Source organism: Streptomyces sp. NPDC107517, assembly GCF_055582645.1.
In genome coordinates, this window is the sequence record NZ_JBVJPM010000011.1 from 57672 (window position 1) to 169759 (window position 112088).

Consider the following 112088-nt stretch of genomic DNA (forward strand, 5'->3'; position numbering starts at 1 on the left):
CCCCGCCGAGCAGCCCACGCGCCTGCGCGTCGTCGCCTTCGGCCGCCGCCTCGAACTGGAGGCCGCCGACCTGGCGAGGATCCGCCAGAACGCGCTGAGCGGCACCGCCCCCGTCAACCTCCTGCGCCCGCGCGCACGCAAACTCCTCCTGGACGCCCTGTGGTCGCAGTCCGGCGCGGGCACCCGCCACAGCGACCCGGAACTCGCCGCGGAGCTGCGCTCCTCGTTCGACGACGACATCACCTCCGAGGACGACTTCCTCCGCTTCCTCGACGCGTGGTGGCCCGAGCTCACCCCGCGCGGCGTCCTCGCCGCGATGGGCGACGAGCGCCGCCTCGGCCGCTGGGCCCGCCGGATCCTCAACCCCGGCGAGGTCCGCAAGGTCGCCCGCTCGCTGCGCCGCGACGCCCTGTCGGTGCACGACGTGGCGCTCCTCGACGAGCTGAACGCGGTACTCGGCACCCCCGTACGCCCGAAGAAGAAGCGCGAGTACGACCCTCTGGACCAGCTCACCGGTCTGGAGGAGCTGATGCCCTCGCGCGAGGAGACGCAGCGCGAGCGCGCCGAGCGCCTGGCCCAGGAGCGCACGGAGTACGCGCACGTCATCGTCGACGAGGCGCAGGACCTCACGCCCATGCAGTGGCGGATGGTCGGCCGCCGCGGCCGGCACGCGACCTGGACGGTGGTCGGCGACCCCGCCCAGTCGTCCTGGTCGGACCCGGACGAGGCGGCCGAGGCCCGCGACGAGGCCCTCGGCTCCCGCCCGCGCCGCCGCTTCACGCTCACCGTGAACTACCGCAACCCGGCCGAGATCGCCGAGCTCGCCGCCAAGGTCCTCGCGCTCGCCATGCCGGGCTCCGAGTCCCCCTCGGCGGTCCGCTCGACGGGCGTGCGCCCGCGGTTCGCGGTCGTACGGGACGGCCTCGGGCACACCGTCCGCGAGGAGGCGGCGCGCCTGCTCGACCAGGTCGACGGCACGGTCGGCGTCGTCGTGGCGATGAACCGGCGGGACGAGGCGGCGCGCTGGCTGTCCGGCCTCGGCGACCGCGTCGTCGCACTCGGCAGCCTGGAGGCCAAGGGCCTGGAGTACGACGCGACGGTCGTCGTCTCGCCCGCGGAGATCGCCGACGAGTCCCCGGCGGGCCTGCGTGTCCTCTACGTGGCGCTGACCCGTGCCACGCAGCAGCTCACGGTCGTTTCGGGCAGCCGCGACGAACCCGACGCGGACGGGGTGCCGGACCTGCTGCGTGAATGAGTTCGAGGGATGGGAATTGCCTTACGGGGATCCTTTGTTACCTTGGACGTGGCACCGACTCGATCCAAGCCCCCGGGCCCAACCTTCGTCGCTACGAGCGACCACTTGCCGCGAGGCGAGCATGGCGGGTCGGTGTCATGAACGTAAGTGAGAGGTCCACGTCACCTGGTGGCGTGGACCTCTTTCTGTTTCCTGCCACTTCTCGTATGGTGGAAATAACTTTCCGAAAGTGCGCGGCCGGGATGCTGTCCGGGCGGCGAACAAAACGTTCGCAATCCGGGGCGGCTACCACGTACTCGGCGGTAGGTGCGACGATCGGACGGAAAAACAGCAGCAGCCACACGGTGAAAGCAGAGGAAGTCGGCCATGGCAACGGCGCCCAGCGTCTCCTACTCGATGACGGTCCGCCTTGAGGTGCCCGCCAGCGGAACAGCGGTATCCCAACTCACGACGGCCGTGGAGTCCCACGGAGGCTCGGTGACCGGTCTCGACGTGACGGCGTCCGGCCACGAGAAACTCCGGATCGACGTCACGATCGCCGCGAGCTCCACCTCGCACGCCGACGAGATCGTCGAGGGCCTGAGCGGCATCGAGGGCGTCATCCTCGGCAAGGTCTCCGACCGTACGTTCCTGATGCACCTCGGCGGCAAGATCGAGATGCAGTCGAAGCATCCCATCCGCAACCGTGACGACCTGTCCATGGTCTACACGCCGGGTGTGGCCCGCGTGTGCATGGCGATCGCCGAGAACCCCGAGGACGCCCGGCGTCTGACGATCAAGCGGAACACCGTTGCGGTCGTGACGGACGGCTCCGCCGTGCTCGGCCTCGGCAACATCGGCCCGATGGCCGCCATGCCGGTCATGGAGGGCAAGGCGGCCCTCTTCAAGCGCTTCGCCGACATCGATGCCTGGCCGATCTGCCTGGACACCCAGGACACCGACGCGATCGTCGAGATCGTCAAGGCCATCGCCCCCGGCTTCGCGGGCATCAACCTCGAGGACATCTCCGCGCCGCGCTGCTTCGAGATCGAGGCCCGCCTGCGCGAGGCCCTCGACATCCCGGTCTTCCACGACGACCAGCACGGCACGGCCATCGTCGTCCTCGCCGCCCTGACGAACGCCCTGCGTGTCGCGGGTAAGGCCATCGGCGACATCCGCGTCGTCATGTCCGGCGCGGGCGCGGCCGGCACGGCGATCCTCAAGCTCCTGATCGCGGCCGGCGTCAAGAACGCGGTCGTCGCCGACATCCACGGTGTCGTGCACGCGGACCGCGCAGACCTCGTCGACGCGAAGAGCGATTCGCCGCTGCGCTGGATCGCCGACAACACCAACCCCGAGGGCCTCACGGGCACGCTCAAGGAGGCCGTGCGCGGCGCCGACGTGTTCATCGGAGTCTCCGCTCCGAACGTGCTCGACGGGGACGACGTGGCGGCCATGGCCGAGGGTGCGATCGTGTTCGCGCTCGCGAACCCCGACCCCGAGGTCGACCCCGCAATCGCCCGTCAGACGGCGGCAGTTGTGGCCACGGGCCGCTCGGACTTCCCGAACCAGATCAACAACGTCCTCGTGTTCCCGGGCGTCTTCCGTGGCCTCCTCGACGCCCAGTCGCGTACGGTCAACGCGGAGATGATGCTGGCCGCCGCGGCCGCTCTGGCGGACGTGGTGAGCGAGGACGAGCTCAACCCGAACTACATCATTCCGAGCGTCTTCAACGACAAGGTCGCGGGCGCCGTCGCCGGAGCGGTGCGTAACGCCGCGAAGGCCGCCGGCGCCGCTGTGACAGGCGCCACGGCCTCCTGAGGCCCGGCGCGTCGCGGAATGCGGGGCCCCTGGCTGCCCTCTAGGGTGGCCGGGAAGCACGGCCCCGACCCCGCCCCAGTCCGGGACGGCGACGCATTTCGGTGACCCCCGAGGGCGCCGGATTGGCTTTCCCGCCGCTGGTGGGGGCAGGATGCGTCTTCGGGCGCGAGGGTCTGAAGACGGACCCGGGTCCGGGGCCTGACCGAAGACCCTGGCAGCATCGGCTTCGCTGTGCCCAACATGCGGCTCCGCCGCGTGGCACGCCTCAACGGCAAGAAGAACACGGGAGTACAAACATGAACCGCAGTGAGCTGGTGGCCGCGCTGGCCGACCGCGCCGAGGTGACCCGCAAGGACGCCGACGCCGTGCTGGCCGCGTTCGCCGAGACGGTCGGCGAGATCGTCGCCAAGGGCGACGAGAAGGTCACCATCCCCGGCTTCCTGACCTTCGAGCGCACGCACCGTGCCGCTCGCACCGCCCGCAACCCGCAGACCGGCGAGCCGATCAACATCCCGGCCGGTTTCAGCGTGAAGGTGTCCGCGGGCTCCAAGCTCAAGGAAGCCGCCAAGGGCAAGTAAGCCAGGCAGCAGAAGGGGCGGCCACCCGGTTCGGGTGGCCGCCCCTTCTGCGTTGTGCTGGGTCCGCTTCCGCGTCGTGCTGGGTCCGCCCGGGGGGATGCCCCCGGGCGGACAGCCGGCTCGTGGCTAGCCCAGCGCCTTGCCCGGGAGCTCGACCTTCGCGCCGAGTTCCACCAGCTTCTCCATGAAGTTCTCGTAGCCGCGGTTGATCAGGTCGATGCCGTGGACACGGCTCGTGCCCTGAGCGGCCAGGGCGGCGATCAGGTACGAGAAGCCGCCGCGCAGGTCGGGGATGACCAGATCGGCGCCCTGGAGCTTCGTCGGGCCCGACACGACCGCGGAGTGCAGGAAGTTGCGCTGGCCGAAGCGGCAGTCCGAGCCGCCCAGGCACTCGCGGTAGAGCTGGATGTGCGCGCCCATCTGGTTCAGCGCGGACGTGAAGCCCAGCCGGGACTCGTAGACCGTCTCGTGGACGATGGACAGGCCCGAGGCCTGCGTCAGGGCCACGACGAGCGGCTGCTGCCAGTCGGTCTGGAAGCCGGGGTGGACGTCCGTCTCCAGGGCGATCGACTTCAGCGAACCGCCAGGGTGCCAGAAGCGGATGCCCTCGTCGTCGATCTCGAAGGCGCCGCCGACCTTGCGGTAGGTGTTCAGGAACGTCATCATCGAGCGCTGCTGGGCGCCGCGGACGTAGATGTTGCCCTCGGTCGCCAGCGCGGCCGACGCCCACGACGCGGCCTCCAGACGGTCCGAGAGGGCGCGGTGCGTGTAGCCGCCGAGCTTGTCGACACCCGTGACCCGGATGGTCCGGTCGGTGTCCATGGCGATGATCGCGCCCATCTTCTGCAGCACGCAGATGAGGTCCTCGATCTCGGGCTCCACGGCCGCGTTCGAGAGCTCGGTCACGCCCTCGGCCAGCACGGCCGTCAGGAGGACCTGCTCGGTCGCGCCGACCGACGGGTACGGCAGCCGGATCTTCGTGCCGCGCAGCCGCTGCGGGGCCTCCAGGTACTGGCCGTCCGCCCGCTTCTCGATGGTCGCGCCGAACTGGCGCAGCACCTCGAAGTGGAAGTCGATCGGCCGGCCGCCGATGTCGCAGCCGCCGAGACCCGGGATGAACGCATGGCCGAGCCGGTGCAGGAGCGGCCCGCACAGCAGGATCGGAATGCGCGAGGAACCGGCGTGCGCGTCGATGTCGGCGACGTTGGCGCTCTCCACGTGCGACGGGTCCATGATCAGCTCGCCGGGTTCCTCACCCGGGCGGACCGTCACGCCGTGCAGCTGGAGGAGGCCGCGTACGACCCGGACGTCACGGATGTCCGGGACGTTGCGCAGTCGGCTCGGCTCGCTGCCGAGCAGCGCGGCGACCATGGCCTTGGGCACGAGGTTCTTCGCGCCGCGGACACGGATCTCGCCCTCCAGCGGGGTTCCGCCGTGGACAAGCAGTACATCGTCGGTGACGGTCATGAATCTCGCGTTCCGATGAGATGGACAGGACAGATGGGCAGGACCGCAGGGCGGAGCCGTCGGGCGAGGCCTTTCGGGCCGGGCCGCTGGGCGGACCAAGGCATAAGCGTAAGGGCCGCCTACCCCCCTTCCGTAAGCCCAAGTGCGCAGGGGGGACGTCATGACTTCGCTACAACACGAAATGTTCCCGAATGGGCGCGGAGGGTCACCTTCCAGAGGCGGTTCACGGCGCACGCCCGGGGCGCGTGAGGCGTCTCTGAGCTGGGCGCACCCGGGAAGGGCCATTGACTCCCCGCTCGGCGGCAAGATGCGGGATCATGTCTGGCATGACCGAGGTGTCCTCGCTCACAGGGCGGCTGCTCGTGGCCACACCCGCCCTCGCGGACCCGAACTTCGACCGGGCGGTCGTGCTGCTCCTCGACCACGACGAGGAGGGCTCGCTCGGCGTCGTCCTCAACCGGCCCACGCCGGTCGGGGTCGGGGACATCCTGGAGGGCTGGGGCGAGCTCGCCGGCGATCCCGGCGTCGTCTTCCAGGGCGGCCCGGTCTCGCTCGACTCGGCGCTCGGCGTCGCGGTGATCCCCGGCGACGAGGGGCCCCTCGGCTGGCGCCGCGTCCACGGTGCGATCGGCCTGGTCGACCTGGAGGCCCCTCCCGAGCTGCTCGCCTCCGCCCTCGGATCCCTGCGGATCTTCGCGGGGTACGCGGGCTGGGGCCCGCGCCAGCTGGAGTCCGAGCTGACGGACGGCGCCTGGTACGTCGTCGAGTCGGAGCCGGGAGACGTCTCGTCGACGGACCCCGAGGGCCTGTGGCGCGCGGTACTGCGACGCCAGCGCAGCGACCTGGCGATGGTGGCGACGTACCCGGACGACCCGTCGCTCAACTGAGGCCGCCGGCCGGTGCCGTGCTCGACGGAAATCGGGCGTGCGGGCCCTTCACCCCGAGGCCGCTGCCCCTTCTCCCGGCGCTTAAGTACCCTTGGCCTTTATGAGCACTCTTGAGCCCGAGCGCGGGACAGGTACGGGGACCCTCGTAGAGCCGACGCCGCAGACGTCGCACGGTGACGGCGACCACGAGCGCTACGCCCACTATGTCCAGAAGGACAAGATCATGGCGAGCGCCCTCGAGGGGACGCCCGTCGTCGCGCTCTGCGGCAAGGTCTGGGTGCCGGGCCGGGACCCGAAGAAGTACCCCGTGTGTCCCATGTGCAAGGAGATCTACGAGTCCATGGGCGCCGGCGGCGACAAGGACAAGGGCGGCAAGGACAAGAAGTAGCGGCAGCGAGCAAGAGGGCGGAAGCGGCGGTTCGCGCCGTCGCGGAAGGTTCCTGAGGCTCCTGCGAAAGGCCCCCGAGGTGCGCATCTGTCGCGCCATGGGGGCCTTTGTGCTGCCTGCGCGACCGTTGCGCTCAGTGGTCTGGACCTCCTAGCCTCCTCAGTGTTGTGCACAGCAAAACCACCATTGCGCATGTTGCAACGACTCTGCGGAGGCTGCCCCCATGAAGCTCCCCGTCCGAATGGCCTTGCCCCTGGCCGCATTTGCCCTCGCCACCGCCTGCGCCCCCGGGACCTCGGACAACGGTTCCGCCGGGGACGACAGGAGCGGGACCCTGCGCGTCTGGCTCTTCCAGGAGGTCAACAACCAGCCGAAGCAGAAGGTCGTCGACGCGGCCGTCGCCGCCTTCGAGAAGGACCACAAAAGCGCCGACGTCAAGGTCGAGTACATACCCGTCGAGACCCGCGCCGAGAAGATCAAGGCCGCCTTCAACGACCCGAAGAGCGCCCCCGACGTCATCGAGTACGGCAACACCGACACCGCCGGATACGTCAAGGACGGCGGCCTCGCCGACGTGACCCGGGAGTTCGGCGCCTGGTCCGAGGCCAAGGACACCGACCCGACGGCCAAGGAGTCCGTGACCGTCGACGGAAAGATCTACGGCGCCCCCTACTTCGTCGGCGTACGCGCCCTCTACTACCGCACCGACGTCTTCAAGGACCTCAAGCTCGGCGTCCCGACGACACAGGCCGGACTCGCCGCCACGGCACGGAAGATCCACAAGGCGAAGCCGGACCTGTACGGCCTCGCGGTCGGCGGCGCGTACACGTACGGCGCGATGCCCTTCATCTGGTCCCGGGGCGGCGAACTCGCCGAGAAGAAGGGCGGATCGTACGAGTCGGCCATCGACAGCCCGGCGGCGCGCAAGGGCATCGAGGCCTACACGTCCCTCTTCGGCGGCGACAACTGTCCCGCCGCCAAGTGCGCGGGCATGGGCGGCAACGACACCGTCACCGCCTTCGCCTCCGGCAAGGCCGGCATGGCCATCGGCGGCGACTTCAGCCACCAGGCCATGGAGGCCGGCAAGGTCAAGGGCAAGTACGCCGTCGTGCCGCTGCCCGGCGCGGACAAGGGCGACATCGCCCCCGCCTTCGCGGGCGGCAACAACATCGGCGTGCTCAGGAGCACCTCGCACCGCACGCTCGCCGTGGACCTCATGAAGAGCCTCGCCTCGAAGAAGACGCAGGGCGAACTCTTCGACGCGATGGGCTTCCTGCCCACGTACACGGACGTCCGCGAGAACGTCGCGAAGAAGGAGCCCTTCGTCGCGCCCTTCATCAGGACCCTCGGCGCCGGCGCCAAGTTCGTGCCCGCCTCGCCCGCCTGGGGCCGGATAGACGCCTCGCTGGTCCTGCCGACCATGTTCCAGGAGATCGTCAGCGGACGTAAGGACGTGGCGACCGCCTCGCGGGACGCGGCGAAGAAGATGGACACCGCCTTCCGTACCGCGGGCTGACCGCGTGGCCACCACCACCGCCCGCCGCACCGGCTCCTGGACCCCCTGGCTCTATCTCGCCCCCGCCCTGCTCCTCCTCGGCGGGCTCCTCGTCTACCCCGTCTGGCAACTCGGCCTGATCTCGTTCCTCGAATACACCCAGGCCCAGGTCAGCGGCGGCGAACCGACGACGTTCCAGGGGTTCGGGAACTACGCGACGCTCTTCGCCGACGAGCAGTTCTGGCAGGTGCTGCTCGCCACGGTCCTGTTCGCCGCCGCGTGCGTCGTCTCCACCCTCGCCGTCGGCTGCGCCCTCGCCGTCCTGCTCACCCGCGTACGTGCCCTGCCCCGGCTCGCCCTGATGCTGGCCGCGCTCGGCGCCTGGGCGACCCCGGCCGTCACCGGCTCCACGGTCTGGTTGTTCCTCTTCGACCCGGACTTCGGCCCGGTCAACCGGGTGTTCGGGCTCGGTGACTTCTCGTGGACGTACGGCCGCTACAGCGCCTTCGCGCTCGTCCTTCTCGAAGTGGTGTGGTGTTCCTTCCCCTTCGTGATGGTCACCGTGTACGCGGGCATCAGGGCGGTCCCGGAGGAGGTCGTCGAGGCGGCGGCGCTCGACGGGGCCTCGCAGTGGCGGATCTGGCGCTCGGTGCTCGCGCCGATGCTGCGGCCGATCCTCCTCGTCGTCACCGTCCAGTCGGTCATCTGGGACTTCAAGGTGTTCACCCAGATCTACGTCATGACGAACGGCGGCGGCATCGCGGGCCAGAACCTCGTCCTCAACGTGTACGCGTACCAGAAGGCCTTCGCGTCCAGCCAGTACAGCCTCGGCTCGGCGATCGGCGTCGTCATGCTGCTGATCCTGCTCGCCGTCACGCTCGGCTACCTGCGGATCCTGCGCCGCAGAGGGGAGGAGCTGTGAGCTCCGTACGTGCCGCGAGTCCCGTACGCGCTGTGAGCTCCGCACGGGTACGGGTACGGGTCCGGGTGCGGCGGCCGTGGCGGCTCGCCGCCGAGGCGTCCGCTCTCCTGATCGCCCTCGTCGTCGCCTTCCCCCTCTACTGGATGGTGCTCGGCGCCTTCAAGCCGGCCGGCGAGATCGAGTCGACCGAGCCGAGGCCCTGGACGCTCGCGCCCTCGCTCGACTCCTTCCGGCGCGTCTTCCAACAGCAGGAATTCGGCCGGTACTTCCTCAACAGCCTGATCGTCGCGGGCACCGTCGTCGTGCTCTCCGCCCTCGTCGCATTCCTCGCGGCGACCGCGGTGACACGGTTCCGGTTCAGGTTCCGCACGACGCTTCTCATCATGTTCCTGGTGGCGCAGATGGTGCCCGTCGAGGCACTCACCATTCCGCTCTTCTTCCTCATGCGGGATTTCGGGCAGCTCAACACGCTGGGCTCACTGATCCTGCCGCACCTGGCGTTCTCGCTGCCGTTCGCGGTGTGGATGCTCCGGGGCTTTGTGCGGGCCGTCCCTGAAGCGCTTGAGGAGGCGGCGTACATCGACGGCGCGAGCCGCACCAGGTTCCTCTGGCAGATCCTTTTCCCGCTGGTCCTGCCCGGCCTCGTGGCGACCAGTGTGTTCTCGTTCATCTCCACCTGGAACGACTTCCTGTTCGCGAAGTCGTTCATCATCAGCGACACCTCGCAGTCGACCCTGCCCATGGCTCTGCTCGTCTTCTTCAAACCCGACGAGAACGACTGGGGCGGCATCATGGCGGCGTCGACGGTAATGACCATTCCGGTACTGGTCTTCTTCGTACTCGTACAGCGGCGCCTGGTGTCCGGGCTCGGCGGCGCGGTTAAGGACTGATGTCAGTGACTTCGGCAGATCTCATTCCCGTACCCCGCCGGACGGCGCCCGCCGACGGCCTCCACGAACTCGGCGACGCCACCACGATCGACGCCGGCGCGGGCACCGAGGGCGTCGCCCGCTGGCTGCGCTCGACCGTCGGAGCGGCGACCGGCCTCGCCCTGAACGACGCCGACACCGGCGTTGACCTGCGCGACGGTGAATCCCGTACGGAGCTGCGCATCGACCCGGAACTCGGCCCGGAGGCCTACCGGATGACCGTCGACCGGCGGGCGGTCCGTATCGAGGGCGGCAGCGCGGCCGGCGTCTTCTGGGGAGCCCAGACGTTCCGTCAGCTCCTCGGGCCCGACGCGTTCCGGCGCGCGCCCGTCGATCCGGGCCGCAAGTGGACCGTCCCCACCGGCATCGTCGAGGACGCCCCCCGCTTCGCCTGGCGCGGCCTGATGCTCGACGTGGCACGCCACTTCATGCCCAAGGACGGCGTCCTGCGCTATCTCGACCTGCTCGCCGCGCACAAACTGAACGTCTTCCACTTCCACCTCACCGACGACCAGGGATGGCGCGTCGAGATCAAGCGCCACCCCAGGCTGACGGAGCACGGAGCCTGGCGCGCACGCACGAAATTCGGCCACCGCGCCTCACCTCTGTGGGACGACCGTCCGCACGGCGGCTTCTACACGCAGGACGACATCCGCGAGATCGTCGCGTACGCCGCCGAACGGCATATCCGCGTCGTCCCCGAGATCGATGTCCCCGGCCACTCCCAGGCGGCCATCGCGGCCTATCCGGAACTCGGCAACACGGACGTCGTCGACACCGCCTCCCTCACCGTCTGGGACAACTGGGGAGTAACCCCGAACGTACTCGCGCCGACCGACCACACGCTGCGCTTCTACGAGGGCGTATTCGAGGAACTTCTCGGCCTCTTCCCCGCCGACGTCTCGCCGTTCATTCACATCGGCGGCGACGAGTGCCCCAAGGACCAGTGGAAGCAGTCGCCCACCGCGCAGGCCCGGATCGCCGAACTCGGCCTGAAGGACGAGGACGAGCTCCAGTCCTGGTTCATCCGGCATTTCGACACCTGGTTCACCGAACGCGGCCGCCGCCTGATCGGCTGGGACGAGATCCTGGAGGGCGGCCTCGCGCCCGGCGCCGCCGTGTCGTCCTGGCGCGGCTACCAGGGCGGCATCACCGCGGCCCGCGCCGGACACGACGTCGTCATGTGCCCCGAGCAGCAGGTGTACCTGGACCACCGTCAGGCACCGGGCGACGACGAGCCGATGCCCATCGGATACGTCCGCACGCTGGAGGACGTCTACCGCTTCGAGCCCGTCCCCCCGCAGCTCACCGACGAGGAGGCGCGGCACGTCCTCGGTACCCAGGCCAACGTGTGGACCGAGGTGATGGAGAGCCAGGACCGCGTCGACTACCAGGTGTTCCCGCGCCTGGCCGCCTTCGCCGAGGTCGCCTGGAGCACCCTGCCCGCATCCGCCGAGCGCGACTACGCGGACTTCCGGCGCCGCATGACCGCCCACTACGCCCGCCTTGACGCCCTCGGCGTCGGCTACCGCCCGCCCACAGGCCCCCTTCCGTGGCAGCAGCGACCGGGTGTGCTCGGACGCCCGATCGAGGGGGCGCCCCCGAACGTGTGAGACGCCCGCCGTACGCGTGCCCCGGGGCTCCGGCCCTGGGACCGTGGGACCGCACGAAAAAGCCTTACAAAAATCACCGAAGAGTGGCAATGCGCACCGACCGGTGACCAGGGGCGAAATCGATCCATCTCCCTGGTCCTCGGGGCGAAAGCCTCCTAGCGGACCCCCTCGCCGGGCCCCCGGGAAGATGTGCCAGAGTTGCCACGTCCGGCCTGTCAGCACGTACCGTACGGCGGAACAGGCGTAACGGCGCGAACGACGGTTCACAAGCCGAAGCCGCCGGGCGAAGTGCCGGACATCGGGAAGGGGCAGCCGGTTTGACCACGCACGCAACGCAGGCCGTGACGCTCCCGGGCTCGCTGGACGAGGCCGTGGCAGCACTCTCCGCCATGCCCGCCGCGGTCCCGGTCGCGGGCGGCACCGATCTGATGGCCTCGGTCAACGCCGGACTGCTGCGCCCCGCCGCCCTCGTCGGCCTCGGCCGCATCAGCGAGATCCGCGGCTGGCAGTACCAGGACGGTCACGCTCTGCTCGGCGCCGGCCTCACCCACGCCCGCATAGGACGCCCCGACTTCGCCGCCCTGATCCCCGCCCTCGCGGCCGCGGCCCGCGCCGCCGGACCGCCCCAGATCCGTAACGCGGGCACCCTCGGCGGCAACATCGCCTCCGCCGCGGCGACCGGCGACACCCTGCCGGTCCTGGCCGCCCTCGAAGCGACCCTCATCATCGCGGGCCCCGGCGGCGCGCGGCGCGAGGTCCCCGTCTCCCACCTGCTCGCGGGCATGGAGATGCTCAGCCCCGGCGAGCTCATCGGCTTCGTACGCGTGCCGCTCCTGCACGCCCCGCAGACCTTCCTCAAGGCCACCGGCCGCACCGGCCCCGGACGCGCCCTCGCGTCCGTCGCGCTCGTCCTCGACCCCGCGAGGCGCGGCGTGCGGTGCGCTGTCGGCGCCGTCGCGCCCATGCCGCTGCGGCCCCTGGAGGCCGAGCAGTGGGTGGCCTCGCTCATCGACTGGGACGGCGAGCGGATGCTCGTGCCCGAGGCGCTGACCGCGTTCGGCGAGTACGTCGCCGCGGCCTGCATCCCCGACGCCGCTCCGGCGCCGGACGGCACCCAGGAACAGCTGCCGCCCGCCGTTCTGCACCTGCGGCGCACGGTCGCCGCGCTGGCCCGACGTGCACTTGGGAGGGCGCTGTCGTGACTGACGAGCACAACCACGGTGGCCACGGTGGTCACCAGGGCGGCGGCTGGGAGCCGTTGCCCCAGGGCGACTACGACGCGGACGCCACCGCCTTCGTGCAGCTCCCCGAGGGCGGCCTGCCCGACGTGCCGCTGGCCGCGCCGGGACACGGTTACGTGCCGCCGCAGATCACCATCGCGCCCGGCGGCCCCGCGGCCACGGACCCGGCGGCGACGGGCGTGTGGGTGCTGCCGCCCGACGTGACGGGCGCGCAGGCGGCTCCCACGGGGGCGGCTACGGGTGAGGTGCACTGGCCCGAACCGGCCGAACATGCCGACTATGCCGACCAGTCCGGCCGGTCCGCTCCGGAGGCGGCGCCTTCGTACGGCCACGGGGCCGGGGTGACCGGGCAGTGGAACTTCGCGGACGTCGAGCAGCAGGGGCCGCCCGCGCACGACCATGCGGGGGCCGAACCGACGGGCCAGTCGGGCCAGACCGGGCAGTGGTCGATTCCGGTCATCGCCGAAGGGGATCTTCCGGACGAGTCGGGCGAGTTCACCACGTCGTCCCTCGCCGCGCAGTGGGGCCGGACGCCTCCGGCGACGCTGCCGGGCGGCGCGGTTGCGCCCTGGGCGGCGGAGGAGTGGGCACGGGAGCCGGCGCCTTCGCAGGAGCTTGAGCCTGAGCTCGCCCCGGAGCGCGAGCCGGTACCGGAGCCGGTGCCGGAGCCGGTGCCGGAGTCGGTGCAGGGGGGCGCCGACGACGTGCGCGACGGGCATGGCGTGCGCGACGTGCACGACGAACACGACATACATGGCGATTCCGAGCGGGTCGGGACCGTGGCCGACGAGGCCCACGCGTTCGCGGACGCCGCCGCCGAGGCGGCGGAGGAGCCGGCGCGGGTGCCGGCCATCGAGGCTTCTGAGGCCCATGAGCCCCTGGAGGCTCCTGAGGCCGACGAGGGCCCCGAGACCCCCGAGGTCGCCGGAGCCCTCGCTCCCGAGGACGCTGCTTCCGACGAGCCCGACCCCGATGCCGTGGCCGTCCCTCTCCACGACGACCATCCCCTCGCCTCCTACGTCCTGCGGGTCAACGGCACCGACCGCCCCGTCACCGGCGCCTGGATCGGCGAGTCCCTGCTCTACGTCCTGCGCGAGCGCCTCGGCCTCGCCGGGGCCAAGGACGGCTGCTCGCAGGGCGAGTGCGGCGCCTGCAACGTGCAGGTCGACGGGCGCCTCGTAGCCTCCTGTCTCGTGCCCGGCGCCACCGCGGCCGGCAGCGAAGTACGCACCGTGGAGGGCCTGGCCGCCGACGGGCAGCCCTCCGACGTGCAGCGCGCCCTCGCCGGCCGCTGCGCCGTCCAGTGCGGGTTCTGCGTGCCCGGCATGGCGATGACCGTGCACGACCTCCTCGAGGGCAACCCGGCCCCCACCGAGCTGGAGACCCGGCAGGCGCTGTGCGGCAACCTGTGCCGCTGCTCCGGCTACCGCGGGATCCTGGACGCCGTACAGCAGGTCGTCACCGAACGCGAGGCGACGGCGACGGGTGCGTCCACCGCGACGGACCCGACGGGCTCGACGGGCTCGACCGCCTCCGCGGGTGACACCGCGGGCGAGGCCCGCATCCCGCACCAGGCGGGACCCAGCGCGACCGAAGGTATTCAGGACGGAGGCCTGGCGTGAGTGACGAAGCAGGAGCCACCGCGCCCACGGCCCCCGTGGCCGAGCCGCTGCCGCACGGGCTCGGGGTCTCCCTGGCGCCCGCCGAGGCGCGCGCCAAGACGGAGGGCACCTTCCCGTACGCGGCCGACCTGTGGGCCGAGGGCCTGCTGTGGGCGGCCGTCCTGCGCTCCCCGCACCCGCACGCGCGCATCCGCTCCATCGACACCACCCACGCGCGCGAGATGCCCGGTGTACGGGCCGTCATCACGCACGAGGACGTCCCCGGAGCGCCCCTGCCCGGCCACCGCGCCGCGGACCGCCCGGTGTTCGCCTCCGACGTCGTACGCCACCACGGCGAGGCCATCGCGGCCGTCGCCGCCGACCACCCGGACACCGCGCGCATGGCGGCCGCGGCCGTCATCGTCGAGTACGACGTGCTCGAACCGGTCACCGATCCCGAGCAGTCCTTCGCCGCCGAATCCCTGCACCCCGACGGCAACCTGATCCGGCACATCCCCCTGCGCCACGGCGACCAGGACGCGGTCGGCGAAATCGTTGTCGAGGGCCAGTACCGCATCGGCCGCCAGGACCCTGCCCCCATCGGCGCCGAGGCCGGCCTCGCCGTCCCGCGGCCCGACGGGGGAGTGGAGCTCTACATCGCCTCCACGGACCCGCACGGCGACCGCGACCTCGCCGCCGCCCGCTACGGCCTCGAACCCGAGCGCGTGAAGGTCGTCGTCACGGGCGTCCCCGGCGCGACCGGAGACCGCGAGGACCAGAGCTTCCAACTCCCGCTCGGACTGCTCGCGTTGAAGACCGGCTGCCCGGTCAAACTCACCGCTACGCGCGAGGAGTCCTTCCTCGGGCACGCCCACCGCCACCCCACCCTCCTGCGCTACCGCCACCACGCGGACGCCGAGGGCAAGCTGGTCAAGGTCGAGGCGCAGATCCTCCTCGACGCGGGCGCGTACGCCGACACGTCCGCGGAGGCGCTCGCCGCCGCGGTCTCCTTCGCCTGCGGCCCGTACGTCGTCCCGAACGCCTTCATCGAGGGCTGGGCGGTACGCACCAACAACCCGCCCTCCGGCCACGTGCGCGGAGAGGGCGCTCTCCAGGTCTGCGCCGCGTACGAGGCGCAGATGGACAAGCTGGCGAAGAAACTCGGCATCGACCCGGCGGAACTGCGCCTGCGCAACGTCATGGCGACGGGCGACGTACTCCCGACGGGACAGACGGTGACGTGCCCGGCACCGGTCGCCGAACTGCTGGGCGCCGTACGGGACTTCCCGCTCCCGGAGCTCCCCAGGGACACCCCCGAGGACGAGTGGCTGCTGCCCGGCGGCCCCGAGGGTGCGGGCGAACCGGGTGCGGTGCGCCGCGGTGTCGGCTACGGCATCGGCATGGTGCACATGCTCGGCGCGGAAGGCACCGACGAGGTGTCGACGGCGACGGTGAAGGTCCACGACGGCGTGGCCACGGTCATCTGCGCGGCGGTCGAAACCGGCCAGGGCTTCACCACGCTCGCCCGCCAGATCGTCCAGGACACCCTCGGCATCGACGAGGTCCAGGTCGCCCCGGTCGACACGGACCAGCCGCCGGCCGGCCCCGGCTGCCGCGGCCGCCACACCTGGGTCTCCGGCGGAGCGGTCGAACGCGCCGCGAAAATGGTGCGCACCCAGCTCCTCCAGCCCCTGGCGCACAAGTTCGGCATGTCCACGGAGCTGCTCCAGATCGCCGACGGCAAGATCACGTCGTACGACGGAGTCCTGTCGACGACGGTCACCGAGGCCATGGACGGCAAGGAACTGTGGGCCACGGCCCAGTGCCGCCCGCACCCCACCGAACCCCTCGACGCCGACGGCCAGGGCGACGCCTTCGTGGGCCTCGCGTTCTGCGCGATCCGCGCGGTGGTGGACGTGGACATCGAACTCGGCTCCGTACGGGTCGTGGAACTCGCGGTGGCACAGGACGTAGGCAGGGTGTTGAACCCGGCCCAGCTGACGGCCCGGATCGAAGCGGGTGTCACGCAGGGCGTGGGCGCGGCCCTCACGGAGAACCTCCGCACCCCCAGGGGCCTGGTCCGCCACCCCGACTTCACGGGTTACGCGCTCCCGACGTCCCTGGACGCCCCCGACATCCGCATCGTGAAACTGGTCGAGGAACGGGACGTGGTGGCCCCCTTCGGAGCGAAGGCGGCGAGCGCGGTCCCCGTGGTCGCCTCCCCGGCGGCGATCGCCTCGGCGGTCCGCGCAGCCACGGGCCGCCCGGTCAACCGCCTCCCGATCCGGCCGCAGGCGGCGGTGGTGACGAACACGGCGGCGCCGGCGATGGTGTCGACGGACTGATCTTCCCTGGCCTGGCCTGGCTGCGGTGGTGACCACGTCAACGACACCCCCGGAGACGGCGACATCAACGGAGTGAACCCCCAAGCCCTGCCTGCCCGTTGCGACTTGTGACGTGTCGTGTCGTTGTGTGACGCGATGAGGATGGTCTCTGCAACGGGCGGCGTGTGAACTGACAGTGCGCATGGCTAGAGTTGTTGTCGAGACTTCGTAGACGAGGGCGCCGGCCGATGGACCTTCGGCGGGCGACGCGACGGGACGAGCGGTCCGGCCGACGCCGCCCGGCGCCGCTCGACGAGCGGTCTGTACGGCATACGGGGACGCGGGGAACGGGGAGGACGCGATGGCAGAGGCAGCGGACAACGGCGGTGGCGGCAGCGGCGGCGGCTCGCCGTGGGCGTCCTTCGGCATACTCGGAGCGGTGGGGGCTGCGCAGGCGGCGGTGGGGGACATCGTCACCGAGCTGGAGTCGTTCACCAAGTTCCAGCAGCGGGTCGATGAACTGATCAAGGACCTGAAGGGCTCCGACGCGGGCCCGAAGAAGATCGGCCAGGAGCCGCTCACTCGCCACCAGTTCGGGGGCGGCGCAGCCGGCTGGGGGGCGGCAGATGGCCTGTTCACCTCGTACCAGACGGTGCTCACGGAGCTGGAGAACCTGTCGAAGGTCCTGTCCGACTCCATAGAGGGCATGGGCATTGCGGTGCTCGCCTCGCACAAGGGGTACGCCAACATCGACGTCGATATCCGTGACCGGATGGCGGCGATCAGCGCGGAGACGAAGGACCACTACGGGGGCGAGTACGACCCGGAGAAGTCCCGGCTGTGGCACCACGGCGAGGGGCCGAAGATGGATGAGATCGGCACGGAGGACGCCAAGGACGCCGCGTCGTCCAAGTCCGCGCCTGCCGACAAGGACGAGTACAAGGGCGGAGCGGCCTGATGGCACGAGACCCGTTCGACGGCATGAGTCACGAAGCGATGCTGGAGTGGCTCGATCAAGCGAACTCAGGATCTATTCAGGCCGCTGCTGAGAGACTCAAGGCGGCGGCCAAGGAGATTCATTCGATCGCCGAGGACCTGAAGGTTCGCCCTCAGTGGGTGAAGTGGAAGGGCGAGGGCGCCGAGGCGTTCCGCACCTGGTCCGGCGACCTGGCCAACGCGACCTTGTCGCTGGGTGATTTCAGTCAGGATTCGTCCAAGTGGCTGGCCCGTGCCTCGGAGGCCATCGGTACTGCCCAGGCCTCCATCCCGCGCGACAAGGCCAGCGCCAAGGCGAACCTCGACGCGGCAACCGCGGCACACAACGACCCGGACGCCGCGGCGGTCGCGAGCAAGTCGTCGAGCGAGCTGGCGGCGATCGCGGCGAACAAGGAGAAGGTCCGGCAGGAAGCCGCCGGCGAGATGCGGAAGCTGGGGCAGGCGTATTCGCTGTCCTCTACGCAGATGGACAGCTTGCCCAGGCCGAAGTTCCCGCCGCCTCCTAAGGCGTTCGTCCCGAAGGACACCAGCCGTAACGCAGCCACCGGGGCGGGATACGGCGGAGAGGCGTCTCAGGCCTCCTCCGGAACCGATGTCGTCGGCAGCGCGGCGAGGGCGACCGGACACACTACGCCCGCCTCGGATTTGGGCCCACTGCACCGGGGTTCGGACACTCCGGAGCGCGCTGCGCCGAGCATCGATGAGCCCCCCACGCAGATGGGGATCGACTCCGTCGGGACACTGCCCGAGGTCTCGCCCACCCACCCGACGACGACGGGCCCTGTGCAGGCTGGACCGAACGTGCCGGGCCCTACCGGCACCCTTCCTGTCGTGGGAACACCTCCGGCCTACGGCGGGGGGCGAGGCCTCTTCAACGGCCGGGGTACCGGACCGAACTTCACCGCTCGTGGCACCGCGCCGCAGAGCTCCACTGGAGGAACGTCTCGGACCGGAACCCCGCCCGCGACCAATGGCACGGGTCGCCCGACGCTCCCGGGCGCGCGTGGGCCGATGCTGCCCGGACAGAACGCTACGGGCCGGGCGGGCACTCCCGGAACCCCGGGTCGCTTGCCGACCAGCAACGGCGTGGCGGGTGGCCGCCCCCAGGCCGCAACGAGTAAGCCCACCACGGGAATTCCTCGCGGTCGAGTGATGGGCAGCGAGGGCACAACAGGAGGTCGGGCCACTCCGGGGCAGGGACCGGGCGGCGCCAAGCCGACGGTCGGGGGCAACAATGGGGGGTCGCGCGGCGCTTCCCTGGGCCGTCGAGTCTCTGGAGCGACGGGCCAGAATGGCGGCATCATCGGCGGCCGCCCGCAACAGCAAGGCCGAGCCAACTCGAGTTCCTTCAGCTCAGGCGGCTCAGGTTTGGTACGAGGCCAGGCCGGCGCCTCAGCTGGGACTCCGTCCGAGACGAGTCATGGCACGAGCCAGGTCGGCCGCAACGGCACGCCTCTTCAAGGAGCCCTCCCCAGTGGACGTCACGACAGAGGTAGGGGCGGTAAGGGCGAGCGCCCCGACTACCTCGTCGAGGACGAAGAGACCCGGCAGCCCGACGACCGTGGCAGCGTGCCTCCGGTCATCGACAACGCAGAGAAGAACAGCGAGAGGTAGTCGCATGCCCACCAACAGAAGTCGGTACGGCCGCCGAGCCGTTACGTCGGCCGCCCTCGGTCTGCTGTTGGTGGGTGCCGCAGCTACGCCCGCCCTCGCGGAATCGACACGCCAGCAGCAGTGGTACCTCACTGTCATGAAGGCAGAGGGTATGTGGCGTGTGAGTAAGGGCGAGGGCGTCAAAGTCGCGGTGATTGACACGGGTGTCGACCCGGGCAACGCCGATCTGCGGGGGCGGGTGTTGGGCGGTTTGGACCTGGCGCCCAAGGAATCTGGAGATGAGCACACCGACTATGAAGGGCACGGCACAGGTATGGCGGGCCTGATTGCCGCGACCGGAGCACACGGCGGCGGACAGGGATCGTTCGGCTTGGCGCCTGGAGCCAAGATCCTTCCTATCCGGATCCCGGACGGCGGAAAGCTGGGAAACCAGTACCAATCCGCCGCGCTGTTCAACAAGGTGGCTCCCCGGGCAATCCGCTACGCGGCGGACCATGACGCCAAGGTCATCAACATTTCCCAGGGCGTCTTGTCCGGGTCTGACCAGCTCACGAGTGCAGTGGATTATGCGTTGAAGAAGGGCTCACTGATTTTTGCGGCCACCGGTAACGACGGTAAGGACGGAAATACAGTGGAGTATCCCGCTGCCACCCCTGGGGTGGTAGGTGTGAGTGCTGTCGGCAAGGACCTCGCCATGACAGCCGAATCCACTCACGGGGCCCAAGTGGATATGTCCGCTCCAGGCGATGACATGATCCATGCCTGCGGGAGTAAAACCAGTGCGACCGGGCTCTGCAGGAGCCACGGCACGAGTGACGCCACGGCTCTGGCCTCCGCCAGTGCCGCCCTGATCTGGTCCAAGCATCCGAACTGGACCAACAATCAGGTGCTCCGGGTCATGCTCAACACCATCGGAGGACCGACGGATGGCGCGAAGCGCAACGACGGCATCGGCTATGGAATTGTCCGCCCCCGCATCGCACTGAAAGCCCCCGGCGACCCCGGCCCGGCCGAAAAGTACCCGCTCCCCGACTACCCCGTAGCAGCGTCCAAGTCGCCCTCGGCCAAGCCCTCCAAGGGTGCGCAGGCCCCTGATGACAGTGGCTCCGCCGCTCCGGTTGCCGTCGCTTCCAGAGGTGACGGGAGCAATACCCCGCTCTGGATCGGTGTGGGTGTCGGAACTGCCGCACTTATAGCCGCAGCAATCGCTATCCCAGTTGCTCGCAGCCGTCGCCGCGTACTCCCCACACCCCTGGCACCGCAGTTCCCTCAGTCCCCGTCGCCATATGCGGGACGGCCGTACACGAGCCAGCCTCCGGTTACCCCCACGAACTATGGATCGAACTCGCCGTACAACGGACCGCAAGGGCCAGGCCAGTCAGGCAATGGCTGACAAGCAGGGGATAGTTCACTTCCTGCGCGCCGAATGGCCTTTGAATACCGGCGTACATTTCCGTGCGAACTCGAAATGAGGAATAGCTCTTGCAAGCGAGCAGAGTGTATTGCTAGGTTCGTGGATGGTGCGCTCGAACCAATAACGTATGCACGGGGGAGGGTTCTCGCATGGCGTGGGAAGAGTGGGAGCAGCTGAAGGCCCAAGCGGTCGAGAAGCGCGCGACGGGGATGCAGTTGAACCAATTGGCGGACCCGGGCGGCGGTGGGTCCGGGAACGAGCAGGGCGACCTGCGCGTAAACCAGACGGATCTGGCCGCGGTCGGGGACGCGGCATATCGCCTGTACGGAGGGCTCGATCACTATGGCGATCACGCCCGCATCGCATCCATGGCTGCCGCGGGAGGCTTGAAGTCGGAGGGCTTCGAGGTGGGCGAGGGTCTCGATCACGTGGCCGAGCGCTGGGTGGACCAGGTGCAGTCCCTTCTCGATGCATGCGCGCACATCTCCAACCATCTGGACTACACCAAGGGTGCGCACGCGAAGGACGAGGTGTACATCGGGGGCACGATCAGCAGCATCTCCCAGTTGGACAAGGGATTCGACGACAGGGTGGGGCACTGATGGATCTCGACGCTCTGCGATTCGCTAACTTCTCCAAATTCGGTGAGGCTGTCACCGATTGGGAGGAGATGGTCAAAAAGCTCAAGGACCTCAGGGACGATGCTGAGCAGGACCTTAAGAAGAAGGCCATCAAAGCTCGTTGGGCCGGCGTAAATGCTGGAGTGACGCGCGAGTTCATCGGGAAGACGGCAGCGGAGTTCGCGGATGCTCACACACAGGCAGACACCATCGCGAAGATCCTCAATGACACCTATGGCGAGCTAAAGGGTTACTCGGAGCAGCTCAAGGATGCCATCCATCGTGGAGTGAACAAGAACCTCACGGTGACAGATACTGGCGGCGGTACCTTCCGTGTGGAGATGAACATCCACCCCGACCGCGCCGCCCAAGGCACAGAGGTGCCTCACCACAGCCAGCAGGACGTGAACGACTTCCGGGACGAGATTGCTGGCATCCTCGGCAAGGCCACGCAGTCCGACAAGTCGGCCAAGGAAGTCCTCAAGGCAATCGTTGACGCGGTCAAATATGGCTTCTCGGACGCCAGTTACCCCGATAGGGATCAGGCTGCCCAGGCGCTTAAGGATGCCGAAAAGATGGCCAAGATGGCCAAGCATCCGAAGGACATGTCACTCGACGACATCGCTGAGTTCAATGGGTACTTGAAGAAGTACCACGACGACCCGTTGTTCTCGGAGCGTTTCGCGACTCGGCTCGGCGCTAAGGGAACCCTGCAGTTCTGGACCGACATGACGGATCTGCACGCGGGTGCCAGGGGTGCGGAGCTCGATCAGATGAAGAGCATGCAGAAGAACCTGGGTATGACTCTGGCCACCGCATCGTTCTCGGACTCAGACGGCATGAAGGAGTGGAAGGGTAACGTGCTCAAAGAGACCAACACCAGCTTCAGGGCCGACCCGTCGAACCCCAATAAGCCGGTTGGGGCACTTGGATTTCAAGTGATCAGCAGCCTGATGCGTCAAGGGGAGTACGACACTGAATTCCTCGACTCCTACCGCGAAAAGCTGATCAAGGCCGATAGGGCGCCTAACGGGTTGCCGGGAATGGGTACCAACGACATCTGGGAGAAGGGTTACGAAAGTGTAGACCTCGTCTTCGGGAAGGGTGACGGACGCGATCCGCTTGAGGGGTTCTTTGATGCGGCCTCACATAACCCCGAGGCCGCTGTTAACGCGTTTGAATCGAAGTCCGATCTCAACCACTTGCTCGAGAGCAGTAAGTACACGGATCGCGGCCCCTCGTTGGGGCATGCACTAGAAGCAGCGGTCACGGGGGTTGCACACGGTGACACCCAGCACGGGGCGATGCCGCACAGTAAGACGCAGGTGCAGATTATGCAGAACGTGATCCACGCGGTTGCTCAGCCCGATGGGGGAGGGGAACTGGTGTCCAAGGGGATGGGCGAGAGTTTTGGGCACATGGCAGCCTCCTACATGCCCGAGATCAGCCAGTCGTTGGCCGGGCGCGGATCCGGAGCGATCTTCCTGACGGGCAGTGAAGCCCCTGCTGGATTGGACCGGACGGACGTGACCCGGTTTCTGTCAGAGGTGTCCACGGATGACGATGGGAGGGCTGCCATTCGTTACGGTGAGAGCATTTATACGAGTAGCTTGCTCGACGCGCACCTCGCGGATCCCTCGATTTTTGACGGCAGTTCGCATCAAGTGATTCAGAACATTTCCCATAACGCTGGTGTGATCGAGGGTATCGTCGGACATTCTGTCGCGGACGCAGATATCTCCGCGTCTGTCGACGCAGAGAAGGAAGCGAATGACGCCAACAAGCGGCAGGGTGAGTTCTTCAAGTCGGTTCTCTCTGCCGGGGTTGGAATCGGGTCGGTCGCTTTGGTTCCAGCCACAGCCTCCGGAGCTTTGGCTGGCGCAGCAGGAGGAGGATTCTTCGGCGGCGTTGCCAGCATGTCTGTGGACCGCATCTTTGACGGTCGAGAGATGGAAGGTGCGTTGGACGGGGCCCTGTACGAATCGGGACAGGAGCTTAACAAAACGCAGGATTCCGTCAGCCAGCAAACTCAGTGGGCGGTCGCCGACGCCCTCAAGCAGCATCATGTTGACATGCCGAAGGATGCAACAGACAACTTCGTAAGCCAAGAGGTCAACCGAGGATGGGATGACAGCGACAGGATGCTGGAAGACGTGAAAAAGCGGCCGAGCGCATAGATGAAGTCGAGAATGGGTTCGTTGTGAAGAAGAGTGCAAAAGAGCTCACCATTGGCGCGGTGGTCATCTGTGTTCTGGCTGGTGGTGGCTTGTTCGGGTACCAGCAGATATTCACCAAGGGGCTCGACCGGCTTCCTGCCAAGGTGTGCGACGGTGCCATCAAGCGGGAGGCAGCTGCCCGTGTACTGCCGGATGCCCGATCGGCGGGTGACAATGCTGGAGTGACGGGGACCGGGGAGAATTTCTTCCTCGGGTGCAAGGTTGACACGAGTGGAAACTCGATTGTCTCCGGAGAGGTGAGGGTCGAAGACGCGTCCTTGAAGAATTGGGTCGACTACTACAAGGGCAAGATTGACGCAGAAGTCAGCCGTGTATCCGTCGGTGATGTAGAGGCCCTTTCGCTTTCCGGCACTGCCTCCGTTTACGTCCCATGTGTCCCGCGTGGCGTCAATGCGTCCGACGCGAACCAGTCTTATGCCATGATCGCCGAGGCAAGGGTGATCGGTAAGAGCAGGGTCAAGGGCGCGGCGCTGCGTCAGGCCCTGACCGACTTCGCGTACCAGCTCACAGAGCACGCATACAAGGTTGGTGAATGCCAGAAGCCGCTGGAATTTCCCCAGGAGCTTCCTCCCTACAGGTCGAGTTGAAATGACTTCGCGCTCGCGAACGTCCCCCCGAGTTTAGCTCAAATAATGGCATGGCTGTTTGCCGTCAGACTTATCGGGAAGCCGAAAGGGAAGGAGTGGGAGATCCCCTTCGTCCTGCTACTGAACTTGAATGGGTGATGTCGGGGACGGGGAGCGTGGTGGTACCCCGAGCCGCTCCACCTGTGGCTGGCTCGGCAAGATGAGCGCATGGTCGAGAGCGAAGCAGTTCTGCTGGCGTTGCTGCGCGAGCTTGATGATCCGGAGTGGTTGGAGTGGCCGCAGCACTACGACCGTGGCGAGACCGCAGCCCGCTTCGGTGGTCTACTGACCCGACTCGAAGGCGACTTCGCAGCTCGCTGCACGGATGAGCAGGACACCCAGGACTCCAGCGAGTACGGACGCGTCGTCGTTCCGGCTGAGGCGACCGTATGCGGAACCCGGATCGTCGTCTGCGTGAGCAAGTTCGGCTCGCTGGCGCTTGTCTGCGCGGACAACCCGGGCGCCTTCCTCGGAACGGAGGAAGCTCACGCCGAGGGCGAGTTGGACGGCGCTGACCTTGCCAAGGTCAACCGGGCGTTGGTTGGGCTCGGCTATGTAGTGGTTGCCGAGGAACTGCTGGAGTGCGACTACGACGGGCCGAGTCGACTGCCCTCGCATGTTCAGCGGCCCACCTGGTGGGCTCGCTTCTTCGGCTTCTTCTGACGATCACGCCGACAGGGTCAGGCCCGTGCCCGCCAGGCAGCCGTCGATGACCTCCGGCCGGTGCTGGAGCATCTTGAGCTTGCGCTTCACGGCGCGGGTGACCTGGCCGAGGTCGGCGGCGGCCAGGTTGCCGACGTCGCGCTTGACGAGCGACCAGATGCCCTCCTGTGGGTTGAGGTCCGGGGCGTACGTCGGCAACTGGAACACGGTGAGCCAGTCGGCGTTGGCCTCGAAGAACTCCCGCAGCGGCGCGACCAGGTGCATGCGCAGGTTGTCCCACACCAGCACGATGGGCCCGCCGAGCTGTGTACGGGCGCGGAGGACCAGGTCGCGGTAGTCCTTCCAGCCGAAGCCCTTCGGTTGGTCCTTGCGGCCCCGGTACTCGCGGATCGCGTAGATCAGACGCGACCGCTCACCAGGCTTGTAGCAGGTCATGCCCGCCATCGACACGCGGCCCGAGCCCCGTCCGCGCACACGAACGACCGGAGTACTGCCCTTACGGCCCCAGGTCCTGGCACGCGGCGGCGTCATCGACTGGCCGGCTTCATCCTCGAAGACCACCCAGCCACTGTTCGCCGCCGCGGTGCTCTTACCCGCGCCCACACCTCTCGCTTCCACAGCTCGACCGCATCGTCGTCACGCTCGATCGCACGCCGGGCTGGTTGCTGCCAGCTCCAGCCGTGACGCTTCAGCAGCCGCCAGGTGCCCTCGACCGTGTAGGACACATGGAACAGTCGACCGATCAGTGTCTTCACCCTGGCCAGGGTCCACCGCTGATCGGCCCACCCGTGCGCCAGAGGGTCGCACGCCAACGCCCGCTCCAGCCTGGCCATTTGCACATCAGACAGTCGGGGCCGACCAGGTGATCCCTTGGATGCCACCCCGGCCAGGCCTTCCTCGCGCCACTGGCGTCGCCAGCGTTCTACCGACCGCTTTGAGACCCGCAACGCGGCAGCGATATCCCGGTTCCCCTCCCCGCCCTCGAACCGAGCCACGGCTTCGTGCCGAACACGCTCCCGCGCGGCTCTCTCGACGTCGGTCAAGCCACCACCCTGCGCGTATCTCACCGCCGCAGGACTACCGAAGCCACCCCCACGCCGTCCAGAGAACGGCCCGACATCACCCGATCAAGTTCAGTAGCTTTCGCGCTTGTCGATCCGGAGGCGTGGACTTTTTTGGACCACAGCAGAGAACCCCGGCCGTCGACTCCATGTCCAATCGAGTGTGCAGCGAGTGCGTGGTGAGCTCGCGGCCGATCTGGGATGAACCAGACGGGCCGATGCGCGTGTGCCCCCGTCGGATTCATGCATAGCGCGGCAGGTCGTTTGTGGGGATCGTCCAGTCGGCGGTGGTGACGTCCTCGTCGTAGACGAAGTCCTTGCGGGTCGCGTGACGCGGGCCATCGGGGGTGGAGTGGATGTCTGTCATCACGGCGCCGGTGCCCGTCCGAGGCTCGAAGATCATGTAGACGGGGATGCCCAAGAGCGGGTAGTCCCTCATTTTGCCCAGTCATTGTCCGGGTTGGAGTGTGAGACGACCTCGATGGCAGCCAGCAGAGTGCGCGTATCGAATACGTCCTCGCTCTCCATGTCGGCCTAGGCGATCACCATGACGTCAGGGTGGCGCGTGATTCCCTCCGACTGGTTCTCTACGTCCGGGGTCCCGGTGTGGGCCACCAGGTCCTCAGGCAGCGCCCTCTCCAAGCGTCTTCGGATGCGCAGCACGGTCAGCTCGTGAGGCTTGGCCGGCGACATCATGTCGTGGACGATTCCTTCCTTTGTGGTCTCGAACTTGCCCGGAAGCGTGTCGTCCATCGACTGCACGTACTCCCGCATCACCCGGTAGGTGTGGCTGACCGTGCGCTTGTCGTCCGGGGCGATGGTCATGTCACTCGCCTCTCGTCGGTGCTGGCCGGGGCAGGAGCCATGCGTTTCATGCTAGGCGGCCTCTTGTCTGGAGGCCTGGCATGCAGGGCAGCAAGCCGACTCGGGGGAGCGGAACGCTCGGTCGCAGCCGTTGCAGCTCTGGAGTGGGGCCGGGCGGGTTGGGGGTGGGGCAGGCCGTCGGTGCGCGTGCGGGCAGGGTTGGAGGGAGTAGTTCCGTCAGGCGGTGGGACAGAAGGGCTGCCGGTGTCAGGGTTCGGCGGATCACCTCCGGGGTTATGCCTCGGTCCAGCCACGCCCTTACCACGGGCGCCAGGCGGTGTACGTCGCGATTTGCGAGCAGGAGGCGGGAGTCGCGGCGTAGGTCTGCGAGGAGTGACGCGGCCGGGTCGGAGGGGGTGAAGGGCGCTGAGTTCTCGGGGGGGGCGTTGAGGGGATGATTGGCGGATTTGGGGGCGGGGGAGTTGCCAGAGTGTGGGGTTTCCGCGAGGGGTTTGGCCCCGAACTGCCAGTCACCGCCAATGGGTTGTTGTACGACGTCGTGCGCGTGATCACTCGGCCTGATGCCAGACGCTCTCGGGTTCGCGTCAGGTAGCCGTGTGCTTTCAGTTCGCGTAACGCCGCTGTGATGCGGACCTCGCCCTCCGGGAAGCGGGCCGCCAACGTCTTGATAGTGGCGCTGGCTCCGCGTGGGGAGCGACTGGATATGGGCCGCCAAGCCGATTGCTGTGAGGGAGAGTTCGCGGTGCTGGACCAGGTGGCTGCCTACGACCGTGAAGCGGTGACTGCGGGCTGGCGTGGTTCAAGAGCAGCTTTAGTAGTAGCAGTAACGGCGAGGACTGTGTCGAGGTTGCTGCTACGCCCACGGCCATCCATGTCCGCGACTCCAAGGACACCGGGCGGCCCCACTTCGCTGTGGTGTCAGCCGCCTGGGCCGCGTTTGTCGCCTCCCGCTGATCCAAGAGTGCTGGGGCTTGGGCTCGCCCTCCCGGCTCTGCCGTCGGCGGTCGGTCAGTAGCGGACGTAGTACTCGTCGAGCAGGCGCGTACGTATTGGTTCTCCAGGCGGGCCTTTAGGCCGCAGTCGTGCTCCGGGGAGGTTTTCGCCCTGGCAGTCCGAGCTCGCTGACGGCTTGCTGTTCGTGCTCACTGTGCGGCCCGTGGTGAGGATTCCCCTGACGAAGCAGCCGTCGGACATGTCGTCGTCGGCGCACGGGTAGTCGCCCCTAAGCGTGGCTCGTGTGGATCGGCCACCCAGTTGCCGTGTCCGGCCCATCTTGAACGTGATGTCGTCGGTGTAGTCGGCGTGGGCTTTCACAGCGCTTGTGGTCTGCAGGGCCGCTGCGCCGACAAGGCCGACTGCGGTCATCACGATCTTCCGGCGGATGGTGCGTGTCGTGGTCGCACGGCATGGAAGGGCACTCCGCCTCGGTTGTGGCGTCACCGCTGCCGCGCGGCGTTGGCCGGCGCGGCAGCGGTGACGATATCCCCCGTTGTGTGAGCCTCAGACCTGGTTCGGGTCTGAGGCTCACGGTCCCCCGTGCACCTCGCGCGACGCACTAATGCTTCTTGCCGCGCATTAAGGTCCGCTCACGTTATCCGGAAGCCGGTCGGCAACACAACGCGAAATCGGCAGGAATCAACCGAACCGCACGTGAAGATCTCGTGCCCACTGGTTCGGCGTCTAGATTGACGTCGATGAGTGAGCGACCACAGCCCGGCTCGGCCCGCCCCGGCGGACGCACGGCCCGCACTCGCGCGGCTGTCCTCGCCGCCGCGCTGCACGAACTCGACGAGGTCGGGTTCGGTGAGCTCACCCTGGACAGGCTCGCGGCACGCTCCGGTGTGCACGTTTCGACGATCAGGCGACGCTGGCGCGGCGTCGAGGGCGTTGTCGTCGATCTGATGGCCCAGCACAGCAAGACGATCGCCACGCCGGACTCCGGTGAGTTCCGTCAGGACCTGTACGAACTGGCCGAGGCCATCGCCGGGTTCCATGCCTTGCCCCGCAGTCGCAACCTCGTCGAGGCGATGGTGGCGGCCGCCGCGTACGACCCTCACGTCGCGGACATGGTCCGCAGCGCCTTCACCGCGCGCACCGAAGTCGTGACGGCGCTGGTTCACCGTGCCGTGGACCGGGGTGAGGTCCCGCCTGACACCGACGCGTACGAAGTCATCGCCGCTCTGAGCGCGCCCTTCTACTACCGGCTCCTCATCATGCGGGGCGCCATCGACGAACGGCTCGTCCGCACGAGCGTCGAGGCGGCGTACCGGGCGGCGCGGGGTGGAGTGTTCGGTGGGGAGGGGGCTGGGGGTTAGGTCTGCTTCCGGGGCGGGGGGTGGGTGTGCTGCCGGGGTGAGGGGAGCGGGGCGGCCGGGTGCGTAGGCGGGGGCGGCTCTGGCGCGGGGGCGGGTGCACCGATCGACTCCAGCCGAACGGGCTCGGCCTCGTGGGGCCGCCCGCACGACTCATTCATGGCCGTGACCAGCGGAGACTGTTGTGTGACGGTCGCGCGTCGAGCGTGCAGATCGAGCAAACTTCGGCCGTCTGTGTACCTGCGTCTGCTCCGGGTAACTTACTCTTGAGTAAGAGGGCCGCCCGACTTCCCCCCGTGGTTGGGCGGCCCTCATTCCGTTTGCGGAAGCCCGGTGATCATCCCGTGGCTGCACGATGGAATTGCAGTGGTCCAGGCCTATGGTGTGGCGGCACTGCCGCGTCACGGGGGTGGCAGGAGTGGTCGATGGGGCCCCGTATCTGACACGGGGCCCTGTGCGACCGATCGTTGGGTTCGCTCTGTGCGGGGAGGTTCACTTCGCGACTGAGGGGCTGCCTGGCGCGCCGACTCGGGCGGGGTCGCTGACCGCGGGTCTCGGCGGGGTCGTACTTTGGTAGTGCGAACTTCGCGGAGAGAGGACGGCAGCCGTGACGACGACAGGTGAGCCCCCGGGTAGCCAGGGGCCGGCGGACGGGCCCGAGGCGCGCTCCTACGAGCCGGGACCCTCCGCCGGGAAGCTGCTGCTGTTTGTGGCCGTGTTCGTCGCGTTCGCGGTGATTGTTGTGGGTGGGGGCGTCATTCTTACGGCCGGGGGATGACGCGTCGCATGCGCTCGCTCGTCAGGGGTGGGTACAGCCCACGGCTTTCATGGTGGCGGGCATGTAGGCGCGCATGAATTTTTCGATGGCCGTTCTCTGGTGAACAACCTCATTGTCGCGAGTGACCTTGAGGGCGAGGGTGAAGTTCCATTTCCCGCTGCCCTTGCATCGAGTAGTGGCGATCGACCCGTTGTCTCCGAGCGTGGCTGATTCGGCCAAGTGATGAATACGCCTCGGCTCCCACAGCCCGGTGGCGGAGTTATCGAGGGATGAGTACTTCATGGGGTCGATGCTGTCTGTGTGCCAGGAAAACCTGAGTCGGAGTGCTTCGGATCTATCGACAGAGACGATGCATACTGACCTTCCTTTCTCGCCCCAGCCGGCAGTGTGCCACTCGCTGAATGTCCCTGTGGATTTGAGCAGAGGAGCTGTGAGGCCTTGAGTGACAGGCGTGTCGCAAATCTGCCGTGGAATGTCGATGTTCCGCGCACTGCAGGCGGGTAAGCAGAGCAGGGTGAAGACTGTTAGGGAAGATGCTCCGACCAGCTTGTTGCGTCGGCTCACTGGGTGGCCTCCTTGGAAACGCCCTGGGCGCGTAGGGCTCCCGTGTCTGCAGCCTGGTCAACCACGTCCTGCGGATCGTATGGCGACCTGCCGTCGGTGCGATGTACCTTGCGCCACTCCTCTGCCAGGGCCATCAGCTGATCGTTTCGGTTGCTGTATTTGGCGAGATTAGCGTCTGCGGCCTTATCGTCCAGCTTCCTCTGTTCGTCAGCCAGCCACTTATCTGTCACATAGTCGACGCCTGCCTGCACTTCGTCGCTACCGACGGGGAGGTATCCGATGGCTTGATCGACGACCCACTTGTTCTTGAACTCGGCAACCTCGGGGTCTCCTGCGGCGGCGATTCTCGCCTGTTCGAGGAACCCTACGGTTCGTCCTGCATGAGTCAATGAGTCCATCGGGCACTTCTGGTCAGGGTCATGAATATCGGCGACCATGGCGTGATTGATCCCGCTGTTGAGCGCTGCATACGAGCCTTGATCCTTGGAAACCTGCTTCACCACTTCGTAGAGCTGATCCTGAGGGATAATAGCCCCCCTCATTTCGATTCTGCTCGCCGCCGCATGCACCGTATCCCCGTGATTGACCAGGATCTTTGCCATCGGCTCCCGCAGTGACGCCGGGAACTTGTCCCCCTCGGCCGCCAGGTACTTCAGGGACGACTTGAACACCTTGTTGTTGTCGGCGGAGTGGTCCACGTACTTCGCGTTCGGGTCCGACGGGTCCAGGCCCGTTGCCCCGGCCTGGAGCGCCGCCGCGAAGCCCGCGTGGGTGTCCGTGTCCAGGGACGGGGTGTAGACCGTCGCCTTCGGCGTCTCCTCCGTGTGCTGGGTGATCTTCCAGTCGCGGTCGTGCATCAGGTACTTCATGCGGTCGTCGTCATTGAGGTAGTGCGCCGCCGTGGCCGGCTCGTGGCTCATGAGACCGAGTACGCCGTCCACCGGGTCGTTGGCGAACCAGCCGCCCCGTTTCCCGCTGTACTCGCCCTTCAGGTCCCACTTGTCGGGGGTCTTCTTCTCGGCCTTGATCATGTCGTCGCCGAGGTCCTCCAGGAAGTCCCGCCCGTATCCGTCACCGTGCTGCATGAGCGTGACCAGCGACTGGTATCCCCGGACCTTGTCCAGCCTGGCTGCCTGGAAATCGGTCTCGTAGCGCGCGACGCCCGCCTTCCGCATTTCCGTCCGCCAGTCCTTGTACCACTTGGAGTGGGGGTTCTTGGTGGCCGTCGCGAGGGAGTTGGCGAGGCCGGCCTGAATGGAGTCGTAGTCGGCCGCGTGCCGGGGGTCGGTCACATGGGCGAGGTCGCCGAGGTTGTTGGTCAGGCGAATCGTGCCGCTCGGGCCCAGGCCGTCCAGGACGGTGCGGCTGAATCCCGGATCATGGCTGTTGTCGCGGAACGAGCGTTGGAGTTCGGCCAGTTGGTGTGGCGTGAGCCGTTCGCCGTTGGCGAGTTTGCGGGCGGATTCCTTTGCCACGTCCGCCTCATACTGTTCGATGTCGCCGTCGCCCTTGGCATGGGGGTTGAAGCCGTTGCCCGTACCGTCGGTGAGGTCGGAGTCGAAGACGGCGGCGCCGAGCGCGATCTCGACGCCTGTGTCCGCATCCCCCACGGCGCGCACCGCCTTGTCGATCCGCCCCTGCCAGGACTCGACCGCTCTGTGCACCTCGGCCCTGCTGCCGGGGTCGTGCATCGCCGAGCCCGACCCACTCGCGGCCGCGCGTTCCTCGTCGTATGCCACCACGCCGCGATCCGAGACCCTTATGCCGGCCTCGACGGCCGCCTCGCGCTCGGACTTGAGGTGGCCGCGCAACGTGGCGAACTGCGCGTGAGCGTCCCGGAGGAGCGAGGCGATCGCCTTTGCTTCCGTCTGGGCGTGCTGGAATTCGTGGAGCGTTACGTCGAAGCGCTGGCCGGCCGCGTCGGCGCTCAGGCCGGTCCAGGTCCCGGGGGTCGGTGGGCCGGGCGTGATGCCATGCACGTCCCGCTTGTAGTCCGTCTCCCGTTTTCCGAATTCCTTCGCCATACCGTCCCAGCGGTCGGCCGCGGCGGTGAGTGTGGCGAGGTCGGTGGTCATGATCTCGTGGTACGTGGGCATGGGGCGGGTCCTCGTGCGTCGGTCGGGGGCGGGTCGTACGGCGATCAGTAGCGGTCGAGCGATGACGTCGTCCGGACCTGCGCCCCTACGCCGAAGTCCGTTCCCTGGAGGAGGGTCGTGGTGGCGCGCAGCGACACCTTCTCCGAACTCAGCCTGTTCATAAGGGACTTCACTTGATCGCCCCAGGTCTTGTGCGCTTTCTTCAGGGCCGATGACGTGATCCAGCCATGCCCGTCCTTCGCGTCGAACGCCCGGACGGCGGCCCCCGTGTCCTCGTCCGCCCACTCGCCCGACCGGCGTGTGTCGGGTTCGATGTGGTTCTCGATCGCCCGGGCCGCGGCGCGCTTCCGCGCCGGTGACGAAGCGAGGTTCTGCTGCCCCTGGGCAGGTCCGATGGCCATGATGCTGATGTCCTCCCCGTGTGTGTACTCGCATCCCCGCGCAGGCCAACTGCCTTGAGTTGAGGCGGGATTCTGGGCAACGAGGGCCGGACGCACTGGTCACCCCACGTCCGGGTGATCAGTTCCGCAGGCCGGTGGCGGGCGGCGCGGAGGGGCGTCCGTCTCGGGTGACGCAGTCCGTGTGGCTTGACGGGGCGGCGACGCGATCGTGGGGGCGTCAGCGATGTCCAGGCAAAGAGCATGGCCACCACCGCGTCCGAGAAGGTGAAGGACAACTACGGTCAGGGGCAGCAGTAGGCGGCAGGGAAGGTCTCATGCAAGACGAGCCCTGGGGCAGCGGGTGGAAGGCTGTGACAGCGCGACTCGCCTCCCCGATGGGGTGCCGAGCATCGGCTGACGCGGCGTAGCGGGCGGGCCGCCGCCCGGATGTGCCGTAGCGCCTTAGGGGTGGCCCACGATTGGTGGGCCACCCCTGAGGTTGCGGCTCAGCGCCGCCGGCAGAGGCCGTGACCGGAATCGAACCGGTGTGCTTCGCTTTGCAGGCGAATCCCTAAACCACTCGGGCACACGGCCAACTGAGTTCGGAACAAGGTTCGTTGAACTCGATGTCTTGACCGTACGGCCCGTCTTCCGCCGCGCCTAGAGCATCGCGTGGGTCGCAATGTGACTGCCACACGGCGTTCATGGTGGGCGGGGCGTCGTACGAGGAGTCGTACGACCAAGGGACCAGGAGGACGGGGACCACCGACAGGGGCCAAACAGTGTCGTGCCCCTTACTCTGAAACGCATGACCGCCCTGGAACCGCCCGGTGACGCCGAGGTCGCCCGCGACGTCGCCTCCGACGTCTCCCTCGACAGACCCGCCGATCTCACTGCCGACCTCGGTGCCGGCCTCGCTTCCGGCGTACGGACCGGTGAAGGCGTGCTCGGGCGCGGCTATCGCGCCCTCAGCATCGGCATCGTCTCCGTCGTTCTACTCATTGCGTTCGAGGCCACCGCCGTCGGGACCGCCATGCCCGTCGCCGCGCGTGAGCTCGACGGCGTGTCGCTCTACGCCTTCGCCTTCTCCGCCTACTTCACCACCAGCCTCTTCGGCATGGTGCTGTCCGGGCAGTGGGCCGACCGGCGCGGGCCGCTGGCGCCGCTGGGGGCGGGGATCGCGGCGTTCGCGGCCGGGCTGCTGCTCGCCGGTACCGCGGCGTCCATGTGGATGTTCATCGCCGGGCGGGCCGTGCAGGGGCTGGGGGGTGGGCTGGTCATCGTGGCGTTGTACGTCGTGGTCAGCCGCGCCTATCCGGAGCGGCTGCGGCCCGCGATCATGGCCGCCTTCGCCGCGAGCTGGGTGGTTCCCTCCGTCGTCGGGCCGCTCGCGTCCGGCGCCGTGACCGAGCACCTCGGGTGGCGGTGGGTGTTCATCGGGATCCCCGTGCTGGTCGTGTTCCCGCTCGCGCTCGCGCTGCCGCAGATCCGGCGCCGCGCCTCCGGGCCCGCCGAAGGCGCCGTCCCGGGCGCCGTCGACCGGCGCCGTATCCGGCTCGCTCTCGGGATCTCCTTCGGCGCCGGATTCCTTCAGTACGCCGCCCAGGACCTGGCCTGGGTGTCCCTTCTCCCCGGCGCCGTGGGCGTCGCCCTGCTCGTGCCGGCCGTGCTCGGGCTGTTGCCCCGGGGCACGTACCGCGCCGCCCGCGGGCTGCCCGCCGTCGTCCTCTTGCGCGGTGTCGCCGCCGGGTCCTTCATCGCGGCGGAGTCCTTCGTACCGCTGATGCTCGTCACGCAGCGCGGGCTCTCGCCGATGATGGCCGGGCTGTCACTGGCGGTGGGCGGGGCCACCTGGGCGCTGGGCTCGTACGTGCAGTCCCGGCCGGGCCTGGAGCCGTACCGGGAGCGCATGATGGCGGGCGGGATGGTCCTGGTGGCCGCGGCCATCGTGACCGCTCCGAGCGTGCTGATCCAGGCCGTACCGGTGTGGATCGTGGCGGTGGCGTGGGGCTTCGGGTGTCTCGGGATGGGTCTGGTGATCTCGTCGACGAGCGTGCTGCTGCTCCAGCTGTCCGCGCCGGAGGAGGCGGGGGCGAACTCGGCCGCGCTGCAGATCTCGGACGGCCTCTCGAACGTCGTCCTGCTGGCCGTGGGCGGGGCCGCGTTCGCCGCGCTCGGGGGCGGGGCGGTGGGGGCCGCGCACGGCGCCACGGCGGCCGGCGGGTCGCACCCGGCGGCGTTCGCGGCGGTGTTCCTGCCGATGGCCGTGGTGGCCCTGGCGGGGGCGTGGGTGGCGACTCGGGTAGGGGCCGAGCGGCGCAAGTAGAGGCCGAGCGGCGCGGGTAGGGACCGAGCGGTGCGGGTAGGGACCGAGCGGTGCTGAGGCGCGAGTGGCGCTGAGGGGCAGTGTGAGGACCGTCGGACCGCGGATGTGAGAGCCGTCGGACGGCGGACGTGCCGACCCTCGGACGGCCGGTCTGCGGAGCCTCGGACGGCCGGTCTGCGGAGCCTCGGACGGCCGGTCTGCGGAGCCTCGGACGGCCGGTCTGCGGAGCCTCGGACGGCCGGTCTGCGGAGCCCCGGTCAGCCGGTCTGCGGAGCCTCGGACGGCCGGTCTGCGGAGCCCCGGTCAGCCGGTCTGCGGAGCCTCGGACGGCCGGTCTGCGGACCCCCGGTCAGCCGGTCTGCGGAGCCTCGGACGGCCGGTCTGCGGACCCCCGGTCAGCCGGTCTGCGGACCCCCGGACGGCCGGTCTGCGGGCCGTCGGACAGTGGGTGTGAGAGCCGTCGCACAGCAGATGTGAGGCCCGTCGCATCCAGTGCCCGAGCCCCCGAGTCTGCCCCGGGAAGTGAGGGGGCCACCGGTAGGGTGGCCCGGTTGTCGTACGTACCCGACCGCTTCGATCACCGCCCCGTCCCGCGCCTCGTCGCCCCGTCCCCATCCGCGTAACCCGCCTCGTCGCCCCGTTCCCGCGCCCGTCGAACCCGGAGACCGTGACTACCACCGCCGCCACCGCCTCTTCCTCCTCCCACCACCTCTCACCCGCCTTCCCCGGCCGCGCCCCCTGGGGCACCGCGGGCAAGCTGCGTGCCTGGCAGCAAGGGGCCATGGAGAGGTACCTCCAGGAGCAGCCGCGCGACTTTCTCGCCGTCGCCACCCCGGGCGCCGGCAAGACGACGTTCGCGCTCACCCTCGCGTCCTGGCTGCTGCACCACCATGTCGTGCAGCAGGTGACCGTGGTCGCGCCGACCGAGCACCTGAAGAAGCAGTGGGCCGAGGCCGCCGCGCGCATAGGCATCAAGCTGGACCCCGAGTACAGCGCGGGTCCGCTCAACAAGGAGTACCAGGGCGTCGCCGTCACCTACGCGGGTGTGGGCGTGCGGCCGATGCTGCACCGCAACCGCAGCGAGCAGCGCAAGACCCTCGTCATCCTCGACGAGATCCACCACGCCGGTGACAGCAAGTCGTGGGGTGAGGCGTGCCTGGAGGCCTTCGAGCCGGCGACCCGCCGCCTCGCCCTCACCGGTACGCCGTTCCGCTCCGACACCAACCCCATCCCCTTCGTCCAGTACGAGGAGGGCAGGGACGGCATCCGGCGCTCCTCCGCCGACTACACGTACGGCTACGGCAGCGCGCTCGGGGACGGCGTCGTGCGGCCCGTCATCTTCCTCTCCTACAGCGGCAACATGCGGTGGCGCACGAAGGCCGGCGACGAGATCGCCGCCCGGCTCGGCGAACCCATGACCAAGGACGCCGTCAGCCAGGCCTGGCGCACGGCCCTCGACCCGCGCGGCGAGTGGATGCCGAGCGTGCTGCGCGCCGCCGACCAGCGGCTCACCGAGGTCCGCAAGGGCATCCCGGACGCCGGGGGTCTTGTCATCGCCGCCGACCAGGACTCCGCCCGCGCCTACGCCAAGCTGATCCGGGAGATCACCGGTACGAAGCCCACCACCGTCCTGTCCGACGACACCGGCGCGTCGAAGCGGATCGACGACTTCTCGGCGAGCAACGACCGCTGGATGGTCGCCGTCCGCATGGTGTCCGAGGGCGTCGACGTGCCCCGGCTCGCCGTGGGCGTCTACGCGACGACGATCTCGACCCCGCTCTTCTTCGCGCAGGCCGTGGGCCGTTTCGTACGTTCGCGGCGGCGCGGCGAGACCGCGTCCGTCTTCCTGCCCACCGTCCCCGACCTCCTCGGCTTCGCGAACGAGATGGAGGTCGAGCGCGACCACGTGCTCGACAAGCCGAAGAAGGACGGGGAGGAGGACCCCTACGCCGAGTCCGAGCAGGAGATGGACGAGGCGAACAAGCAGGAGGACGAGGACACGGGGGAGCAGGAGCAGTTCTCCTTCGAGGCGCTCGAGTCCGAGGCCACGTTCGACCGGGTCCTCTACGACGGCGCCGAGTTCGGCATGCAGGCCCACCCGGGGAGCGAGGAGGAGCAGGACTACCTCGGCATTCCCGGGCTCCTCGAACCCGACCAGGTGCAGATGCTGCTCCAGAAGCGGCAGGCCCGGCAGATCGCGCACAGCAAGAAGAAGCCCGACAGCGAGGCCGATCTCCTCGAGATGCCCGCCGAGCGGCGGCCCGTCGTCTCGCACAAGGAGCTCCTCGAACTCCGCAAGTCGCTGAACACGATGGTCGGGGCGTACGTACATCAGAGCGGTAAGCCGCACGGTGTCATCCACACCGAGCTGCGGCGGGTGTGCGGAGGGCCGCCGAGCGCGGAGGCCACGGCCGGGCAGTTGCGGCAGCGCATCGCGAAGGTCCAGGAGTGGGCCACCCGGATGAAGTGACGTCCCTCAAGGGGCGTTGGGCGGGGCCTCTGTGACTGACCGTGGGGTTCATGAGGCTCTCGCCGGGACGGGTCGCGCGTGCCGGGAGTCGTGTGCGCTACGTGCAGACGTGGTGCACGCTCCGTTGATCGCGCCCCGCGTAACGGGGCAATCGGTACAGGTCAGGATAGTTACTGCCCGGATTCTGGACGGAGTCTTCCGCTGAGCGGGACGACCTCGCTACATTCCCGGCAACGCACACGCCCCGTGGCAGAGCCGCCGCGGAGCGCAGCCGGTGCGCCATGCGCCTCCGCCCGGGACCATCCGAACCGGGTCGATTGCCGACCGGCGGCCTCTGACGCGCGTCGCCCACGGGGCCGGCGTCGCAACCGCCGCGGAGGGGGCCGCCGCCTTCACCACTAAGGAGTGGGCGTCGTGACCGCGGAGACCTCCCAGACGCTCGACCGGGGACTGCGTGTCCTCAAGCTGCTCGCCGACACCGACCACGGGCTGACGGTCACCGAGCTGTCCAACAGGCTCGGCGTGAACCGCACCGTCGTGTACCGCCTGCTCGCCACGCTCGAACAGCACGCCCTGGTCCGACGCGACCTCGGAGGCCGGGCGCGGGTGGGGCTCGGCGTGCTGCGCCTGGGCCGCCAGGTGCATCCGCTGGTACGGGAGGCTGCGCTGCCGGCGCTGCGATCCCTTGCCGAGGACATCGGGGCCACCGCGCATCTCACGCTGGTCGACGGCTCGGAAGCGCTCGCCGTCGCCGTCGTCGAGCCGACCTGGACGGACTATCACGTGGCGTACCGGGCCGGTTTCCGGCATCCGCTCGACCGGGGGGCCGCGGGGCGCGCCATACTCGCTGCGCGGCAGGGGCTGGCGCCTGAGCCCGGTTACACGCTGACCCATGGGGAGCTCGAGGCCGGTGCCTGTGGCGCTGCGGCGCCCTTGGTGGGGGTGAGCGGGCTCGAGGGGAGTGTGGGAGTGGTGATGCTTTCGGACTCCGTCCCTGAGCGGGTGGGGCCGCGGGTTCTTGATGCGGCGCGGGAGGTTGCCGACGCGTTGCGCTAGGCGCGCTGCGTTCCGGGTATTCGTGCGGGGTATCAGTGCCGGGCGTTTTGCGCCGTTCCCCGCGCCCCTTGTCGGCGGCGGTCCGTTGTCTTCTGCGGGTTCGTCTCGGCTGGGTGCGCAGTTCCCCGCGCCCCTTGAACAACCGGTCCGTTCTTGGCTGCGGGCCGAGTGTGGCTGGTCGCGCAGTTCCCCGCGCCCCTGGGTGTGGCCGGTCGGTTGTTGGCTGCGGGTCGGGTGTGGCTGGTCGCGCAGTTCCCCGCGCCCCCAATGGGGCGCCCCCGTCGCGGCTGGTCCTCGCGTTAGATTGGGGCCGTGCTTCTCTCTCGGATTTCTCGGCCCAAGGCCCTTGCCGTTTGTGCGTTGCCTGTGGTGGCTCTGCTGGCCGTGGCGGGGTTTGCGCCGTTGCCGTTCGCCATCGCTCAGCCCGGGCCGACCACCGATGTGCTCGGGGATTCGAGGGGGAAGCCCGTCATCGAGATCTCCGGTGCGCCCACCCGGGACACCACGGGGAAGCTGCGCATGGTGACGATCGTCGCCACCGGGCCCGATGCGGAGGTGAGCCTGGGTGACCTCGTCGACAGCTGGTTCCGTACGGACCGTGCCGTCATGCCCCGCGACGCCGTATACCCCGCGGGCGACTCCACCAAGGAGATCGAGCAGCACAACCTCGGCGAGATGAAGAAGTCGCAGGACTCCGCGACCGCGGCCGCGCTCGGCTTTCTGGGCAAGTCCCCGGACGAGGTGAAGGTGGACCTCCAGCTCGCTGACGTCGGCGGGCCCAGCGCGGGGCTCTTCTTCTCCCTCGGCATCGTCGACAAGCTGGACGGCAACGGCAGCGGGGGCGATCTCACGGGCGGCCGTTCCATCGCCGGTACGGGCACCATCACCGCCGCCGGGAAGGTCGGCGCCGTCGGCGGGGTGTCGCTCAAGACGCAGGCCGCCTGGCGCGACGGAGCCAAGGTGTTCCTGGTGCCGGAGGCGGAGTGCGGGGACGCCAAGGCCGAGGCGCCCAAGGGCATGCGGCTGATCCCTGTGACGACGCTCAAGGGCGCGGTCTCGGCGCTGACGGCCCTGGACAAGGGCGACGGGGGCAAGGTCCCCAGCTGCTAGGCACAGGGGGAGCACAGGGCCCGCTCACTCCGTCACGAATCCCTCCTTCACCAGCCAGTCCTTCGCCACGTTGTGCGGGTCCTGGCCGTCGACGTCGACCCTCGCGTTCAGCTCCTGCGCGACCGTGTTGTTGAGCTTCTTCGTGATCGGCTCGATGACCTCCGCCATCGCCGGATACTTCGCCAGGGACTTGGTGTTCATCTCCGGGGCCGCGTTGTAGTTCGGGAAGAAGTGCTTGTCGTCCGCCATCACCTTGAGGTTCATGGCCTTGATGCGGCCGTCGGTCGTGAAGACCTCGCCGAACGTGCAGGTGCCCTTCGCGGCCTGCGTGTAGATGATCCCGGTGTCCATCTGCGTGACGTTCGCGGTCGGGATCTTCATGCCGTACGCCTTCTCCATGCCGTGCAGCCCGTCCGCACGGTTGGCGAACTCGCTCTCCACGCAGAGCGTCACGGCCTTGGGGTTCTTCTTGGCGAGGGCGGCCACGTCCGAGAGGGTCTTCGTGCCGTACTTCTTGAAGTTGGCCTCGTTCATGGCCAGCGCGTACGTGTTGTTGAGCGCGGACGGCGGCAGCCAGGTGATGCCGTTCTTGAGGTCGGCGTCGTGCACGGCCTGCCACTGGGCCTGCGGGTCCGGGATAGGGGTGGAGTGGCCCAGGTAGGTGATCCAGGCGGTGCCTGTGTATTCGTACATCCCGTCCGCTTCACCGCTCTTGATGGCCTCGCGGGCGCCGATGGAACCCTGGATGCCGGTGCGGTCGAGGACGTCGGCGCCGGCGGCCTTGAAGGCGATGCCCATCATGGCGCCGAGGATCAGCTGTTCGGTGAACTCCTTGGACGTGACGGTGATATTGGCGCCCCTGAGCGGCTCGCCCTTGCCGATCGAGCCCGGTTTCACGTCGTCGACCAGCGGACTGCCGCTGGTCAGTCCGCAGCCCGCGAGCAGTGACGCGACGAGGCCCGCTGCCGCCGCCGCACGGTACGTACGCCTCATGTCCGCACCTCCAGTCCGCGTGGCCGCAAGAGGAGTTCGGCGAGCGACGCCAGCCAGTCCACGAGCAGGGCCAGCGCGACGGTCAGGATCGAGCCGAGCACCAGGACCGGCATGCGCTGGTTGGTGATGCCGGTGGTGATCAGGACGCCGAGTCCGCCACCGCCGCCGAACGTGGCGAGGGTCGCCGTGCCGACGTTCAGGACGAGCGCCGTGCGCACGCCCGCGAGGATCAGCGGTACGGCCAGCGGGAGTTCGACCTTGGTGAGGACGCCGAACGGTGACATGCCGATGCCGCGCGCCGATTCGAGGAGTGTGGGGTCGTTCGCCTTCAGGCCCGCGATGGTGTTGGAGAGCACGGGCAGGATCGCGTAGATGATGATGCCGATCAGGGCCGACCGGCGGCCGATGCCCAGCCAGATCACCAGCAGGGCGAGCAGGCCGATCGCGGGGGTGGCCTGGCCCATGTTGGCGAAGGCGAGGGCGACCGGGGTCGCCTTGCGGAACATCCTGCGGGTCAGCAGGATGCCCAGCGGGATCGCGATGATCAGCACGAAGAACGTGGAGACCACCGTCAGGTAGATGTGCTGCTTGACGAGCTTCCACACCTGACCGCCCGAGATGGCGTTCTCGGTGATCGTGTCCAGGGTGGCCTGCTGGAACCAGAGCCAGGTGGCCAGCAGCACGGCCACGATCACGGCCGGCAGGAACGTGAGTTTCTGCCAGGAGATCCGGCGCTTCTCGCGGACCGGCGGCGGTGGCGGCGCCTCCTGCTCGGCCTCGCCCTCGTCGCGGAACGCGACGCCCTTCACCTCGTGCTCGCCCTCCGGACGCTGGTCCGGGGGCGACTTGGGGGTGTTCACGCCTTCAGCCCTCCCCCCTCGCCTTCCTGCTCCTGATGGGTCTGCTGCGCCCGCAGTTCCTCCAGTTCGTGCTGGTGCTCCACGGCCTCGAGCCGGTCGGCGTCCAGGAGTTCGTGTACGGAGTTCATCAGCGTCTCCATGTCGACGACGCCCTCGTACTCACCGCGCCGCCCGGTGACCGCGACGCGTCCCGCGTTGTCGGTCAGGACTGCTTCGAGCGCGTCGCGCAGGGTCGCGTCCCGGGTCACCGTGTCGTGCACGAGGGTGCCCGCGCGGGCCAGTGACCCCTTGGCGCGCATCAGGTCACCGCGCCGCAGCCACTTGTAGGGGCGGCGCCGCTTGTCGAGCAGGAGCAGCTCGTTGGTGCCCGCGTCGCGCAGCTTGTCGAAGATGGTCTGGAGGGGGTCGTCGACCTGCACCGTCGGGTAGTCGGTGACCTCCACGTCCCGGACGCGGGTGAGGTTGAGGCGCTTGAGGGCGGCGCCCGCGCCGACGAAGCCGGACACGAAGTCGTCGACGGGGTTGGTGAGGATGGCCTCGGGGGTGTCGAACTGGGCGATGTGCGAGCGCTCGCGCAGGACCACGATGCGGTCACCGATCTTGATCGCCTCGTCGAAGTCGTGGGTGACGAAGACGATCGTCTTGTGCAGCTCCCGCTGGAGGCGGATCAGCTCGTCCTGGAGGTGGTCGCGGGTGATCGGGTCGACCGCGCCGAACGGCTCGTCCATCAGGAGTACGGGCGGGTCGGCCGCCAACGCCCTTGCCACGCCCACGCGTTGCTGCTGGCCTCCGGAGAGCTGGCGTGGATAGCGGCCGCGGAACTCGCCGGGATCGAGACCGACCAGGTCCAGCATCTCCTCGACGCGCGCCTTGATCTTCGACTTGGACCAGCCGATCATCTTCGGCACCAGGGCGATGTTCTGCGCGACCGTCATGTGCGGGAAGAGGCCCGAGGACTGGATCGCGTAGCCGACCTTGCGCCGGAGCTTCACCGGGTCCATGTCCGTGACGTCCTCGCCGCCGATCCTGATACGGCCGCTGGTCGGCTCGATGAGCCGGTTGATCATCTTGAGGAGGGTGGTCTTGCCGCCACCCGAGGGGCCCACGAAGATGACGGTCTCGCCCGCCTTGATCTCCAGGCTGACGTTGTCCACGGCGGGCGCGGCGGATCCGGGGTAGCGCTTGGTGAGGTTCTCCAGCTCGATCGTCGCCCCGGTCGTGGAGCCGTGCTCCCCGGCGCCGCCATCGGCGGTGGCCGTCGCCGTGGCGGCGGCCGCGGGGGTCTGGGGCAAGGAGTCAGACACGGATCCCCCTCGGGATGGTCATGCGGCCGATGAGGACGTACGCGGCGTCGAAGAGGAGCGCGAGGATGATGATGCCGACCGTGCCCGCGAGCACCTGGTTCAGTGCGTTCTTGCTGCCCAGGGACGCGATGCCGCGGAAGATCTCGTTGCCGAGCCCGGGGCCGGACGCGTAGGCCGCGATGGCGGCGATGCCCATCAGCATCTGGGTGGAGACCCGGATCCCGGTGAGGATCGGCGGCCAGGCGAGCGGCAGCTCCACCTTGGCGAGCCGGGCCATGCGGGACATGCCGATGCCGCGGGCCGCGTCGATCAGGGAGGGGTCCACGCCCCGCAGGCCCACGATCGAGTTCCGCACGATGGGCAGCAGCCCGTACAGGGTGAGCGAGATGACCGTCGGCGGGACGCCGAGGCCGACGATCGGGATGAGCAGACCGATCATGGCGAGCGAGGGGATCGTCAGGATGGTCGAGGTCGTCGTGGTGGCGAGGTTGCCCGCCCAGTCGCTGCGGTAGGTGACCACACCGATCACCACGCCGATGACGGTCGCGACGACCATGCACTGGAAGACCACGCTGGCGTGCTGGTAGGCGTCCGCCAGCAGCTGCTGATGGGCCGCGCTGATGTAGTCCCAGAAGTTCACGGGCCTCGCCTCCTTTCGCCGGGCTGACGTCCGGCCGGCTTCAGCCGGTGGCCCGGGGTTGTCCCCGGGAAGACGCAGCGCCGGCACTCACCTCGTCCGGGCGGACTCCGTGAGCGTCGAGGACGTGCGCGTCAGGAATCCGACGAGGCCTGCTCCACGAGCGGGATGATCCGCAGCGGAACGGGATTTTCCATGACGATCGCGGTGGAAGCCCGGACGATGCCATCAAATCCCACGACCCGGTCGATCACACGCTGGAGATCGGCGTTCGAGCGGGCCACGAGACGGCACAGCATGTCGCCGGTGCCGGTCGTCGTGTGGAGTTCGAGGACCTCGGGGACCGTGGTCAAGTGCGCCCTGACGTCCGGTCCTTGGCCCTGCCGGATCTGCAGCGTGGCGAAGGCCGTGACCGGATAGCCGAGGGCCGCCGGATCCACCTGGGGTCCGAAGCCCCGGATGACTCCGTTCGACTGAAGCCGGTCGAGGCGCGCCTGCACGGTGCCGCGCGCGACCCCCAGGCGCCGGGACGCCTCAAGGACCCCGATCCGGGGCTCGCGCGCGAGCAGCAGGATCAGCTGCCCGTCCAGATGATCGATCGCCATACGGGCCTCCGGGTGGTCATCCTGTACAGATCGCCCGCCCATAATGGCGATCCGCTGAGCAGATTGACCATCGGAATCACGAACTATTGCGCATCTTGTGGTTCGGAGAGAGCCTCTGGCCATGGCAGCTACTTCTGCGAACATCCAGACCACCCCCGACACCGCGCGCGAGGCCGACCCCTTCCCGGTGAAGGGAATGGACGCGGTCGTCTTCGCCGTGGGCAACGCCAAACAGGCCGCCCACTACTACTCGACGGCCTTCGGCATGAAGCTCGTGGCCTACTCGGGCCCGGAGAACGGCAGCCGCGAGACGGCCTCCTACGTGCTCACGAACGGCTCCGCCCGCTTCGTGTTCACCTCCGTCATCAAGGTCTCCACCGACTGGGGCCGTTTCCTCGCCGACCATGTGGCCGAGCACGGCGACGGCGTCGTCGATCTCGCCATCGAGGTCCCGGACGCCCGCGCCGCGTACGCGTACGCCGTCGAGCACGGCGCCCGCGGCATCACCGAGCCGTACGAGTCCAAGGACGAGCACGGCACCGTCGTGCGCGCCGCGATCGCCACGTACGGCAAGACCCGCCACACGCTCGTCGAGCGCACGGGCTACGACGGTCCGTACCTGCCCGGCTTCGCCGCGGCCGACCCGATCGTCGAGCCGCCGGCCAGGCGGACCTTCCAGGCCGTCGACCACTGCGTCGGCAATGTCGAGCTCGGCAGGATGAACGAGTGGGTGGCGTTCTACAACAAGGTCATGGGCTTCACGAACATGAAGGAGTTCGTGGGCGACGACATCGCGACCGAGTACAGCGCGCTGATGTCGAAGGTCGTCGCGGACGGCACGCTCAAGGTCAAGTTCCCGATCAACGAGCCGGCCATCGCCAAGAAGAAGTCCCAGATCGACGAGTACCTGGAGTTCTACGGCGGCGCCGGCGTCCAGCACATCGCGCTCGCCACGAACGACATCGTCGAGTCCGTACGCGCCATGCGCGCCGCGGGCGTCCAGTTCCTCGACACCCCCGACTCGTACTACGACACGCTCGGCGAGTGGGCCGGCGAGACGCGGGTGCCCGTCGAGATCCTGCGCGAGGAGAAGATCCTCGTCGACCGCGACGAGGACGGCTACCTGCTGCAGATCTTCACCAAGCCGGTCCAGGACAAGCCGACCGTCTTCTTCGAGATGATCGAGCGGCACGGCTCGATGGGCTTCGGAAAGGGCAACTTCAAGGCGCTCTTCGAGGCGATCGAGCGCGAGCAGGACAAGCGCGGCAATCTGTAGGGGCACTCCGTAGGCACACGCCCTAGGCTGGCCTCATGGCCAGGATCAACGACGTGGGCGGCATGACAGGGTTCGGCGCCATCGACACCACCGACGACGCCGAACCCTTTCACGCGGACTGGGAGGCGCGCGTCTTCGCCCTCCAGCGCGCGCTCCTCGTCAAGGGGGTCTTCAACCTCGACGAGTTCAGGGACGCCATCGAGACGATGCCGCCGGGCGAGTACCTCGCGGCCTCGTACTACGAGCGCTGGTTCCATGCGATCCGCACGCTCCTCGAACGCAAGGGCGTCATCGAGGAAGGGGCGCTGCGCGATGACTGACCGGTTCGCCGCAGGCGCCCGCGTCCGCACGTACCCGCACGACCCGCCGCACCACACGCGCCTGCCGCGGTACGCCCGCGGCAAGCTCGGCGTCGTGGTCGAGCCGGAGGGGCGGGCGCCGCTCGCCGACGTGCGCGCGCAGGGCCGGGACGACGCCCCCGTCGAGATGATCTACGCGGTCCGGTTCGCGGCACGCGAGCTGTGGGGTGAGGGCGACCACCATGTCGTACTCGACCTGTCGGAGAGCTATCTGAGGGAGGCCGAGTGATGTCCGGTACGCACGAGGACGCGGTGATCTCCCGTCAGGTACGCCGCCTGGAGAGCCTGTTGGAGGAACAGGGCATCGTCGGGGGCGACACCGTCGACGAGGTCATCGACGGGTTCCTGTCGGGCGCCTCGCCCGTGAACGGCGCGAAGGTCGTGGCCCGCGCGTGGACGGATCCGACCTACCGGGAGCGCCTCCTCGCCGACGGCACCTCGGCGGTGGGTGAACTGGGCTTCTCTGCCGGGGGAGTTCAGAAGCAGCGGCTGCGCGTCGTCGAGAACACCGCCGACACGCACAACGTCATCGTCTGCACGCTGTGCTCCTGCTACCCCCTGCGCCTGCTCGGGCCCTCGCCCGGCTGGTACAAGAGCGAGGCGTACCGCTCCCGCGTCGTGCGGGACCCGCGCGGCGTCCTCGCCGAGTTCGGCGTGACCCTGCCGGAGTCCGTGGACATCACGGTCTGGGACTCCAGCGCGGAGACGCGGTACATGGTCCTGCCCAGGCGCCCCGCGGGAACGGACCGCCTCGGCGAGGCGGAACTGGCGGCCCTGATCACGCGGAACGGTCTCATCGGGACGGGTGTGATTTAGCCGGGTGCGCTTCAGGGGGGCGGGGCCCCGGGTTGCAGGGGTTCGGGACGGGTGTGATCTGACCGGGAGCGCTACGGGGCCGAAGGTCCCCGGTCGTGGGGCTTACGCGCCCGGGGGCTTGGGCGCCTGAGGAGTCTGCCGGGACGACGGCTCGGCCGGGGCTGCCGGAGGCTTGGCCGGCGGGGCCGCGGACCTGGGTGGCGTGACGGGGGCGGCCGGGCGGGCCGCGGGGCTTTCGCCCGGCGGGCGCCGGGGTGCGGAGCGCGCGGGGGCCGGGCTCCGGGGCGCCGCGTGGGGCGCCGACGACGGTGCCGTGTCCGGCTTCGTCTCCCGTGCCTTCTCGGGCCAGTCGGCCGCCGGGGCGCCCAGCGCGGCCCGTGCCTTCTTCGCGAGCGGGGCCAGGAGCGGCGAGAAGGACGGGTTGATGCGCAGGGCCTCGTCGATGTACCGGCGGGCGGGCCCGTCCAGCTTCAGCTCCCTCTCCACTTCCCCCCGGTGGTAGGCGATCAGCGCACTGCGTACGGTGCCCCCGTGTTCCGGGTCCGTCGCGCGCTGCACGTACTTCAGCGCCTGCTTGTCGTCGCCCGCCTTGTGCAGCGCCCAGCCCAGCGCGTCCGCGGCCTGCACGCTCGGCGCCCGCTCCCACTCGGCCCGCAGTCGGGTCACGGCCGCCCGCGGGTCTGCGTGGTCCGCCTCGAACCGGCCGAGGAGGAGCGAGTCGTCGACCCCGTTCGCCCCGTCCGCCTCCACCCGCTTCCGCAGCAGGTCGTACTGCTCCTTCGCCGCGTCGCCGAACCCGATCGACTCGTACAACTCGCCCAGCTCCAGGGCGTACTCGGGCCGCGGTCGCTGGGCGAGCACCTGCCGGTACGCCTGGAGCGCCTCCGTCGTACGGCCCAGCGACGTCAGGGCGCGGCCCTTCCCGGCGAGCGCCGCGTCCTGGTCGGGGTCGGCCGCGAGGGCCTGGGTGAAGTAGCTCAGCGCCTCCGCGGGCTTGCCCCGCTCCCACGTCAGCTCGCCCAGCCGGTTCAGATACGAGGCCCGCTCGGACGGCGTCGAGGCGAGCGCCGCCGCGTCGGTCAGCGACGCGAGCGCGTCGTCACGCCAGCCGCGGTCCCGGTAGACCTGCCCCTTGCGTGCCATCACGGCCGCGCCCGAGTGCAGCTGCGTCAGCTTCTCCAGGGCCCGGCCCACGGCCTTGTAGTCCCCGAGGTGCCCGTAGGCGTCGATGAGCAGCGGATACGTCGTCCACCGCTTCGGCGCCAGCTTCGCAGACGCCTCGCCCCACTTCTTCGCGGCGCGGTAGTCGTGCCGCGCGCCGGCGAGCGCGGCGAGCCCGTTCAGGGCGTCCACGTTCCCGGCGGGCCGCGTCTTCAGCGAGGTCCGCAGGGCGCGCTCCGCCTTCGGGTAGTACGCCGAGTCGGCCGTCCGCAGCCCCCGCTCCACGTAGGCGGCCCCGAGCACCGCCCACGACCGGTCGTCACGCGGATGGGCCCGCAGATACGACTCGCGCTCCCCGATGAGCGCCGTCAGGTCGGGCAGCGACGCGGTGGCACCCGCGGCCGCCGCGTCCATCGCCCGCGCGGCGGACCCCGGCGCGGGCGGCGTCCCGCGCTCCGGTGAGGAGGGCATCGGCATCAGCAGGATGCCTCCGACCACCACGGACCCCGCGACCGCGCCGATCACCACGCGTCTCATCAGCGGGGAGAGCCGGCGTCCCGGCTCGGGACCAGTGGCCGTGGCCGGCCGCTCCGCTTCGGTCTCCTCGATCTCCTCGGTCTTCATGGCGCACACTGTGCGTCAATACGAAGAGCACATCACGGCAACATCCCGGCACGTGAAGGGCGTCTCAGACGGGTTCACACCGATGGCCCCGAGTGCGACGCTGTGATCATGAGCCGCACACTCACCGAACGACTTCAGGAAGGCCTCCCGGCCGGGGCGGTCCTCACCGACCCCGACGTCACGGCCTCGTACGCCAACGACATGGCCAGCTTCTGCGACGCGGGCGCGCCCGCCGTCGTGGTGCTGCCCCGCACCGTCGAGCAGGTCCAGCACGTGATGCGCACGGCGACCGAGCTGCGCGTCCCGGTCGTCCCGCAGGGCGCCCGCACGGGCCTGTCCGGCGCGGCCAACGCGTCCGAGGGCTGCATCGTGCTGTCCCTGGTCAAGATGGACCGCATCCTGGAGATCAACACCGTCGACAGGATCGCGGTCGTCGAGCCGGGCGTCATCAACGCCAAGCTCTCCCGGGCCGTCAACGAAAAGGGCCTCTACTACCCGCCGGACCCGTCCAGTTGGGAAATGTGCACCATCGGCGGGAACATCGGCACGGCATCGGGCGGCCTGTGCTGTGTGAAGTACGGGGTGACGGCGGAGTACGTCCTCGGGCTCGACGTCGTCCTCGCCGACGGCCGGCTCCTGTCCACGGGGCGCCGCACCGCCAAGGGCGTCGCGGGCTACGACCTCACACGTCTGTTCGTCGGCTCCGAGGGCAGCCTCGGCATCGTCGTACGGGCCACGCTCGCGCTCAGGCCCGAGCCGCCGCAGCAGCTGGTCCTGGCCGCCGAATTCGCCTCCACGGACGCCGCCTGCGACGCGGTCTGCAAGATCATGGAGGGCGGTCACGTCCCGTCACTGCTCGAACTCATGGACCGTACGACCGTGAAGGCCGTCAACGCGATGGCGAACATGGGGCTGCCCGAGACCACCGAGGCGCTGCTCCTCGCGGCCTTCGACACCCTCGACCCGGCCGCCGACCTCGCCGCCGTCGGTGCCCTGTGCGAGGCCGCGGGCGCGACCCAGGTCGTCCCCGCCGAGGACGCCGCCGAGTCCGAACTGCTCCTCCAGGCCCGGCGCCTCTCACTCACCGCGCTCGAAGCCGTCAAGGGCACGACGATGATCGACGACGTGTGCGTGCCGCGCTCGAAGCTCGCCGAGATGCTCGACGGTGTCGAGCGCATCGCCGAGAAGTACGACCTGACGATCGGCGTCTGCTGCCACGCGGGCGACGGCAACACGCACCCCACCGTCTGCTTCGACGCCCAGGACGCCGACGAGGGCCGGCGGGCCCGCGAGTCCTTCGACGAGATCATGGCGCTGGGTCTCGAACTCGGCGGGACCATCACCGGCGAGCACGGCGTCGGCGTCCTCAAGAAGGAGTGGCTGGCGCGCGAGCTCGGCCCGGTCGGCATCGAGATGCAGCGCGCCGTCAAGGCGGCCTTCGACCCGCTCGGTCTGCTCAACCCGGGCAAGCTCTTCTGACGCCCGCCGCTCCCGGTTCGTTCTTCTGCTCGCATCCACCCCCGTGGGACGCGCGCTCACTCACCGTCCTGGGACTCGTCCGAGGGCCACGGGTCGCGCAGCCACAGCTCGTCGACGCGGCCCGGGGTGGGGGCGAGCAGCTCGGCGAGGCCGTCGTCGATGCCGAGCCGCTCGGACTCAGAGCCCGGAGGGACCACCCGCAGCGTCCGCTCCAGCCAGGCGGACACGGCGGCGGCGGGCGCTTCCAGGAGCGCGTCGCCGTCCGGTGAACTCAGCGCCATGAGGACGACGCTGCGGCGGTCGACCTTCGTCGGCCACACGCGCACGTCGCCGTGCCCGCACGGCCGGAACACCCCCTCCACCAGCAGCTCGCGCGCGAACGTCCAGTTGACCGGGCTCTCGGAGCCGATGTGAAAGGCGATGTGGACGGCGTACGGGTCGTCGGTCCGGTAGGTGAGGCGGGCAGGGACGGGGATGCTGCGCTCGGGCGACAGGACGAGCCTCAGCTCGAGTTCACGTTCCACCACGGTGTGCATGTCGTGCGTTTCCTCTCCTCGTACGGGTCGTGCGGGGGCCCGCGAGAGCGGGCCCGTGCAAGGAGAGAGGGCGAAGGGCGCGGAGCATTACGCGAGTTCCGGAAAGTTTTTCCGGCGTCCCCGGAAAGTGGTCCTTACGGGCGGACCCGCCCGGTGGCGGGCGGTGGTCTGATAGATGTGGACCCCCAACAAAACCCCCGAGCAGATACGGGACGACGGACATGAGCGCCCCAACTCCGGCCCCCGGCGACGACAGGCCCCGCGACGGGTACTACCCCGACCCGTCCATTCCCGGATATGTCCGGTACTGGAACGGTGCCGCGTGGGTGCCCGGCACGAGCCGCCCGGCCCCGTCCGACGGCGAACCCCTCGCCGCCCCCGCCGGGGTGACCCCGGCCCCCACCCCAGAGCCCGCCCCCGCCCCCTCGCCCTCTCCGTCTCCTGCGCCTCTGCCCGTCGAGGAGACCGGCCCGGTCTTCCTCGACGAGGAGCCGGAGCGGTACTCGGACGAGCCGGCCGCACCCGAACCCGCCACGGCCTGGCAGGCGGACGCGTCCCGCCAGACCGGCTTCGGCGGCGAGCAGGACCGCCGTGTGTCCTGGGGCGCCGACCCGCGCGTACCTGCTCCGCAGCAGGAGGAGCGCACGGACGGCGCGCTCACGGACCGCCCCGCACAGCCGGAGCCCCCGACGCCGCCCACGGAGGGGACCGTCACGTTCCGCCGCACCTCGGCGCCCGTGAACCGCCCCGAGGGCACGATGACGATGCGAGCGCTGTCTGCTCGGCAGGTGCCGGGCCGGCAACTGCCCGCGCCGCAAGGGCCCGCGACGCAGGGACCGGCGCAGGGTCAGGGGCCGGCATCCCAGGAGGCGGCCGGCCTGCACGCGCAGGGCCACCAGGGTCAGCAGGTCGAGGGCCACCAGGCCCAGCAGCCCGCGCCCCAGCAGCCCGCGCCCCAACAGCCCGCGCCCCAACAGCCCGCGCCCCAACAGGCCGGCTCCCAGCCTCAGCCCCATCAGGGCTTCGCCCCGCAGGGGCCGGCTCAGCAACCTCCGGCCCACCAGGCGCCGGCCCCACAGTCCGCTCCGCTCCAGCCCCAAGCGCCCCGGGCCAATCGCCCGGGCGCGGTCCCGCCACAGGCCGCCGGCCCCTCCGCCGCCCCCATGACCTCCGGCCCCGGCGGCGGCTCGCCGTCCTGGGCGCAGCAAGTGCACCAGCTCGCCCAGCCCGGTCAGTCCGGGCAGCTCGGCCAGTCCGCTCAGCCCGCCGCGGGCGAACCCGCGGAGCCGGGAGGCCCCGTCACGCCGTGGAAGCCCGTGGCCAACGACCCGTTCCTGGCGGCAGCCCAGGCGCAGGCGTCGGCGCGGCCCGCCGGGCCGGGCAGGCGTCTCGCGGCCCGGCTCATCGACACGGTGGTGCTCGGTGCGGTCACCGCGGTGGCGGCCGTCCCGCTCGGGACCAAGGCCGTCGACCACATCGACGGGAAGATCGACGCGGCGAAGGCGTCGGGCCGCCAGGCCACGGTCTGGCTGCTGGACGGCACGACCGGCACTTACCTGGGCATCGTCCTCGCCGTTCTCCTTGTCGGCGGTGTCCTCTACGAGGCCCTGCCGACCGCCAAGTGGGGCCGCACCCTCGGCAAGAAGGTGTGCGGGCTCCAGGTGCGGGACATCGAGGAGCACGAGGCGCCCACGTTCGGCGCGGCGCTTCGGCGGTGGCTGGTGTACTGCGTGACGGGCCTGCTGGCCATCGGCGTCGTCGGCGTGCTGTGGTGCCTGTTCGACCGGCCGTGGCGCCAGTGCTGGCACGACAAGGCGGCCCGTACGTTCGTCGCGGGCTGACCCCCGCCGCCCAGCCCGGCCACCGCACGGGCGAGCCGTCGTACCCCGGACGGCGGCTCGCCGGATGCGGAATCGGGGGGTTCGCGGTCGACTCGGGCCATGAGCACCGAACCGCCGCCCCCCGGCTCAGGCCAGCCCCCGGAAGACGACCCGTTCCGAAAGCCGCCGCCCTCCCAGGGCAGCGGTGGCTCACCGGACGGCGGCCGACAGGACCCGTACGGGACTCCGCAGAACCCCCCGGGTTCGGGGAACCCGTACGACTCCGCGCCGCCCCCGCCCGGCGGCACCCCACCGCCTCCGCCCGGCGGCACTCCTCCTCCGCCACCCCCGCCCGGCGGCGGTGGAGGCCCCTATGGAGGTGGCCCCTACGGGGAAGATCCCTACACCGGTGCCCCTTACGGGGGTGACCCGCTGGCCGGGATGCCGCCCCTGGCGGACAGCGGCAAGCGCGTGCTCGCGCGGATCATCGACATCATCCTGGTCAGCATCGTCGTGGGGCTGCTGTCCTGGGCGTTCGGGATCGCCGAGTACCAGACGAACCCCGACAAGATCGAGTACGGCAAGCAGTTCGGCCAGTCCGTCCTCGCCGCGATCCTCTACATCGGGTACGACACGTTCATGACCGCGAGGACCGGCCAGACCCTGGGCAAGCGGCTGCTCAAGCTGCGCGTGGCGAACCTCAACGACGGGGCCACGCCCAGCGTCCAGACCAACCTGGTGCGCGCCGCGGTCCTGTGGCTGCCGGCGGTGTTCTGCTGCGCCTGCATCTGGACCGCGTTCTGCGGCGGCTGGAGCTTCTTCGACAAGCCCTACAAGCAGGGCCTGCACGACAAGGCCGCGAAGACGGTGGTGGTCAGCACCGGCTGAGCGGACGAGGGGCGGCGTTTGCGGCGGGTTCGTGGATCATCACGGGCCCGCCGGTCCGCGTGTGCCGGACGGCGCGACCTCGTACACGGACTCGGGGGCTGCCTGCGGGGCGGCCGCGGGCACGACGGCCCGCTGGACCGGCAACCGCTCCTCCGTGACGGCCCCGGAGTCGGGGGTCTCGGATGCCGGCGCGGCGGCGGGCCGTGACTTCGGCAGGGGGACCGTCAGCGCCACGAGGAGACCGAGGCCGAGTGCGGCCAGGGCGATGACCGCGACGCCGAGGCCCGAACTCGTCTGCGACAACAGCAGCATGGCGAGTGTCGAGAAGATCACGGTCGCGGAACCGTAGGCGAGCTGTGCGGCAGTCGGACGCGGCATGGCGTTATCCGTCCTCGGGACAGCGGATGCTTGCTTCACTGGCGTATAGCAGGAGCCATTGGCAGCTGCATATGTAAGGGGTGCGGAGCCGGGTCGACTTGGCCTTGGCGTGCCGTCAAATGACTCTAATCCGACGCATGCCCGAGGAGAACGGGCAGTAAGCGTGACCTAACCCACGACGCGGTTGCACGGGGGGCGCACGGAGTCACCGAGTCCACGAAGTGGACGGTTCGGCGCGCCCGTTGAGGGAAAGGCCGCGTCCGGATATCGGCGCCGCGCCACTGCATAGTGCACTTCAGTTGTCCCAGTCAAGGTCTGTTATTTCTCCTTCACCTCCGGTCAAATAGCGTCACTTGTGATACGTGGCCGACAGGCCACGGAGGAGGGGAACCATCAAGTGACCACCAAGAGACGGGCGTTGAGATCCGCCGCCGTGCTCGTGACGCTGACCGCGACCGCGGCTGCCGGATCGGTCCTCGCGACGGGCGCCCAGGCCGACACCCCGGCCGTGGGAAGCTCCACGTCGCACGGCAAGACGTACGGGGGCAAGGGGCACGTCATCGGCGGCCCCTTCAGCCGGCAGATGGAGCAGCAGCGCAAGACCGCGCTGGAGCAGGTGCTCTCCGGGAAGTCGAAGGTCGTCAAGCGCGACGGCTCGCAGGTCGTGCAGCTCGGCAAGAACAAGTACGTCGAGCTGGGCCGGGAGCGGACCGACAAGATCTTCACGATCCTGACGGAGTTCGGCGACAAGGTCGACAACACGACGCTGGTCGACCGTGCCGACGACGACACGCCTGACCTGAAGCCCAAGTACGGGGGCACGCCGGGCCCGCTGCACAACCGCATAGCGGAGCCGGACCGTGCCACGAACAACAGCACGGCCTGGCAGAAGGACTACAGCAGCAAGCACTTCCAGGACCTGTACTTCGGTACGGGCAAGGGAGTCGACTCGCTGAAGACCTACTACGAGAAGACGTCGTCGGGCCGCTACTCGGTCGACGGCGAGGTCTCGGACTGGGTCAAGGTCCCCTACAACGAGGCCCGTTACGGCTCCAACTACTGCGGCGCCGACAACTGCCCGAACGTCGAGGACCTGGTCCGCGACGGCGTGAACGCGTGGGTCGAGCAGCAGAAGGCGGCCGGCAAGTCCGACGCCGACATCAAGGCGGACCTGTCCCAGTACGACCAGTGGGACCGTACCGACCACGACAACGACGGCAACTTCAACGAGCCCGACGGCTACATCGACCACTTCCAGATCGTCCACGCGGGCGAGGACGGGTCGGCCGGCGGCGGCGCGCAGGGCGGCGACTCCCTGTGGGCGCACCGCGGTTACGCCTACGGCCGCGACGACGGCGACACCGGTCCGACGGGCTTCAAGGCGGGCGGCACCCCGGTCGGCGACACCGGCATCTGGGTCGGCGACTACACGATGCAGCCGGAGAACGGCGGCCTCGGCGTCTTCGCCCACGAGTACGGCCATGACCTCGGCCTGCCCGACCTGTACGACACCACGTACAGCGGCGAGAACTCGGTCGGCTTCTGGTCCCTGATGTCGGCCGGCTCCTGGCTCGGCACCGGCAAGGACGCCATCGGCGACATGCCGGGCGACATGACCGCCTGGGACAAGCTGCAGCTCGGCTGGCTCAACTACGACAAGGCCAAGGCGGCGACCAAGTCGACGCACACGCTGGGTGTTTCGGAGTACAACACCAAGCGCAAGCAGGCCCTCGTCGTCGAGCTGCCCGAGAAGAAGAACGTCACCACCGACATCGTGAAGCCCACCGAGGGCGCGAAGCAGTGGTGGTCGGACTACGGTGACGACCTCTCCAACACCCTCACGCGCCCGGTCGATCTGACCGGCAGGTCGAAGGCGGCCCTCGAACTCGACGGCTGGTACGACATCGAGAAGGACTACGACTACCTGTACACGCAGGTGTCCACGGACGACGGCGCCAGCTGGAAGACGATCGACGGCACCGCCGACGGCGTCACCATCCCGCGTGACGGCGGCGACAAGCCGGCCCTGACCGGCGTCTCCGGCAAGTTCCAGCACCTGGTGTTCCCGCTGGACGCCTACGCGGGCCAGAAGATCAGTGTCCGCTTCCGCTACAAGACGGACGGCGGCGCCGGCGGCATGGGCTTCACCGCCGACAACCTCACCGTCAAGGCGGACGGCCAGGCGCTGTTCACCGACAACGCCGAGGGCGACGACAACGGCTGGACCGCGCGCGGCTTCTCGCGCGTCGGCGCCTCCGTGACGGGCGACTTCCCGCAGTTCTACCTCGCGGAGAACCGCCAGTACGTCTCCTACGACAAGACCCTCAAGGTCGGCCCGTACAACTTCGGTTGGCGCGACGGCGGTGCGAAGAACGACTGGGTCGAGCACTACTCGTACCGTCCCGGCCTGATGATCTGGCAGTGGGACACCTCGCAGCGCAACAACAACGTCGGCCAGCACCCCGGCAAGGGCCTGATCCTGCCGGTCGACGCCCACGCCAAGCCGCTCAAGTGGGCCGACGGCAAATACATCACCAACAAGATCCAGCCGTACGACGCCGCGTTCAGCTGGTTCCCGAACCCGGGCTTCTCGCTGCACAAGCTCGGCGTCGAGACCAAGATCCCGGCACAGCTGGGCGTCCCGGTCTTCGACGACCACAAGGGCACGTACTGGTACAAGGAGAACGCCACCGGCAGTGTCCAGACAACTGACACCAACACCCGGATCTCGATCGTCGGGCAGCCGCTCGACGGCTCGTCGATCACGGTGAAGGTGGGCCCCTCGGCGAAGTAGTCCACATCGCCGCAGGTCAGAGCGTGATCGGCCGTCGCCCTCTAGCGGGCGGCGGCCGATCGTGTTTAGGTGCGTCCTGTGGGTTTCTTATTGACACTACGTCTCACGGGGGTGTGACAGTCATGTCCGCAGGAGGGTTCTGCAAGCTGCCGAACGGCACCGTGGTGGTGGCGCTGACCGTGCCCAGCCCGTCGCCGGACGACGGTGCGGTACGGGTCCTGGTGCACGCGGCGAACCGCGCCCGCGCCCTGACCCGGCTGCGCAACCTCGGCCTGCGGGCGATCTACCTGAGGGGCAACGCGGAGCCCCCCACACCGGACGAGATCACGGCGGTCCTGCACCACCCCGACGGCCTCCTGTGGAGAGCCGCCCCCCACTGCACGGCGGGCGAACTGTGGCACCCGATCAGAGCCCTCCTGAGACCGAGGCAGCCCGGCCGGGCCGGCTACTCCAGCTCGGCCTCCACCCCGGCGCCCAGCCCCTCCCGCGTGTGAGGAGCGGGGTCCGGAGCAGAGCCCCACGCGGCGGAGCCGCACATTGATACGGCCGGGAAGGGGCGGGCCGGGGGAGGGAAAGCTCAGACGACAGGCTTGCCGCTGAGCTCGACCCCGGCGCCCCGCATCTCCTCGAGCGCCGCCGCGGTGGTCCCCGCGGCCACGCCGGCCGTCAGATCGAGCAGCACCTGAGCCCGGAACCCCTCCCGCACCGCATCCAGCGCGGTGGCGCGAACGCAGTGATCCGTGGCGAGCCCGACCACATCCACCTCGGTGATCCCCCGAGCCCGGAGCCAGTCCGCCAAGGAGGCCCCGTTCTCGTCGCGCCCCTCGAAGCCGCTGTAGGCGGCCGCGTACGCCCCCTTGTCGAACACCGCGTCGATCGCCCCCGACGCCACGGCCGGCGCGAAGTTCGGGTGGAACCCGACCCCCTCCGTGCCCGCCACGCAGTGCGCGGGCCAGGAGTGGACGTAGTCCGGGGAATCGGAGAAGTGGTCACCGGGCGCGATGTGGTGATCGCGGGTGGCCACGACGTGCCGGTACCCCGCGGGCGCCTGCCCGATCAGGTCGGTGACGGCCGCGGCCACGTCGGCCCCGCCCGCTACCGCGAGGCTGCCGCCCGCACAGAAGTCGTTCTGCACATCTACGACGATCAAGGCGCGGCGCATGGCGGGTGTCCTTCGGCTGGGAGACTTCGAGCGTAGAGACTCGAAGTGCGTTGCGGGAGGGGGCGTTTGAGTGTCAAGCGGGCGCGTCCAGCAGATACTCCGTAGGGATCACGGCTTCCCCGCGCGAGAGCTGCGTCGCCGAGAGCGGCAGCCCGTCGAGCGCCTCGATGTGCCGCTCGCGTACCGCGTCCAGCGGCTCGCGCGCGACGACGGTGCCGCCCTTGACCAGCTCGACCAGGAGCTGCCGGTCGACGAGCTCGTCCGGGACGGGACCCGTGCCGATCACCTCGGCCTCGGCGGTCCCCTGATCGTCGCGCCGCCGTGCGGCCCACTTGCGCCCGCCCACGGACGTCTTCGCGCCCATGGACTTCTTTGCCACGGGCAGCAGCGGCGCCTGCGGGTCGGTGGACTCGGCGCGCGCGACGAGCTTGTAGACCATGGAGCACGTCGGCTGCCCCGAGCCGGTGACCAGCTGCGTTCCCACGCCGTACGCGTCCACGGGCGCGGCCGCGAGCGAGGCGATGGCGTACTCGTCGAGGTCCGAGGTGACGACGATCTTCGTCTCGGTGGCGCCGAGTTCGTCGAGCTGCCCGCGCACACGGTGCGCGACGAGCAGCAGGTCGCCGGAGTCGATGCGTACGGCGCCGAGCCCGGGCCCGGCGATCTCCACGGCGAGGCGCACGGCCTCCGTGACGTCGTACGTGTCCACGAGCAGGGTCGTGCCCTCGCCGAGGGAGTCGACCTGGGCGCGGAACGCGTCGCGCTCCGTGTCGTGCAGCAGCGTGAAGGCGTGCGCGGACGTGCCGACGGTCGGGATCCCGTACCGGAACCCGGCCGCGAGGTCCGAGGTGGTGGCGAAGCCGCCCACGTACGCGGCGCGGGACGCGGCGACGGCGGCCAGCTCGTGGGTGCGGCGCGCGCCCATCTCGATCAGCGGCCGGCCGCCCGCGGCGGAGGCCATGCGGGAGGCGGCGGCGGCGATCGCCGAGTCGTGGTTGAGGATGGAGAGGATCACCGTCTCCAGCAGGACGCACTCCGCGAAGGAGCCCTCGACCCGCAGCAGGGGGGAGCCGGGGAAGTACACCTCGCCCTCGGGGTAGCCCCAGATGTCGCCGCTGAAGCGGTAGGCGGCCAGCCATTCGAGGGTCGGCTCGTCGATGATGCCGCGCTCGCGCAGGAAGCCCAGTTCGCCGGCGTTGAACCGGAAGTTCTCGACGGCGTCCAGCACCCGGCCCGTGCCTGCCACGACGCCGTAGCGGCGGCCCTCGGGCAGCCTGCGTGTGAAGACCTCGAAGACCGAGCGCCGGTCGGCCGTGCCCGCCTTGAGCGCGGCCTGGAGCATCGTGAGCTCGTAGTGATCGGTGAAGAGCGCTGTCGACGGAACGTCCACCGGCAGGCCAAGGTCCGCTGTGTTCATATCCGGGATGCTACCCCCAATTAGCGTCAGTGTGACGATTTCCGTGGTCGATTTGTGCGGTCGCCGCCCCCTAGTGGCAGCATGGGCTGTGTGACGGCTCCTGCACCCCTAGAGATCGAACGCACCGAGTCGGCGGAGGAGACCTTCGCCGTACCCGAGCCGGACGTTCCCTGGATCACGCTCGTGCACAACGACCCGGTCAACCTGATGAGTTACGTGACGTATGTCTTCCAGACGTACTTCGGTTATTCGAAGGACAAGGCCACCAAACTGATGCTCGACGTGCACCAGAAGGGTCGCGCGGTCGTCTCCAGCGGGTCCCGCGAGGAGATGGAACGCGACGTTCAGGCCATGCACGGCTACGGTCTGTGGGCCACCCTTCAGCAGGACCGCAAGTAGCGCACGCAAGCAGCGCACGCAAGCAGCGACGGAGTAGCGACGCACCTGATGCCAGGACACTTCGAACCGATTCCCGGCGGCGGGGCTGCCGTCGCGCTCGACGAGGTCGAGATCTCGATCATCCGCTCCCTGGCGGTCCAGCTCCTGGAGCTGATCGGCCCGGGGCCCGGCGGGGACGCGTCCGACGACCCGCTCGCCGAACTCTTCGCGGAGGGCCCGAGCGAGCCGCCGTCCGACCCGGTCCTCCAGCGCCTCTTCCCCGACGCCTACGGCGGCCCGGGCGGCGAGGAGGCGACGGCGGACAAGGCGGACGAACAGCGTGCGCACTCCGCCGAGTTCAGGCGCTTCACCGAGAACGACCTGCGGGCCGGCAAGCGCGAGGACGCGCTCGCCGTGATCCGCTCGCTCGACGCGCTGACGTCCTCCGGCGAAGGGGGAGCGGTCCTCAAGCTCTCGCCCGAGGAGTCCGTGCGCTGGATGCGCGCGCTCAACGATCTGCGTCTCGCGATCGGCACCCGCCTCGACATCACCGACGAAGAGGACGCGGACTTCCTCTACCGGCTCCCGGACGAGGACCCGCGCAAGCCGATGGTGATGGCGTATCTATGGCTCGGCGGACTCCAGGAGACTCTGGTCGAAACCCTGATGACCTGATCTGTCAGGACATGTCGACCGGACGCTGAGAGTCCGCATGTAAGCGCGTTCGCTCAGCGGTTGCTCAATTCCGGATAACGATCCTGTCACTTGAGCGGTCGCGTATGCCATACGAGGGGCTTTTTGTCCGGTTTTTCCAGTGGTGTGTGCCACACGTGGCTTTCTCGATCAGTGTTGCCGCCGTGATAAATCTTCACGACCGCCCGACGGACGCCACCCCTGTCCCGTCGGGTGCGCCCCGACCGGCAGACCGCCGGTAGGCACAGCTCCATCCATCCAGGGGACCAGTACCCCCAAGGATCGTCACAGTCGATCCGAGCCGCAGCGGCACGGATCGGCATGGAGAAAGGCGCAACACCATGACCTCAGTGCAGGTCGGCAAACAACACGACGGCAATGAGGCCGTGCAGGCCCCCGGCGAGTCCGGTGAGGGCGAGGGTTACCAGCGCGGTCTCGGCGCCCGGCAGATCCAGATGATCGCCATCGGCGGCGCCATCGGGACCGGCCTCTTCCTCGGCGCGGGCAAGGGCATCTCGAAGGCGGGCCCCAGCCTGATCCTCGCGTACGCCATCGCGGGCCTCGTCATCTTCTTCATCATGCGGGCGCTCGGCGAGCTCCTCATGTACCGCCCCGTCTCGGGCTCCTTCTCGGAGTACGCGCGTGAGTTCATCGGCCCCTTCGCGGGCTTCGTGACCGGCTGGACGTACTGGCTCTTCTGGGTCGTCACCGGCATCACCGAGGTCACCGCGGCCGCCCAGTACATGAAGTACTGGACCCACGACAGCGTTCCGCAGTGGCTCACCGCGCTCGTCTTCACCCTCATCCTCTACGCCGTGAACCTGATCTCCGTGAAGCTCTTCGGTGAGCTGGAGTTCTGGTTCTCGATGGTGAAGGTCACCGCGATCGTCGGCATGATCCTCATCTGCGCCGGCATCCTCACCGTCGGCTTCTCCGACGCGGGCGACACCGCCTCCGTCACGCACCTGTGGTCCGACGGCGGCTTCTTCCCGAACGGCATCGGCTCCACCCTCATGACCCTCCAGATGGTCATGTTCGCCTTCCTCGCCGTCGAGCTCGTCGGCGTCACCGCGGGCGAGTCCAAGGACCCGAAGACCGTCCTGCCCAAGGCCATCAACACCGTGCCGTGGCGCATCGCCGTCTTCTACGTCGGCGCGCTGATCATGATCCTCTCGGTCGTGCCGTGGACGAACTTCCAGCCGGGCGTCTCCCCGTTCGTCGCCGCCTTCGAGAAGATGGGCCTCGGCGTCGGTGCCGCCATCGTCAACTTCGTCGTCCTGACCGCGGCGCTGTCGTCCTGCAACTCCGGCATGTACTCCACCGGCCGCATGCTGCGCGACCTCGCGCTCAACGGCCAGGGCCCGAAGTTCTTCACCAAGCTGACCAAGTCCGGCACGCCCCTCATCGGCACGACGGTCTCCGCCGCGATGATGCTGGTCGGCGTCTGGATCAACTACCAGTGGCCCGGCGAGGCGTTCAACTACGTCGTCTCCTTCGCCACCATCTCCGGCATGTGGGCCTGGATCGTCATCCTGATCTGCCAGATCCGCTACCGCATCAAGGCCGACCGCGGCGAGCTGCCCCAGTCCTCCTTCAAGGCTCCCGGCGGCATCGTCCCCAGCATCCTGGCGCTCGGCTTCATCGGCATGGTGATCGTGCTGATGGGCATCGACAAGGACGCCCGCGTCTCGCTCTACTGCGCTCCGCTGTGGGCCGTCATCCTCGGCATCTCGTACGTCGTCCTGCGCAGCCGCAACCCGCAGAGCGCGGCGTTCGCGAAGCGCAATCAGCCGGAGAAGTCCGAGCAGGCCAAGTAGTCCAGCAGGCCGGCAGTCCAGCAGTTCAAGTAGTCCAGCAGACCGGGGTGATCCCCCGCGTCTCAGCATCCGGGCCCTGTCGTACCGCACTCCGGTACGGCAGGGCCCGGATGCTTATCCTGAGCCCCATGCTGACCCTGACGCAGGCCCTCCACGACCAGATCGTCGCCCACGCGCGCGCCGACCACCCCGACGAGGCGTGCGGCGTCGTCGCCGGACCGGCGGGCACCGGCCGGCCCGAGCGCTTCATCCCGATGCTCAACGCCGCCCGCTCGCCCACGTTCTATGAGTTCGACTCGGGCGACCTGCTGAAGCTGTACCGCGAGATGGACGACCGGGACGAGGAGCCCGTGATCATCTACCACTCGCACACCGCGACCGAGGCCCACCCCTCCCGCACCGACATCACGTACGCGAACGAGCCGGGCGCCCACTACGTCCTCGTCTCCACCGCGGACACCGACGACGCGGGACCCTTCCAGTTCCGTTCGTTCCGGATCGTCGAAGGCGTCGTGACCGAGGAAGAGGTCGAGGTCACCCCGTAACCCGGCCTCCCCGGTCCCGTACCGCCCCAGCCGCGCCCAGCCACGTCCCAGCCATCGGACGGATATCGACCACATGGTGAGATCACACTCCGGGATCCCGGGCGGGAATCGATACGATGACCCCATGGTTCTTCACGACGTGAGCGACAAGACGCCGGGCATGCTGCTCGTGGCGCGCCTTCACGTCGACCTGTGCCGCCTCGCCAGCGCCATCTGTCCCAACCCCTGACGCGTCCCCCCGCACTGCTTCGCAGGCTCCGGGACCGCCGCGGCGGACTCCGTCCGCCGGCCCGACGTGTCGTGGGCACCGCTGTTCAGCGCACGCCAAAGCCCTTCCGTACCCTCCCCTGTTACTGGAGTCCAGCCATGGCCATCGAGGTCCGCATCCCGACCATCCTCCGCACCTACACCGACGGCCAGAAGTCCGTCGAGGGCAGCGGGGACACGCTCGCCGAGCTCTTCGCCGACCTCGAGACCCGCCACACGGGCATCCAGGCGCGCATCGTGGACGGCGAGCAGCTGCGCCGCTTCGTGAACGTCTACCTGAACGACGAGGACGTCCGCTTCCTGGACGGCATCACCACCAAGCTCGCCGACGGCGACAACGTCACGATCCTGCCGGCCGTGGCCGGCGGCATGGCCTGATCGGGATGCGGTACGACTCCCCGCTCGCCGCGGTCGGCAACACGCCCCTGGTGCGGCTGCCGCGGCTCTCGCCGTCCGAGGACGTACGGATCTGGGCGAAGCTCGAGGACCGCAACCCGACCGGCTCGGTCAAGGACCGCCCCGCGCTCCACATGATCGAGCAGGCCGAGAAGGACGGCCGGCTCACCCCCGGCTGCACCATCCTCGAGCCGACCTCGGGCAACACCGGCATCTCCCTTGCCATGGCGGCCCGCCTCAAGGGCTACCGCATGGTGTGCGTCATGCCGGAGAACACCTCGCAGGAGCGCAGGGACCTGCTCGCCATGTGGGGTGCCGAGATCATCCCCTCGCCCGCGGCGGGCGGCTCCAACACGGCCGTGCGCATGGCCAAGGAACTGAGCGCGCAGCACCCGGACTGGGTGATGCTCTATCAGTACGGCAACCCGGACAACGCGGGCGCCCACTACGCGACGACCGGCCCCGAGATCCTCGCCGACCTGCCCTCCGTCACGCACTTCGTGGCGGGCCTCGGCACGACGGGCACCCTCATGGGCGTCGGCCGCTACCTGCGCGAACAGAAGCCGGACGTCAAGATCGTCGCCGCGGAGCCGCGCTACGACGACCTGGTCTACGGCCTGCGCAACCTCGACGAGGGTTTCGTACCCGAGCTGTACGACGCCTCCGTCCTGACCACCCGCTTCTCGGTGGGCTCCGCGGACGCGGTGACCCGCACCCGTGAACTCCTCCAGCAGGAGGGCATCTTCGCGGGCGTCTCCACCGGAGCGGCCCTGCACGCGGCGATCGGCGTCGGCCGCAAGGCGGTCGCGGCCGGTGAGTCCGCCGACATCGTCTTCGTGGTCGCCGACGGCGGCTGGAAGTACCTGTCGACCGGCGTCTACACGGCCGCGACGACGGAAGAAGCGATCGAGACGCTGCACGGCCAGCTCTGGGCGTAAGCACGCATCGCGAGAGCGGGGGCCGGGCCGGCAGCAATGCGGCCCGGCCCCCGCTCTCGCGACAGCTGGCTTTAACGTCAGTCGGCTCTCACGACAGCCCGCTCTCGCGTAAGCCGGCTCTCAGGTGACCCGGCCGCCGTCACCTCGCCAGATACCGGACCTGGTCCCACACCACCGGATCCAGCACCCCGGCCCTGCGCCGGAAGTCCCCCACGGGAACCTCACGCAGCTCGTCCGTCTCCAGGAAGCTCGGTCTGCCCTGCGCGTCCCCGACCGACCCGGGCGGCAGCGCGATCACCCCGGCCCGCTCGTCGTGGTACTTGCTGGTGATCTTCGCGACGCGTACCCGCCGCCGGTGCACGGCCAGCACGAGGCACGGCCTGTCCTTGCCGCCCGGCCCGTCCTCGTACGGCACCTGCGCCCACCAGATCTCGCCCGGCTGCGGCCGCTCGCCGCGAGCGCGCGGCCCCCGCGGCGGGCGGGTCCGGCCGCCGGGCCGACGACGGTGCCCGCGCCCCCACCCGTCGACGAGCGCCGCGACGAGCGCGAGCAGCAGCACCGCGGCGAGCGCGAGCCACCATGACGTGTCCATACGGACGACGGTACCGGTGGCACCCGCGCGACGCCGCACCCGACGCACGCCCCCCGAACCGGTGACAGCACAGGTGAGTTCTCCCACAACGGCCCACGACGGAGGAGCGACCGGCCCTTTTGCGCCTTACGCTCGACGGACCGCTCGACCCCTTTTCCTTCTGCTCCCATCCCGCCCACATCCCGCTCTCTGACTGCCAGCGCGGAGGTTCCAGCTCTTATGAAGCTCACCGTCGTCGGCTGCTCGGGGTCGTTCCCGTCCGCGGATTCGGCCTGCTCGAGCTACCTCGTCGAGGCCGACGGCTTCCGGCTGCTACTCGACATGGGCAACGGCGCCCTGGGCGAGCTGCAGCGCCACTGCGGTCTCTACGACCTCGACGCGATCTTCCTCAGCCATCTGCACGCCGACCACTGCATCGACATGTGCGGCTACTTCGTGGCGCGCTACTACCGTCACGACGGCGGCCGCTGCGCCCCGATACCGGTCTACGGACCCGAGGGCACGGAACAGCGCCTGACCACGGCGTACGCGGACACGCCCTCCGCCTCCTCGATGAGTGAGGTCTTCGACTTCCACACCGTGAAGCCGGGCTGGCACGAGATCGGCCCGTTCACCGTGCGCACGGAGAAGGTGTGCCACCCCGTCGAGGCGTACGGCATCCGCGTCGAGCACGACGGCAGGTCGCTCACGTACTCCGGCGACACGGGCGCGTGCGTCGCGCTCGAGGAACTCGCCGCGGACAGCGACCTGTTCCTGTGCGAGGCGGCGTTCACGCACGGCAAGGAGAACATCCCCGACCTCCACCTCAACGGCCGCGAGGCGGGCGAGTCCGCGACCCGTGCCGGTGCCCGCCGCCTCGTCCTCACGCACATCCCGCCGTGGACGGACCCCCAGGCCAACCTCGCGGACGCCCGCGCCGCGTACGACGGTCCGGCCGAACTGGCCGCGCCCGGGCGGGTGTACGAGATCTGAGCCCGGCATGACGAAGGCCCCCGGAACCGATGCGGTTCCGGGGGCCTTCGCCGTGGTGCGGGGGCCGGGGCCTACTTGCTCTCGGCCTTGAGGATCTCGGCCAGTTCCTCGTCGGACTCACGGCCCGGCGTAGGAATGTTGAACTTGGTGATCGCGAACCGGAAGATCACGTAGTAGACCACCGCGAAGCAGAGGCCGACCAGCGCGAGACCCAACGGGTTGGTCGCGATGCCGAGGTTGAGGAAGTAGTCGACCGCGCCGGCGGAGAAGCCGAAGCCGTCCTTCATGCCGAGACCCCAGGTCAGTGCCATCGAGACACCGGTGAGCACCGCGTGGATCGCGTACAGGGCCGGGGCGATGAACATGAACGTGAACTCGATCGGCTCGGTCACACCGGTGACGAACGCGGTGGCGGCGAGCGAGAACATCATGCCGCCGACGACCTTGCGGCGCTCGGGGCGGGCGCAGTGGACGATCGCGAGGCAGGCCGCCGGGAGGGCGAACATCATGATCGGGAAGAAGCCGGTCATGAACTGTCCGGCGCTCGGGTCGCCCTGGAGGAAGCGCGCGATGTCGCCGCTCTTGCCCTCGTACGTACCGGCCTGGAACCACGGGAACGAGTTGAGGAGGTGGTGCATGCCGATCGGGATCAGCGCGCGGTTGGCGACACCGAAGATGCCGGCGCCGACCGCGCCCGAGCCGACCAGCCACTCACCGAAGTTGTGCAGACCGGCGCCGAGCACGGGCCAGATGAGGCCGAAGACGATGCCGATGACCAGGCCCGCGAAGGCGGAGAGGATCGGGACGAGGCGGCGGCCGCCGAAGAAGCCCGCCCAGTCGGGCAGCTTGGTCCGGTAGAACTTCTGGTAGAGCAGGGCCACGACGACGCCCATGACCACACCGCCGAGCACACCGGCGTTGACCGGCGCCTCGTTCATGACGATCTTGCCGTCGGCCACGGCGGCGACCTTCGGCAGGTTGCTGTCCGTGAAGGTGGCGAGCACCTTCTGGAACACGAGGTAGCCGGTGACGGCCGCGAGCGCGGTGGAGCCGTCGGACTTCTTGGCGAAGCCGATGGCGATGCCGACGCAGAACAGCAGCGGCATGTTGTCGAGCAGCGCGCCGCCGCCGGCCGACATGTACGACGCCAGCTTGGTGATGAAGGTGGGGAACGAGTCCTTGCCGAGCATGTCGGGCTGCCCGAACCGGACCAGGAGCGCGGCGGCGGGCAGCACCGCGACCGGCAGCATGAGGCTGCGGCCGATGCGCTGCATGACAGCCATCGCGCCCGCGCCCTTCTTCTTGGCGGCCGCGGGGGCGGCACTGGCCGTGGTCACAACTTCCTCCAGTAGGCAAGGCGCCGCCCGGGGGACAAGGTGGGGACGGCGGCGTCTCGGAAACCCGGCTCTGCGGCCGCGTGGTCTACACCACTCAGTGGTGTAGACCTGTTGTAGCACGGTGAAGGTCGTATAAGGAACCCGCTCCTTCCCGGGATCCTTGTGCGCTCAGTCATATGCGACAGCGCGAAACAAAACCCCCGGACCAGGAGGTCCGGGGGCCTTGGGGCGTGGGGCCGAGGGGCGGCGGGCGATCAGGCCTTCGTGACGTCCTCGACCTGGTCCTCGGGCTCGCGGCCCGGCGTCTTCAGGTCGAACTTGGTGATCGCGAACCGGAAGATCGCGTAGTAGACCACCGCGAAGGCAAGCCCGATCGGGATGATCAGCCAGGGCTTCGTCGCCAGACTCCAGTTGATGACGTAGTCGATCAGACCCGCCGAGAAACTGAAGCCGTCATGCACACCCAGCGCCCACGTCACCGCCATCGAAACACCGGTGAGGACCGCGTGGATCGCGTAGAGCACCGGCGCCACGAAGAGGAACGAGTACTCGATCGGCTCGGTGATCCCGGTGACGAACGAGGTCAGGGCCACCGACAGCATCAGGCCACCGACCACCTTGCGGCGCTCCGGGCGCGCGCAGTGCGTCATCGCCAGGCACGCGGCCGGCAGCGCGAACATCATGATGGGGAAGAAGCCCGAGGTGAACTGGCCCGCGTTCGGGTCGCCCGCCAGGAACATGTTAATGTCACCGTGCACCTCGGTGCCGTCCGGCTTCGTGTACGTGCCGAACTGGAACCAGATGGGCACGTTCAGGAACTGGTGAAGGCCGATCACCAGCAGCGCGCGGTTGGCGACACCGAAGATGCCGGAGCCGAGCCAGTCCAGACCCACGAGCCAGTCGCTGAAGCTCTCCAGGGCGTCACCGATCGGCGGCCAGATCCACAGACAGATCGCCGCGACGGCGATGGCGACGAACGCCATGATGATCGGGACGAGCCGGCGGCCGTTGAAGAAGCCCAGCCAGTCGACCAGCTTGGTGCGGTGGAAGCGCTGCCAGAAGAACGAGGCGAGCAGGCCCATGACGATGCCGCCGAAGACGCCCGGATTCTGATAGGTGTACGCCGCCACCGTGTGGTCCACCGTCACCTGGCACCCGGTGGCGACCGCCTGGGAACCGGCCGGGCAGGCCTCGGGGAACTGACGCAGCACGTTGAAGTAGACGAGGAAGCCGACGACCGCCGCGAGCGCCGTCGAACCGTCCGCCTTCTTGGCCATGCCGATCGCCACACCGATGCAGAACAGCAGCGGAAGACCGAGCGCGCCGTCGAGCAGAGCGCCACCGGCACCGACCATCACCTTGGAGACATCGGTCCACCCCAGACCGTCGTCACCGAAGACGTCCGGCTGGCCGAGCCGGTTCAGGATGCCTGCCGCCGGCAGTACGGCGATGGGGAGTTGGAGGCTGCGACCCATCTTCTGCAGACCCTGGAAGAGGTTGTTCCACGGGCTGGGCCTGTAGACGGCCGCGCTGTCGGCGCTCATAGGCGTCCTCCCGGAACAAGCCACTGTGGCGGTACGTTTGGCGGTCGTGGGAAACTGGTGTAGACCAGTTGCGGGACGGGTCGGCCGGCACCGGCCCGTGAAGGCATGACGCCGTGATCGTCATCATTCGTCACGGGCCACATGACCGCTCGTGAAGATGGGCCAACCGTGGGCTACCGTGACAAAGCGGGCCCATGGCGGGCCGAGAGAAAAGTCAGGGAGAACCACATGGCCACCAAGGCTGAGAAGATCGTCGCCGGGCTCGGCGGGCTCGACAACATCGAAGAGGTCGAGGGCTGCATCACCCGCCTGCGCACCGAGGTCATCGACCCCAGCAAGGTCGACGAAGCCGCCCTGAAGGCCGCCGGCGCCCACGGCGTCGTCAAGATGGGCACCGCCATCCAGGTCGTCATCGGCACCGACGCCGACCCCATCGCCGCCGACATCGAAGACATGATGTGAGACCCCGGCGACCCGCCTAGGCACCACACCGAGAAGGCCCCGCACCCGACACCCGGAACGGGGCCTTCGACGTTTTCGCTAGGCTCCCTCCCATGTCTCGCATCGACGGCCGCACCCCCGAACAACTCCGCCCCATCACCATCGAACGCGGGTGGAGCAAGCACGCAGAAGGCTCCGTCCTCGTCTCCTTCGGCGACACCAAAGTCTTCTGCACCGCCTCCGTCACCGAAGGCGTCCCCCGCTGGCGCAAGGGCAGCGGCGAAGGCTGGGTCACCGCCGAATACTCGATGCTCCCCCGCGCCACCAACACCCGCGGCGACCGCGAATCCGTCCGCGGCAAGATCGGCGGCCGCACCCACGAGATCAGCCGCCTCATCGGCCGCTCCCTGCGCGCCGTCATCGACTACAAAGCCCTCGGCGAGAACACCATCGTCCTCGACTGCGACGTCCTCCAGGCCGACGGCGGCACCCGCACCGCCGCCATCACCGGCGCCTACGTCGCCCTCGCCGACGCCATCACCTGGGCCCAGGGCAAGAAGCTCATCAAGGCCGGCCGCCAGCCCCTCACCGGCACCGTCTCCGCCGTCTCCGTCGGCATCGTCGGCGGCATCCCCCTCCTCGACCTCTGCTACGAGGAAGACGTACGCGCCGACACCGACATGAACGTCGTCTGCACCGGCGACGGCCGCTTCGTCGAGGTCCAAGGCACCGCCGAGGCCCAGCCGTTCGCCCGCGACGAACTCAACTCCCTTCTCGACCTCGCCGTTTCCGGCTGCGCCGACCTCACCGCCGCCCAGCGCGCGGCACTCGAGGCCACCCTGGAAAGGTAAAGAAGACGCCAAGTAGGGTGGCAACCCGAAAGACGTCAACCGCGTCACTACGGACGGGCGCACGGCATCTCGCCGTGCGCCCGTCCGCACACCAGGGGAGGACCGATCCATGGCCGCGCGCCCGCGACACCGACGCCGCATCGCCGTACTCGCCGCCACCGCGGCACTCATCGCCGTACCGGCCGCCGCCGGCTGCGGCGCGCTCGACAAGGCACTCGACTGCGTCCAGACCGCCGACTCCATCGCCGACAGCGTCAGCGACCTCAAGCAGGCCGTCGAGAACGCGACGAACGACCCCGCGCAGGCCGACAAGGCGCTCGACTCCATCGACAAGAACCTCGACGAGATCGGCGACAAGACCGACAACGCCGACGTCTCCAAGGCCGTCGACGACCTCGACACCGCCGTGGGCAACGTCCGCACCGCCATCAAGAACGGCGACGAAACCCCCGACATCACCCCCGTCACCGACGCCGCCGGCGAACTGACCAAGGTCTGCACGCCGTAACAGCGGCACGAGCACCGGCGCGATACTGGTCCCCATGACCCGCCTCATCCTCGCCACCCGCAACGCCGGCAAGATCACCGAGCTCAGGGCGATCCTCGCCGACGCAGGCCTGCCCCACGACCTCGTCGGCGCGGACGCCTACCCCGACATCCCCGACGTCAGGGAAACCGGCGTCACCTTCGCCGAGAACGCCCTCCTCAAGGCCCACGCCCTCGCCCAGGCCACCGGCCTGCCCGCCGTCGCCGACGACTCCGGCCTGTGCGTCGACGTACTCGGCGGAGCACCCGGCATCTTCTCCGCCCGCTGGGCCGGCCGCCACGGCGACGACAAGGCCAACCTCGACCTCCTCCTCGCCCAGCTCGGCGACATCGACTCCGACACCCACCGCGCCGCCCACTTCGCCTGCGCCGCGGCGCTGGCGCTGCCGGACGGCACGGAGCGCGTGGTCGAGGGCCAGCTGCGGGGAGTGCTGCGCCACGCCCCGTCAGGCTCGAACGGCTTCGGCTACGACCCGATCCTGCAGGTCGAGGGCGATACGCGGACGTGCGCGGAGCTGACCCCGGACGAGAAGAACGCGATCTCCCACCGGGGGAAGGCGTTTCGGGCGCTGGTGCCGGTGGTGCGGGAGTTGTTGGGCTGAGCTCGGCCGACAGCGACGAAGGGCGCGGCGTACGTACGCCGCGCCCCTCTGAGGTGGGCCCGGTGGGACTCGAACCCACGACACACCGGACCTAAACCGGCGCCCTCTGGCCAGCTGGGGTACGGACCCGCCCGGTCACTCTACTGGGTCTGGTGGTGTCGCTTCGAGAAGCTTCCCGTCTGGCTGTGGCACGAGGGACAGAGGTATCGCAGGTTCTCCGGGCGGTTGTCGAGCCGGTCGCCGTTGATGTGGTCGATCTCCAGAACCAGCCGCTTGTCTCGCCATGTGTCTCCGATACCGCACTTGGCGCAAACGCGAGGTACATCCAGGTCGTCGAGGGCGCGTCTGAGGAGCGCGGTCCTGATGCGGGAGGAGCTTGGCTGGAGGATTTCGACAGCATGCTTGCGGCGCGGCGAGTGTGTTCCGCGTCGGTGCGCTTGTCCGATGAAGTGGGCTGTCGAGATGCCATGCGCCTCAAGGCTCCGCCTCAGGCGCGCCCGCCCGGCCCCATTGTCAGAGACGCCAAGTGCCTTGAGTACGCCTGCCAGGCTCACGGAACTGGCGGTCAGCGAGGCGAGGGGCTCACGCGGGAAGATTGCCGGGTTGCCCCGGCTGCTGGTGAAGTGTGATGTGTCGATGCCGAACCGGTCGAGCTGCTTCCGGATGTGCCCGTACGGGAAGTCGTCTGGCGGGAAGCCCATGTGCTGGGCCATGCCGCGGATGCTGAACGAGTGGGTGGCGGCCTCACGCAACGTCTCCTCGCTGTATGACCGGCGTTCCTGCTCGGGGAGTGCTTCTTCCTTGAAGTGCGATGTGTCGATTCCGTAGTGTTCCAGCCGGCCCCTGAGGTAGCGGAGAGGGCGGCTACCCATGGGGGCGCCGATCCGGCGCATCAAGTCCACAAGACTGGTCGACTCTGCCGCGGACCGGGCCAGGCGATCCTGCGGGTAGCTGGCCATCAGGCTCGCCCCTCTCGCTTCCGGCCCCGATAAGTGTCGGTCACCGTATGGCAGTTGGGGCAAAGGAGCCGGAGGTTCTCCGGGCGGTTGTCCCACCAGTCGCCGTTGATGTGGTCGACCTCCAGACGTAGTGGCAGGCCGTTCCAGACAGGCCCGACAGCGCATTCCGCACATCGCTCCTCCACACCGGTCCGGATCAGCTCGCGGCGCAGCCGCTTGCCGGGAAGGCGCCCGTCCTCCGGGGCGCGCAGCTGAAGAGGCTCGCCCAGCGCCCCCTTTTTCCGCCCCCTCTGTCCGGGGACGAAGTGCGAGGTGTCGATCCCGAGGGCTGCGATGCGCCGACCGATGTGGGCCTCATTGCCTCCCACCACGTTGATGCCCAAGTGGCGCACCACGCCCTTCACGCTGGTGGACGCGGCTACCGCCTCTCGCAGCCGTCCCTCGGTGTGCCGCACCTGGTTCGTCGCCAAGTGCGAGATGTCGATGCCTGCTTCGGTCATGCGCTGCCGAAGGTACCGCCTGCTTCCGGCCGTCGGCTCACCCCCACACCACCGCACCGCCTCGTCCCACGTCCGCGTCTCCCGAGCCGCCTCCTCCAGCAGCTCCCGTGTGTACCGCTTCTCGCCCATGCGTGCCCCTCCCGTACGACTGTCCGTTCGTCACCTCGTACGGTTAACGAACCGAAAATCGGACCGTCACGCACGAAATGCGGAGCAGTCCGATCCGGGTCGGCGAGAAGGGGTTTGGCGAGACGGGCTCGGCAGAAAGGGCCCGGTCAGAACCTCGGCGCTCGCGCCTGGGACTCCACCAGTTCGGCCGCTTCCTCCTGTGTCTCCACCGACGGTGGGGAGCCCGCCAGGGGCTGTTGGGCCGTTTCCTTCATGCAGGCCACCGCGATGACGCCGACCAGGGCCGCCGCCAGGGCGTAGTGCGCGGGCATCATGTCCGTGCCCGTGACGCCGGTCAGGGCCGTGATGACCAGCGGGGTCGTGCCGTCGGCATCGTGCCGAGCATGCGGATCGTTCCAGGGGATCACTTGCTCGAAGGTGGCGATCGCAAACGGAAGTCCCCTTCGAGGGGACTTCCGTCACATCTGCGCGTACCCGGAAGGCCTGCGGTGATCCGCGGCCCGGCGGGTCAGATCCCGAGATCCTTGATGATCTTCGCCACGTGGCCCGTGGCCTTCACGTTGTAGAGGGCTCGCTCGACCTTGCCGTCCTCGTCCACGACGATCGTGGAGCGGATCACGCCCGTCACCGTTTTGCCGTAGAGCTTCTTCTCGCCGTACGCGCCGTAGGCCTCGAGGGTCTCCTTGGAGGGGTCGCCGAGGAGCGTGACCTTGAGGTTCTCCTTCTCGCGGAACTTCGCGAGCTTCTCCGGCTTGTCGGGGGAGATGCCGATTACGTCGTAGCCCGCGCCCGCGAGGACGTCGAGGTTGTCCGTGAAGTCGCATGCCTGCTTCGTGCAGCCGGGGGTGAGGGCGGCCGGGTAGAAGTAGACGATCGTCTTGCGGCCCTTGTGGTCGGCGAGGGAGACCTCGTTGCCGTCCGCGTCGGGCAGCGTGAAGGCGGGGGCGGTGTCGCCGGTCGTCAGTCGCTCGCTCATGGTGGGACTCCTCGTACGGGATACGGGTACGGGACCCGAGCGTAATGGGGGTGCCGTGGGGTGCGGCGGCCGCCGAGCTGACAGACTGTCCACGACCAGTGCCATAACGGCGACCATGGAGGCAGCGCGGTGTCGGACACGTCGAGAACGTCGGATGCGCGGACCCCGGCGCAGATCGAGGCGGACATAAAGCGCCGTCGCGAGGCGCTGGCCGAGACGCTCGACGAGATCGGGGTGCGGGTGCACCCGAAGACGATCGTCGGTGATGCGAAGGCCAAGTTCGTCGCGAGTGTCGACCACACCGTCGGGCGTGCCTATGTGGGCGCGAACCGGATGGTGTCGGACGTGAAGGCGCAGTTCGTCTCCGAGGAGGGTGCGCCGCGTGTGGAGCGCATCGTTCCGGTGGCTGTCGCCGTGGCCGGTCTGGTGGGGCTGCTCGTCGTGACCGCGCGGCGCCGTAAGCGCTGACCCTTCCTGCGTACGGGCGTGGCCGCGGAAGGTAGGTTTCGGGGCGTGAGCGCCAACAGCGAGAAGAACAGCACCCAGCACGACAAGCTGCCCATCCGCATGCTGCACGACCGTGTGCTCGTGCGGCAGGACACCGCCGAGGGCGAGCGGCGCAGCGGTGGCGGCATCCTGATTCCGGCGACCGCGGCGGTCGGGCGGCGTCTGGCCTGGGCGGTCGTGGTGGCTGTCGGGCAGAACGTGCGGACGGTGGAGCCGGGCGACCGGGTGCTGTACGACCCGGAGGATCTGGCCGAGGTCGAGGTGCGGGGTGTCGCGTACGTGCTGATGCGTGAGCGTGATCTGCACGCGGTGGCCGCGGACCGGTTCGAGGGTTCCCAGGATTCGACGGGCCTGTACCTGTAGATCGCACGGCTCGTACTCATGGTGTCGCTCAAGGGCTGGTGACCGTTGTCACCAGCCCTTTTATACGTTCTTTGCTACCTTTGGGGGACCCCGACGAGACGCGCCGTACCGGGTTCCGCAAAGACGACGCACCCCTGTTGATCCAACTGACGGAGGTGCCTGTCATGGCCTGGGTTCTTATCGTGATCGCCGGTTTTCTCGAGGTCGGCTGGTCGATCGGCATGAAGTTCACGGACGGGTTCACCCGGCTGTGGCCGAGCGTGTTCACCGGCGCGGGCATCGTCGCCAGCATGGTGATGCTCTCCTACGCCGCCAAGACCCTGCCGATCGGTACGGCCTACGGCGTGTGGGTGGGCATCGGCGCGGCCGGTGCGGCCGTCGTGGGCATGCTGGCGCTCGGTGAGCCGGCGACGGCCGCGCGGATCTTCTTCATCTTGCTGCTGATCGTGGCGATCGTGGGACTGAAGGCGACGTCGGGCCACTAGAGCCTCTCGTTCGGATCATGCCGGACTCGCGGGGCCTGGTCCGGCCTGATCCGATCGAAACGCCCTGGGCGCCGGCCCGGTCACTGCCCGGGGTCGGATTCGTGGTCGGGCTCGTAGTCCGAGTCACCGAACAGCCCGTTCACCGGCCCTGACGGCGGGTTCGGTTCCTCCGAGGGAGTCTCGGACGTGGACTCCGCCGGTGTGGACGGTGCGGTCGGGGGGCTGGACGACGCCGGTTCGGACGGGGGTTCGCTGGAGGGCTCGTCGGTGGTCGGTTCGCTGGAGGGTTCGTCGGGTGCGGCCGAGGGGATCTCGGGCTGTTCGGCGCCGGACTCCAGTTCCAGGTCGAAGTTCTTGGGCGTACTGCCCTGGAGTGCGGCCTTGGTGAACTGGGCCCAGATCTGCGCCGGGAGGCCGCCGCCGTTGACGCGGGACAGGCCGAGCGCCCCGTACAGCGGGGTGTGGGCGCCGGTCGAGGGGTTCTGGCCCATGACGGCGACGACGGTGGCGAGGTCGGGGGTGTAGCCCGCGAACCAGGCCGCCGTGTCCTCCTCGGCGGTGCCGGTCTTGCCGGCGGCGGGCCGGTTCGCGGCGAGGGCGGCGGTGCCGGTGCCGCCCTCGACGACGCTCTGCAGGACGGACGTGGTCGTGTCGGCGGACTCGCGGGTGACGGCGCGCTTGGTGCGCTGGTCGGGCAGGTCGATGCTCTCGCCGTCCTTGGTGACCTCGGCGACGAGGGTGTACGTGGCGCGCTTGCCGTGGTTGGCGAGGGTGGCGTACGCCTCGGTCATGTCGAGGACGCTGGCGGTGGCCGGGCCGAGCGCGATCGAGGGGGACTCGGTCAGGTCGGGGGTGTTCTTGGGCAGGCCGAGGGCGATGGCGGTCTGTTTGACCTTGTCGGAGCCGACGTCGACGGCCATCTGTGCGTAGACCGCGTTGACGGACTTGTCGGTCGCGGTGCGCACGGTGATGGGGCCGTAGTCGGTCTTGTCCTCGTTCTCCGGGGCGTAGTAGCCGCCGCTCCAGCCTTGTACGGGGCGGGCGTTGGTGCCGTCGTAGACGGTGTTCGGGGTGATGGTGCGGCCGTCCTGGGTGGTGGAGGCGTTCTCCACGGCCGAGGTGAAGACGAACGGCTTGAACGTGGAGCCGACCTGGTAGTCGCGGCGCGTGGCGTTGTTGACGTACTGCTTCGTGTAGTCGATGCCGCCGTACATGGCGAGGACCTTGCCGGTCGTGGGGTCGATGGCGGCGCCGCCGGCGCGGACGTTGCGGTCGGCCGGCCGGTTCTCCTTGTCGAGCTGGGACATCAGCTGGTCGTCGACGGCTTTGACGAAGGCGTCCTGCTTCTTCTTCTGGAGTGTGGTGGTGATGCGGTAGCCGCCGACGGCCAGGGTGTCCTCGTCGATGATGCCCTTGTCGGTGAGGTAGTCCTTGACGGCCTGGACGAGGTAGCCGCGCTGGCCGGACATTCCGGCGGGGCCCTTGGCGTCGTCGGGCATGGGGAACGACATCTTCCGGCGGTCGGCCGGGCTGAGCCAGCGCTCCTTGACCATGCCGTCGAGGACGTAGTTCCAGCGGGCGACGGCCTGCGACTTGTTCTCGGGGTGGGCGATGACGTCGTACGAGCTGGGGGCGTTGAGGAGGGCCGCGAGGTAGGCGCCCTGTGCGGTGGTGAGGTCCTCGACGTCGATGCCGTAGTAGGCCTGGGCGGCGGCCTGGATGCCGTAGGCGTTGCGGCCGAAGTAGCTGGTGTTGAGGTAGCCCTCGAGGATGTGGTCCTTGCTCTCCTCGCGGTCCAGCTTGATCGAGATGAAGAACTCCTTCACCTTGCGGGTGATGGTCTGTTCCTGGCCCAGGTAGTAGTTCTTCACGTACTGCTGGGTGATCGTCGAGCCGGACTGTTTGCCCTTGCCGGTGAGGGTGTTCCAGGCGGCGCGGACCATCGCCTTGGGGTCGATGGCGGACTCGCTGTAGAAGTCGCGGTCCTCGGCGGCGAGTACGCCGTGCTGGACGGTTCTGGGGATCTGGGAGAGGGAGACGTTCTCGCGGTTGATCTCGCCGTCGCGGGCGAGCTGGCTGCCGTCGGCGTACAGGTAGACGTTGCTCTGCGCGGTGGCTGTGGCGTTGGCGGGTGGGATCTTGACGAGGTGGTAGCCGAGGACGAACAGGCCGATGCACAGGAGCAGGAAGCCGAGGATCGTGCCGAGGGTGATGCGCCAGGTGGGGATCAGGCGGCGCCAGCCCGTGCGGCGGGGGCGTGTGCGTTTCGCCGGCTTCCCGGCCTTCCCGGCGTTCCCGGACTCTGCGGCCTTCGGCTGCTGCGGCTCGTCGCTCATGCCCTGTGGAACTCCTGTTTCCCTCCGTACGTCACGTACGCCTCTTTACTTCCTGCCGGACACTCTGGCATCGATGGGTGGTGCGGCCGGGGCGTGGCACGCGCCGGGCGCCCCGAAAATGCGTGGCACGGTACACCCTGCTCCCGCTAGGCTCCTGCGCTTTGGTCCAGAACGGAAGACGAGGGCGGGAGCTTGTCCGTGGGGAGTTTCCGGCTGTATGCGGCCGTCGCCGCCGGAGGGTTCCGGCGCTACGCGACGTACCGTTCGGCCACCGCGGCGGGCGTGTTCACGAACACCGTCTTCGGGTTCATCGTGGCGTACACGTACCTGGCTCTGTGGGACGAGCGGCCGGGGCTCGGCGGGTACGACCAGGCGCAGGCGCTGACGTATGTGTGGATCGGGCAGGCGCTCGCGCAGGCGCTGTCGATGTTCAACGCGGGTTTCGCCGTCGACATGGTGGCGCGGATCCGCAGCGGCGACATCGCCGTGGATCTGTACCGGCCCGTCGACCTTCAACTGTGGTGGCTGGCGGGGGACTTGGGGCGGGCCGGGTTCCAGTTGCTCAGCCGGGGGCTGGTGCCGCTGACGGTGGGCGCGCTCGCCTTCCCGCTGGCGCTGCCGGGCGATCCGGTGGTGTGGCTGGAGTTCCTGGTGGCGGTGGTGCTGGCCGTGGTGGTGAGCTTCGCGATTCGCTATGTGCTGGCGCTGAGCGCGTTCTGGCTGCTCGACGGGTCGGGCGTGCTGCAGTTCGGGGGTCTGGTGGGGATGTTCTTCACGGGTCTGCTGCTGCCGCTGAACGCGATGCCCGGCGCGCTCGGCGGCATCGCGCGGGTGCTGCCGTGGGCGTCGCTCCTGCAGATGCCCGCCGACATCCTCCTGGGCGCCCGATCCGGTGCGGCCGAAGTCCTTGCCGCGTACGCCTTCCAGGCCGGGTGGGCGGTCGCCCTGCTCGCCGCGGGCCGCCTTCTCCAGTCCTCCGCGACACGCAAGGTGGTGCTTCAAGGTGGCTGACAACGGCGGCACGGGGAGCGTACGGGTCTACGGGTTGATCGCCGCGATGTGGATCCGCTCCACCGTGGTCTACCGCACGTCGTTCGCGGCGGCGCTCCTCACCAACTTCCTTGTCACGGCACTCGATTTCGTCGTGATCTGGATGATGTTCTCGCAGGCGACCTCGCTCGGCGGCTACAGCTTCGCGGAGACCGCCTTCCTGTACGGGACCGCCTCCGTCTCCTTCGGGATCACCGCCCTGCTGCTCGGCAGCGTCGACGATCTCGGGCTGCGGGTGCGCGACGGCTCCCTCGACGCGTTCCTGGTGCGCCCCGCCCCGCTGCTCGTCCAGGTGGCGGCGGACCGCTTCGGCCTGCGTCGCCTCGGACGTTTCCTCCAGGGCGTCCTGGTCCTCGGCTGGTCCCTGACGCGCCTCGACATCGACTGGACGCCCGCCGGGCTGCTCCTGCTGCCGGTGATGCTGCTGAGCGGTGCGGCCATCTTCGGCGCGGTGTACGTGGCCGGGGCGGCGTTCCAGTTCTGGGCACAGGACGCGGCGGAGGCGCAGAGCGCGTTCACGTTCGGCGGGCTGACGCTGCTCCAGTACCCGCCGACGGTCTTCGCCAGGGACTTCGTGATCGGCGTGACGTTCGTCGTGCCGCTGGCCTTCGTCAACTGGCTGCCCGCGCTGTACCTGCTCGGCCGCCCCTATCCCATCGGCCTGCCCTGGTGGCTCGCCTTCACGCCGCCGCTGGTGGCCGCCGGGAGCTGTGCGCTCGCGGGTCTGGCCTGGCGCGCGGGTGTCCGTTCGTACCGCAGCACCGGGAGCTGAAGGCGTATGACTGAGGGTTTCATCGAGGTCGACGGCGTGGAGAAGGTCTTCGACGTGCGCAGGAAGACGGGCCTGCTGCGGCGCGAGCGCCATCAGGTGCGGGCCGTCGACTCGCTCACCTTCAGCGTGCCGCGCGGCGAGATGGTCGGCTACATCGGGCCGAACGGCGCGGGCAAGTCCACCACGATCAAGATGCTGACCGGCATCCTCACGCCCAGCGCGGGCCGGCTGCGGGTCGCGGGCATCGAGCCGTCCCGGGAGCGGACGCGGCTCGCGCGGCGGATCGGGGTGGTGTTCGGGCAGCGCACGACGCTGTGGTGGGACCTGCCGCTCATCGACTCGTACCGCCTGATGCACCGCATGTACCGCATCCCGGACGCCCGCTACCGGGAGAACCTCGACCGGTGCGTCGAACTCCTGGAACTGGGCGGCCTGTTGGGCACGCCGGTGCGGCAGCTCTCTCTCGGGCAGCGCATGCGCGGCGACATCGCGGCGGCCCTGCTGCACGACCCCGAGGTGCTCTACCTCGACGAGCCGACCATCGGTCTCGATGTCGTCTCCAAGGTGAAAGTGCGGGGATTCCTGCGGGAGTTGAACGAGGCGCGTGGCACGACGGTCCTGCTGACCACGCACGACCTGACCGACATCGAGCAGCTCTGCAAGCGTGTCATGGTCATCGACCACGGCCGCCTGATGTACGACGGGCAGCTGGCCGGTCTGCACCAGGTGGGGGAGAGCGAGCGGACCCTCGTGGTCGACCTGGAGCGTGAACTGCCGCCGCTGGACGTGGAGTTCGCGCGGGTGGTGAAGGTGGACGGGCCGCGCCAGTGGCTGGCGTTCCCGGCCGCGCAGTCGGCGGCGCCGCTGGTCGCGCAGATCGCGGCTCAGTATCCGCTGGCGGATCTGTCGGTGCGGGAGCCGGACATCGAGTCCGTGATCGCCCGGATGTACGCCCGTGAGGAACCATCCCTGGGAGGAACGGCCGCGCCCTCGTAGGCTGGCCCCATGACGGACGAACGCCCTGAGCGCCCCGAGCCGAACGACCTGCCCGAGCTGCGGGCCTCCGACGCCGACCGGGACCGGGTCGCGGAGGTCCTGCGGGACGCCCTCGCCGAGGGGCGCCTGGACATGGAGGAGTTCGACGAGCGGCTCGAGGCCGTGTACAAGGCGCGTACGTACGGTGAGCTGGCGCCCCTCACGCGTGATCTGCCGGGGGTGGGAGCGGCGGCGCCGCAGAGCCCGGTGAGCTTCGTGAAGGAGCCGCAGCCCGAGCGGGCGCTCGACTGGCGGACGCGGATCGGCGGGGAGGCGACGTCCACGTGGGCGCTCGCGTTCTTCGGCGGGTTCGGCCGCAAGGGGCGCTGGACGGTGGGCGAGAAGTTCACGTCGTTCGCGATGTTCGGCGGCGGCGAGATCGATCTGCGGGAGGCGCGGTTCGCGTCCCGCGACGTGGTCATCAACTGCTTCGCGGTCATGGGCGGGGTCCAGATCAAGGTGCCGCCGGAGCTGGATGTCACCGTCAAGGGCTTCGGCATCATGGGTGGCGTCGACGACCGGGCGTCGGGCGAGGGCACGCCGGGCTCGCCGCGGGTCGTCGTGCGGGGGTTCGCTCTGATGGGCGGCGTCGGCGTGGACCGCAAGGCGAGGCGCGAGGAGCGGCGGCGCTTCAAGGAGGAGCGCCGCCAGGACAAGCTGGACCGCATGGCCGAGCACCTCGAGGCGCTGGAGGGGCACCGCGAGCGGCACGCCGAACACCATCAGCTGCGGCACGAGCGCCACGAGGAGCGGCGCCGGCGCCAGTGGGAGCGGGCGGAGGAGCGCCGGGAGAGGCGTGAGCGGTAGGACGCCCGCGCCGTGAGCGGGGGCGCGGCCGGGCCGGGCGTTACAGCTCGGCCGGCGTCGCCCCCTTCAGCGTCGTCAGGTTGAACGTGTCCGCCATCCTGCGGAAGCCGGAGTCACTCGGGTGCAGGTGGTCACCGGAGTCGTACGCGGGCAGGAGCTTGCGCGGGTTGTACGGGTCGCGCAGCGCCTTGTCGAAGTCGACGAACTCGTCGAAGACCTTGCCGGAGCGGATCTGCGCGTTCACGGCCTGGCGCACGACGTCGAGGCGGGGCTCGTAGCCGCGGTGGCCCTGGAACGGCATGAGCGTCGCGCCGACCACGCGCAGGCCGCGCGTGTGCGCCTGCCGGGTCAGCTCCCGCAGCCCCTCGACGATCTTGTCGGGGTCGTTCTGGTGCGGGTTGCGGAGGATGTCGTTGACGCCGAGCGCGATCACGACGGCTTTGACGCCGGTCCGGTCGAGGACGTCCCGGTCGAAGCGGGAGAGGCCGCTCGGGTTGTTCGCGGGGCGGCCGAGGCCGTCGGACAGGATGCGGTTGCCGCTGATGCCCTGGTTGACCACGCCGTAGCGGGCCGCGCCGTTCTCGTCGCGCAGCCGGTCGGCGAGGTCGTCCGTCCAGCGCAGGTTGGCGCCCACCGTCGAGGTGACGCCGTCGGTCAGGGAGTCGCCTATCACGACGACGGTGCCGTCCGACTCGTTGCTCAGCACGTCGAGCGCAGTGACGTAGCGCCAGTACGGGGTCTGCTGCGTGAACGGGGCGCCGGTCGCGTCCTCCGTGCGGTCGCCCTGGGCGACGTACGACATCTGACGGGCCTGCGGGTGGTAGGTGACCGGGCCCGACGGGGTGGGCGAGTAGCTCGTGACGAGCATGTCCGCGTCGTGCGGGACGTGCAGCCGAACGGCGTCGCTCATGGCCTGGGAGCCGGCCGGGATCACGACCGAGGTGTTGCCGCCGAAGGTGAGGCGGCGCAGGGTGCCCGCCGCGGCGACCGGGGTGTTGGGCGCGGCCGCGACGGCGACCGAGGCGTGCGTGATGCTGAGCGGCTGCTGCCCGAAGAGGTTGGAGAACGTGATGCGGGCGCTCGTGCCGCCGATGCTGGTGTGCACGACGTTGCGCACGGTGCGGCCCGCGAGGCCGTCGGTCTCCGTGCCGGGCTCGCCGCCCGCGGGGGAGGCCGACCAACTGCCCGACCAGGTGCCGGTGGAGGCGGGTGCCGCCGAGTTCTGCTGGTGCCGGGGGCCCGCGCTGACCGTGCTGTCCGAGCCGTCGAAGGCGCCGGAGACGCCCAGGTATATGGCGGCCGAAATCACGACGACCAGGGCCGCTACCGCGGCCAACAGGGCATAACCGTGGCGCTTGGTCATGCGGGGATGTCTCCTCGGGCAGCGGGAGCCCGAGGCTCCGGTGTGATGATCCCATGATGCGTCATGGGTCGGGAGGAAGCCGACACTGCCCCCCTCCGCCTTTTGAGACGCCGGGAACTTGCCGTCCGTTCCGGGAGTCGGTCAGGTAGGGACAATGTGTGAGAGGGATGACACGGGGGACTGCCGGGTGAGCGGACTTGTGACGGGCGGAGTGGGCTGAGTGGACGAAGCGGAGGACGCGAAGCGCGCGGCGGCCGCGCGCGGCACGCGGGACTTGGAGGAAACGGGCGAAGCGGGCATGGGTGAGCATGCCCGCCCGGGCGGCTCCTCATTCGGTACGCGGCCTGCTCCGTTCGGCGCGGGCCCCGGCTCCTTCAGCCCCGCCGACGTGGAGAAGCAGCGCGGTGTACGGCGGATGAAGACCACCGCGACCGCCCTGCTCCTGCTCGTCGCCGTCATCTACGTACTCGCCAAGTGGGGGCAGAACTCCGGCGCCGGCGCCTGGGCGGGCTATGTCGCGGCCGCCGCCGAAGCGGGCATGGTCGGCGCCCTCGCCGACTGGTTCGCGGTCACCGCGCTCTTCCGCCGCCCCCTCGGCCTGCCCATCCCGCACACGGCGATCATCCCGACCAAGAAGGACCAGCTGGGCGTCTCGCTCGGGGAGTTCGTCGGGGAGAACTTTCTCTCCTCCGACGTCGTACGGCAGCGGCTGCGCGCCGTCGGCATCGGCGGCCGGCTCGGCACCTGGTTGGCCGAACCGGAGCACGCCGACCGGGTGACGGCCGAGCTCGCCGCCGCCCTGCGCGGAGCCCTCACCGTGCTGCGCGACTCGGACGTCCAGGCCGTCGTCGGCGAGGCCATCACGCGCCGCGCCGACGCCCAGGAGGTCGCGCCCGGCCTGGGCAAACTGCTGGAGAAGGTCGTCGCCGACGGCGGCCACAAGCGGGCCGTGGACCTCGTCTGCGCTCGGGCCCACGACTGGCTGGTGCGGCACGGGGACTCCGTGATGGACGCGGTGCAGGGCGGCGCCCCCGGCTGGACCCCGCGGTTCGTCGACAGGAAGATCGGCGACCGCGTCTACAAGGAACTCCTGCGCTTCGTCACCGAGATGCGCGACATGCCCGGGCACCCCGCCCGCGGCGCCCTCGACCGCTTCCTCGAGGACTTCGCCTGCGACCTCCAGTCCGACACGGACACGCGGGCGCGCGTCGAGCGCCTGAAGTCCGAGGTCATCGCCCGTCCCGAGGTCCAGGACCTGATCGCCTCCGCCTGGTCCGCGGTCCGCGCCATGATCGTCGCGGCGGCGGAGGACGAGCGCAGCGAGCTGCGGCTGCGCGTACGGGCCTCGCTGCTCTCCCTCGGCGCGCGGATGGCGACCGACCGCCGCCTCCAGGACAAGGTCGACGGCTGGGTCGAGGGCGCGGCCACCTACGTCGTGACGACGTACCGCAAGGAGATCACCTCCCTCATCACGGACACCGTGGCGGGCTGGGACGCCGAGCACACCTCCAAGAAGATCGAGGCGCACATCGGCCGTGACCTGCAGTTCATCCGGATCAACGGCACGGTGGTGGGCTCGCTGGCAGGGCTCGCGATCTACGCGGTGTCGCGGGCGCTGGGGGCGTGACGCGCCGCCCACGCGGCCTGCGCAGGGTCAGCGCGAGGAGCGCCGCCCCCGCGCACAGCGCGCCCGCGCCCACCCACACCGGGTCGTACGAGCCGAAGGCGTCCCGCGCCATCCCGCCCGCGAACGCCACGGCCCCGGCCCCGACCTGGTGCGCGGCGCTCGCCCAGCCGAACACGACCGGTGCGTCAGCCCCGTAGTGGGCGCGGCACAGCGCGATCGTCGGCGGCACGGTCGCCACGTCGAGCAGCCCGAAGACGACCGTGAACGCGACGAGCGGCGCGTCCACGGCCGACGTCAGCAGCAGCGGCAGCGCGAGGAGGGCGAGGCCGCGCAGGGCGTAGTACACGGCGAGCAGGCGGCGCGGATCGGCGCGGTCCGTCAGCCATCCGGACGCCACCGTCCCCGCGACATTGAAGATCCCGATCAGGGAGAGCAGCGACGCGGCGACCGTCACCGGCATCCCGTGGTCGTGCGCGGCGGGCGCGAAGTGCGTCCACATCACGCCGTTCGTCGAGCCGCCACAGACGGCGAAGGTCACGGCGAGCAGCCAGAACGGGCCGGTGCGGGCGGCGCGGACGAGGGTGCGCAGGGCGTGCCGGGCGGCGCCCTCGGCTCGGTCGGTGTGTGGTGCGGTGTCTTCGGTTCGGCCGGCGAGGCGAGAGAGGTCTTGGGTTCGGCGGGTGTGTCGCGTGGCCCTCTCGGTAAGACCGGTGTGTCGTGCGGTGTCTTCGGTTCGGCCGGCGAGGCGTGCGGGGTCCTCGGTTCGGCCCGGGGCCTTCCGCGGCTCGCGCACCGCGGCCCACACCACCGGCAGCGCGCCGGCCGCCGCGAGCGCGAGCGCCGCGGCGGCGGTCCGCCACGAGTACGCGTCGATCACCCATGACAGCGCGGGCAGGAACACGAACTGCCCCACCACGCTCGCCGCCGTGAGCAGCCCGGTGACGAGCCCGCGCCGCGCGACGAACCACCGCTCGGTGACCGTCGCCGCGAACGTCGTCGCGGTCGCCCCCGTCCCCAGGCCCACCAGCACGCCCCAGTACAGGACGAACTGCCAGGGCGCGGTCATCGTCGTCGCGAGTCCCGCCCCGGCCCCGACGGCACACAGGGCGCCGACGGCGACGCGCCGCATCCCGAGCCGGTCCATGAGCGCCGCCGCGAAGGGGGCACTCGCCCCGTACACGACCATGTTCACGAGCGAGCCGAGCCCGACGGACGCCCGTGACCAGCCGAGATCCTCGTGCAACGGCCCGACGAGCAGACCGGCGAGCGTACTGAACGCCCCGGCCGTGACGATGGCGAGCGCGGCACCGGCGGCGACGGTCCAGGGGGACCGGGAATTCCTGCGATACGGCCTCATGACTTCACCCTGCGACGTAGGCACCCGTCGCCACGACTGGCCAGATGGCCATGACCTGAAAGAATCTGGCCATGACTCCCGTAAGGCCCGTGCCCCCGGCGCCCGACGGTCGCCGAACCGTCGCAGTCCTCGTCCGTGACGGTGTCCTGCCCATGGAACTCGGCCTGGTCCACCAGCTGTTCGGCACGGCGCGCTCCGCGGCGGGTGAGCCGCTCTACGACGTCCGCACGTGTGCCCCGCGCCCCGGCAGGATCCGTACGGACGCGGACTTCCCGATCTACGCGGAGCACGGCCTGGCGACGGTGACGGCCGCGGACACGGTCGTCGTACCGGCGTCGCACGAGACGGACGAGGGCCTCGGGCCGGACGGCCTGCCCGAGGAACTGGCGGCGGCGCTGACCGGGGGTGCGGCCCTGCACGAGGCGGAGGAAGCGCCAGGACCCGGCCCTCGCGCCCGCCTCCGCCGCATCGCCTCCATCTGCACCGGCTCGTTCGTCCTCGCCGCCGCCGGACTCCTGGACGGCCGGCGCGCGACGACGCACTGGATGTCGGCCGACCTCTTCGCGCGTACGTTCCCGTCCGTGACGGTGGACCCCGGTGTCCTGTACGTCGACGAGGGCCGGATCCTCACGTCCGCGGGCGAGGCGGCGGGCATCGACCTGTGCCTCCACATGATCCGCCGCGACCACGGCGCGGCCGTCGCGGCGGAGGTGGCGCGCCGCACGGTGGTGCCGCCGCACCGGGAGGGCGGCCAGGCGCAGTTCATCCAACGCCCCGTGGAATCAGAGGGGTTGACGTCCACGTCCGCGTCGCGGGCGTGGGCCCTCGCCCGTCTCGCCGAGCCCCTCACCCTCGCCGAGCTTGCCGCGCGCGACGCCATGTCCGTCCGCACGTACAGCCGCCGCTTCCGGGAGGAGACCGGCCTCACCCCGATCCAGTGGCTGACGCAGCGCCGCGTGGACCGCGCGCGCGAACTCCTGGAACAGACCGACCACACCGTCGACCGCATCGCGACGGAGGCGGGCTTCGGCACGGGCGCGTCGCTCAGGCAGCACTTCCAGGCGGGCCTCGGGGTGTCGCCGGGCGCGTACAGGTCGACGTTCAGGGGGAGGTGACGCGCACCTTCCGCAAGGATGACCGGGAGTCCGGGCCTCGACCGGACCCCACTCCACCGCACCGGAGCCCCCGATGACCATCCGCAGGATTGTCCCGAACCTCACGACGCCGTCGCAGGAGTCGATGGCCGGGAACCGCGACTTCTACGGCCTGCTCGGCTTCGAGGAGGTCATGAACCAAGGGTGGGTGATGACCCTCGCGTCCCCCTCCAACCCGACCGCCCAGGTCAGCTTCCTCACCCACGACGAGACCGCGCCCGTGATCCCGGACCTCAGCGTGGAGGTCGAGGACGTGGACGCGGTCTACGAGCAGGTACGGGCATCCGGCGCCGAGATCGTCCACGACCTCCGCGACGAGGAGTGGGGCGTGCGCCGCTTCTTCGTACGGGACCCGGAGGGGCGAGTGGTGAATGTGCTGGGGCACCGGCAGCCGAGCTAGGGCCTTCCGTCCGGATCAGGCTCTAGGCGCGCCGGTCGGCCAGCACGTACGACGCGGCGGCGACGCCCCCGGCGACCGTGAACACGGCGGGCCAGGCGCCGAGCTTCTTGGCGAGCGGGTGCGACCCGGCGAAGGCGGCGACGTAGGCACCACCGAGTACGGCGGCGACCCGGCCCCCGGCGGCCTGCCGCCACTGAGTCCCGGCCGCGACCCCGGCGGCGGCCAGTACGACGCCACCGAGCTGCCGCTTCTTGGTGAACCGGGCCACGGCGTACCCGCCGACAATCCCGCTCGCGGCCACTGCTGCCGCCGGTACCTTCGCCATCGCTGCCTCGCTTCTCCGTCATGTGCGGCCCGGGTGGACCGGGACCGATTCGAGGCTAACGCGCGGGATTGCGGCACCTGCGGGCAGGTTCGGTCTCCATGGGGGCGGGGGCCCGGATCGCCCTCGTGCGCGGCCGGCGGTGCACTAGAATTCCTGTGCGATCAACGGGGGTTGAGCGCCACATGTGACCGGGGGAGCGGTGTGATGGGCGATCCGAAAGATCTACGGGTTCCGCCGGAGAAGCTGACCAAGCTCGCGGACGACCTGGACGGTATGCAGGACCACCTGGACCAGCAGGTGAAGCGCATGGACACGATCGTCGACAGCATCGAGGCGGGCTGGAGCGGCCCGGCGTCGACGGCGTACCGGGGATTTCACCGGGCGGCGGCCGAGGACGCCGTACGGATCCGCGAGGTGATGAAGGTCCTGGAGCAGGCGGTCCGCATGAGCCGCGACGGCTTCACGCAACTCGAACTGGACAAGCTCGACCAGTTCCGCCGCATCCAGGTCAACGTCGACGTGGCGGGCGAGGCGGACAAGCTGTCCACGCCGAACGTCGAGCCGCCCGCGCCGCCTTCACGGCCGCGCAGCGGCCTGGACAGTTTCTGATCCGGCCGCTCCACCCGGTCATTCCACGTTCACCGATCGCCGCCGCATCCGTACGCAGCCGTAGACGGCAAGCCCGTACGCAGATGCAGCCGCAGCCATGACTCGTAGCCGCAGACGCGCACAGCGACAAGGGGGATCCGTGCCGCCCAGCGACGCCGACGACCACATATCGGTCACCTTCACCACCCTCCACCACCTCGCGGTGGAGCTCGAGGACATCCTCAAACAGCTCAACGGGCGGCTCGACGACCTCTACGAGCGCGTCGAGCCCGTCGTCCTGTCCTGGCAGGGCGAGGCCCGCGAGATGTTCGTCGACAAGCTCGACGAATGGGACCGCTCCGCGCAGGATCTCCAGGCGGCCCAGAAATGGCTGCACGAGATCGTGACGACCGGCCACATCAACTACGCGGCGGCGCACCGGGCGGTCCTGCGCGGCTGGGGCGCGGCCTGATGGGGACGCCGACGCCGAGCAGCGGCACCATCGACGTCAAGCCGTCCACCCTGCACCAGGTCGCGGGCGGGTTCGCGGGCGAGCAGACGCCGTTCGACAAGGCCGCCAAGAACCTGATCAAGGAGCTGAAGGAGTACCCCGACGCGGGCGGCTACGGCACTGCCGCGCAGGCATTCGCCGCCTCCTACCTCAAGGCCGGCAACCGCTACCTGGAGGTGTGGGCCAAGGCCGTCGTCAGTATCGGAGGCGCCGCGGTCGGCTTCGCCACCACCGCGAACAACTACTCCAAGGCGGAGGCCGCCAACGACGCCTCGGGCAAGACCAAGCCCCAGACGCAGCCCCCGCCCGTCGTCATCGACAAGACCCCGGACTACGGCTCGGTCCCCGACCTGAAGTGGGGCGACGACGACGGCGGGGACGACTTCATCCGCTCGCTCCTGGAGTGCATCCCGGACGTCGTCTGGCACGTCATCCGCCCGATGCTCGAACACGCCTTCCGCTGGGGCAAGGTCGCCGAGGTCTACCCGTATCCGCAGCAGCACTACCTCAACTCGCTGTCGCAGTCATGGGCGGACATGACGAAGGCGCTGTCCTGGGCCGAGGGCAACCTGACGGGCCAGATGTACGGCATCACCCAGCAGAGCAACAGCGAATGGCACGACGCCATGCGCCAGTTCTGCAGCTCCCTGTGGGGCAGCACGGCCTGGGGCAAGACGACGGCGAACTACGAGTGGAAGCACGACTCGGCCGCCAACCAGAAGCCGAGCCACCCGGTCATGACCGTCCTCTTCGACACCGCGATGAAGATCAGCGACTTGCTGCGCGAGTTCGCCGAGGCGGCGGTGTACGTGAACGGCGAGGTCTGGGACATCTACTTCGACGCGGTCAAGAAGGCCGTCGGCGACATCGACCTCAGTGACGGCGTCGACCTCAAGGACCTCAAGGAGGGCGCGAAGGGCGTAGGCCGTTTCCTGAAGGGACTCGCCAAGGGCGGCGCGGAACTGAGCATCGAGATCACCCTCAACATCGACACGGCCGCGATCAACCGTGTCGTGGAGGAGTACAACCGTCGCGTGAACGCGCTGGTGCCCCAACTCGACGCGCTGATGGAGGCGTTGGACGAGGCGCACCGAAGCGCTCCGACGTATGCGGCGGAAGAGGCCCGTGCGGAATCCTTCGGCGCCCGCTCGCTGAACGACTTCAAGCAGGAGCACAAGTACACCAAGGACGACGACGAGAAGAACCACTTCTACGCCATCGACCTGGCGAATGCCGAGGGCCTCTACGGCGGGCACAGCGTGGACAAGCACGTGGGCAAGACGGACGAGCAGCTCGCCCAGAGGCTCCGCGATCAGCAGCTCGTCCGCCCGGACGGATCCGTGCGGCCGGAGGCGGCTTCGTCGTTCACGAGCATGGCGTCCGCCCAGCGCTTCACGCAGGACACCCTGGACGACATCGACAACGCGGGGAAGATCGAGCGCTGGCTCGACCGGCTGGAGAGGGCACCGACCGCGAACGAGAGATCGACGCTCACTCTCGACAAGCCCTTCACCGAGGTGACGGGACGGACCGTCACCCGCGGCAGTTACGACAATGACGGTCTCGCGGCGAAGGGCGCCGATACCCATGGGGTGAACGTGGTCCTCCGGTACAAGAGGGGTCTTGAGCCACCCTTTATCGTGCTCACATCCATGCCGACCGCCTGAGCGGAAGGTCCTGAGCCCGCGAGCGGAGAGGAATGACCAGCACTGTGACCATCCATACCGGCGCCGTTTACAACAACGGTGTCGTGGCGAGGCTCCTCGACGTACTCGTCGCGGCGCGAGAGCACACACCGGCCACACCGCCCGGGGACGAGCTCGCGCGTATCAACCGCACGCTGGACAGCAGCGCCGCCGTGAGCTGGGCCATGCCGAGTGCCACCCTGACCGCCCTGCTCGACCTCATCGCCGGGGAACTGGAGCGATCGGCGGACGCGTCCCTCCCCGTCGGATTCGCCCAACGTCTGAAAGCCGCGGCGGGGGTACAGGACCGGCTGGAATTCCTGAGGGAAACGGCTGCGACGCTGCGTGAACTGCAGCGAGAAGGCATCCCCCGCTTTGACGATCTGCCCCTGTCCCCGTGGGAGGCCGAACTCAGATTCGCGGCCTTGAGGGACTTCTCGTGGTGGGTTGAATCCGACGAATACGACGCCTTTGACGAGGGAGTTCGCGACGGGGTGGCGAGCGAGCATCCGGACGGCTGCGCGGAGCGTGTCCCGCCCTTGATCGCAGAGCTGCACGCGGCCCTGCTGCTCGAAACGGACGCCGCTTCCTCCGCGTCACTTCTGTCGGTCGTGCCGTGGGCCACGCCCCCGGTCCTGCGGGAGATCCTGCGCCTGGCATCCACCCACCTTCTCGAAGCGCACTGAGGCCGCCCCATGCCGCAACCCAACCGCTCCGCCACCTATCCCGACCGCGAGACCGCCCAATGGGCCACTCAGCAAGTGGTCACGGCCAACGAACAGCTCATCCACCGCTGGCTCGCGCAGTCGACCCGCTCCCGCCTCGCCATCGAGGCCGCGTGGCCGTCCCGCCCGGACCCGGTCGGCCGGGTACTGCTCCAGGCGATGATGCTGGCGGGCCGCGACCCCGTCGACGTACGGGCCGCACGCGTGATCCTCAAGCGGGACGACGCGAGCCCGCACGGCTTCGTCGTGCACGCCACGTTCCCGGTCTACCTGTAGCCACCCGTATCACCCCGCAGAGGACGCCGCAGCCGTGCCCATGAAACCCCTCGAACACGACCGACGCTACGGCGAGCTGGACCAGGTGATGCGCGCCTACGCCGGCCAGACCGCCGACGACACCGAGGACAAGCCGAGCACCGCCCTCACGGCCTACCTGCGCCACACCTGGCACACCCGCCCCTGGGCGCTGGCGACCGCCGAGACGCAGCTGCGTGAGTACTCCCGCAACCCTCCGGGCCGAGTGCGCCTGCGCCTGGGCGAGTTCTACTCGGTCCCCGATGTCGGCGTGCCCGAAGGCGACATTCAGGAGTGGCTGAGCCTCCTCGCCGACCACATCAAGCACAGCATCGAGGAAGGCGAAGTCCCGCCCCCTTCAGCCCCGTTGACCCACTGGGAATGGCGCGCCCGTTTCCCGGAGGCGGCCCAGTTCCTCGGCGGCTGGTTCTCCCAGGACATGCCGGACGAGTTCGCCGACCACGACGCGGCGACCACGGACTACATCTCCACAACGGACGCACAGCTGATGGCGCGTCTCGCGGGAGAACTCCACGAGTTGCTGGCGCTGCCCCTGGACGAGTCGGACTACGCGCTGGCGCTCACGGAACTGGGCATGGAGGTCGACCCGGAGACCCCGTATTCCCCGTCGGGCTGGCTGGCACGGGTGGCGGAGCAGGTGGGCGGGGGAGGCTTCGTGGCGGATTACGGGGAGGGGCGGGGGCGGGGCGGCGAGTAGGGGCCGCCAACGTCCCGATCACGCGCCACTGGCACAGGTACCCCAAGACCGGCTCAGCACAAGAGAATTGAAAACCGTCCAATGGGACGATTCGCGGTCGAAGGCCAGGGTGCTACGTTCCCGGCCATGCCGAACACCACCAACACCACCACGGTCACCCACACAACCAACTCGACCACCAAGACCGAGATAGACGCGATCACGGCGGAATTCTTCGGCGCGTTCGACAACAGGGGTGGCAGCGAGGCGGACGTCGACCGGATCCGCCGCCTCACGATCCCGGGCGCGCTGATCGTGAGCACGGGCCCGGCGACCACGGCCTACACGGTGGACGAGTTCATCGAGCCGCGCCGCAAGCTCCTGTCGGACGGCCGGCTGGTCGAGTTCTCCGAGTGGGAGACGACCGAACGGACCGAGATCGCGGGCGACATCGCAGCGCGCTTCGGCGAGTACCGCAAGTCAGGCGTCATGAACGGCGAGCCGTTCGAGGGCGGCGGCACGAAGTCCATCCAATTCGTCCGCACGCCGGATGGCTGGCGCATCGCTTCGTTCACTTGGTACGACCAGCCTTGACGGAGACTGGGCGGGCGGCAGGAGGCCGACCGCGGCCGGACAGTCCGCACGCTCGCGGCAGCTAGGCGGGCCGTATGTGCGGCGGGGTGCCGAGGAACCCGGCCCAGGCCTGTGCTGATACCTCCAGGTGCGGGCCCTCCGGGCACTTGGAGTCCCGTATGAGGACCCCAGCTGGGACGAAGGCGGCCTCCACGCACTCAGTGGTGTTTCCGCCGCTGTACGACGACTTGAACCACTTGTAGTTGGCCGTCGGCCGGTGCGATTCAGGCATTACAACTCCTTACTGACGCGGTGAATCATGGATGAGGAGGCTTCCATGTCCAACGCTTGTGCGCGCAGGTAGTCGAACGCAAGTCTGTAGCGGTCTAGCTCTTCCTCCTTCTCCAGGAAGAGCGAGCCGGCGTGGAAGTCGACGTAGACGACATCGAGCGCGGGCTCTGGGCCTCCGATGGTGACGAAGCTTCCGAGAGCGGCGCAGTGAGCGCCCTTGGAGAACGGCAGGACCTGGAGCGTCACATGCGGTGAGTGGTTTGCTTCGAGGAGACGGTCGAGCTGTTCCCTCATGATCGCGGGTGAGCCGACGACGCGACGGATCACTGACTCGTCGAGGATCGCCCACAACCGTGGTGGCTTCGGCCTGGTCAGGATCTCCTGCCGCTTCATACGGATATCCACGAGCCGCTCGATCTCATCCGGCGCAAGACACACTTCGTTGGCTTGTTGTAGCGCGGTGCTGTAACTGCGGGTCTGCAGAAGCCCCGGAACGTAGACGCAGGAGAAGTGATCCTCACGTACAGCGTCGTCTTCGAGCGTGAGCAGCAGGTTCATGCTCTCGGGGATTGAGTCAGCGAAGGAACTCCACCAGCCTTGCTGCTTGGCGTCCTTGGCGAGACCGACGACAGCTCTGCGCTCGGCCTCGGTAGACCCGTACTCCCGGCAGAGGGCATCCACAACAAGCCACTTGACTGGCCCGGATTGGGTCTCATACCGGCTGACAGTCGCCTTGGACACTCCGACGAGCTTCCCGGCCTCTTCAAGTGTCAGTCCCTTGCGGGCGCGCAGCTTGCGCATTGTGGCGCCGAGCTGTCGACGGCGTGTGGTGGTCCGGTCGGGCATGCGCTTCCTCCCCGCTTGCGCCGGGCGCCTGCCCGGAGATCTCAACCAGGCTAGGCAACACGGAAGTTGGAGTGCTAACGGATTCACTCGATGGGTTCCCGTGAGAAGTTACATGGTGAGACTTCTCTGTGTCATGCTCGGTGACGGATCGCTACGCAGTGCAGTCGATTGGATGCGGCGGGCGCAGCACAGGCGTGGCACGGGAGGAAGGAACTGCCTCATGTCTTTCCGCGAAGAGAGTCAGAGCCGGCTGCGATGTGTCCTGCCGTTTGAAGCGACGCCGGCGGAGGTGCCGCTTTTACGCAACATGGTTCACCGCGCTCTGAAGCAGTGGGGTGCGTCGGCAGTAGCCGACGAAGCTGGGCTAGCCGTGACGGAACTGGCGACCAACGTCATCAAGCATGTCGGTGAGGGTGCCGCCGCAACCCTTGTCATGGAGCCGAGAGATGGTCGCCTGCGGGTGGAAGTCCACGACAAGAGTCATAGCGTGCCCTCTTTGCATGCAGGCCACGTGAGCTCGGAGTGCGGCCGGGGTCTGCATCTCCTTGCGCAGACGAGCCTGGAGTGGGGCACACTGCTCACCGACACCGGCAAGGCTGTGTGGTGTGACATCTCCTTGGAGCCGGCACGTCACTGCCTGCGGGTACAGAGGGCCGCCATGGTCCTGGACGAGCACCGGCGGGCGGCCGGCGTGTGCTCATCGGTCGTGCCTACGTATGCGGAGCTGAGGCAGTCGGCCTCGGACGTCATCGCGGACCTCCTGCATTGGCTCTCAGCCCAGGGCGGGGACCCTGACGAGATGTTGGACCAGGCGCAGATCCACTTCGAGGCGGAGGCTGCGTAACCCCATCCTGGTTGAGTGGCAGGCAGCGCGATGGGCCTGCCACTCACGCCCGTGGCCAAGACGCCGAACTAGCTGATTCTGGTGCGGTGTTGAGTGAAGAGGTCGTGGCGCTGGTGGTCATCCTGGCCGGTGAACGCCTTGAACTCGCCCAGGCTGTAAGCGATCGCACCTGTTGCCCGTATCGTCATCTCCAACTCGAAGTCGTGGCTCAGGTGGTTGAGATGACGTTCGATGTCGGACTGGTCCATGACCGTGCCGGTCTTTCCGAGCTTCGCGATGATCTGGTCCACGGTGAGGGCCCTGGTGTTGTCTCGAAGGAGCTTGTAGACCGGGTCCTGGACCGTGGAGGTCGACTCTAGGAGGGTGTGCGGTTCGCCAACCTTGAGGAGCGCATTCTTGATGGAATCGCCGAGAGCCTTGGCCACCGGCGGGGGAAAGGCGTTGCCGATCTGGCGATAGACCGTGGTCTTGCGGCCATGGAATTCCCAGTCAGAGAACTCCTTGCCGTGCCAGCCCTGGATCCGGGCGACCATGGCGGTCGTGAGCTTCGGCCCAGGAGCCCCGTTCAAGGGCTCCCAGCTTGAGTCCGGCGCCTCGTCCGCGACGCCCATGGCATCGACCCCGAGCTGAGCCCAAGCACGTTTTGCGCGAGTAGGCCCGAGGTCCGCACCGCCGTGCTTCTTGGAACCGCCGACGATCGTCGGTGCGATGCCGGAGGCATTGGCAACCCATTCTTCAAGCTTCGCCTTGGGCCAGCCTCCAGCGCCCATCAGATCTTTGAGAACCTCGCCGACAGTGAGGTGATCGTCTGGCTCCTGTGGCTCTGGCCAGGTGAAATGCTGGGCATACTCGGGCTGGAGCGCCACAAGGACGAAGCGTGGGCGCAGCTGAGCTACGCCAAAGTCATTGGCATGGAGGAGCTTCCACTCGCCCACGTACCCGTACTCGTGCAGCTGATCGAGGACGCGTTGGCGGTAGCCGGAGAAACGGTTGGCGCTCAGCCCCCGTACGTTCTCCAGCAGGAGGGCCTTCGGGCGCATCCGGCCGCAGAGTTCGATGGCCCAGGCGAAGAGGTCGCGCTCGTCCGTGGCGCCGAGTTGCTTGCCAGCGATGCTGAATGGAGGGCAAGGAACTCCACCAGCTAGAAGGGCTAGATCCTTGCTGAATTCGTCGGGATTCCAGACTTTGGGGTCAGCCACATCTCCGACCCGTACAACCTGCCCACCATCTGGCAAGTTCTGTTGCAGGGTGTACGCAGCGTTCGCGTCGAGTTCGACAGCCAGACGGTGGCGAAAGCCAGCGCGTTCCAGACCCAAGGACTGGCCGCCAGCGCCGGCGCAGATTTCGACGACATCAAGCCGCTCACTCTGCTGCTGTGGTGCCGGCATCTGCTCTCCCTTTCAAAGCGCGCCGGACTTGCCAGCGCAGGGCGCGAGCAATGATGCTCGGGCCCTGTAGTCATCTCCAGCACCGACTGCACGCCGAGACCGTGGCAGCACGATAGCCGCAGTCTTCGGTCGCGCGAGGGGCGGCCGCGGCGGCGAGCCGGACAGGATGGTGAAGTTTACGCGGCCCCTCTGACGATGCTCACCACCTCCTCGAACGCCTCCCTACTGCCTGTCCTCGACAGCGGTTCAATCGCCGAGAACCGATCGCAATTCGTCGCGCGCGTCAGGGGGAAGCCGACGGTAGGTATTCCACGCTCGGTCCAGTTCGGTAGAACCCCGTCGGCCGCGTGCGATCCAGTAGGCGAGGCGTCGCTGCTCCGCGGGATCGAGTGCCTTGACCGCGGCTATTGCCTCGTCGGCTCGGGCGGGCGCGCCAGCCGAGCCTGCCTGGCAGCGCTTGCACTCAGTTACGAGGAGGGTCTCCTCGCGGCCATCCGGAAGGACCGACTCGCGGCGCGTGACGGACAGGACAGCGGTGCGGGTGGCATCGTCGAGGTACGGCTCTCCGCCGGAAATGCCGCATACGGTGCACATGAAGTCGTCGCGAGCCATCACGGCTTGGCGTTCCTTGGCGGTGACTGCTTTCTGTGGTGCCGCCTCCCGTCTGGCAGCGGGATCCCAGACGGGAACGCCTGACTTGATGAAACGCTGATCTTCGGCTAGCAGTGTCGCATCCTCAGAGTTCGTCCGCACCACCCAGCCAAAGTCCCGGAGGTCGCGGATGCGACGGTCGGCCTGAGAGATGCCAGGGAAGGCCGCTCGGACCTCCTCCTTGGTGAATGTGTTTCCCTCGCCAACTACCTGGATCAGCCAGAGGGCTCCCCTGACCATCGTGCCCGCTTTGATGTCTGGGTCGTCCCAGGCAGGCAGAGACACGTTGTGCTCCGATCTCGTTGAGTGCCAAGGCGTCGATTCTGGGTCACCAGCGCCCCTGTTGTCAGCGAGACCTGACATCATCGAGGACAGTGAAGTCCGTTTGATGCACCGGAGGTTCTGGCTGTGGCTACGAAGTTCGGCGTCCCGCCCGAGGGCGACAAGATCCGCTCGCTGGTGGGGGAGCGAGTACGCCAGGCAGTGGAGGAGAACGGCGCCAAGATCACGGTGGACTGGCGCGGCGAGCAGAAGCATCTCCACGTGATCGTCATACCTGTCGACATGCTGTACTTCAACCCGGACACGCATCGCATCCGCGCACAGAAAACCCTGGATCCGGAGCGTAACCGGATCCTCGAAGAGGAGCCGTGGAGCGAGGATGCGCAGAACTATCTGAAGTATCTCCTCATGCGCAGGCCTTCGAACCCGAGCCAGGTCGATCCCGACTTCACATCGTTGATGGACGAGCTTGACCTTGATGGACAGCGGGAGCCGGGGATCATCAGCCCCGATGGCATCCTCGTCGACGGGAACACCAGGTGTGCAGCGCTGCGGGAGCTAGGGGAGAAGAATATCCGGGTTGGGGTCCTTCCAGCTGACACTTCCAGGCGCGACATCAATAGCGTGGAACTGGCCCTGCAGCTGCGACGTGACAAGCGCCGGGACTACTCCTACATCAACCGTCTGATCGCGATCGAGGACGAGCTGTCTGACGGGCGGCGCGAAGAGGATGTAGCCCGGGACTTCAACATTAAGAAGACCACGCTCCAGCAGGACCGCTGGGTGTATCAGTTGATCAAGGACGCTATAGATCGGAGCACCAACGAACGCGGCACAGCACTGCGGTTGGTCGACTTCGAAGAGCAGCAGGAGAAGCTTCGAGAGCTGCACCGCGACTACTCCAACCTTGCCAAGACCGACCCGGATGCCGCGGAGCAGCTCAAGGAGTCGCGCCTGGCGATGGTGGTACTTAACTATTCGAAGACATCAGTCCGCCTCGCCGAGGCTGACTTCCACGCGCGCTATTTGGACGAACGGCTTCCTCCTGAGCTTCGTCCGACGCCTCAAGAATCTGCGGCCGTAGCGATTCCCGGACTGCCCGGAGTTGCTGTCCCGGATGCAACCAGTGCCGTGAAGACCACCCGCGCTCTCACGGATGCGCTGCTTCAGGCCAGGGCTGTGTCCCAGGACGCCAATGCCTCTCTGGACAGAGACAGGCTGGCAGCAACGGCCATCGCGGACCAGCTGATCAAGACGGCGCGAAAGACCTTCGACACGGCGGTCAAGTTGGCTGGTCAGAACGCGCAGCTTCAGAAACGCCAGGTAGCTGTTCCTGAGCGCCTGACCGACGCCGCGGACTACGTGAACCAGTGCGCAGTCGAATTCGCTGACGCCAAGGCCAAGCATGCGCTCGACGAAGACGCCTTTGACGACGCTCTGTTGACCCTCCGATCCAGCCTCACGCGGCTCGCCAAGCAGGCCGGGCGCACCTTCACCTCGCCCGGCGATGGTGTTGAGTGGCTGCTGAACACGGCACGGGAGAGCTGATGGCTGGGGCTGAGCCGAGCCTGGCTATCAGCTTTGGTGATGGCGTGACGCTGGCGCGGCTCCGCGCCCGGCGGGGGAACGAGCACGACCTGCGACGTCTCGCCCTGCGGTTCCGCAGCAGCGTCCAGCGCTCACCAGGGACGATAGATGTTGAGATCGACGACCTGCTGACTAATCTGGTGGCTCTTACAGCATGGCCAGAGCAGGGCAGCGTTTCCTGGGATCCACAACTGGCGGCGCTGGCCACGGACTCTGCGGTTGACGCTCAGACCGTCGCTCAGCGCCTCGACCAGGTCGCACCCTCTGTGGGCGAAGTGAACCCGGATGACGTTGACGACCTCCTTGGACAGGAGTGGACGGCTGACCTCACCCCATTCCAACGCCGTGACATCGCTAAGCTGCTCTCATTGCGGCATGGCGCGAATTTTTCGGTCCCAGGCGCAGGCAAGACCCGGGTCGGCCTTGCCGTGTTCCAGGCTCTGCGGACCACTAACGCCATTGAGAGGCTGTTGATTGTCGGGCCGAAATCCTGCTACGAGTCCTGGCAGTTCGAGAGCCAGCATTGTCTGGGTGAATCGCTACGTACGGACGTGTACTCACGCGACAGTGACCCGACCGCCGATGTGCTGATCTTGAACTACGAGCGCCTCGCCGGCGCTGTTGAGGAACTTGGTCACTGGCTTTCCGCCCGGCCCTCGCTGCTGCTGCTTGATGAGGCTCACCGTATGAAACTCGGCGCCGACGGCACGTATGGCGCCGCCTGCCTAGCGCTTGGCCCGAGGGCACGCCATCGGTTGATCCTGACGGGAACCCCCGCTCCCAACGGCGTCAAGGACCTCGAGAACCTCTTCGGTTTTGTCTGGCCGGGGCATGGCCGTCAGAAGGTCACTCAGGCGGTAGCCGGAGGTGACCTTGTCAAAGCCAGCGGGGTTCTACGGCCACTGTTCACCCGCACCACAAAGGGAGAACTGGGTCTGCCCGCAGTGACAACAAGTCTGCGTTCCGTATCGATGCCGCCTTTGCATCGTGAGATTTACGAGGCGCTGGTCGGGCGCTTCTCCGTGCGGGCGACAGGCTCGGAAGGCGATTTCCAGGCACTCGGGAAGATCATCGTCTACATGCTTATGGCTGCGACCAGCCCTGCTCTGCTCTCTGTCGGCACCACGAGGCACGAGCCGCTGGCATACCGCGTGCCTCCTTTGCCTGTGCCCGAGGGAACTCCGCTTTTTGAACTAATGCGGGACTTGCCCAGTTATGAGCTATCGCCGAAGTACAGAGAAGTCCTAGCGATCGTTGACGAGAACGCTTCGAAGGGCCGTAAGACCCTCGTTTGGTCGACATTCATCCGCAGCCTGAACACTCTTGAGCGCGTTCTCGGCGAATTCGCACCCGCCAAGGTCCACGGTGGCACGGAGGATAGGGCTGCGGAGATTGAGCGGTTCCGCAACGACCCGGACTGCATGGTGATGCTGTCTAACCCCGCCACTCTCGGCGAAGGCATCAGCCTGCACCACCATTGCCACGATGCGGTCTACGTGGACAGGGACTTTGCAGCTGGTCGCTTCCTCCAGAGCCTGGACCGGATTCACCGCCTCGGACTCGCGCCGGAGACGGAGACCCGGGTCACCGTGCTCGCCTCCGAGGGCACCATCGACGAGGTGGTGGAGCAACGGCTGGGCGACAAGCTCCAGTTCATGGGGCGAATCCTCGATGATCCCCTGGTCCAGGAGCTGGCTGACCTGGATGAGGAGCCAGCCGTTGGAGGCGGTTTGGATCAGCGTGACCTTCAGGCACTGATGGGTTACTTCCGTGCCCGTACCGCCTGATCCGGTTCTGCGTGCCGCCGTACGGTGGCTGGAGCGTCTCCCGCCTTCCAGCACTGCCCGGTGCCGCGCCCTTTTCACGGCGCACAGCGATTTCAGCGACATCACCCCGACCCAGTACGAGGCTGCATACGCGTGGCTCAGTGTCGTGGGATTGCTGGATGATCTGCATAGCCGAATGCCGGCGCAACGCAGGGTATTTGCCTGCGCTGTTGCGCAGAGCGGAGTTCCCTGGTTCGTGGACGCAGACGTACTAGTGAGAGGGCCGGACGAACTCCCTGAGGACGCTCTCCGCGCTGCTTCGGCCTTTGGCCTCGGAGCGGATGAGGCGTACGCCGAGCTGCAAACGGCATGGGGCAAGGTCGATACGGCGGAGCGGGAGCGGATCGGTGCAGCAGGCGAACTCGCACTGGTCGAACTGCTCGCGGCTGAGACGAACGCAAGTGTCGAGCACGTAGCCGCCACATCTGACGGGTACGGGTATGACATTGCCGTTGAGGCCGGCAGCGATTCACTCCATATAGAGGCCAAGTCCACTGTCCGTCGAGGCCGTCTCTCGGTCTATCTGTCGCGCAACGAGTACGAGACCATGCGCCGAGACCCTAGGTGGCGACTTGTTGTGGTTCGGTTGAGTGACACCTCGCGGATATGCGCGATTGCCACAGTGTCATCTGACTGGATTGTGACCCAGGTGCCCACCGATGGGGGACCATACGGCCGTTGGGAGTCCTGCCGTCTTGACGTCCCATCGATTGTTCTGGAAGCGGGCATTCCTGCAATCCGGTCTCTGATCGTTCCTGACGTCTCGCCAATTCTGACCGGCGCCGTGGAGTGGCCGGGTTGAATCTCGTCGCCGAGGCCCGGGTGTGCCTGAGCGGCATCCGGGCTGTACGACAGGTGCCCAACAGGGTCAGTCACTTTGCAACTCCGCGTCTACGAGCAGAAACCCTTCCACGTCTGCCTCCCATTGCGTATCCAGCACTCCAGGGAACTCCTTGGAGTCGAGGGCGTCTTCGAAGGCCTCTTTGAGCGTCACGCGCCACTTGTCTACGTCGCCATGGACTAGGAAGGGGCCGACAGGGAGGGCAATGTCATCTTCGTCGACACGCATTGGGACAACTTCCCCGCTGACGGTGACGTCGCTGTCGAGTCCGCTTGCCGCGGCATCGAGCGCGGCATCCAGCTCAGAGACATTGATGATCCCCGTCCAGCTCTTCGACCCAACTCTGGCTTGCGCGACCAGCGTCGCGCGCCCGCTCACGGAATATGCGGCCAGTGCAAGGGACCGCTGCGGCTCGTCCGCAGGCTGCGCGCCATTGCCTGCCAAGAAGGCTGGCTTGTACCGGTCGAGGAGTGCTGTGATGCGTGCTGCCAGCAGTGTCCGTCGGGCCGCCAGGAACTCGCGGTAGCCGTCAGCCTCTAGAGCCTTCGGATCGTCTGGCACTGCGTGCGCAGCCAAGTCGCTAGCTGGAATGCTCTGGACGTATGTGGCCGGGGAGCGGTTTCCGATTAGGTTCTTGGCCGTGTTCTCTGAGACGAAGACAATGTTCGCCAGTTCGTTGATCTCGGAGGCCGAGTAGTTGTTCTTGTGGTTCCGCAGCTTCATTGCGGGGTGGAGGTTGCTGTACTGCGGTTTGTCCGATCCTGTGGCCGTTGCTGAGATGGAACCCCCGTCCCACCAATCACGCGCTCCTGCGTGCGCAGCGGCAAGATAGGAGAACAGGAGATACGGGCTCTGGATGTTGCGTCCATCGAGATCGCGCGCGGTGACCGCGATTCCGCTCTCGTCGATACGGAGGTTGGCGAGCAAGGCACGGACCGGGTCAGGCGAGTCGAGGGCGTTGACGTCCTGAGTGAGGGTGCTGTCTGTAGCGCCGCCGTACCTGTTGCGGGCTGTGGCAGCCATGAACCAATACAGCAGCCCGTCTTCGACCTGTCGATCGAGGTGAGCGCCTGCGGGAAGGCGGCCGTAAAACACGATGAGTGGATGCAGTGCGCTGATGGACGGGACAAGGGCCGTAGAGGGAACGAGTAGTTCGTCCTTCAGCCGGGGGACCACGCGCTCCAGGCCGCGGCGGACGCGCTCCCATCCTTCCGCGACTGCTTCTCGGCTGGCCGTCGTCAGTTTTGACACGGATGACGTGCGCTTGCCTGAGATGGACAGGCTGAGCGTGATGGCCTTGATGAGGAAGTTGACGTCAATGCCGCGGTAACCACGTTGTGCCCAGAGAGCAGACTCTTCCTCAAGCTGACCGAGGAAGCCCGGCGAGCGTGCAGACAGCGTCGCCATAGCGAGATCGGTCGTCTTGAGGGGGCGCCCACCGCTATTGACGCGTACGAAGATCTGCGTGACCTCCTCGTACGAGAAGTCATGCAGGACCTCCATGTGGAAATCACGCTCCGTGATCTTCTCGAGTGCGTTGAGACGTCGACCGATCTCCGGGCCGTCGACCGACAAACCCGCGGTCCGCAGGTCAGCTTGGATGGCGAAGGTGTCAGAATCTGGACCGACAACGTCGAAGACCTTGACCCACTTCTTGTTGCGGCGGGTGGCAGCACTCTGGTTCTGGAACGCCTCGGTTTCGATATTGAACACGACCTGGGCCGAAGGGTCATCGGTGAGTACGCGGTACAGCGAAGTGAGACGTTGCTGGCCGTCGAGCAGGTAGAGCGGCATCACGCTTGGGAGGCCTTGGCCTGTACTGATTGCTGCCGCACGGGTCTCAGCGACGTCGGCGGTTTTCCACAGGAGCAGGGAGCCGGTGGGGTAGCCGCGGTAGAGAGACTCGACCAGTCGCGCGATCTGCGTTGCCTTCCAGACGTACCCGCGCTGGATCTCAGGCAGCATGATCTCACCGTCTGCGATCTGCCCGATGAGCGTCCGGATGTCTCTGGTCGTTCGTTCCACTGACACGCGTTGGTGCCCCCCACCGCCTACGAGCGGACGTACGGTCCCGTCCGCTGCCCCTGGATCTGCGCCAATCGCCCAAGCTGCCATTGGCGCATGGCGATTCGTGCAGAGATATCGTAGGCGAACCTGACCGTCTGCGGGCATGACCTGGCGTTTCGGTCTGCTCCAGGCATTGCTTTGGGCACGCACAACTACACGCCCATGCACAGCGATGCGGGCATGGAGTCAGTTTGAAGTGTCCTGGCCCGCTTCCATGGCCCGTCGTTCCGCGACTGTCCGTATAATCGCGGAGGCGCACTCGTCGGCGGGGGTGTGCTCCCAGAACCTCAACGCTAGCCATCCGGCTTCAGCGAGATGCTGGTCGGTATCCCGGTCACGGGCCATGTTGCGCGCGACCTTTTCGGACCAATAGCCCGTATTGGTCTTCGGAGCCACGTAGTGCTCGGGGCAGCCGTGCCAATAGCACCCATCGATGAACACCGCGACCTTCGCCGGGCGAAAGACCATGTCCGCCGTACGGCGAAAGTCTGGCAGTGGTCTTGCCGCCACCCGGTACCGCAGTCCCTTGGCGTGTACAAGTTTTCTGACCAGTCGTTCAGGTTTGGTGTCCCTGCTCCGGATCGCCTGCATATTGCGGCGCCTGCCGGCTGATGACGCCCAGGAGCCGTCTGGTGGGGTCCAGGACTGCGAGTCGTTCATCTGCTGACTCCTGAGGCGTACCAGTTATGCGTGCTCATGGGGGTTTCAGTCTGCAGTTCCACGCTACTGCCCGAAGATGCTGGCTAGAAGGGACGGTCATCTGTCCCCGCCGCGCCACCTGGCTCCCCGGACCTCAACCCCATGCCGAACGGACGCAACGCCACCTCGCTCCGCCCACAGGATCCGCCCACGGGCTGTAGTGCCGATAGGGGCGCACGATGACCATCCTTCAGAGATCCGTGGGCCCGTGGAGGGGTGCCCCTGGAATCCGTACGCAGGCGACGGCTAGTTCACCCCATGACACTCCCCATACCCCCGCCCCGACCCGCACCAGCACTCCGCCCCCCGCACCGGGGGCCACGGAATTGCTCGGCCTCGGGCCGCCAGTGTCGTGGCGTACTGCGGTAGCAGCGACGCGTCTGTGGGGGACGAGGACTCCGATGCCGCGAACGCCTCGTAGGACGGGACCGTGCCCGCGACGATGCCGAGGTTCGGTGTGCCGGAGGCCGCCAGTTCGCGGAGGGAGGACTCTATGGTCGACAAGTGCTCTTCGTGGGACGGGTATTCGGCCGAGAGGGTCGGGTACCCGGTCAGGAGTTCCGTCAGCTCCGTCGACGGCCAGTGCAGTACCGCCACCGGGAACGGGCGGGACAGCGCCTGGCGGTAGGAGCCCAACTCCGCTCGCAGGCGCAGGATTTCGGCCCTCAGCTCCGCCGGGTTGTCCGAGCCGAGCGCCCACGTCCGGCTCGGGTCGTGGAGTTCGTCCAGGGGTACGTCGGACTTGTGGACGCGGTCGGCGAGCGCGTCCCACGCGTCGTGCTCCGAGCCGATCAGGCGGCGTACGCGGTGGCGGCCCAGCAGGAGCGGGTGTGTCTCGTAGGGCGGGTTCGTGCGCTCCGCCTCCGGCAGGAGCAGCGTCAGGGCCTCCGTGAAGGACTCGTGCGCCGCTTCCAGCTCGTCGTGCGACTCCAGGGCCTCCGCCACGATCACATACGCGGCCGGGTCCTTCGGGGCCGCCGTCCGGATACCCGTGATGATCGCGCGGGCCTCCGCCTCGTGGCCGTACTCCCACAGGTTCGCGGCCATCAGGGCCTTCACCAGATGTGGCTGCTCCAGCTCGGACGGCGGTCCGGCAATGAGGCCGTCGTACAGCGAGGCCGCGCGTTGGCGGGCATCCGCCAGTTCGTAGTGCGCCGCGGCCTGGAGGAGCAGCTGCTCGGAGTCCTCCGGGTACAGGCCGGCGATGCGCTCCAGGCGCTCGGCTTCGGCGATGTGGTTGACAGGGTCTACAGGCTCGGCGGGCGTAGCAGGCGTGTCGGGGCGCATGGGGGACACCGTACTGCCGACCACCGTCACCGGCGCCAGGTCACCACAGGCTCGCGCAGCCGTCGCTCTCGTTCACGCGTAGCCGTTGCTTTCGTTCAACACATACGCCATGCGCCCGACCACCACGGCCAGCGTGCCCGCCCACAGCACCGTTCCCACCCAGAGCCAGGCCACGCACGAGCGGTAGCGGCCGTCGGTCTCCAGGGCCGCGAGACCGGGGTGCGCCGGGTCGAAGCGCACGCGTACGCGCCGGCCCTCCGGGAGTGCGTGGGGGCCCACCTCGTCGGGCAGCGCCTGTTCGTGCGCCGTGCCGTCGGGCGCCGTCCAGCTGACCACCGGGTGCAGGGCCGCGTACGACGCCTCGTTCGACGCGACATGGCCCGTCACCGTCGCGTCGACCACCGTGCCGGTGCTGCGCCGGAGCGTCTCGGTGATGAGTTGCAGCACCTGCGTCGTGGACAGGACGAGGCCTGCGACGAAGGGGATCAGCGCGAGAAGCCAGAGGGGACCCATGGGGCGCGAGCTTAAGGGCGGGCCCGTCGGCGGTCGGGGGCGGGGCCTGGCGGCCGCCGGGCCCCAGCGGTACTCGGCCGCCCGGCCCCCGCGGTACTCGGCCGGTCAGTTCACTGGTGAGTTACGGAGGCAGGGCCTATCTTGCGGCCGTGCGGGAGCGGATGCGGGAGTGGCGGCGGGAGCGGGAGCGGCGGCCTGTCGTCGTGCGGCAGGGGCCGCGCGCGGGACTCCGGGCGTCCGGGCGACGGCCCTGGGCCCAGCGCGCGGGACGCCGTGCGTTCGGTCGCCGCCCCTCGTCCCTGGGCCGCCGGCAGGGGCTGCGCCCCTCGTCCCGGAGCCGCCCGCAGGGGCCACGCCCCTCGGCCCTGCGCCGCACCCTGTGGACCGGCGCCGAGATCACCGTCACCCTCGGGGTCGTCCTTCTCCTTCTCGTCGTCCATCAGCTCTGGTGGACCAACCGCGAGGCCCGGGCCGGCGCCGAGCGCAAGGTGCGGGCGCTGGAGCGGGAGTGGGCGGCTACCCCCGGGGACGGGCCGGGCGACGGAGGCCAGGACAGTGCCTCTGATCCGGCGGGTGGCGACACCCCGGATCGTTCGGCGGGCGGCGAGGGGGCCGGTAGCGGGTCCGGAGGCCGGACATCCGCCGACTCCACGTCCACCACCCGCGAAGCGCCTCACTGGGACCAGGCCTACGCCGTCCTCACCATCCCCCGCCTCGGCCTCACCGTCCCCGTCGCCGAGGGCGTCGGGAAGCAGAACGTCCTCAACAAGGGCTACGTCGGGCACTACCCCGCCACCGCCCAGCCCGGCCGCGCCGGGAACTTCGCGCTCGCCGGGCACCGCAACACCCACGGGGAGCCCTTCCGGTACATCAACCGGCTGCGCAAGGGCGACGAGGTCCAGGTGCGTACGCGCGGGGCCGAGTACACGTACGTCGTCGACAAGACCCTCGCGCAGACCTCCGCCCGCGACGGCGGCGTCATCGCGGGCGTGCCGCGCAGCACGGTCGTACGGGGCGCCGGGTACAGCGAGCCGGGGTACTACATCACGCTCACCACCTGCACGCCCGAGTACACGTCCAAGTACCGCCTCGCGGTGTGGGGGAAGCTGCGGTCGATGCGGCCCCGGTGAGCGGGTGGACGTGGTCGCGACGAGTGAGTGGGTGCGGTCCCGATGAGCGGGTGGACGCGGTCCCGGTGAGCGAGCGGGTGCGGCCCTCGTGAGCGGGAGGCCAGAAAGCCGCCCCTTCATCCGATCCGGGCCCATCCTGTATAACGGGCAGAACGCCACAACACGTGGACGGGACCGAGCAGCGGGAAGGAGGGACGCCGGACATGACGCGCACCTTGGGCACGGCCCTGCGGCCCGCCGCCCTGCTGCTGTTCCTCCTCGTGGAGACCGTTCTCGTCGACACCGGCAGCCTCACCGCCGCCGTCGCGCTCGCCGCGACCGCCGCCGCGAGCTCCGCACTCGCCGTCTGCTCCCTGCTCGCCGCGCGCAGCGCCCCCGCCGTGCCCCGCACCCGGGTCCGCACCACGATGCGCGACCGTGAGCAACGCACCGCGTTCCTGCCGCAGCGCGATCCCGACGCCCGCGGGCGCAGCCGCCCCCGAGCACCCGGCCGTCTCCTCCTGACGGCCGCGTAGGGGACCCGCTCCACCCGCAGTCCCCGTACGGGCCGTCACGCCGATCGGCCGCCTTTCCCGGCGGTCTTCCGATTCCGGCACGACGGGACCCCCGGAGGGCTCACCCATGTCGACGTTCATGTCTGTCTTCGCCAGCCTGGTCGAGCACATCGCCGACCTGCTCGACCCGATCTTCCACGCCTCGGCGACCGCGGCGGCGATCGTCCTGTTCACCGCGTTCGTACGCCTTCTCGTCCACCCCCTGTCCCGGGCCTCGGCCCGCGGGCAGCGCCAGCGCGCCAAGCTCCAGCCGCGCATCGCCGAGCTGCGCAAGAAGCACAAGAAGAGCCCCGAGAAGCTCCAGGAGGCGATCATGGAGCTGCACAAGGAGGAGAAGGTCTCGCCGCTGTCCGGCTGCCTGCCGAGCCTCTTCCAGCTCCCCGCCTTCTTCCTGCTCTACCACCTGTTCTCGAACGGCAGCATCGGCGGCGAGCCCAACGCGCTGCTCGGCCACACCCTCGGCGCCGCGCCGCTGGGCGGGCGCTTCAAGGACGCGCTCGCGGACGGCGGGCTCTTCGGCGCGCAGGGCGTCGTCTATCTGGTCCTGTTCGCGATCGTCGCGGCGGTGGCGAGCTTCAACTACGGCCGTACGAAGCGTCAGATGGCCGCCCAGCCGGTGCTGCCGGCCGCCGCGGACGGGCCGCAGGCGCCGGGGGCGGGCGCGATGGCCTCGATGACGAAGATCATGCCGCTGATGTCGTTCATGACGCTGTTCACGGTGGGCTTCGTGCCGCTCGCGGCCGCCCTGTACGTGGTCACGAGCACGACGTGGAGCGCCGTCGAGCGGGCCGTTCTCTACCGCGACATGCCCTCCGCCGCGGCGCTTGCTACTGCCGCGTAAAGGTCCAGTCCGTGAACGAGGTATTGCGGACTGGACGAGGACCTTGGACGATCGACCAGTCCTCCGATGGCTGCACCCGTCGGGAGGTCCCTCCTCGATCAAGGAGTCTCAACCATGAAGCTGCTGCGAGTCGGTACCGCGGGGGCGGAGCGCCCGGCCCTGCTCGATGCCGAAGGTGTCCTGCGTGACCTGGGCGGAGTCGTCCCCGACATCGATGGGGAACTGCTCGCCGACGACGCGGCGCTGGGGCGCGTACGGGCCGCCGCCGAGTCCGGCGAGCTGCCCGTGCTCGACGCGGACGGCCTGCGGACCGGCCCGCCGGTCGCGCGGATCGGCAAGGTCGTGTGCATCGGCCTGAACTACCACGACCACGCCGCCGAGACCGGCGCCGAGCCGCCGTCGGAGCCCGTCGTCTTCTTCAAGGCGGCGGACACGGTCGTCGGCCCCGAGGACACCGTGCTCGTACCGCGCAAGTCCGTGAAGACGGACTGGGAGGTCGAGCTGGCGATCGTCATCGGGCGCACGGCGCGCTACCTGGAGTCGCACGAGGAGGCCCTCGCGCACATCGCCGGATACGCGGTGTCGCACGACGTCTCCGAGCGCGAGTTCCAGATCGAGCGCGGCGGCACGTGGGACAAGGGCAAGAACTGCGAGACGTTCAACCCGCTCGGCCCCTGGCTCGTGACGGCGGACGAGGTCCCGGACCCGCAGGCGCTCGGCCTGAAACTGTGGGTGAACGGCGAGCTGAAGCAGAACGGCTCGACGGCCGACCAGATCTTCCCGGTCGCCGAGGTGGTCCGGTACGTCAGCCAGTTCATGACCCTGTACCCGGGCGACGTGATCAACACGGGGACGCCGGCCGGCGTGGCGATGGGGCAGCCCGAGCCGAAGCCGTATCTGCGGGCCGGGGACGTGGTGGAACTGGAGATCGAGGGTCTCGGGCGCCAGCGTCAGGAACTCAAGGACGCGTAGCGCTCCGCGCGGGGGCGGGGGAACTGCGGGGGCCGGTGGCCGGTTTGTCGGCCGCCGGTCCGTTGGTGGCTGAGCGCGCAGTTCCCCGCGCCCTTGCAGGGGCGCCTGGCTAGCCCGCGATGAAGAGGTCCAGGGCCTTGACCACCAGCGCGTGGTCCTCCAGCTGGGGTAGGCCGGAGACCACCACCGCTCCGATGACTCCCGCGCCCTCGACGGCCAGCGGGAACGCGCCACCGTGTGCCGCGTACGCGTCCGGGTCGAGCCTGGACGAGTCCTCGAACGTCGTGCCCTTCGCCCGGAAACGGGTTCCGACCAGCAGCGACGAGCAGGCATAGCGCTCGACGACGCGGCGCTTGCGGGCGATCCAGGCGTCGTTGTCCGGGGTCGAGCCGGGCAGCGCCGCGTGGAAGAGCTGCTGGCCGCCGCGCGTGATGTCGATCGCCACCGGCGCCTTGCGCTCCCTGGCCAGCTCGACGAGCAGTGAGCCCAGCTCCCAGGCGTCCTCGTGAGTGAACTTCGGCAGGACCAGGCGGCGCTCCTGCTCCTCGATCTCCTCGACCGTCGGCGCGCTCACAGGGCCACCGTCACACCGTCGCGGGCCGAGCGGCGGGCCGCCTCCAGGACGTCGAGCGCGGCCGCGGCCTGCTCGGCGGTGACCGGGTTCTCGCCGGTGCCGCGCAGCGCGGCGGCGACGGCCGCGTAGTACGCCGGGTAGTCGCCGGGGAGCGTCTCGACGGGGCGTCCGCCGCCGGTCAGCGGGGACTCTCCGGAACCGATCCGGCCCCACATCGACTCGGGCTCCACACCCCAGGGTTCGCCGGCCACCGGGATCGTGCCCTCGCGCAGCACCGCCTCCTGCGGGTCGAGGCCGTACTTCACGTAGCCGGCCTGCGAGCCGAGGACGCGGAAGCGCGGGCCGAGCTGGGCCGTCGTCGCGGAGACGTACAGGTGGGAGCGGACACCGCTCGCGTGCGTGATCGCGATGAACGTGTCGTCGTCGGCCGCCGCGCCCGCGCGCCGCACGTCCGACTCCGCGTAGACCGAGACGGCCGGGCCGAACAGGACCAGGGCCTGGTCGACGACATGGCTGCCGAGATCGTAGAGGAGACCTCCGATCTCTTCCGGATCGCCGGACTCGCGCCAGCCGCCCTTGAGCTGTGGCCGCCAGCGCTCGAAGCGCGACTCGAAGCGCCATACATCGCCGAGGCTGCCCAGCTCGCCCTCCGTGATCAGGCTCCGCAGCGTCAGGAAGTCGTTGTCCCAGCGGCGGTTCTGGAAGACCGAGAGCAGCAGGCCGCGCTCCTCGGCGAGGGCCGCGAGCTCGCGCGCCTCGGCCGCGGTGCCGGCGATCGGCTTGTCGACGACGACCGGGAGGCCCGCCTTGAGGGCGGCCGTCGCGATCGGTACGTGCGTCTTGTTCGGGGAGGCGATGACGATCAGGTCGAGCTCGTCGGCCAGGGGCCACAGCTCGTCGGGTGTGGCCACGAAGCGGATGCCGTCACCGAAGGAGGCGCGGGCCTGTGCCTGCCGTTCCGGGTTCGAGGTGACGACCGTGTCGAGTACGAGGCCGTCGGTCGCGGCGATCAGTGGGGCGTGGAAGACGGAGCCCGCCAGGCCGTAGCCGACGAGACCGACGCGGAGGGGGGAGCCGGGGGCCCCAGCCGTACCTGATGTCATGCCTTCAGTCATGCATCCACTTAAGCAACGGTGTTGCCAAAGTGCAAGCGGAAGGGACAATGGGGGAGTGAACAGGGCTAACTCCGGGGTCAATCTGGCGGTGCTGCGAGGCCACAACGCCGCACTCGTACTCGATCTGCTGCGGACGGCGGGCGACGAGGGCATCAGCAGGCTCGAACTGGCCGAGCGCACGGGCCTCACTCCCCAGGGCGTCAGCAAGATCACGGCGCGGCTGCGGGAGCAGGGCCTGGTGACGGACACCGGCCGCCGCGCCTCGACAGGCGGCAAGCCGCGCACCGTCCTGCGCCTCGTGCCGGACGCCGGGTACGCGGTCGGGCTCCACCTGGACCGCGACGAACTGACGGCGGTCCTGGTCGACCTCGCGGGCACGGTCGTCGCCGAACGCCGCGCCCCGCTGGCCTTCGGCGCGGGCGGCGACGCGGTGGTGGAGGCGGCGGCGGGCGAGGTGGAGGCACTGCTCACGGGCGCGGGAGCGGACACGGGAGCGGGCACCGGGGACGCGGATGCCGGAGACTCGGGCCACCGCGACGCGCAGGACCCCGTGGACCCGGAACCCCCCACCCCCCGTGTCCTCGGCGTGGGCGTCGCGCTGCCCGGGCCCCTCGACCACTTCTCCGGCGTGCTGCACCGCGTCACCGGGTTCCCCGAGTGGGACGGGTTCCCGCTGCGGGACGCGCTCGCGGGGCGGCTCGGGCTTCCCGTGGTCGTGGACAAGGACACCAACGCGGCCGCGCTCGGCCTCGCGCTCGCCGGGTGCGGCGACTCGTTCGCGTACCTCCACCTCGGTACGGGGCTGGGCGCCGGACTCGTCCTGGGCGGCACGCCGTATCGCGGGCCGCACACAGGAGCGGGCGAATTCGGCCACCAGGTGATCCAGCTGGACGGCCCGCTCTGCAGTTGCGGCAACCACGGCTGCATCGAGGCGCTGTGCCTCGCGGCGGTCGCGGCCGGATCCTTCGACGAGGCCGCGCGGGTGCTCGGCGAGGGCGCGGCGAACATGGTCGGCCTCCTCGACATCGACCTCGTCCTGCTCGGCGGGCGCACGGTCGCGGCCGCCGAGGAACGCTTCGTCGAAGGGGTGCGGGCGGTGCTCGGTGAGCGGGCACGGCGCGGTGGCACGGTCGAGGTCCCGGTGCTGCGCGCGCCCGGCGCCGAGACCGCGGTGGTCGAGGGCGCCGCCCAGTTGGTCCTCGCGCCCCTGTACGGCCGGGCGCACGGTCACTTCCCGGCCCGCCGGGTGGCGGAGATTCCCGGTCAACCGGAATGAAGGAAATCTGAGCTGATCGAGCGGAATACCTCGGGCATCGGGCCGTACGGGGCGGCACGGGGCGCGTCGCGCGTGACACGGTCGCCGCGGCAGTACCTTTCCCGCCCGCGATCACAAAGGCTCCTCATGCGACCGCGTATCCCGCTCGCCGTCACTGCCGTGGCCCTGACCTCCGTGGTGACCGGCGGCCCGGCCCTCGCGGCCGACCCGGTCCCGGCCGGGTCCGCCCCGCTCGAGCCCACCTGCGCCGCCCAGTACCCCGCAGACTTCCCGATCAGCACCCGGATTCGCGGCGGCCCCACGACGTACCACCCCGGCGGCGGCTTCCGCACCTGGTTCCTCGACCTCACGAACAAGACCGATGCCGAGTGCGCCGCCATCCACCCCGTCGTCGTACTCATCGACAAGAAGCGGACGCTGGCGACGCGGCAGATCCAGCTGGAGTTCTCCGACGGCGAGCGCCGGCACCCCGTGCGCTTCGAACGGACCGAGCGGGACGAGAACGTCGGCGTCTTCGACGACGGCTTCCCCGGCTTCCGGGTGGGCCCGGGCAAGACCGTCACCGTCCGGGCCCGGCTCATGTTCACCTCCGACGCCGAGCCGAACAGCG

108 protein-coding genes, 2 tRNA genes, 2 pseudogenes and 1 riboswitch (2 of these 113 cut by a window edge) are annotated in these 112088 nt (G+C 68.9%); of the genes and pseudogenes, 73 read left to right on the forward strand and 39 right to left on the reverse strand.

Features of this window, described 5'->3' with window-relative positions:
* From ACZ67T_RS24620 to ACZ67T_RS24630, 3 genes are all read left to right on the forward strand, one after another.
* Positions 1-1255: the 3' portion of a HelD family protein gene (locus ACZ67T_RS24620; protein ID WP_469986905.1), read on the forward strand. Its footprint begins 1148 nt before the window's first position; only the last 1255 of its 2403 coding nucleotides appear in the window; its start codon lies beyond the left edge, outside the window; its stop codon occupies positions 1253-1255.
* Between the two features lie 366 nt (positions 1256-1621).
* Positions 1622-3055: an NAD-dependent malic enzyme gene (locus ACZ67T_RS24625; RefSeq protein WP_469986907.1), complete on the forward strand. Its 1434-nt coding sequence runs from the start codon at positions 1622-1624 to the stop codon at positions 3053-3055.
* A 296-nt stretch (positions 3056-3351) separates the two neighbouring features.
* Positions 3352-3633: an HU family DNA-binding protein gene (locus ACZ67T_RS24630; RefSeq protein ID WP_030680681.1), complete on the forward strand. Its 282-nt coding sequence runs from the start codon at positions 3352-3354 to the stop codon at positions 3631-3633.
* A gap of 126 nt (positions 3634-3759) precedes the next feature.
* Here the strand turns inward: ACZ67T_RS24630 and murA are convergent, their stop codons facing one another.
* Positions 3760-5100, reverse strand: coding sequence for a UDP-N-acetylglucosamine 1-carboxyvinyltransferase (gene murA, locus ACZ67T_RS24635; RefSeq protein WP_100593927.1), 1341 nt, complete (start codon positions 5098-5100; stop codon positions 3760-3762).
* A 326-nt stretch (positions 5101-5426) separates the two neighbouring features.
* Here murA and ACZ67T_RS24640 point away from each other — a divergent pair, with 326 nt between their 5' ends.
* The 16 genes from ACZ67T_RS24640 (at position 5427) to ACZ67T_RS24715 (ending at position 24670) form a co-directional block, all read left to right on the forward strand.
* The gene (locus ACZ67T_RS24640; protein WP_199841783.1) at positions 5427-5987 is read left to right on the forward strand and encodes a YqgE/AlgH family protein; all 561 of its coding nucleotides are present in this window, start codon (positions 5427-5429) and stop codon (positions 5985-5987) included.
* A 100-nt stretch (positions 5988-6087) separates the two neighbouring features.
* Positions 6088-6375, forward strand: a complete 288-nt coding sequence (locus ACZ67T_RS24645) for a DUF3039 domain-containing protein (protein WP_100593929.1) — start codon at positions 6088-6090, stop codon at positions 6373-6375.
* 223 nt (positions 6376-6598) lie between these two features.
* Positions 6599-7891 carry an extracellular solute-binding protein gene (locus ACZ67T_RS24650; protein ID WP_469986909.1) on the forward strand — a complete coding sequence of 431 codons (1293 nt, stop codon included), beginning with the start codon at positions 6599-6601 and terminating at the stop codon, positions 7889-7891.
* 4 nt (positions 7892-7895) lie between these two features.
* Positions 7896-8792 carry a carbohydrate ABC transporter permease gene (locus ACZ67T_RS24655; protein ID WP_469986911.1) on the forward strand — a complete coding sequence of 299 codons (897 nt, stop codon included), beginning with the start codon at positions 7896-7898 and terminating at the stop codon, positions 8790-8792.
* A gap of 32 nt (positions 8793-8824) precedes the next feature.
* Positions 8825-9682, forward strand: coding sequence for a carbohydrate ABC transporter permease (locus ACZ67T_RS24660; RefSeq protein ID WP_469986913.1), 858 nt, complete (start codon positions 8825-8827; stop codon positions 9680-9682).
* Positions 9682-11334, forward strand: coding sequence for a beta-N-acetylhexosaminidase (locus ACZ67T_RS24665; protein ID WP_469986915.1), 1653 nt, complete (start codon positions 9682-9684; stop codon positions 11332-11334). Before ACZ67T_RS24660 ends, ACZ67T_RS24665 begins: the two co-directional genes overlap by 1 nt.
* A 317-nt stretch (positions 11335-11651) precedes the next feature.
* Complete coding sequence (locus tag ACZ67T_RS24670; protein ID WP_454399817.1) at positions 11652-12536, forward strand: FAD binding domain-containing protein; 885 nt, start codon at positions 11652-11654, stop codon at positions 12534-12536.
* Complete coding sequence (locus tag ACZ67T_RS24675; protein WP_469986917.1) at positions 12533-14197, forward strand: (2Fe-2S)-binding protein; 1665 nt, start codon at positions 12533-12535, stop codon at positions 14195-14197. The genes ACZ67T_RS24670 and ACZ67T_RS24675 overlap by 4 nt, the downstream gene beginning before the upstream one ends.
* On the forward strand, positions 14194-16521 hold the full coding sequence (locus tag ACZ67T_RS24680; protein ID WP_469986919.1) for a xanthine dehydrogenase family protein molybdopterin-binding subunit: 2328 nt from the start codon (positions 14194-14196) through the stop codon (positions 16519-16521). The genes ACZ67T_RS24675 and ACZ67T_RS24680 overlap by 4 nt, the downstream gene beginning before the upstream one ends.
* A gap of 340 nt (positions 16522-16861) precedes the next feature.
* Positions 16862-17458, forward strand: a complete 597-nt coding sequence (locus tag ACZ67T_RS24685) for a hypothetical protein (RefSeq protein ID WP_469986921.1) — start codon at positions 16862-16864, stop codon at positions 17456-17458.
* Entirely contained in the window at positions 17458-19110 is a 1653-nt protein-coding gene (locus ACZ67T_RS24690) for a translation initiation factor IF-2 (RefSeq protein ID WP_469986923.1), read from the forward strand. The genes ACZ67T_RS24685 and ACZ67T_RS24690 overlap by 1 nt, the downstream gene beginning before the upstream one ends.
* A gap of 4 nt (positions 19111-19114) precedes the next feature.
* Positions 19115-20503: a type VII secretion-associated serine protease mycosin gene (mycP, locus tag ACZ67T_RS24695; RefSeq protein WP_469986925.1), complete on the forward strand. Its 1389-nt coding sequence runs from the start codon at positions 19115-19117 to the stop codon at positions 20501-20503.
* Positions 20504-20673: 170 nt separating this feature from the next.
* The gene (locus ACZ67T_RS24700) at positions 20674-21126 is read left to right on the forward strand and encodes a hypothetical protein (RefSeq protein WP_469986927.1); all 453 of its coding nucleotides are present in this window, start codon (positions 20674-20676) and stop codon (positions 21124-21126) included.
* Positions 21126-23321, forward strand: a complete 2196-nt coding sequence (locus ACZ67T_RS24705; RefSeq protein WP_469986929.1) for a hypothetical protein — start codon at positions 21126-21128, stop codon at positions 23319-23321. Before ACZ67T_RS24700 ends, ACZ67T_RS24705 begins: the two co-directional genes overlap by 1 nt.
* A gap of 23 nt (positions 23322-23344) precedes the next feature.
* Positions 23345-23968: a hypothetical protein gene (locus ACZ67T_RS24710; protein ID WP_469986931.1), complete on the forward strand. Its 624-nt coding sequence runs from the start codon at positions 23345-23347 to the stop codon at positions 23966-23968.
* Positions 23969-24175: 207 nt separating this feature from the next.
* Entirely contained in the window at positions 24176-24670 is a 495-nt protein-coding gene (locus tag ACZ67T_RS24715; RefSeq protein ID WP_469986933.1) for a hypothetical protein, read from the forward strand.
* Between the two features lie 3 nt (positions 24671-24673).
* On the opposite strand, the gene ACZ67T_RS24720 is transcribed toward ACZ67T_RS24715, so the two are convergent.
* Positions 24674-25737, reverse strand: a protein-coding gene (locus ACZ67T_RS24720; RefSeq protein WP_469986935.1) for an IS630 family transposase whose coding sequence is annotated in 2 segments (ribosomal slippage) — positions 24674-25273 and positions 25276-25737 — 1062 coding nt in all. Because the reading frame shifts where the segments join, the coding sequence is not laid out codon by codon here.
* 235 nt (positions 25738-25972) lie between these two features.
* Positions 25973-26556 (reverse strand): annotated as a pseudogene (locus ACZ67T_RS24725) (Uma2 family endonuclease).
* A 789-nt stretch (positions 26557-27345) separates the two neighbouring features.
* Between ACZ67T_RS24725 and ACZ67T_RS24730 the strand changes: the two are divergent.
* On the forward strand, positions 27346-27510 hold the full coding sequence (locus ACZ67T_RS24730; protein WP_469987266.1) for a DUF397 domain-containing protein: 165 nt from the start codon (positions 27346-27348) through the stop codon (positions 27508-27510).
* A 740-nt stretch (positions 27511-28250) separates the two neighbouring features.
* Positions 28251-28871 (forward strand): TetR-like C-terminal domain-containing protein, encoded by a 621-nt coding sequence (locus tag ACZ67T_RS24735; RefSeq protein ID WP_469986936.1) that lies wholly within the window; start codon positions 28251-28253, stop codon positions 28869-28871.
* A 796-nt stretch (positions 28872-29667) separates the two neighbouring features.
* On the opposite strand, the gene ACZ67T_RS24740 is transcribed toward ACZ67T_RS24735, so the two are convergent.
* The 4 genes from ACZ67T_RS24740 to ACZ67T_RS24755 all read right to left on the reverse strand — a co-directional run bounded on the left by ACZ67T_RS24740 (position 29668) and on the right by ACZ67T_RS24755 (position 33280).
* The gene (locus ACZ67T_RS24740; RefSeq protein WP_469986938.1) at positions 29668-30210 is read right to left on the reverse strand and encodes a hypothetical protein; all 543 of its coding nucleotides are present in this window, start codon (positions 30208-30210) and stop codon (positions 29668-29670) included.
* A complete protein-coding gene (locus ACZ67T_RS24745; RefSeq protein ID WP_469986940.1) occupies positions 30207-32285 on the reverse strand; it encodes a hypothetical protein in 2079 nt (692 codons plus the stop codon). Before ACZ67T_RS24745 ends, ACZ67T_RS24740 begins: the two co-directional genes overlap by 4 nt.
* Positions 32286-32350: 65 nt before the next feature.
* Positions 32351-32707: a hypothetical protein gene (locus ACZ67T_RS24750; RefSeq protein WP_469986941.1), complete on the reverse strand. Its 357-nt coding sequence runs from the start codon at positions 32705-32707 to the stop codon at positions 32351-32353.
* 501 nt (positions 32708-33208) lie between these two features.
* Positions 33209-33280, reverse strand: a tRNA-Cys gene (locus ACZ67T_RS24755).
* Between the two features lie 214 nt (positions 33281-33494).
* Here ACZ67T_RS24755 and ACZ67T_RS24760 point away from each other — a divergent pair.
* The 4 genes from ACZ67T_RS24760 to ACZ67T_RS24775 all read left to right on the forward strand — a co-directional run bounded on the left by ACZ67T_RS24760 (position 33495) and on the right by ACZ67T_RS24775 (position 39648).
* Positions 33495-35012, forward strand: coding sequence for an MFS transporter (locus ACZ67T_RS24760; protein ID WP_469986942.1), 1518 nt, complete (start codon positions 33495-33497; stop codon positions 35010-35012).
* Positions 35013-35679: 667 nt separating this feature from the next.
* Positions 35680-37482, forward strand: coding sequence for a DEAD/DEAH box helicase (locus ACZ67T_RS24765; protein ID WP_469986943.1), 1803 nt, complete (start codon positions 35680-35682; stop codon positions 37480-37482).
* Positions 37483-37896: 414 nt separating this feature from the next.
* On the forward strand, positions 37897-38538 hold the full coding sequence (locus ACZ67T_RS24770; protein WP_469986945.1) for an IclR family transcriptional regulator: 642 nt from the start codon (positions 37897-37899) through the stop codon (positions 38536-38538).
* Between the two features lie 369 nt (positions 38539-38907).
* Positions 38908-39648 carry a S16 family serine protease gene (locus ACZ67T_RS24775; RefSeq protein ID WP_469986946.1) on the forward strand — a complete coding sequence of 247 codons (741 nt, stop codon included), beginning with the start codon at positions 38908-38910 and terminating at the stop codon, positions 39646-39648.
* Positions 39649-39672: 24 nt separating this feature from the next.
* On the opposite strand, the gene ACZ67T_RS24780 is transcribed toward ACZ67T_RS24775, so the two are convergent.
* The 5 genes from ACZ67T_RS24780 to ACZ67T_RS24800 form a co-directional block, all read right to left on the reverse strand.
* Complete coding sequence (locus tag ACZ67T_RS24780) at positions 39673-40641, reverse strand: glycine betaine ABC transporter substrate-binding protein (RefSeq protein WP_469986948.1); 969 nt, start codon at positions 40639-40641, stop codon at positions 39673-39675.
* The gene (locus ACZ67T_RS24785) at positions 40638-41501 is read right to left on the reverse strand and encodes an ABC transporter permease (RefSeq protein ID WP_469986950.1); all 864 of its coding nucleotides are present in this window, start codon (positions 41499-41501) and stop codon (positions 40638-40640) included. Before ACZ67T_RS24785 ends, ACZ67T_RS24780 begins: the two co-directional genes overlap by 4 nt.
* A complete protein-coding gene (locus ACZ67T_RS24790) occupies positions 41498-42706 on the reverse strand; it encodes a betaine/proline/choline family ABC transporter ATP-binding protein (protein WP_469987268.1) in 1209 nt (402 codons plus the stop codon). The genes ACZ67T_RS24785 and ACZ67T_RS24790 overlap by 4 nt, the downstream gene beginning before the upstream one ends.
* 91 nt (positions 42707-42797) lie before the next feature.
* On the reverse strand, positions 42798-43445 hold the full coding sequence (locus ACZ67T_RS24795; protein ID WP_469986951.1) for an ABC transporter permease: 648 nt from the start codon (positions 43443-43445) through the stop codon (positions 42798-42800).
* A 131-nt stretch (positions 43446-43576) separates the two neighbouring features.
* The gene (locus ACZ67T_RS24800) at positions 43577-44047 is read right to left on the reverse strand and encodes an Lrp/AsnC family transcriptional regulator (protein WP_100594293.1); all 471 of its coding nucleotides are present in this window, start codon (positions 44045-44047) and stop codon (positions 43577-43579) included.
* A 121-nt stretch (positions 44048-44168) separates the two neighbouring features.
* On the opposite strand from ACZ67T_RS24800, the gene hppD reads away from it, so the two are divergent.
* From hppD to nthA, 4 genes are read left to right on the forward strand one after another with little or no spacing between them, the layout of a single operon-like run.
* A complete protein-coding gene (gene hppD, locus ACZ67T_RS24805) occupies positions 44169-45323 on the forward strand; it encodes a 4-hydroxyphenylpyruvate dioxygenase (RefSeq protein ID WP_469986953.1) in 1155 nt (384 codons plus the stop codon).
* A 35-nt stretch (positions 45324-45358) separates the two neighbouring features.
* Positions 45359-45643 (forward strand): SH3-like domain-containing protein, encoded by a 285-nt coding sequence (locus ACZ67T_RS24810; protein WP_116512741.1) that lies wholly within the window; start codon positions 45359-45361, stop codon positions 45641-45643.
* Positions 45636-45911, forward strand: a complete 276-nt coding sequence (locus ACZ67T_RS24815) for an SH3-like domain-containing protein (RefSeq protein ID WP_362906242.1) — start codon at positions 45636-45638, stop codon at positions 45909-45911. The genes ACZ67T_RS24810 and ACZ67T_RS24815 overlap by 8 nt, the downstream gene beginning before the upstream one ends.
* Positions 45911-46498: a nitrile hydratase subunit alpha gene (gene nthA / locus ACZ67T_RS24820; RefSeq protein ID WP_469986954.1), complete on the forward strand. Its 588-nt coding sequence runs from the start codon at positions 45911-45913 to the stop codon at positions 46496-46498. Before ACZ67T_RS24815 ends, nthA begins: the two co-directional genes overlap by 1 nt.
* 102 nt (positions 46499-46600) lie before the next feature.
* Here nthA and ACZ67T_RS24825 read toward each other — a convergent pair whose 3' ends face one another.
* Positions 46601-48283 carry a tetratricopeptide repeat protein gene (locus ACZ67T_RS24825; RefSeq protein WP_469986955.1) on the reverse strand — a complete coding sequence of 561 codons (1683 nt, stop codon included), beginning with the start codon at positions 48281-48283 and terminating at the stop codon, positions 46601-46603.
* 108 nt (positions 48284-48391) lie between these two features.
* Between ACZ67T_RS24825 and ACZ67T_RS24830 the strand changes: the two genes are divergently transcribed.
* Entirely contained in the window at positions 48392-49762 is a 1371-nt protein-coding gene (locus ACZ67T_RS24830) for an FAD-binding oxidoreductase (protein ID WP_469986957.1), read from the forward strand.
* A 56-nt stretch (positions 49763-49818) separates the two neighbouring features.
* On the opposite strand, the gene ACZ67T_RS24835 is transcribed toward ACZ67T_RS24830, so the two are convergent.
* Positions 49819-50298, reverse strand: a complete 480-nt coding sequence (locus tag ACZ67T_RS24835; RefSeq protein WP_469986959.1) for an SsgA family sporulation/cell division regulator — start codon at positions 50296-50298, stop codon at positions 49819-49821.
* Between the two features lie 221 nt (positions 50299-50519).
* Between ACZ67T_RS24835 and ACZ67T_RS24840 the strand changes: the two genes are divergently transcribed.
* Both ACZ67T_RS24840 and ACZ67T_RS24845 read left to right on the forward strand, forming a co-directional pair.
* Positions 50520-52139, forward strand: a complete 1620-nt coding sequence (locus tag ACZ67T_RS24840) for an RDD family protein (RefSeq protein WP_469986960.1) — start codon at positions 50520-50522, stop codon at positions 52137-52139.
* Positions 52140-52238: 99 nt separating this feature from the next.
* Positions 52239-53006 carry an RDD family protein gene (locus ACZ67T_RS24845; RefSeq protein ID WP_469986962.1) on the forward strand — a complete coding sequence of 256 codons (768 nt, stop codon included), beginning with the start codon at positions 52239-52241 and terminating at the stop codon, positions 53004-53006.
* Between the two features lie 39 nt (positions 53007-53045).
* Here the strand turns inward: ACZ67T_RS24845 and ACZ67T_RS24850 are convergent, their stop codons facing one another.
* Positions 53046-53384, reverse strand: a complete 339-nt coding sequence (locus ACZ67T_RS24850) for a hypothetical protein (protein ID WP_469986964.1) — start codon at positions 53382-53384, stop codon at positions 53046-53048.
* A 397-nt stretch (positions 53385-53781) separates the two neighbouring features.
* Between ACZ67T_RS24850 and ACZ67T_RS24855 the strand changes: the two genes are divergently transcribed.
* Together ACZ67T_RS24855 and ACZ67T_RS24860 are read left to right on the forward strand one after the other, a co-directional pair.
* Positions 53782-56178 (forward strand): immune inhibitor A domain-containing protein, encoded by a 2397-nt coding sequence (locus ACZ67T_RS24855; RefSeq protein WP_469986966.1) that lies wholly within the window; start codon positions 53782-53784, stop codon positions 56176-56178.
* 122 nt (positions 56179-56300) lie between these two features.
* Positions 56301-56672: a hypothetical protein gene (locus ACZ67T_RS24860; protein WP_469986968.1), complete on the forward strand. Its 372-nt coding sequence runs from the start codon at positions 56301-56303 to the stop codon at positions 56670-56672.
* 83 nt (positions 56673-56755) lie between these two features.
* On the opposite strand, the gene ACZ67T_RS24865 is transcribed toward ACZ67T_RS24860, so the two are convergent.
* Complete coding sequence (locus tag ACZ67T_RS24865) at positions 56756-57340, reverse strand: isochorismatase family protein (protein ID WP_469986970.1); 585 nt, start codon at positions 57338-57340, stop codon at positions 56756-56758.
* 73 nt (positions 57341-57413) lie between these two features.
* Positions 57414-58757: a nicotinate phosphoribosyltransferase gene (locus ACZ67T_RS24870; protein ID WP_469986971.1), complete on the reverse strand. Its 1344-nt coding sequence runs from the start codon at positions 58755-58757 to the stop codon at positions 57414-57416.
* A gap of 81 nt (positions 58758-58838) precedes the next feature.
* Here ACZ67T_RS24870 and clpS point away from each other — a divergent pair, with 81 nt between their 5' ends.
* The 7 genes from clpS to ACZ67T_RS24905 all read left to right on the forward strand — a co-directional run bounded on the left by clpS (position 58839) and on the right by ACZ67T_RS24905 (position 63791).
* Positions 58839-59156: an ATP-dependent Clp protease adapter ClpS gene (gene clpS / locus ACZ67T_RS24875; protein ID WP_100593970.1), complete on the forward strand. Its 318-nt coding sequence runs from the start codon at positions 58839-58841 to the stop codon at positions 59154-59156.
* Positions 59157-59204: 48 nt separating this feature from the next.
* Positions 59205-59810: a DUF2017 domain-containing protein gene (locus ACZ67T_RS24880; protein WP_469986973.1), complete on the forward strand. Its 606-nt coding sequence runs from the start codon at positions 59205-59207 to the stop codon at positions 59808-59810.
* Between the two features lie 359 nt (positions 59811-60169).
* The gene (locus ACZ67T_RS24885; protein ID WP_469986975.1) at positions 60170-61645 is read left to right on the forward strand and encodes an amino acid permease; all 1476 of its coding nucleotides are present in this window, start codon (positions 60170-60172) and stop codon (positions 61643-61645) included.
* A gap of 128 nt (positions 61646-61773) precedes the next feature.
* Positions 61774-62190, forward strand: a complete 417-nt coding sequence (locus tag ACZ67T_RS24890) for a M67 family metallopeptidase (RefSeq protein WP_469986977.1) — start codon at positions 61774-61776, stop codon at positions 62188-62190.
* A gap of 124 nt (positions 62191-62314) precedes the next feature.
* A complete protein-coding gene (locus tag ACZ67T_RS24895) occupies positions 62315-62419 on the forward strand; it encodes a putative leader peptide (protein WP_324903250.1) in 105 nt (34 codons plus the stop codon).
* Between the two features lie 137 nt (positions 62420-62556).
* Positions 62557-62835, forward strand: coding sequence for a MoaD/ThiS family protein (locus ACZ67T_RS24900; RefSeq protein ID WP_116512756.1), 279 nt, complete (start codon positions 62557-62559; stop codon positions 62833-62835).
* A gap of 5 nt (positions 62836-62840) precedes the next feature.
* Entirely contained in the window at positions 62841-63791 is a 951-nt protein-coding gene (locus ACZ67T_RS24905; RefSeq protein ID WP_361404253.1) for a PLP-dependent cysteine synthase family protein, read from the forward strand.
* 139 nt (positions 63792-63930) lie between these two features.
* Here ACZ67T_RS24905 and ACZ67T_RS24910 read toward each other — a convergent pair whose 3' ends face one another.
* Entirely contained in the window at positions 63931-64383 is a 453-nt protein-coding gene (locus ACZ67T_RS24910; RefSeq protein ID WP_469986979.1) for a type II toxin-antitoxin system PemK/MazF family toxin, read from the reverse strand.
* Positions 64384-64602: 219 nt separating this feature from the next.
* On the opposite strand from ACZ67T_RS24910, the gene ACZ67T_RS24915 reads away from it, so the two are divergent.
* Positions 64603-65355: an MBL fold metallo-hydrolase gene (locus ACZ67T_RS24915; protein WP_469986981.1), complete on the forward strand. Its 753-nt coding sequence runs from the start codon at positions 64603-64605 to the stop codon at positions 65353-65355.
* Between the two features lie 71 nt (positions 65356-65426).
* Here the strand turns inward: ACZ67T_RS24915 and ACZ67T_RS24920 are convergent, their stop codons facing one another.
* Positions 65427-66692, reverse strand: coding sequence for a PTS transporter subunit EIIC (locus ACZ67T_RS24920; protein ID WP_469986982.1), 1266 nt, complete (start codon positions 66690-66692; stop codon positions 65427-65429).
* A 254-nt stretch (positions 66693-66946) separates the two neighbouring features.
* Positions 66947-68236 carry a PTS transporter subunit EIIC gene (locus ACZ67T_RS24925; RefSeq protein ID WP_469986983.1) on the reverse strand — a complete coding sequence of 430 codons (1290 nt, stop codon included), beginning with the start codon at positions 68234-68236 and terminating at the stop codon, positions 66947-66949.
* Positions 68237-68377: 141 nt separating this feature from the next.
* Here ACZ67T_RS24925 and ACZ67T_RS24930 point away from each other — a divergent pair, with 141 nt between their 5' ends.
* The 4 genes from ACZ67T_RS24930 (at position 68378) to rdgB (ending at position 70676) form a co-directional block, all read left to right on the forward strand.
* Positions 68378-68698 (forward strand): PTS sugar transporter subunit IIB, encoded by a 321-nt coding sequence (locus tag ACZ67T_RS24930; RefSeq protein WP_356289155.1) that lies wholly within the window; start codon positions 68378-68380, stop codon positions 68696-68698.
* A gap of 92 nt (positions 68699-68790) precedes the next feature.
* Entirely contained in the window at positions 68791-69528 is a 738-nt protein-coding gene (gene rph, locus ACZ67T_RS24935; protein WP_469986985.1) for a ribonuclease PH, read from the forward strand.
* Between the two features lie 109 nt (positions 69529-69637).
* The gene (locus ACZ67T_RS24940) at positions 69638-70036 is read left to right on the forward strand and encodes a hypothetical protein (RefSeq protein ID WP_469986987.1); all 399 of its coding nucleotides are present in this window, start codon (positions 69638-69640) and stop codon (positions 70034-70036) included.
* A gap of 34 nt (positions 70037-70070) precedes the next feature.
* Positions 70071-70676: an RdgB/HAM1 family non-canonical purine NTP pyrophosphatase gene (rdgB, locus tag ACZ67T_RS24945; RefSeq protein WP_469986988.1), complete on the forward strand. Its 606-nt coding sequence runs from the start codon at positions 70071-70073 to the stop codon at positions 70674-70676.
* Positions 70677-70730: 54 nt separating this feature from the next.
* On the opposite strand, the gene ACZ67T_RS24950 is transcribed toward rdgB, so the two are convergent.
* The 5 genes and pseudogenes from ACZ67T_RS24950 to bcp all read right to left on the reverse strand — a co-directional run bounded on the left by ACZ67T_RS24950 (position 70731) and on the right by bcp (position 73240).
* Positions 70731-70805 (reverse strand) — tRNA-Leu (locus ACZ67T_RS24950).
* 11 nt (positions 70806-70816) lie between these two features.
* Positions 70817-71635, reverse strand: coding sequence for an HNH endonuclease signature motif containing protein (locus ACZ67T_RS24955; RefSeq protein ID WP_469986990.1), 819 nt, complete (start codon positions 71633-71635; stop codon positions 70817-70819).
* Positions 71635-72264, reverse strand: coding sequence for an HNH endonuclease (locus ACZ67T_RS24960; RefSeq protein ID WP_469986992.1), 630 nt, complete (start codon positions 72262-72264; stop codon positions 71635-71637). The genes ACZ67T_RS24955 and ACZ67T_RS24960 overlap by 1 nt, the downstream gene beginning before the upstream one ends.
* Before the next feature lie 146 nt (positions 72265-72410).
* Positions 72411-72629, reverse strand: a pseudogene (locus ACZ67T_RS24965) (MFS transporter); the annotation flags it as partial.
* Between the two features lie 143 nt (positions 72630-72772).
* Positions 72773-73240 carry a thioredoxin-dependent thiol peroxidase gene (bcp, locus tag ACZ67T_RS24970; RefSeq protein ID WP_266563771.1) on the reverse strand — a complete coding sequence of 156 codons (468 nt, stop codon included), beginning with the start codon at positions 73238-73240 and terminating at the stop codon, positions 72773-72775.
* Positions 73241-73369: 129 nt separating this feature from the next.
* Between bcp and ACZ67T_RS24975 the strand changes: the two genes are divergently transcribed.
* The 3 genes from ACZ67T_RS24975 to ACZ67T_RS24985 all read left to right on the forward strand — a co-directional run bounded on the left by ACZ67T_RS24975 (position 73370) and on the right by ACZ67T_RS24985 (position 74595).
* Positions 73370-73708 (forward strand): DUF3618 domain-containing protein, encoded by a 339-nt coding sequence (locus tag ACZ67T_RS24975; RefSeq protein WP_469986994.1) that lies wholly within the window; start codon positions 73370-73372, stop codon positions 73706-73708.
* A 99-nt stretch (positions 73709-73807) separates the two neighbouring features.
* Positions 73808-74110, forward strand: a complete 303-nt coding sequence (locus ACZ67T_RS24980; protein WP_199841797.1) for a GroES family chaperonin — start codon at positions 73808-73810, stop codon at positions 74108-74110.
* Between the two features lie 72 nt (positions 74111-74182).
* Positions 74183-74243: riboswitch (guanidine-III (ykkC-III) riboswitch) on the forward strand.
* Between the two features lie 31 nt (positions 74244-74274).
* Entirely contained in the window at positions 74275-74595 is a 321-nt protein-coding gene (locus ACZ67T_RS24985) for a DMT family transporter (protein WP_469986996.1), read from the forward strand.
* Positions 74596-74675: 80 nt separating this feature from the next.
* Here the strand turns inward: ACZ67T_RS24985 and ACZ67T_RS24990 are convergent, their stop codons facing one another.
* A complete protein-coding gene (locus ACZ67T_RS24990; RefSeq protein ID WP_469986998.1) occupies positions 74676-76931 on the reverse strand; it encodes a transglycosylase domain-containing protein in 2256 nt (751 codons plus the stop codon).
* A 192-nt stretch (positions 76932-77123) separates the two neighbouring features.
* Here ACZ67T_RS24990 and ACZ67T_RS24995 point away from each other — a divergent pair, with 192 nt between their 5' ends.
* Genes ACZ67T_RS24995 through ACZ67T_RS25010 form a run of 4 tightly spaced genes read left to right on the forward strand, consistent with a single transcriptional unit; the run spans position 77124 to position 80595 of the window.
* A complete protein-coding gene (locus ACZ67T_RS24995; protein ID WP_469986999.1) occupies positions 77124-77942 on the forward strand; it encodes an ABC transporter permease in 819 nt (272 codons plus the stop codon).
* A 46-nt stretch (positions 77943-77988) separates the two neighbouring features.
* Entirely contained in the window at positions 77989-78753 is a 765-nt protein-coding gene (locus tag ACZ67T_RS25000) for an ABC transporter permease (RefSeq protein ID WP_469987270.1), read from the forward strand.
* Positions 78754-78759: 6 nt separating this feature from the next.
* Positions 78760-79749 carry an ABC transporter ATP-binding protein gene (locus ACZ67T_RS25005; RefSeq protein WP_469987001.1) on the forward strand — a complete coding sequence of 330 codons (990 nt, stop codon included), beginning with the start codon at positions 78760-78762 and terminating at the stop codon, positions 79747-79749.
* 9 nt (positions 79750-79758) lie between these two features.
* Positions 79759-80595: a DUF1707 SHOCT-like domain-containing protein gene (locus ACZ67T_RS25010; RefSeq protein ID WP_469987003.1), complete on the forward strand. Its 837-nt coding sequence runs from the start codon at positions 79759-79761 to the stop codon at positions 80593-80595.
* 40 nt (positions 80596-80635) lie between these two features.
* Here ACZ67T_RS25010 and ACZ67T_RS25015 read toward each other — a convergent pair whose 3' ends face one another.
* Complete coding sequence (locus tag ACZ67T_RS25015) at positions 80636-81958, reverse strand: SGNH/GDSL hydrolase family protein (RefSeq protein ID WP_469987004.1); 1323 nt, start codon at positions 81956-81958, stop codon at positions 80636-80638.
* Between the two features lie 298 nt (positions 81959-82256).
* Here ACZ67T_RS25015 and ACZ67T_RS25020 point away from each other — a divergent pair, with 298 nt between their 5' ends.
* Positions 82257-83585 carry a DUF445 domain-containing protein gene (locus ACZ67T_RS25020; RefSeq protein WP_469987272.1) on the forward strand — a complete coding sequence of 443 codons (1329 nt, stop codon included), beginning with the start codon at positions 82257-82259 and terminating at the stop codon, positions 83583-83585.
* On the opposite strand, the gene ACZ67T_RS25025 is transcribed toward ACZ67T_RS25020, so the two are convergent.
* On the reverse strand, positions 83515-84942 hold the full coding sequence (locus tag ACZ67T_RS25025) for an MFS transporter (RefSeq protein WP_469987006.1): 1428 nt from the start codon (positions 84940-84942) through the stop codon (positions 83515-83517). The genes ACZ67T_RS25020 and ACZ67T_RS25025 overlap by 71 nt on opposite strands.
* Positions 84943-85013: 71 nt before the next feature.
* Between ACZ67T_RS25025 and ACZ67T_RS25030 the strand changes: the two genes are divergently transcribed.
* Positions 85014-86057: a GlxA family transcriptional regulator gene (locus tag ACZ67T_RS25030; RefSeq protein ID WP_469987008.1), complete on the forward strand. Its 1044-nt coding sequence runs from the start codon at positions 85014-85016 to the stop codon at positions 86055-86057.
* Positions 86058-86130: 73 nt separating this feature from the next.
* Entirely contained in the window at positions 86131-86496 is a 366-nt protein-coding gene (locus ACZ67T_RS25035) for a VOC family protein (protein ID WP_469987009.1), read from the forward strand.
* A gap of 22 nt (positions 86497-86518) precedes the next feature.
* Here ACZ67T_RS25035 and ACZ67T_RS25040 read toward each other — a convergent pair whose 3' ends face one another.
* Positions 86519-86821 carry a hypothetical protein gene (locus ACZ67T_RS25040; RefSeq protein ID WP_382757455.1) on the reverse strand — a complete coding sequence of 101 codons (303 nt, stop codon included), beginning with the start codon at positions 86819-86821 and terminating at the stop codon, positions 86519-86521.
* Positions 86822-87025: 204 nt separating this feature from the next.
* On the opposite strand from ACZ67T_RS25040, the gene ACZ67T_RS25045 reads away from it, so the two are divergent.
* The 7 genes from ACZ67T_RS25045 (at position 87026) to ACZ67T_RS25075 (ending at position 91915) form a co-directional block, all read left to right on the forward strand.
* Entirely contained in the window at positions 87026-87430 is a 405-nt protein-coding gene (locus ACZ67T_RS25045; RefSeq protein WP_469987010.1) for a WXG100 family type VII secretion target, read from the forward strand.
* A 97-nt stretch (positions 87431-87527) separates the two neighbouring features.
* Entirely contained in the window at positions 87528-87881 is a 354-nt protein-coding gene (locus ACZ67T_RS25050; protein ID WP_469987012.1) for a WXG100 family type VII secretion target, read from the forward strand.
* Positions 87881-89587 (forward strand): RNase A-like domain-containing protein, encoded by a 1707-nt coding sequence (locus ACZ67T_RS25055; protein ID WP_469987013.1) that lies wholly within the window; start codon positions 87881-87883, stop codon positions 89585-89587. Before ACZ67T_RS25050 ends, ACZ67T_RS25055 begins: the two co-directional genes overlap by 1 nt.
* A 32-nt stretch (positions 89588-89619) precedes the next feature.
* Positions 89620-90291, forward strand: a complete 672-nt coding sequence (locus ACZ67T_RS25060) for a hypothetical protein (RefSeq protein WP_469987014.1) — start codon at positions 89620-89622, stop codon at positions 90289-90291.
* A gap of 9 nt (positions 90292-90300) precedes the next feature.
* Positions 90301-90606 (forward strand): RNase A-like domain-containing protein, encoded by a 306-nt coding sequence (locus ACZ67T_RS25065; RefSeq protein ID WP_469987015.1) that lies wholly within the window; start codon positions 90301-90303, stop codon positions 90604-90606.
* Between the two features lie 34 nt (positions 90607-90640).
* Entirely contained in the window at positions 90641-91342 is a 702-nt protein-coding gene (locus ACZ67T_RS25070; protein WP_469987016.1) for a contact-dependent growth inhibition system immunity protein, read from the forward strand.
* Between the two features lie 126 nt (positions 91343-91468).
* The gene (locus ACZ67T_RS25075) at positions 91469-91915 is read left to right on the forward strand and encodes a nuclear transport factor 2 family protein (RefSeq protein WP_469987017.1); all 447 of its coding nucleotides are present in this window, start codon (positions 91469-91471) and stop codon (positions 91913-91915) included.
* Between the two features lie 61 nt (positions 91916-91976).
* On the opposite strand, the gene ACZ67T_RS25080 is transcribed toward ACZ67T_RS25075, so the two are convergent.
* Together ACZ67T_RS25080 and ACZ67T_RS25085 are read right to left on the reverse strand one after the other, a co-directional pair.
* Positions 91977-92186, reverse strand: coding sequence for a DUF397 domain-containing protein (locus ACZ67T_RS25080; protein ID WP_469987018.1), 210 nt, complete (start codon positions 92184-92186; stop codon positions 91977-91979).
* The gene (locus tag ACZ67T_RS25085) at positions 92186-93031 is read right to left on the reverse strand and encodes a helix-turn-helix domain-containing protein (protein ID WP_469987019.1); all 846 of its coding nucleotides are present in this window, start codon (positions 93029-93031) and stop codon (positions 92186-92188) included. The genes ACZ67T_RS25080 and ACZ67T_RS25085 overlap by 1 nt, the downstream gene beginning before the upstream one ends.
* A gap of 220 nt (positions 93032-93251) precedes the next feature.
* On the opposite strand from ACZ67T_RS25085, the gene ACZ67T_RS25090 reads away from it, so the two are divergent.
* Positions 93252-93875: an ATP-binding protein gene (locus tag ACZ67T_RS25090; RefSeq protein ID WP_469987021.1), complete on the forward strand. Its 624-nt coding sequence runs from the start codon at positions 93252-93254 to the stop codon at positions 93873-93875.
* 68 nt (positions 93876-93943) lie between these two features.
* Here the strand turns inward: ACZ67T_RS25090 and ACZ67T_RS25095 are convergent, their stop codons facing one another.
* Both ACZ67T_RS25095 and ACZ67T_RS25100 read right to left on the reverse strand, forming a co-directional pair.
* The gene (locus ACZ67T_RS25095; RefSeq protein ID WP_469987023.1) at positions 93944-95263 is read right to left on the reverse strand and encodes a DNA cytosine methyltransferase; all 1320 of its coding nucleotides are present in this window, start codon (positions 95261-95263) and stop codon (positions 93944-93946) included.
* A gap of 246 nt (positions 95264-95509) precedes the next feature.
* Complete coding sequence (locus tag ACZ67T_RS25100) at positions 95510-96199, reverse strand: hypothetical protein (RefSeq protein ID WP_469987025.1); 690 nt, start codon at positions 96197-96199, stop codon at positions 95510-95512.
* 123 nt (positions 96200-96322) lie between these two features.
* Between ACZ67T_RS25100 and ACZ67T_RS25105 the strand changes: the two genes are divergently transcribed.
* From ACZ67T_RS25105 to ACZ67T_RS25115, 3 genes are all read left to right on the forward strand, one after another.
* Entirely contained in the window at positions 96323-97744 is a 1422-nt protein-coding gene (locus ACZ67T_RS25105; protein WP_469987026.1) for a transcriptional regulator, read from the forward strand.
* Entirely contained in the window at positions 97744-99570 is a 1827-nt protein-coding gene (locus tag ACZ67T_RS25110; protein ID WP_469987274.1) for a DEAD/DEAH box helicase, read from the forward strand. Before ACZ67T_RS25105 ends, ACZ67T_RS25110 begins: the two co-directional genes overlap by 1 nt.
* Positions 99571-99805: 235 nt before the next feature.
* The gene (locus ACZ67T_RS25115; protein ID WP_469987028.1) at positions 99806-100411 is read left to right on the forward strand and encodes a protein NO VEIN domain-containing protein; all 606 of its coding nucleotides are present in this window, start codon (positions 99806-99808) and stop codon (positions 100409-100411) included.
* A 66-nt stretch (positions 100412-100477) separates the two neighbouring features.
* On the opposite strand, the gene ACZ67T_RS25120 is transcribed toward ACZ67T_RS25115, so the two are convergent.
* From ACZ67T_RS25120 to ACZ67T_RS25135, 4 genes are all read right to left on the reverse strand, one after another.
* Positions 100478-102622 (reverse strand): GmrSD restriction endonuclease domain-containing protein, encoded by a 2145-nt coding sequence (locus ACZ67T_RS25120; protein ID WP_469987030.1) that lies wholly within the window; start codon positions 102620-102622, stop codon positions 100478-100480.
* Positions 102623-102703: 81 nt separating this feature from the next.
* Positions 102704-103177 carry a very short patch repair endonuclease gene (locus ACZ67T_RS25125; RefSeq protein ID WP_469987032.1) on the reverse strand — a complete coding sequence of 158 codons (474 nt, stop codon included), beginning with the start codon at positions 103175-103177 and terminating at the stop codon, positions 102704-102706.
* A 285-nt stretch (positions 103178-103462) separates the two neighbouring features.
* Entirely contained in the window at positions 103463-104503 is a 1041-nt protein-coding gene (locus ACZ67T_RS25130; RefSeq protein WP_469987034.1) for an SEC-C metal-binding domain-containing protein, read from the reverse strand.
* A gap of 72 nt (positions 104504-104575) precedes the next feature.
* Positions 104576-105016 carry a DUF3592 domain-containing protein gene (locus tag ACZ67T_RS25135; protein WP_469987036.1) on the reverse strand — a complete coding sequence of 147 codons (441 nt, stop codon included), beginning with the start codon at positions 105014-105016 and terminating at the stop codon, positions 104576-104578.
* Between the two features lie 149 nt (positions 105017-105165).
* Here ACZ67T_RS25135 and ACZ67T_RS25140 point away from each other — a divergent pair, with 149 nt between their 5' ends.
* The 4 genes from ACZ67T_RS25140 (at position 105166) to ACZ67T_RS25155 (ending at position 108513) form a co-directional block, all read left to right on the forward strand.
* Positions 105166-106146, forward strand: coding sequence for a class E sortase (locus ACZ67T_RS25140; protein ID WP_469987038.1), 981 nt, complete (start codon positions 105166-105168; stop codon positions 106144-106146).
* Between the two features lie 203 nt (positions 106147-106349).
* A complete protein-coding gene (locus ACZ67T_RS25145) occupies positions 106350-106661 on the forward strand; it encodes a DUF6412 domain-containing protein (RefSeq protein ID WP_469987040.1) in 312 nt (103 codons plus the stop codon).
* 106 nt (positions 106662-106767) lie between these two features.
* On the forward strand, positions 106768-107541 hold the full coding sequence (locus ACZ67T_RS25150; protein ID WP_469987042.1) for a YidC/Oxa1 family membrane protein insertase: 774 nt from the start codon (positions 106768-106770) through the stop codon (positions 107539-107541).
* A 114-nt stretch (positions 107542-107655) separates the two neighbouring features.
* Positions 107656-108513 carry a fumarylacetoacetate hydrolase family protein gene (locus tag ACZ67T_RS25155; RefSeq protein WP_469987044.1) on the forward strand — a complete coding sequence of 286 codons (858 nt, stop codon included), beginning with the start codon at positions 107656-107658 and terminating at the stop codon, positions 108511-108513.
* Positions 108514-108622: 109 nt separating this feature from the next.
* Here ACZ67T_RS25155 and ACZ67T_RS25160 read toward each other — a convergent pair whose 3' ends face one another.
* Together ACZ67T_RS25160 and ACZ67T_RS25165 are read right to left on the reverse strand one after the other, a co-directional pair.
* Entirely contained in the window at positions 108623-109087 is a 465-nt protein-coding gene (locus ACZ67T_RS25160) for a heme-degrading domain-containing protein (RefSeq protein ID WP_469987046.1), read from the reverse strand.
* Entirely contained in the window at positions 109084-110190 is a 1107-nt protein-coding gene (locus ACZ67T_RS25165; RefSeq protein ID WP_469987276.1) for a Gfo/Idh/MocA family oxidoreductase, read from the reverse strand. Before ACZ67T_RS25165 ends, ACZ67T_RS25160 begins: the two co-directional genes overlap by 4 nt.
* A 67-nt stretch (positions 110191-110257) precedes the next feature.
* On the opposite strand from ACZ67T_RS25165, the gene ACZ67T_RS25170 reads away from it, so the two are divergent.
* Both ACZ67T_RS25170 and ACZ67T_RS25175 read left to right on the forward strand, forming a co-directional pair.
* On the forward strand, positions 110258-111478 hold the full coding sequence (locus ACZ67T_RS25170; RefSeq protein ID WP_469987048.1) for an ROK family transcriptional regulator: 1221 nt from the start codon (positions 110258-110260) through the stop codon (positions 111476-111478).
* Positions 111479-111604: 126 nt separating this feature from the next.
* A protein-coding gene (locus tag ACZ67T_RS25175) for a hypothetical protein (RefSeq protein WP_469987050.1) crosses the window boundary here: on the forward strand, positions 111605-112088 show its 5' portion. Its footprint extends 608 nt past the window's final position; only the first 484 of its 1092 coding nucleotides appear in the window; its start codon is at positions 111605-111607; the stop codon falls past the right edge of the window.

What these genes read in the sequence shown, in the direction of transcription:
- ACZ67T_RS25060 (WP_469987014.1), top strand. Translation starts at nt 89,620, where the DNA reads ATGACCAGCACTGTGACCATCCATACCGGCGCCGTTTACAACAACGGT.
- ACZ67T_RS25155 (WP_469987044.1), top strand. Translation starts at nt 107,656, where the DNA reads ATGAAGCTGCTGCGAGTCGGTACCGCGGGGGCGGAGCGCCCGGCCCTG.
- hppD (WP_469986953.1), top strand. Translation starts at nt 44,169, where the DNA reads ATGGCAGCTACTTCTGCGAACATCCAGACCACCCCCGACACCGCGCGC.
- rdgB (WP_469986988.1), top strand. Translation starts at nt 70,071, where the DNA reads ATGACCCGCCTCATCCTCGCCACCCGCAACGCCGGCAAGATCACCGAG.
- ACZ67T_RS25065 (WP_469987015.1), top strand. Translation starts at nt 90,301, where the DNA reads ATGCCGCAACCCAACCGCTCCGCCACCTATCCCGACCGCGAGACCGCC.
- ACZ67T_RS24980 (WP_199841797.1), top strand. Translation starts at nt 73,808, where the DNA reads ATGCTGCACGACCGTGTGCTCGTGCGGCAGGACACCGCCGAGGGCGAG.
- ACZ67T_RS25055 (WP_469987013.1), top strand. Translation starts at nt 87,881, where the DNA reads ATGGGGACGCCGACGCCGAGCAGCGGCACCATCGACGTCAAGCCGTCC.
- ACZ67T_RS24780 (WP_469986948.1), bottom strand. Translation starts at nt 40,641, where the DNA reads ATGAGGCGTACGTACCGTGCGGCGGCGGCAGCGGGCCTCGTCGCGTCA.
- ACZ67T_RS24625 (WP_469986907.1), top strand. Translation starts at nt 1,622, where the DNA reads ATGGCAACGGCGCCCAGCGTCTCCTACTCGATGACGGTCCGCCTTGAG.
- ACZ67T_RS24690 (WP_469986923.1), top strand. Translation starts at nt 17,458, where the DNA reads ATGGCACGAGACCCGTTCGACGGCATGAGTCACGAAGCGATGCTGGAG.
- clpS (WP_100593970.1), top strand. Translation starts at nt 58,839, where the DNA reads ATGGGCTGTGTGACGGCTCCTGCACCCCTAGAGATCGAACGCACCGAG.
- ACZ67T_RS24735 (WP_469986936.1), top strand. Translation starts at nt 28,251, where the DNA reads ATGAGTGAGCGACCACAGCCCGGCTCGGCCCGCCCCGGCGGACGCACG.
- ACZ67T_RS25085 (WP_469987019.1), bottom strand. Translation starts at nt 93,031, where the DNA reads ATGCCCGACCGGACCACCACACGCCGTCGACAGCTCGGCGCCACAATG.
- ACZ67T_RS24830 (WP_469986957.1), top strand. Translation starts at nt 48,392, where the DNA reads ATGAGCCGCACACTCACCGAACGACTTCAGGAAGGCCTCCCGGCCGGG.
- ACZ67T_RS24960 (WP_469986992.1), bottom strand. Translation starts at nt 72,264, where the DNA reads ATGGGCGAGAAGCGGTACACACGGGAGCTGCTGGAGGAGGCGGCTCGG.
- ACZ67T_RS24985 (WP_469986996.1), top strand. Translation starts at nt 74,275, where the DNA reads ATGGCCTGGGTTCTTATCGTGATCGCCGGTTTTCTCGAGGTCGGCTGG.
- ACZ67T_RS24845 (WP_469986962.1), top strand. Translation starts at nt 52,239, where the DNA reads ATGAGCACCGAACCGCCGCCCCCCGGCTCAGGCCAGCCCCCGGAAGAC.
- ACZ67T_RS24850 (WP_469986964.1), bottom strand. Translation starts at nt 53,384, where the DNA reads ATGCCGCGTCCGACTGCCGCACAGCTCGCCTACGGTTCCGCGACCGTG.
- ACZ67T_RS24810 (WP_116512741.1), top strand. Translation starts at nt 45,359, where the DNA reads ATGGCCAGGATCAACGACGTGGGCGGCATGACAGGGTTCGGCGCCATC.
- ACZ67T_RS25000 (WP_469987270.1), top strand. Translation starts at nt 77,989, where the DNA reads ATGTGGATCCGCTCCACCGTGGTCTACCGCACGTCGTTCGCGGCGGCG.
- ACZ67T_RS24930 (WP_356289155.1), top strand. Translation starts at nt 68,378, where the DNA reads ATGACCGCTCGTGAAGATGGGCCAACCGTGGGCTACCGTGACAAAGCG.
- ACZ67T_RS24955 (WP_469986990.1), bottom strand. Translation starts at nt 71,635, where the DNA reads ATGGCCAGCTACCCGCAGGATCGCCTGGCCCGGTCCGCGGCAGAGTCG.
- rph (WP_469986985.1), top strand. Translation starts at nt 68,791, where the DNA reads ATGTCTCGCATCGACGGCCGCACCCCCGAACAACTCCGCCCCATCACC.
- ACZ67T_RS24650 (WP_469986909.1), top strand. Translation starts at nt 6,599, where the DNA reads ATGAAGCTCCCCGTCCGAATGGCCTTGCCCCTGGCCGCATTTGCCCTC.
- ACZ67T_RS24760 (WP_469986942.1), top strand. Translation starts at nt 33,495, where the DNA reads ATGACCGCCCTGGAACCGCCCGGTGACGCCGAGGTCGCCCGCGACGTC.
- ACZ67T_RS25165 (WP_469987276.1), bottom strand. Translation starts at nt 110,190, where the DNA reads ATGACATCAGGTACGGCTGGGGCCCCCGGCTCCCCCCTCCGCGTCGGT.
- ACZ67T_RS25125 (WP_469987032.1), bottom strand. Translation starts at nt 103,177, where the DNA reads ATGAACGACTCGCAGTCCTGGACCCCACCAGACGGCTCCTGGGCGTCA.
- ACZ67T_RS24700 (WP_469986927.1), top strand. Translation starts at nt 20,674, where the DNA reads ATGGCGTGGGAAGAGTGGGAGCAGCTGAAGGCCCAAGCGGTCGAGAAG.
- ACZ67T_RS24645 (WP_100593929.1), top strand. Translation starts at nt 6,088, where the DNA reads ATGAGCACTCTTGAGCCCGAGCGCGGGACAGGTACGGGGACCCTCGTA.
- ACZ67T_RS24835 (WP_469986959.1), bottom strand. Translation starts at nt 50,298, where the DNA reads ATGCACACCGTGGTGGAACGTGAACTCGAGCTGAGGCTCGTCCTGTCG.
- ACZ67T_RS25010 (WP_469987003.1), top strand. Translation starts at nt 79,759, where the DNA reads ATGACGGACGAACGCCCTGAGCGCCCCGAGCCGAACGACCTGCCCGAG.
- ACZ67T_RS25025 (WP_469987006.1), bottom strand. Translation starts at nt 84,942, where the DNA reads ATGAGGCCGTATCGCAGGAATTCCCGGTCCCCCTGGACCGTCGCCGCC.
- ACZ67T_RS25135 (WP_469987036.1), bottom strand. Translation starts at nt 105,016, where the DNA reads ATGGGTCCCCTCTGGCTTCTCGCGCTGATCCCCTTCGTCGCAGGCCTC.
- ACZ67T_RS25075 (WP_469987017.1), top strand. Translation starts at nt 91,469, where the DNA reads ATGCCGAACACCACCAACACCACCACGGTCACCCACACAACCAACTCG.
- ACZ67T_RS24840 (WP_469986960.1), top strand. Translation starts at nt 50,520, where the DNA reads ATGAGCGCCCCAACTCCGGCCCCCGGCGACGACAGGCCCCGCGACGGG.
- ACZ67T_RS25045 (WP_469987010.1), top strand. Translation starts at nt 87,026, where the DNA reads ATGGGCGATCCGAAAGATCTACGGGTTCCGCCGGAGAAGCTGACCAAG.
- ACZ67T_RS24705 (WP_469986929.1), top strand. Translation starts at nt 21,126, where the DNA reads ATGGATCTCGACGCTCTGCGATTCGCTAACTTCTCCAAATTCGGTGAG.
- murA (WP_100593927.1), bottom strand. Translation starts at nt 5,100, where the DNA reads ATGACCGTCACCGACGATGTACTGCTTGTCCACGGCGGAACCCCGCTG.
- ACZ67T_RS24940 (WP_469986987.1), top strand. Translation starts at nt 69,638, where the DNA reads ATGGCCGCGCGCCCGCGACACCGACGCCGCATCGCCGTACTCGCCGCC.
- ACZ67T_RS25080 (WP_469987018.1), bottom strand. Translation starts at nt 92,186, where the DNA reads ATGCCTGAATCGCACCGGCCGACGGCCAACTACAAGTGGTTCAAGTCG.
- ACZ67T_RS25015 (WP_469987004.1), bottom strand. Translation starts at nt 81,958, where the DNA reads ATGACCAAGCGCCACGGTTATGCCCTGTTGGCCGCGGTAGCGGCCCTG.
- ACZ67T_RS24865 (WP_469986970.1), bottom strand. Translation starts at nt 57,340, where the DNA reads ATGCGCCGCGCCTTGATCGTCGTAGATGTGCAGAACGACTTCTGTGCG.
- ACZ67T_RS25145 (WP_469987040.1), top strand. Translation starts at nt 106,350, where the DNA reads ATGACGCGCACCTTGGGCACGGCCCTGCGGCCCGCCGCCCTGCTGCTG.
- ACZ67T_RS24860 (WP_469986968.1), top strand. Translation starts at nt 56,301, where the DNA reads ATGTCCGCAGGAGGGTTCTGCAAGCTGCCGAACGGCACCGTGGTGGTG.
- ACZ67T_RS24880 (WP_469986973.1), top strand. Translation starts at nt 59,205, where the DNA reads ATGCCAGGACACTTCGAACCGATTCCCGGCGGCGGGGCTGCCGTCGCG.
- ACZ67T_RS25110 (WP_469987274.1), top strand. Translation starts at nt 97,744, where the DNA reads ATGGCTGGGGCTGAGCCGAGCCTGGCTATCAGCTTTGGTGATGGCGTG.
- nthA (WP_469986954.1), top strand. Translation starts at nt 45,911, where the DNA reads ATGTCCGGTACGCACGAGGACGCGGTGATCTCCCGTCAGGTACGCCGC.
- ACZ67T_RS24665 (WP_469986915.1), top strand. Translation starts at nt 9,682, where the DNA reads ATGTCAGTGACTTCGGCAGATCTCATTCCCGTACCCCGCCGGACGGCG.
- ACZ67T_RS24925 (WP_469986983.1), bottom strand. Translation starts at nt 68,236, where the DNA reads ATGAGCGCCGACAGCGCGGCCGTCTACAGGCCCAGCCCGTGGAACAAC.
- ACZ67T_RS25035 (WP_469987009.1), top strand. Translation starts at nt 86,131, where the DNA reads ATGACCATCCGCAGGATTGTCCCGAACCTCACGACGCCGTCGCAGGAG.
- ACZ67T_RS24825 (WP_469986955.1), bottom strand. Translation starts at nt 48,283, where the DNA reads ATGAAGACCGAGGAGATCGAGGAGACCGAAGCGGAGCGGCCGGCCACG.
- ACZ67T_RS24895 (WP_324903250.1), top strand. Translation starts at nt 62,315, where the DNA reads ATGGTTCTTCACGACGTGAGCGACAAGACGCCGGGCATGCTGCTCGTG.
- ACZ67T_RS24715 (WP_469986933.1), top strand. Translation starts at nt 24,176, where the DNA reads ATGGTCGAGAGCGAAGCAGTTCTGCTGGCGTTGCTGCGCGAGCTTGAT.
- ACZ67T_RS25050 (WP_469987012.1), top strand. Translation starts at nt 87,528, where the DNA reads ATGACTCGTAGCCGCAGACGCGCACAGCGACAAGGGGGATCCGTGCCG.
- ACZ67T_RS25005 (WP_469987001.1), top strand. Translation starts at nt 78,760, where the DNA reads ATGACTGAGGGTTTCATCGAGGTCGACGGCGTGGAGAAGGTCTTCGAC.
- ACZ67T_RS24800 (WP_100594293.1), bottom strand. Translation starts at nt 44,047, where the DNA reads ATGGCGATCGATCATCTGGACGGGCAGCTGATCCTGCTGCTCGCGCGC.
- ACZ67T_RS25030 (WP_469987008.1), top strand. Translation starts at nt 85,014, where the DNA reads ATGACTCCCGTAAGGCCCGTGCCCCCGGCGCCCGACGGTCGCCGAACC.
- ACZ67T_RS24885 (WP_469986975.1), top strand. Translation starts at nt 60,170, where the DNA reads ATGACCTCAGTGCAGGTCGGCAAACAACACGACGGCAATGAGGCCGTG.
- ACZ67T_RS25090 (WP_469987021.1), top strand. Translation starts at nt 93,252, where the DNA reads ATGTCTTTCCGCGAAGAGAGTCAGAGCCGGCTGCGATGTGTCCTGCCG.
- ACZ67T_RS24745 (WP_469986940.1), bottom strand. Translation starts at nt 32,285, where the DNA reads ATGACCACCGACCTCGCCACACTCACCGCCGCGGCCGACCGCTGGGAC.
- ACZ67T_RS25020 (WP_469987272.1), top strand. Translation starts at nt 82,257, where the DNA reads ATGGGTGAGCATGCCCGCCCGGGCGGCTCCTCATTCGGTACGCGGCCT.
- ACZ67T_RS24685 (WP_469986921.1), top strand. Translation starts at nt 16,862, where the DNA reads ATGGCAGAGGCAGCGGACAACGGCGGTGGCGGCAGCGGCGGCGGCTCG.
- ACZ67T_RS25130 (WP_469987034.1), bottom strand. Translation starts at nt 104,503, where the DNA reads ATGCGCCCCGACACGCCTGCTACGCCCGCCGAGCCTGTAGACCCTGTC.
- ACZ67T_RS24890 (WP_469986977.1), top strand. Translation starts at nt 61,774, where the DNA reads ATGCTGACCCTGACGCAGGCCCTCCACGACCAGATCGTCGCCCACGCG.
- ACZ67T_RS25095 (WP_469987023.1), bottom strand. Translation starts at nt 95,263, where the DNA reads ATGCCGGCACCACAGCAGCAGAGTGAGCGGCTTGATGTCGTCGAAATC.
- ACZ67T_RS24630 (WP_030680681.1), top strand. Translation starts at nt 3,352, where the DNA reads ATGAACCGCAGTGAGCTGGTGGCCGCGCTGGCCGACCGCGCCGAGGTG.
- ACZ67T_RS24640 (WP_199841783.1), top strand. Translation starts at nt 5,427, where the DNA reads ATGACCGAGGTGTCCTCGCTCACAGGGCGGCTGCTCGTGGCCACACCC.
- mycP (WP_469986925.1), top strand. Translation starts at nt 19,115, where the DNA reads ATGCCCACCAACAGAAGTCGGTACGGCCGCCGAGCCGTTACGTCGGCC.
- ACZ67T_RS25120 (WP_469987030.1), bottom strand. Translation starts at nt 102,622, where the DNA reads ATGCCCGCAGACGGTCAGGTTCGCCTACGATATCTCTGCACGAATCGC.
- ACZ67T_RS24990 (WP_469986998.1), bottom strand. Translation starts at nt 76,931, where the DNA reads ATGAGCGACGAGCCGCAGCAGCCGAAGGCCGCAGAGTCCGGGAACGCC.
- ACZ67T_RS24870 (WP_469986971.1), bottom strand. Translation starts at nt 58,757, where the DNA reads ATGAACACAGCGGACCTTGGCCTGCCGGTGGACGTTCCGTCGACAGCG.
- ACZ67T_RS24905 (WP_361404253.1), top strand. Translation starts at nt 62,841, where the DNA reads ATGCGGTACGACTCCCCGCTCGCCGCGGTCGGCAACACGCCCCTGGTG.
- ACZ67T_RS25150 (WP_469987042.1), top strand. Translation starts at nt 106,768, where the DNA reads ATGTCGACGTTCATGTCTGTCTTCGCCAGCCTGGTCGAGCACATCGCC.
- ACZ67T_RS24915 (WP_469986981.1), top strand. Translation starts at nt 64,603, where the DNA reads ATGAAGCTCACCGTCGTCGGCTGCTCGGGGTCGTTCCCGTCCGCGGAT.
- ACZ67T_RS24750 (WP_469986941.1), bottom strand. Translation starts at nt 32,707, where the DNA reads ATGGCCATCGGACCTGCCCAGGGGCAGCAGAACCTCGCTTCGTCACCG.
- ACZ67T_RS24900 (WP_116512756.1), top strand. Translation starts at nt 62,557, where the DNA reads ATGGCCATCGAGGTCCGCATCCCGACCATCCTCCGCACCTACACCGAC.
- ACZ67T_RS25040 (WP_382757455.1), bottom strand. Translation starts at nt 86,821, where the DNA reads ATGGCGAAGGTACCGGCGGCAGCAGTGGCCGCGAGCGGGATTGTCGGC.
- bcp (WP_266563771.1), bottom strand. Translation starts at nt 73,240, where the DNA reads ATGAGCGAGCGACTGACGACCGGCGACACCGCCCCCGCCTTCACGCTG.
- ACZ67T_RS24815 (WP_362906242.1), top strand. Translation starts at nt 45,636, where the DNA reads ATGACTGACCGGTTCGCCGCAGGCGCCCGCGTCCGCACGTACCCGCAC.
- ACZ67T_RS24910 (WP_469986979.1), bottom strand. Translation starts at nt 64,383, where the DNA reads ATGGACACGTCATGGTGGCTCGCGCTCGCCGCGGTGCTGCTGCTCGCG.